Annotated in this window: 111 protein-coding genes, 2 tRNA genes and 2 riboswitches (2 of these 115 cut by a window edge); of the genes, 60 read left to right on the top strand and 53 right to left on the bottom strand. The window is 60.8% G+C overall.

Translation table 11 applies throughout. The features are described from left to right. Positions 1-642, bottom strand: partial view of a glycine cleavage system aminomethyltransferase GcvT gene (gene gcvT, locus LH464_RS06305; RefSeq protein ID WP_226785516.1) — the 5' portion only. The gene continues 489 nt to the left of window position 1, outside the view; the window shows 642 of its 1,131 coding nt (coding positions 1-642); the start codon lies at positions 640-642; the stop codon falls past the left edge of the window. A gap of 62 nt (positions 643-704) precedes the next feature. Then, a riboswitch (glycine riboswitch) is annotated at positions 705-791 on the bottom strand. Continuing rightward, positions 792-879: riboswitch (glycine riboswitch) on the bottom strand. A 166-nt stretch (positions 880-1,045) separates the two neighbouring features. Between gcvT and LH464_RS06300 the strand changes: the two genes are divergently transcribed. Continuing rightward, positions 1,046-1,420 (top strand): hypothetical protein, encoded by a 375-nt coding sequence (locus LH464_RS06300; protein ID WP_226785515.1) that lies wholly within the window; start codon positions 1,046-1,048, stop codon positions 1,418-1,420. Between the two features lie 82 nt (positions 1,421-1,502). Further along, entirely contained in the window at positions 1,503-2,450 is a 948-nt protein-coding gene (locus tag LH464_RS06295) for a copper chaperone PCu(A)C (RefSeq protein WP_226785585.1), read from the top strand. Between the two features lie 46 nt (positions 2,451-2,496). Here LH464_RS06295 and LH464_RS06290 read toward each other — a convergent pair whose 3' ends face one another. Together LH464_RS06290 and LH464_RS06285 are read right to left on the bottom strand one after the other, a co-directional pair. Further along, the gene (locus LH464_RS06290) at positions 2,497-4,197 is read right to left on the bottom strand and encodes a methyl-accepting chemotaxis protein (protein WP_226785514.1); all 1,701 of its coding nucleotides are present in this window, start codon (positions 4,195-4,197) and stop codon (positions 2,497-2,499) included. Between the two features lie 140 nt (positions 4,198-4,337). Next, complete coding sequence (locus LH464_RS06285; RefSeq protein WP_226785513.1) at positions 4,338-4,616, bottom strand: hypothetical protein; 279 nt, start codon at positions 4,614-4,616, stop codon at positions 4,338-4,340. 119 nt (positions 4,617-4,735) lie between these two features. Here LH464_RS06285 and crcB point away from each other — a divergent pair, with 119 nt between their 5' ends. From crcB to LH464_RS06260, 5 genes are read left to right on the top strand one after another with little or no spacing between them, the layout of a single operon-like run. Further along, positions 4,736-5,113, top strand: a complete 378-nt coding sequence (gene crcB, locus LH464_RS06280) for a fluoride efflux transporter CrcB (protein WP_226785512.1) — start codon at positions 4,736-4,738, stop codon at positions 5,111-5,113. Between the two features lie 35 nt (positions 5,114-5,148). Continuing rightward, complete coding sequence (locus LH464_RS06275) at positions 5,149-6,138, top strand: RluA family pseudouridine synthase (protein WP_226785511.1); 990 nt, start codon at positions 5,149-5,151, stop codon at positions 6,136-6,138. Continuing rightward, positions 6,135-6,788 carry an HAD-IA family hydrolase gene (locus LH464_RS06270; RefSeq protein WP_226785510.1) on the top strand — a complete coding sequence of 218 codons (654 nt, stop codon included), beginning with the start codon at positions 6,135-6,137 and terminating at the stop codon, positions 6,786-6,788. Before LH464_RS06275 ends, LH464_RS06270 begins: the two co-directional genes overlap by 4 nt. Before the next feature lie 9 nt (positions 6,789-6,797). Beyond that, entirely contained in the window at positions 6,798-7,586 is a 789-nt protein-coding gene (locus LH464_RS06265; RefSeq protein ID WP_226785509.1) for an ATP12 family chaperone protein, read from the top strand. A 55-nt stretch (positions 7,587-7,641) separates the two neighbouring features. Continuing rightward, a complete protein-coding gene (locus tag LH464_RS06260) occupies positions 7,642-8,136 on the top strand; it encodes a hypothetical protein (RefSeq protein ID WP_226785508.1) in 495 nt (164 codons plus the stop codon). Between the two features lie 7 nt (positions 8,137-8,143). Here LH464_RS06260 and sugE read toward each other — a convergent pair whose 3' ends face one another. The 9 genes from sugE to lipB all read right to left on the bottom strand — a co-directional run bounded on the left by sugE (position 8,144) and on the right by lipB (position 14,492). Beyond that, the gene (gene sugE / locus LH464_RS06255; protein ID WP_226785507.1) at positions 8,144-8,458 is read right to left on the bottom strand and encodes a quaternary ammonium compound efflux SMR transporter SugE; all 315 of its coding nucleotides are present in this window, start codon (positions 8,456-8,458) and stop codon (positions 8,144-8,146) included. A gap of 155 nt (positions 8,459-8,613) precedes the next feature. Then, positions 8,614-9,447, bottom strand: a complete 834-nt coding sequence (gene fghA, locus LH464_RS06250; protein ID WP_226785506.1) for an S-formylglutathione hydrolase — start codon at positions 9,445-9,447, stop codon at positions 8,614-8,616. After that, complete coding sequence (locus LH464_RS06245; protein ID WP_226785505.1) at positions 9,444-9,908, bottom strand: YaiI/YqxD family protein; 465 nt, start codon at positions 9,906-9,908, stop codon at positions 9,444-9,446. Before LH464_RS06245 ends, fghA begins: the two co-directional genes overlap by 4 nt. A 91-nt stretch (positions 9,909-9,999) precedes the next feature. Further along, the gene (locus LH464_RS06240; protein ID WP_226785504.1) at positions 10,000-10,191 is read right to left on the bottom strand and encodes a YegP family protein; all 192 of its coding nucleotides are present in this window, start codon (positions 10,189-10,191) and stop codon (positions 10,000-10,002) included. A gap of 80 nt (positions 10,192-10,271) precedes the next feature. Next, positions 10,272-10,724, bottom strand: a complete 453-nt coding sequence (locus LH464_RS06235) for a GNAT family N-acetyltransferase (protein ID WP_226785584.1) — start codon at positions 10,722-10,724, stop codon at positions 10,272-10,274. A gap of 5 nt (positions 10,725-10,729) precedes the next feature. Continuing rightward, positions 10,730-11,857 (bottom strand): S-(hydroxymethyl)glutathione dehydrogenase/class III alcohol dehydrogenase, encoded by a 1,128-nt coding sequence (locus LH464_RS06230; RefSeq protein WP_226785503.1) that lies wholly within the window; start codon positions 11,855-11,857, stop codon positions 10,730-10,732. Positions 11,858-11,971: 114 nt separating this feature from the next. Then, complete coding sequence (locus tag LH464_RS06225) at positions 11,972-12,679, bottom strand: hypothetical protein (RefSeq protein WP_226785502.1); 708 nt, start codon at positions 12,677-12,679, stop codon at positions 11,972-11,974. A 106-nt stretch (positions 12,680-12,785) separates the two neighbouring features. Beyond that, the gene (locus tag LH464_RS06220) at positions 12,786-13,703 is read right to left on the bottom strand and encodes a DMT family transporter (RefSeq protein ID WP_226785501.1); all 918 of its coding nucleotides are present in this window, start codon (positions 13,701-13,703) and stop codon (positions 12,786-12,788) included. 69 nt (positions 13,704-13,772) lie between these two features. Continuing rightward, entirely contained in the window at positions 13,773-14,492 is a 720-nt protein-coding gene (gene lipB, locus LH464_RS06215) for a lipoyl(octanoyl) transferase LipB (RefSeq protein WP_226785500.1), read from the bottom strand. A 190-nt stretch (positions 14,493-14,682) separates the two neighbouring features. Between lipB and LH464_RS06210 the strand changes: the two genes are divergently transcribed. After that, a tRNA-Leu gene (locus LH464_RS06210) sits at positions 14,683-14,767 on the top strand. 83 nt (positions 14,768-14,850) lie between these two features. Next, positions 14,851-15,279 (top strand): OsmC family protein, encoded by a 429-nt coding sequence (locus LH464_RS06205; protein ID WP_226785499.1) that lies wholly within the window; start codon positions 14,851-14,853, stop codon positions 15,277-15,279. Here LH464_RS06205 and LH464_RS06200 read toward each other — a convergent pair whose 3' ends face one another. Together LH464_RS06200 and LH464_RS06195 are read right to left on the bottom strand one after the other, a co-directional pair. Continuing rightward, positions 15,280-15,777 carry a BON domain-containing protein gene (locus LH464_RS06200; protein WP_226785498.1) on the bottom strand — a complete coding sequence of 166 codons (498 nt, stop codon included), beginning with the start codon at positions 15,775-15,777 and terminating at the stop codon, positions 15,280-15,282. A gap of 62 nt (positions 15,778-15,839) precedes the next feature. Continuing rightward, positions 15,840-16,337, bottom strand: coding sequence for a peptide deformylase (locus tag LH464_RS06195; RefSeq protein WP_226785497.1), 498 nt, complete (start codon positions 16,335-16,337; stop codon positions 15,840-15,842). A 320-nt stretch (positions 16,338-16,657) separates the two neighbouring features. Here LH464_RS06195 and mgtE point away from each other — a divergent pair, with 320 nt between their 5' ends. Then, a complete protein-coding gene (gene mgtE / locus LH464_RS06190) occupies positions 16,658-18,073 on the top strand; it encodes a magnesium transporter (protein ID WP_226785496.1) in 1,416 nt (471 codons plus the stop codon). Between the two features lie 66 nt (positions 18,074-18,139). Continuing rightward, positions 18,140-18,526 (top strand): MerR family transcriptional regulator, encoded by a 387-nt coding sequence (locus LH464_RS06185; protein WP_226785495.1) that lies wholly within the window; start codon positions 18,140-18,142, stop codon positions 18,524-18,526. 7 nt (positions 18,527-18,533) lie between these two features. On the opposite strand, the gene LH464_RS06180 is transcribed toward LH464_RS06185, so the two are convergent. Further along, positions 18,534-19,517 (bottom strand): heparan-alpha-glucosaminide N-acetyltransferase, encoded by a 984-nt coding sequence (locus LH464_RS06180; protein ID WP_226785494.1) that lies wholly within the window; start codon positions 19,515-19,517, stop codon positions 18,534-18,536. Between the two features lie 24 nt (positions 19,518-19,541). Continuing rightward, positions 19,542-20,240 carry a DUF599 domain-containing protein gene (locus LH464_RS06175; protein WP_226785493.1) on the bottom strand — a complete coding sequence of 233 codons (699 nt, stop codon included), beginning with the start codon at positions 20,238-20,240 and terminating at the stop codon, positions 19,542-19,544. Between the two features lie 563 nt (positions 20,241-20,803). Between LH464_RS06175 and LH464_RS06170 the strand changes: the two genes are divergently transcribed. Next, complete coding sequence (locus tag LH464_RS06170; RefSeq protein WP_226785492.1) at positions 20,804-22,204, top strand: L-serine ammonia-lyase; 1,401 nt, start codon at positions 20,804-20,806, stop codon at positions 22,202-22,204. Positions 22,205-22,269: 65 nt separating this feature from the next. Next, on the top strand, positions 22,270-22,707 hold the full coding sequence (locus LH464_RS06165; RefSeq protein WP_226785491.1) for a DUF1489 family protein: 438 nt from the start codon (positions 22,270-22,272) through the stop codon (positions 22,705-22,707). Positions 22,708-22,713: 6 nt separating this feature from the next. Here LH464_RS06165 and LH464_RS06160 read toward each other — a convergent pair whose 3' ends face one another. From LH464_RS06160 to LH464_RS06140, 5 genes are all read right to left on the bottom strand, one after another. Next, entirely contained in the window at positions 22,714-22,983 is a 270-nt protein-coding gene (locus LH464_RS06160; protein ID WP_226785490.1) for a hypothetical protein, read from the bottom strand. Between the two features lie 117 nt (positions 22,984-23,100). Continuing rightward, positions 23,101-24,567, bottom strand: coding sequence for an SPOR domain-containing protein (locus tag LH464_RS06155; protein WP_226785489.1), 1,467 nt, complete (start codon positions 24,565-24,567; stop codon positions 23,101-23,103). A gap of 113 nt (positions 24,568-24,680) precedes the next feature. After that, positions 24,681-25,442 carry a hypothetical protein gene (locus tag LH464_RS06150; RefSeq protein ID WP_226785488.1) on the bottom strand — a complete coding sequence of 254 codons (762 nt, stop codon included), beginning with the start codon at positions 25,440-25,442 and terminating at the stop codon, positions 24,681-24,683. Positions 25,443-25,624: 182 nt separating this feature from the next. Then, on the bottom strand, positions 25,625-26,236 hold the full coding sequence (locus tag LH464_RS06145; protein ID WP_226785487.1) for a transglutaminase-like cysteine peptidase: 612 nt from the start codon (positions 26,234-26,236) through the stop codon (positions 25,625-25,627). 528 nt (positions 26,237-26,764) lie between these two features. Beyond that, positions 26,765-27,376 carry a PilZ domain-containing protein gene (locus tag LH464_RS06140; RefSeq protein ID WP_226785486.1) on the bottom strand — a complete coding sequence of 204 codons (612 nt, stop codon included), beginning with the start codon at positions 27,374-27,376 and terminating at the stop codon, positions 26,765-26,767. Between the two features lie 215 nt (positions 27,377-27,591). Here LH464_RS06140 and LH464_RS06135 point away from each other — a divergent pair, with 215 nt between their 5' ends. Then, positions 27,592-28,335, top strand: a complete 744-nt coding sequence (locus LH464_RS06135) for a rhomboid family intramembrane serine protease (protein ID WP_226785485.1) — start codon at positions 27,592-27,594, stop codon at positions 28,333-28,335. A 148-nt stretch (positions 28,336-28,483) separates the two neighbouring features. Further along, positions 28,484-28,918: a CBS domain-containing protein gene (locus tag LH464_RS06130; RefSeq protein ID WP_226785484.1), complete on the top strand. Its 435-nt coding sequence runs from the start codon at positions 28,484-28,486 to the stop codon at positions 28,916-28,918. A gap of 36 nt (positions 28,919-28,954) precedes the next feature. On the opposite strand, the gene LH464_RS06125 is transcribed toward LH464_RS06130, so the two are convergent. From LH464_RS06125 to folE, 3 genes are all read right to left on the bottom strand, one after another. After that, the gene (locus tag LH464_RS06125; protein ID WP_226785483.1) at positions 28,955-29,908 is read right to left on the bottom strand and encodes a patatin-like phospholipase family protein; all 954 of its coding nucleotides are present in this window, start codon (positions 29,906-29,908) and stop codon (positions 28,955-28,957) included. Positions 29,909-30,015: 107 nt separating this feature from the next. After that, positions 30,016-30,471 carry a phosphoribosyl-AMP cyclohydrolase gene (gene hisI, locus LH464_RS06120; protein ID WP_226785482.1) on the bottom strand — a complete coding sequence of 152 codons (456 nt, stop codon included), beginning with the start codon at positions 30,469-30,471 and terminating at the stop codon, positions 30,016-30,018. A gap of 10 nt (positions 30,472-30,481) precedes the next feature. Continuing rightward, positions 30,482-31,096, bottom strand: coding sequence for a GTP cyclohydrolase I FolE (gene folE / locus LH464_RS06115; protein WP_226785481.1), 615 nt, complete (start codon positions 31,094-31,096; stop codon positions 30,482-30,484). A gap of 278 nt (positions 31,097-31,374) precedes the next feature. Here folE and LH464_RS06110 point away from each other — a divergent pair, with 278 nt between their 5' ends. The 4 genes from LH464_RS06110 (at position 31,375) to thrS (ending at position 34,930) form a co-directional block, all read left to right on the top strand. Beyond that, the gene (locus tag LH464_RS06110) at positions 31,375-31,821 is read left to right on the top strand and encodes an iron-sulfur cluster assembly scaffold protein (RefSeq protein WP_226785480.1); all 447 of its coding nucleotides are present in this window, start codon (positions 31,375-31,377) and stop codon (positions 31,819-31,821) included. A gap of 1 nt (position 31,822) precedes the next feature. Next, positions 31,823-32,182: a membrane protein insertion efficiency factor YidD gene (gene yidD / locus LH464_RS06105; RefSeq protein ID WP_226785479.1), complete on the top strand. Its 360-nt coding sequence runs from the start codon at positions 31,823-31,825 to the stop codon at positions 32,180-32,182. 89 nt (positions 32,183-32,271) lie between these two features. Next, positions 32,272-32,802, top strand: a complete 531-nt coding sequence (locus LH464_RS06100) for a DUF1697 domain-containing protein (protein WP_226785478.1) — start codon at positions 32,272-32,274, stop codon at positions 32,800-32,802. 112 nt (positions 32,803-32,914) lie between these two features. Further along, on the top strand, positions 32,915-34,930 hold the full coding sequence (gene thrS / locus LH464_RS06095; protein ID WP_226785477.1) for a threonine--tRNA ligase: 2,016 nt from the start codon (positions 32,915-32,917) through the stop codon (positions 34,928-34,930). Positions 34,931-34,980: 50 nt separating this feature from the next. On the opposite strand, the gene LH464_RS06090 is transcribed toward thrS, so the two are convergent. Further along, the gene (locus LH464_RS06090; RefSeq protein WP_390624930.1) at positions 34,981-35,970 is read right to left on the bottom strand and encodes a hypothetical protein; all 990 of its coding nucleotides are present in this window, start codon (positions 35,968-35,970) and stop codon (positions 34,981-34,983) included. Positions 35,971-36,076: 106 nt separating this feature from the next. Here LH464_RS06090 and LH464_RS06085 point away from each other — a divergent pair, with 106 nt between their 5' ends. The 4 genes from LH464_RS06085 (at position 36,077) to LH464_RS06070 (ending at position 39,241) form a co-directional block, all read left to right on the top strand. Next, entirely contained in the window at positions 36,077-36,664 is a 588-nt protein-coding gene (locus LH464_RS06085; protein ID WP_226785476.1) for a nitroreductase family protein, read from the top strand. Beyond that, positions 36,664-37,272, top strand: a complete 609-nt coding sequence (locus LH464_RS06080) for a flavin reductase family protein (protein WP_226785475.1) — start codon at positions 36,664-36,666, stop codon at positions 37,270-37,272. The genes LH464_RS06085 and LH464_RS06080 overlap by 1 nt, the downstream gene beginning before the upstream one ends. A gap of 122 nt (positions 37,273-37,394) precedes the next feature. Next, positions 37,395-38,522, top strand: coding sequence for a DUF2336 domain-containing protein (locus LH464_RS06075; protein ID WP_226785474.1), 1,128 nt, complete (start codon positions 37,395-37,397; stop codon positions 38,520-38,522). Positions 38,523-38,785: 263 nt separating this feature from the next. Continuing rightward, complete coding sequence (locus LH464_RS06070; protein ID WP_226785473.1) at positions 38,786-39,241, top strand: DUF995 domain-containing protein; 456 nt, start codon at positions 38,786-38,788, stop codon at positions 39,239-39,241. A gap of 141 nt (positions 39,242-39,382) precedes the next feature. Here LH464_RS06070 and LH464_RS06065 read toward each other — a convergent pair. Next, a tRNA-Lys gene (locus LH464_RS06065) sits at positions 39,383-39,458 on the bottom strand. A gap of 287 nt (positions 39,459-39,745) precedes the next feature. Here LH464_RS06065 and LH464_RS06060 point away from each other — a divergent pair. Further along, the gene (locus LH464_RS06060; RefSeq protein ID WP_226785472.1) at positions 39,746-40,501 is read left to right on the top strand and encodes a cytochrome c biogenesis CcdA family protein; all 756 of its coding nucleotides are present in this window, start codon (positions 39,746-39,748) and stop codon (positions 40,499-40,501) included. Positions 40,502-40,635: 134 nt separating this feature from the next. Continuing rightward, the gene (locus LH464_RS06055; protein WP_226785471.1) at positions 40,636-41,598 is read left to right on the top strand and encodes an AEC family transporter; all 963 of its coding nucleotides are present in this window, start codon (positions 40,636-40,638) and stop codon (positions 41,596-41,598) included. Here the strand turns inward: LH464_RS06055 and LH464_RS06050 are convergent. Beyond that, positions 41,575-42,777 (bottom strand): UbiH/UbiF family hydroxylase, encoded by a 1,203-nt coding sequence (locus LH464_RS06050; RefSeq protein ID WP_226785470.1) that lies wholly within the window; start codon positions 42,775-42,777, stop codon positions 41,575-41,577. The genes LH464_RS06055 and LH464_RS06050 overlap by 24 nt on opposite strands. 161 nt (positions 42,778-42,938) lie before the next feature. Here LH464_RS06050 and pcsA point away from each other — a divergent pair, with 161 nt between their 5' ends. From pcsA to LH464_RS06005, 9 genes are all read left to right on the top strand, one after another. Continuing rightward, positions 42,939-43,694 carry a phosphatidylcholine synthase gene (gene pcsA, locus LH464_RS06045; protein ID WP_226785469.1) on the top strand — a complete coding sequence of 252 codons (756 nt, stop codon included), beginning with the start codon at positions 42,939-42,941 and terminating at the stop codon, positions 43,692-43,694. Between the two features lie 155 nt (positions 43,695-43,849). Further along, positions 43,850-45,421, top strand: a complete 1,572-nt coding sequence (locus LH464_RS06040; protein ID WP_226785468.1) for an ABC transporter ATP-binding protein — start codon at positions 43,850-43,852, stop codon at positions 45,419-45,421. Further along, positions 45,411-46,496 (top strand): ABC transporter permease, encoded by a 1,086-nt coding sequence (locus LH464_RS06035; protein ID WP_226785467.1) that lies wholly within the window; start codon positions 45,411-45,413, stop codon positions 46,494-46,496. Before LH464_RS06040 ends, LH464_RS06035 begins: the two co-directional genes overlap by 11 nt. Beyond that, on the top strand, positions 46,483-47,403 hold the full coding sequence (locus tag LH464_RS06030) for an ABC transporter permease (RefSeq protein WP_226785466.1): 921 nt from the start codon (positions 46,483-46,485) through the stop codon (positions 47,401-47,403). Before LH464_RS06035 ends, LH464_RS06030 begins: the two co-directional genes overlap by 14 nt. 45 nt (positions 47,404-47,448) lie before the next feature. Next, positions 47,449-48,522, top strand: a complete 1,074-nt coding sequence (locus LH464_RS06025) for a BMP family ABC transporter substrate-binding protein (RefSeq protein ID WP_226785465.1) — start codon at positions 47,449-47,451, stop codon at positions 48,520-48,522. A gap of 129 nt (positions 48,523-48,651) precedes the next feature. Then, entirely contained in the window at positions 48,652-50,013 is a 1,362-nt protein-coding gene (gene glmU / locus LH464_RS06020) for a bifunctional UDP-N-acetylglucosamine diphosphorylase/glucosamine-1-phosphate N-acetyltransferase GlmU (protein WP_226785464.1), read from the top strand. 108 nt (positions 50,014-50,121) lie between these two features. After that, a complete protein-coding gene (gene glmS / locus LH464_RS06015; protein ID WP_226785463.1) occupies positions 50,122-51,951 on the top strand; it encodes a glutamine--fructose-6-phosphate transaminase (isomerizing) in 1,830 nt (609 codons plus the stop codon). Further along, entirely contained in the window at positions 51,948-52,451 is a 504-nt protein-coding gene (locus LH464_RS06010; RefSeq protein WP_226785462.1) for a GNAT family N-acetyltransferase, read from the top strand. The genes glmS and LH464_RS06010 overlap by 4 nt, the downstream gene beginning before the upstream one ends. 9 nt (positions 52,452-52,460) lie before the next feature. Next, complete coding sequence (locus LH464_RS06005) at positions 52,461-53,162, top strand: DUF502 domain-containing protein (RefSeq protein WP_226785461.1); 702 nt, start codon at positions 52,461-52,463, stop codon at positions 53,160-53,162. Here LH464_RS06005 and recG read toward each other — a convergent pair. Then, positions 53,140-55,245, bottom strand: coding sequence for an ATP-dependent DNA helicase RecG (gene recG / locus LH464_RS06000; RefSeq protein ID WP_226785460.1), 2,106 nt, complete (start codon positions 55,243-55,245; stop codon positions 53,140-53,142). The two genes, LH464_RS06005 and recG, sit on opposite strands and share 23 nt — an antisense overlap. A gap of 92 nt (positions 55,246-55,337) precedes the next feature. Here recG and LH464_RS05995 point away from each other — a divergent pair, with 92 nt between their 5' ends. Both LH464_RS05995 and mfd read left to right on the top strand, forming a co-directional pair. Beyond that, entirely contained in the window at positions 55,338-55,661 is a 324-nt protein-coding gene (locus tag LH464_RS05995; RefSeq protein WP_226785459.1) for an FAD assembly factor SdhE, read from the top strand. Between the two features lie 4 nt (positions 55,662-55,665). Continuing rightward, positions 55,666-59,178 (top strand): transcription-repair coupling factor, encoded by a 3,513-nt coding sequence (gene mfd, locus LH464_RS05990; protein WP_226785458.1) that lies wholly within the window; start codon positions 55,666-55,668, stop codon positions 59,176-59,178. Here the strand turns inward: mfd and LH464_RS05985 are convergent, their stop codons facing one another. Genes LH464_RS05985 through LH464_RS05975 form a run of 3 tightly spaced genes read right to left on the bottom strand, consistent with a single transcriptional unit; the run spans position 59,179 to position 62,669 of the window. After that, positions 59,179-60,132 (bottom strand): DMT family transporter, encoded by a 954-nt coding sequence (locus LH464_RS05985; protein WP_226785457.1) that lies wholly within the window; start codon positions 60,130-60,132, stop codon positions 59,179-59,181. Positions 60,133-60,150: 18 nt separating this feature from the next. Continuing rightward, positions 60,151-60,822 (bottom strand): DsbA family oxidoreductase, encoded by a 672-nt coding sequence (locus tag LH464_RS05980; RefSeq protein WP_226785456.1) that lies wholly within the window; start codon positions 60,820-60,822, stop codon positions 60,151-60,153. A gap of 38 nt (positions 60,823-60,860) precedes the next feature. Continuing rightward, complete coding sequence (locus LH464_RS05975) at positions 60,861-62,669, bottom strand: extracellular solute-binding protein (protein WP_255648276.1); 1,809 nt, start codon at positions 62,667-62,669, stop codon at positions 60,861-60,863. Between the two features lie 274 nt (positions 62,670-62,943). Here LH464_RS05975 and LH464_RS05970 point away from each other — a divergent pair, with 274 nt between their 5' ends. After that, positions 62,944-63,594, top strand: a complete 651-nt coding sequence (locus tag LH464_RS05970) for an invasion associated locus B family protein (protein WP_226785455.1) — start codon at positions 62,944-62,946, stop codon at positions 63,592-63,594. A gap of 109 nt (positions 63,595-63,703) precedes the next feature. On the opposite strand, the gene hspQ is transcribed toward LH464_RS05970, so the two are convergent. The 4 genes from hspQ to LH464_RS05950 all read right to left on the bottom strand — a co-directional run bounded on the left by hspQ (position 63,704) and on the right by LH464_RS05950 (position 66,975). Continuing rightward, positions 63,704-64,033 (bottom strand): heat shock protein HspQ, encoded by a 330-nt coding sequence (gene hspQ / locus LH464_RS05965; protein ID WP_226785454.1) that lies wholly within the window; start codon positions 64,031-64,033, stop codon positions 63,704-63,706. A 91-nt stretch (positions 64,034-64,124) separates the two neighbouring features. Continuing rightward, positions 64,125-65,042 carry a DMT family transporter gene (locus tag LH464_RS05960; RefSeq protein ID WP_390624929.1) on the bottom strand — a complete coding sequence of 306 codons (918 nt, stop codon included), beginning with the start codon at positions 65,040-65,042 and terminating at the stop codon, positions 64,125-64,127. A gap of 127 nt (positions 65,043-65,169) precedes the next feature. Next, positions 65,170-66,579 (bottom strand): type I glutamate--ammonia ligase, encoded by a 1,410-nt coding sequence (gene glnA, locus LH464_RS05955; protein WP_226785452.1) that lies wholly within the window; start codon positions 66,577-66,579, stop codon positions 65,170-65,172. 57 nt (positions 66,580-66,636) lie between these two features. Beyond that, positions 66,637-66,975, bottom strand: coding sequence for a P-II family nitrogen regulator (locus tag LH464_RS05950; RefSeq protein WP_029618203.1), 339 nt, complete (start codon positions 66,973-66,975; stop codon positions 66,637-66,639). Between the two features lie 320 nt (positions 66,976-67,295). Here LH464_RS05950 and LH464_RS05945 point away from each other — a divergent pair, with 320 nt between their 5' ends. Then, positions 67,296-68,777 (top strand): NAD(P)H-hydrate dehydratase, encoded by a 1,482-nt coding sequence (locus LH464_RS05945; protein ID WP_226785451.1) that lies wholly within the window; start codon positions 67,296-67,298, stop codon positions 68,775-68,777. Here the strand turns inward: LH464_RS05945 and LH464_RS05940 are convergent, their stop codons facing one another. Both LH464_RS05940 and uvrA read right to left on the bottom strand, forming a co-directional pair. After that, on the bottom strand, positions 68,778-69,584 hold the full coding sequence (locus LH464_RS05940; protein ID WP_226785450.1) for a DUF72 domain-containing protein: 807 nt from the start codon (positions 69,582-69,584) through the stop codon (positions 68,778-68,780). A gap of 18 nt (positions 69,585-69,602) precedes the next feature. After that, on the bottom strand, positions 69,603-72,524 hold the full coding sequence (gene uvrA, locus LH464_RS05935; protein ID WP_226785449.1) for an excinuclease ABC subunit UvrA: 2,922 nt from the start codon (positions 72,522-72,524) through the stop codon (positions 69,603-69,605). A 250-nt stretch (positions 72,525-72,774) separates the two neighbouring features. On the opposite strand from uvrA, the gene LH464_RS05930 reads away from it, so the two are divergent. Beyond that, positions 72,775-73,317 (top strand): single-stranded DNA-binding protein, encoded by a 543-nt coding sequence (locus tag LH464_RS05930; RefSeq protein WP_226785448.1) that lies wholly within the window; start codon positions 72,775-72,777, stop codon positions 73,315-73,317. 104 nt (positions 73,318-73,421) lie between these two features. On the opposite strand, the gene LH464_RS05925 is transcribed toward LH464_RS05930, so the two are convergent. Further along, on the bottom strand, positions 73,422-74,054 hold the full coding sequence (locus tag LH464_RS05925) for a MarC family protein (protein WP_226785447.1): 633 nt from the start codon (positions 74,052-74,054) through the stop codon (positions 73,422-73,424). A gap of 214 nt (positions 74,055-74,268) precedes the next feature. On the opposite strand from LH464_RS05925, the gene gyrA reads away from it, so the two are divergent. Then, the gene (gene gyrA, locus LH464_RS05920; RefSeq protein WP_390624928.1) at positions 74,269-77,079 is read left to right on the top strand and encodes a DNA gyrase subunit A; all 2,811 of its coding nucleotides are present in this window, start codon (positions 74,269-74,271) and stop codon (positions 77,077-77,079) included. A gap of 268 nt (positions 77,080-77,347) precedes the next feature. On the opposite strand, the gene LH464_RS05915 is transcribed toward gyrA, so the two are convergent. Beyond that, on the bottom strand, positions 77,348-77,527 hold the full coding sequence (locus LH464_RS05915) for a hypothetical protein (protein WP_226785446.1): 180 nt from the start codon (positions 77,525-77,527) through the stop codon (positions 77,348-77,350). A gap of 311 nt (positions 77,528-77,838) precedes the next feature. Between LH464_RS05915 and coaD the strand changes: the two genes are divergently transcribed. The 6 genes from coaD (at position 77,839) to tgt (ending at position 82,241) form a co-directional block, all read left to right on the top strand. Then, entirely contained in the window at positions 77,839-78,333 is a 495-nt protein-coding gene (coaD, locus tag LH464_RS05910; RefSeq protein WP_226785445.1) for a pantetheine-phosphate adenylyltransferase, read from the top strand. A 21-nt stretch (positions 78,334-78,354) separates the two neighbouring features. Further along, positions 78,355-78,921: a peptidylprolyl isomerase gene (locus LH464_RS05905; protein WP_226785444.1), complete on the top strand. Its 567-nt coding sequence runs from the start codon at positions 78,355-78,357 to the stop codon at positions 78,919-78,921. 44 nt (positions 78,922-78,965) lie between these two features. Beyond that, positions 78,966-79,481, top strand: coding sequence for a peptidylprolyl isomerase (locus LH464_RS05900; protein ID WP_226785443.1), 516 nt, complete (start codon positions 78,966-78,968; stop codon positions 79,479-79,481). A 90-nt stretch (positions 79,482-79,571) separates the two neighbouring features. Next, entirely contained in the window at positions 79,572-80,021 is a 450-nt protein-coding gene (locus tag LH464_RS05895) for a DMT family transporter (protein WP_226785442.1), read from the top strand. A gap of 7 nt (positions 80,022-80,028) precedes the next feature. After that, positions 80,029-81,114: a tRNA preQ1(34) S-adenosylmethionine ribosyltransferase-isomerase QueA gene (gene queA / locus LH464_RS05890; RefSeq protein WP_226785441.1), complete on the top strand. Its 1,086-nt coding sequence runs from the start codon at positions 80,029-80,031 to the stop codon at positions 81,112-81,114. Continuing rightward, positions 81,111-82,241, top strand: a complete 1,131-nt coding sequence (gene tgt, locus LH464_RS05885; protein ID WP_226785440.1) for a tRNA guanosine(34) transglycosylase Tgt — start codon at positions 81,111-81,113, stop codon at positions 82,239-82,241. The genes queA and tgt overlap by 4 nt, the downstream gene beginning before the upstream one ends. A 23-nt stretch (positions 82,242-82,264) precedes the next feature. Here the strand turns inward: tgt and LH464_RS05880 are convergent, their stop codons facing one another. Next, positions 82,265-82,690 (bottom strand): DUF4864 domain-containing protein, encoded by a 426-nt coding sequence (locus tag LH464_RS05880; protein WP_226785439.1) that lies wholly within the window; start codon positions 82,688-82,690, stop codon positions 82,265-82,267. A 165-nt stretch (positions 82,691-82,855) separates the two neighbouring features. On the opposite strand from LH464_RS05880, the gene LH464_RS05875 reads away from it, so the two are divergent. Then, the gene (locus tag LH464_RS05875) at positions 82,856-83,365 is read left to right on the top strand and encodes a regulatory protein RecX (RefSeq protein ID WP_226785581.1); all 510 of its coding nucleotides are present in this window, start codon (positions 82,856-82,858) and stop codon (positions 83,363-83,365) included. A gap of 89 nt (positions 83,366-83,454) precedes the next feature. Here the strand turns inward: LH464_RS05875 and LH464_RS05870 are convergent, their stop codons facing one another. The 5 genes from LH464_RS05870 to LH464_RS05850 all read right to left on the bottom strand — a co-directional run bounded on the left by LH464_RS05870 (position 83,455) and on the right by LH464_RS05850 (position 89,413). Continuing rightward, positions 83,455-84,336, bottom strand: coding sequence for a dihydrodipicolinate synthase family protein (locus tag LH464_RS05870; RefSeq protein WP_226785438.1), 882 nt, complete (start codon positions 84,334-84,336; stop codon positions 83,455-83,457). 30 nt (positions 84,337-84,366) lie between these two features. Further along, positions 84,367-85,986, bottom strand: coding sequence for an ABC transporter ATP-binding protein (locus LH464_RS05865; protein WP_226785437.1), 1,620 nt, complete (start codon positions 85,984-85,986; stop codon positions 84,367-84,369). After that, positions 85,979-86,902, bottom strand: coding sequence for an ABC transporter permease (locus tag LH464_RS05860; RefSeq protein ID WP_226785436.1), 924 nt, complete (start codon positions 86,900-86,902; stop codon positions 85,979-85,981). Before LH464_RS05860 ends, LH464_RS05865 begins: the two co-directional genes overlap by 8 nt. Positions 86,903-86,915: 13 nt before the next feature. Next, on the bottom strand, positions 86,916-87,830 hold the full coding sequence (locus tag LH464_RS05855) for an ABC transporter permease (protein WP_226785435.1): 915 nt from the start codon (positions 87,828-87,830) through the stop codon (positions 86,916-86,918). 83 nt (positions 87,831-87,913) lie between these two features. After that, positions 87,914-89,413, bottom strand: a complete 1,500-nt coding sequence (locus tag LH464_RS05850) for an ABC transporter substrate-binding protein (RefSeq protein ID WP_226785434.1) — start codon at positions 89,411-89,413, stop codon at positions 87,914-87,916. A gap of 368 nt (positions 89,414-89,781) precedes the next feature. Between LH464_RS05850 and LH464_RS05845 the strand changes: the two genes are divergently transcribed. Genes LH464_RS05845 through LH464_RS05835 form a run of 3 tightly spaced genes read left to right on the top strand, consistent with a single transcriptional unit; the run spans position 89,782 to position 93,055 of the window. Continuing rightward, the gene (locus LH464_RS05845) at positions 89,782-90,978 is read left to right on the top strand and encodes a sialidase family protein (protein WP_226785433.1); all 1,197 of its coding nucleotides are present in this window, start codon (positions 89,782-89,784) and stop codon (positions 90,976-90,978) included. Further along, on the top strand, positions 90,975-91,931 hold the full coding sequence (gene pdxA / locus LH464_RS05840; protein WP_226785432.1) for a 4-hydroxythreonine-4-phosphate dehydrogenase PdxA: 957 nt from the start codon (positions 90,975-90,977) through the stop codon (positions 91,929-91,931). Before LH464_RS05845 ends, pdxA begins: the two co-directional genes overlap by 4 nt. Beyond that, positions 91,928-93,055, top strand: a complete 1,128-nt coding sequence (locus LH464_RS05835; RefSeq protein ID WP_226785431.1) for an iron-containing alcohol dehydrogenase — start codon at positions 91,928-91,930, stop codon at positions 93,053-93,055. Before pdxA ends, LH464_RS05835 begins: the two co-directional genes overlap by 4 nt. A 46-nt stretch (positions 93,056-93,101) precedes the next feature. Here LH464_RS05835 and LH464_RS05830 read toward each other — a convergent pair whose 3' ends face one another. The 4 genes from LH464_RS05830 to rnk all read right to left on the bottom strand — a co-directional run bounded on the left by LH464_RS05830 (position 93,102) and on the right by rnk (position 96,491). Continuing rightward, positions 93,102-93,809, bottom strand: a complete 708-nt coding sequence (locus tag LH464_RS05830) for a FadR/GntR family transcriptional regulator (protein WP_226785430.1) — start codon at positions 93,807-93,809, stop codon at positions 93,102-93,104. 3 nt (positions 93,810-93,812) lie between these two features. Then, positions 93,813-94,844: a four-carbon acid sugar kinase family protein gene (locus LH464_RS05825; protein WP_226785429.1), complete on the bottom strand. Its 1,032-nt coding sequence runs from the start codon at positions 94,842-94,844 to the stop codon at positions 93,813-93,815. A 264-nt stretch (positions 94,845-95,108) separates the two neighbouring features. Then, entirely contained in the window at positions 95,109-95,663 is a 555-nt protein-coding gene (locus LH464_RS05820) for a L,D-transpeptidase (protein ID WP_226785428.1), read from the bottom strand. Positions 95,664-96,089: 426 nt separating this feature from the next. Further along, positions 96,090-96,491 carry a nucleoside diphosphate kinase regulator gene (rnk, locus tag LH464_RS05815; protein ID WP_315859590.1) on the bottom strand — a complete coding sequence of 134 codons (402 nt, stop codon included), beginning with the start codon at positions 96,489-96,491 and terminating at the stop codon, positions 96,090-96,092. Positions 96,492-97,038: 547 nt separating this feature from the next. Here rnk and LH464_RS05810 point away from each other — a divergent pair. The 4 genes from LH464_RS05810 (at position 97,039) to LH464_RS05795 (ending at position 101,674) form a co-directional block, all read left to right on the top strand. Then, on the top strand, positions 97,039-97,566 hold the full coding sequence (locus tag LH464_RS05810) for a dihydrofolate reductase (protein ID WP_226785426.1): 528 nt from the start codon (positions 97,039-97,041) through the stop codon (positions 97,564-97,566). A gap of 131 nt (positions 97,567-97,697) precedes the next feature. Beyond that, a complete protein-coding gene (gene hflK / locus LH464_RS05805; protein WP_226785425.1) occupies positions 97,698-98,807 on the top strand; it encodes an FtsH protease activity modulator HflK in 1,110 nt (369 codons plus the stop codon). Beyond that, complete coding sequence (gene hflC, locus LH464_RS05800) at positions 98,804-99,745, top strand: protease modulator HflC (protein ID WP_226785424.1); 942 nt, start codon at positions 98,804-98,806, stop codon at positions 99,743-99,745. The genes hflK and hflC overlap by 4 nt, the downstream gene beginning before the upstream one ends. Before the next feature lie 189 nt (positions 99,746-99,934). After that, entirely contained in the window at positions 99,935-101,674 is a 1,740-nt protein-coding gene (locus LH464_RS05795) for a DegQ family serine endoprotease (RefSeq protein WP_226785423.1), read from the top strand. A 1-nt stretch (position 101,675) separates the two neighbouring features. On the opposite strand, the gene LH464_RS05790 is transcribed toward LH464_RS05795, so the two are convergent. Both LH464_RS05790 and serB read right to left on the bottom strand, forming a co-directional pair. Next, positions 101,676-102,251 (bottom strand): GNAT family N-acetyltransferase, encoded by a 576-nt coding sequence (locus LH464_RS05790; RefSeq protein ID WP_226785422.1) that lies wholly within the window; start codon positions 102,249-102,251, stop codon positions 101,676-101,678. Further along, positions 102,248-103,141, bottom strand: coding sequence for a phosphoserine phosphatase SerB (serB, locus tag LH464_RS05785; RefSeq protein ID WP_226785421.1), 894 nt, complete (start codon positions 103,139-103,141; stop codon positions 102,248-102,250). The genes LH464_RS05790 and serB overlap by 4 nt, the downstream gene beginning before the upstream one ends. Between serB and miaA the strand changes: the two genes are divergently transcribed. Then, positions 103,142-104,056 carry a tRNA (adenosine(37)-N6)-dimethylallyltransferase MiaA gene (gene miaA, locus LH464_RS05780; RefSeq protein ID WP_226785420.1) on the top strand — a complete coding sequence of 305 codons (915 nt, stop codon included), beginning with the start codon at positions 103,142-103,144 and terminating at the stop codon, positions 104,054-104,056. On the opposite strand, the gene LH464_RS05775 is transcribed toward miaA, so the two are convergent. Then, the gene (locus LH464_RS05775; protein ID WP_226785419.1) at positions 104,041-106,089 is read right to left on the bottom strand and encodes an ATP-binding protein; all 2,049 of its coding nucleotides are present in this window, start codon (positions 106,087-106,089) and stop codon (positions 104,041-104,043) included. The two genes, miaA and LH464_RS05775, sit on opposite strands and share 16 nt — an antisense overlap. Positions 106,090-106,452: 363 nt before the next feature. Between LH464_RS05775 and LH464_RS05770 the strand changes: the two genes are divergently transcribed. Together LH464_RS05770 and ilvN are read left to right on the top strand one after the other, a co-directional pair. After that, positions 106,453-108,231 carry an acetolactate synthase 3 large subunit gene (locus tag LH464_RS05770; protein WP_226785418.1) on the top strand — a complete coding sequence of 593 codons (1,779 nt, stop codon included), beginning with the start codon at positions 106,453-106,455 and terminating at the stop codon, positions 108,229-108,231. 47 nt (positions 108,232-108,278) lie between these two features. Next, entirely contained in the window at positions 108,279-108,851 is a 573-nt protein-coding gene (gene ilvN, locus LH464_RS05765) for an acetolactate synthase small subunit (protein ID WP_226785417.1), read from the top strand. Positions 108,852-108,860: 9 nt separating this feature from the next. Here ilvN and LH464_RS05760 read toward each other — a convergent pair whose 3' ends face one another. Continuing rightward, entirely contained in the window at positions 108,861-109,709 is an 849-nt protein-coding gene (locus LH464_RS05760; protein ID WP_226785416.1) for an aldo/keto reductase, read from the bottom strand. 178 nt (positions 109,710-109,887) lie between these two features. Here LH464_RS05760 and LH464_RS05755 point away from each other — a divergent pair, with 178 nt between their 5' ends. The 3 genes from LH464_RS05755 to LH464_RS05745 all read left to right on the top strand — a co-directional run. Then, positions 109,888-110,481, top strand: coding sequence for a LysE family translocator (locus tag LH464_RS05755; protein ID WP_226785415.1), 594 nt, complete (start codon positions 109,888-109,890; stop codon positions 110,479-110,481). A 111-nt stretch (positions 110,482-110,592) separates the two neighbouring features. Further along, positions 110,593-111,720, top strand: a complete 1,128-nt coding sequence (locus tag LH464_RS05750; protein WP_226785414.1) for an ATP-dependent DNA helicase — start codon at positions 110,593-110,595, stop codon at positions 111,718-111,720. A 102-nt stretch (positions 111,721-111,822) separates the two neighbouring features. Continuing rightward, positions 111,823-112,254, top strand: the 5' portion of a protein-coding gene (locus LH464_RS05745) for a pyridoxine 5'-phosphate synthase (protein WP_226785413.1). It continues 321 nt past the right edge of the window; the window shows 432 of its 753 coding nt (coding positions 1-432); it begins with the start codon at positions 111,823-111,825; its stop codon lies off the right edge, out of view.

The following is a 112,254-nucleotide window of genomic DNA, read 5'->3' as shown; positions in this document are numbered from 1 at the left end:
AGCTCTGGCGATTTCTTCCGCCGTGTCGGAGGGGATAGAGATCTCGAAGCCGTCCTCGCCGGAATAGCCGGAACGGGAAATGATGCAGTCGGCACCGAGGATCGTCGCGTCGCTAACGTCCATGAATTTCATGTCCGCTGCACCGGCCCAGAGGGAGGCGAGAACCGCTTCCGCCTTTGGTCCCTGAAGCGCAACCAGCGCGCGGTCGTCCAGCGAGGTCACATCGCAGCCCTGCAGGTTTGCCGTCATGTGGGCGATGTCAGCGTCCTTGCAGGCGGCGTTGACGACGACGAAGAGATGATCGCCGCGATTGGCGATCATAAGGTCGTCGAGGATGCCGCCGTTATCGTCGGTAAAGAAGCCGTAGCGCTGGCGGCCCGGCTTGAGGCCGAGAATGTCCACCGGCACCAGAGTTTCCAGCGCCAGCGCGGCATCCTCACGGGAGGCTGCACGAACGATCACCTGGCCCATGTGGGAGACGTCGAAAAGGCCAGCAGCCGATCGCGTCTGCAGGTGTTCCTTCAAAACGCCGGCTGGATATTGCACCGGCATCTCATAGCCGGCGAAGGGAACCATCTTGGCGCCCAGCGACAGGTGCAGCGCATGAAGCGGGGTCTGTTTGAGAGCAGGGGTGTTATCCAAAAATGCCTCCGGGTGCGCGTACACGCACAAGCTCATTTGACGGCGCAATTGCGCCCGGTTCATGAGCCCCCTCTGTCCTTGTCGCCTGAGATTGTTATCCCTTCGGCGTGTCCTGTCTTGCGACAGGACCTCTCTCCAGAGTCCTGTTAGGCCGCTCGCTGGTCCTTTTGCCTGAGAGTTTCCGGGGCGGTTGCTCCTTCGGCACCGCACTGAAGCGGCTTCTCCCAACGATCGTGAGGCCCATTATCCGTGCCGCCCCACCCTTGGCAAGGAAAATGTCGCGACCGGCAAGATTCTTGTCGCCTTATCCAAATGATTGATATGGCGCAAAGAAGCCGGCTCTGTCGTTTGCTCTTTGTGCTATCGTCAGCTATTGGCACCTTGCCTCTTGGAAAATGGTCACATGGCCCTTCGGAACCGGACATCGATGAATGCGCTGCGCATCATTTGCGCCTGCCTGTTCCTGTCGCTCGGATTTGCCCACGAGCCGGTCCATGCCACAGCGCCGCTTGAGGCCTATGACGAATCCTACCGGCTTCCAGACGGCAGTTTCGCGGATATCTGCGCCGAAAGTCACGGACACCAGGACGACTCGATCCGTCCCGTGTGTGAGATCTGCCTGCTTGCCTCCTCGATCATCCTGCCGCCGCCAGCAGGCGGGACAGGCATCCTGGTGGAGCAGGCCTATCTGATCAATCCCTTGCCGGTGAAGTCTCTCCGCTTCGGCTCCACGGCGCTTGCGCGGCCGACCTCGCGTGGTCCGCCCCGGGCGATCTGAACCTTACGATAATCAGATCAACCGACACCCGGAAACCGCAGCCTTTGCAGGCTGTCACCGGAAGGGGACTACCATGAAGACCATGAAAACAATCCAGCTCTCCGCGCTCGCTCTCATCGCCGCAGCCGGAAGCGCACATGCGCACGCAACCTTCACCAAGCCGACCGTGACTGCGGAAAGCTACGCGGTGATGGAATTGCAGCTACCGCACGGCTGCGACGGAAAGGCTACCAACGAAGTCCGCGTCCAGTTGCCGGAAGGTTTTGTTTTCGCCAAGCCGCAGCCAAAGCCGGGCTGGGAACTCGAAGTCATCAAGGGCGAATACAAGAAGACCTATGACGATCACGGCACCGATGTGAGCGCCGGTCCGGTGGAGATCCGCTGGAAGGGCGGGGAGCTTCTGGATGAGCATTACGACACCTTCGTCGTTCGCGGGAAGATCTCGGGCGTCGAGCCCGGCGCCAAGCTGGCCTTCCCTGCCACCCAGCTATGCGGCAGCGATGCGACCGTGGCATGGACTGAGGTCGCCGCACCCGGAGCGGACGCACATGCGCTGAAAAGCCCGGCACCCGTCGTCACGGTCGTTGAAAAACATGGCGATGCCCATGCGCACGCGGTTGCCTTCAAGCCGGTGAAGCTCGGCAGCCTCGATATCGAGGGCGCCTTTACCAAGGCCATGTTGCCGGGACAGCCGGTAGCCGGTGGCTTTGTCACCATCCGCAATGCCGGTGGCGAGGACGATATGCTCGTCTCGGTTTCATCGCCGGCCGCGGCCGCCGTCGAACTGCATGAAATGGCGATGCAGGGCGAAGTCATGAAGATGCGCAAGCTGGAAACTGGCGTTCCGGTTGCGGCCGGCGCGTCTGTCGAACTGAAACCCGGCGGACTGCACATGATGTTCATGCAGGTGAAGACACCGTTCAAGGAAGGCGACAGCGTTCCGGTAACGCTGACCTTCGAAAAGGCCGGCAGCGTGGAGATCGCCGTGCCGGTCCGGGCTGCAGGCCCGGCTGGCCACAAGCACAACTAAGGGAAATGATGCTATGGGTGCCCGCAGACGTTGCGGGTACCCGGACTTAAGCCGCGTGCGGCCTGCGCCGGTCGGCGCCGGTGCCCGGCCTCCGCGTCCTGCTGTTACGATCGCATCTGAACTGCGCCAATTGTTCCCGCAGCAATGCCGCCTGTTGTGCCTGGGCGGCGCTTGCGGCGGTGGTTTCTTCCGCCATGGCAGCATTCTGCTGGGTGGCCTGGTCCATCGCGTTGACGCTTGAGCTGATCTCCTTCAATGCAACCGACTGCTCCCGCGCCGCCTCGACGATGGCCACGATATTCCGGTCGATGTCGGCGACCTGATCGACGATCTGCTTGAGCGCAATTCCGGTGCGGCCAACCAGATCGACGCCGTTGCCGACGAGCTTGTCCGATGTTGAAATCAGGCTTTTGATTTCCTTGGCGGCAGTCGCTGCCCGCTGCGCGAGTTCGCGGACTTCCTGAGCGACGACGGCAAATCCCTTGCCTGCCTCTCCGGCACGGGCGGCCTCGACGCCGGCATTGAGGGCCAGAAGGTTAGTCTGGAAGGCGATATCGTCGATGACGCCGAGGATGTTGGATATCTCCCGCGACGATTGTTCGATCGAGCCCATGGCCGCAATGGCCTTGTCCATGACCTTGCCGGAGGCTTCCGCGCCATCCTTCGTCGCAGAGACAAGCGCACCGGCCTCGCGAGCACGCTCGCTGGTGTCCGAGACGGTCAAGGTAATCTCATCGAGCGCGGCAGCCGTTTCCTCAAGCGATGCGGCCTGCTGCTCCGTCCGGCGCGAAAAGCTGCTGGCGGCGCCACTGATCTCACTGGAGCCTTCCGCGATGCCCATGGACAGTTCGCCAAAGTTGCGCATGGTGGCATTGAGCTTGGCGATCGAACCGTTGAAGTTCGTCCTGAGTTCTTCCATCGACGGCACGAATGGCTGGTCGAGAAGGACCGTCAGGTCGCCCTCCGAAAGTGCGGCAAGTCCTGCATTGACCTGCGCTATGGCCTCCATGCGCTCGGTCACGTCAGTCGCGAACTTCACGACCTTGATAACCCGGCCCGACGCATCAAGGATAGGGTTGTAGGCAGCCTGGATCCAGATCTCCTTGCCGTTCTTGGCGACGCGCACGAATTCGTTCGCTGCGAATTTCCCTTCGGCGAGGTTTTGCCAGAAGACCGCGTAGTCGGACGTTGCTGTGTATTCCGGCCGGCAGAAGATCCGGTGGTGCTTGCCGACGATCTCGCCAAGCGAATATCCCATTGCGTTGCAGAAATTCTCGTTGGCGGTGATGATCTCGCCGGTCGCCTTGAATTCGATAATGGCCTGAGAGCGGGATATCGCCTCCAGCTTGCCGGCATCTTCGACCGCCTTTTCCTTGGCGAGCGTTATGTCAGCGGCGAACTTGACGACCTTATACGGCTTTCCGCGTCGACAGACGGGATTGTAGGTTGCCTGGATCCAGATCTCGCGGCCGTGTCGGTCGATGCGCTTGTAGGTTCCGGCGTCAAATGCTCCGGAACCCAGCCGCTTCCAGAATTCCGCGTAGGAGGGGGAACTGGCGACTGCCTTTTCGCAGAATATGCGGTGATGTTTCCCGATGACCTCTGCCTCGGTATATCCGAGCGCCATGCAAAAGTTGTGGTTTGCCTTAAGGATGTTTCCCTGCAGGTCGAATTCAATGATCGCCTGCGATTTGGATAACGCTTCCAGAATGTTGGCGAAATCCGATGTTGGCCCCAGTCCGAGCATTCCGCCCTCCCTCAACCCTAAGCTTATTAGATGGTGCTTGATAATGGTAAAGGAATTGATGGGGGGTCGTGCGAAATCTGGCCTTCCATGGGGCGCGTTGCACGGGTCGATTAATAGGGCTTGGCTGAGGAGGCTGTTGATCAGTCGTCTTCGGAAAGATCCCGATAGGCTGCCTGAGCCTGTGCCAGCGTGGTCAGCAGCTGAGGTTGCTGGTGAGGGTCTTGCAGATCCATGCTCACGAAAGTCGGCGGCATCAATTGGTCGGTGGTCGGATCTCCAGCCGCAGTCCGGCGGGCTCCCCGCTCGGAATCGATCCTGATGTCCTCGGCCTGCGCCTTGGAAGAAATGCGCCGCGGTTGCCTTATGGCATCCGCCGCGTAAGCCGCCGTGTTGGCCGAAATTGAGAGAACCAAAGTCATACGAGTTTATCCACTGCTCCAGCGTAAAGGCTATGCGGTGGCTTTTGGTTCCCTGTTAAGGAAATGTATGGCCTTTTAACCAGTCGTCACTTTTCTGTCGTTTTCCGGATCATTCGACCATGCTTCACATGTTTCTCGTCGCACTTGGCGGCGCTGTAGGCTCCGTTTGCCGTTATCTCGTCGGCCAATGGAGCCTGCGCCTGTTCGGTCCGGCTTTCCCCTGGGGAACGCTGGTCGTCAACGTTGCGGGTTCTTTTGCCATCGGACTTCTGGTGGAGCTGATTGCGCGGCGGCTCAACGCCTCCACGGAGATGCGGCTGCTGATCATCACCGGTTTCCTGGGCGGGTTCACAACATTCTCGGCGTTTTCGCTCGACGTTATTTCGCTGGTTGAACGAAGCGCCACCCTCGTCGGCATCACCTACATTGTCGTAAGCGTTGCCGTATCGCTGGCGGCAGTCTTCGCCGGGCTGGCGCTCGGGCGGTCGATGTTCTAAACAGCTCGAAAATTCTTAAGAAAAGAAAGAAAATCATGGCAGGCATCGAGCATATCCCCGTCGAGGCGGATGAAGCGGGCATGCGCCTCGATCGCTGGTTCAAGATCCGCTACCCGGGACTGGGCTTCGGCCCATTGCAGAAACTGCTGCGCTCGGGGCAGGTGAGGGTCGACGGCGGCCGGGTAAAGGCGGACGCCCGCGTGCAGCCAGGGCAGATCGTGCGTATTCCGCCGATGGATACGGATGCGAAGAAGGGACCGATCGCCGGCAAGGACCTGAAACATGCCGGCGACTACGAGCTTCTGCAGCGAATGGTGCTGCACGAGGACGACAAGGTGATCGTGCTGAACAAGCCTGCCGGCCTTGCGGTGCAGGGCGGCTCGGGCGTGACGCGCCATATCGACCAGATGCTCGACGCCTGGACCAGCCCCAAGGGCGAAAAGCCGCGGCTTGTTCACCGGCTCGACCGTGACACGACCGGCGTGCTGGTGATTGCGCGTACGCGTGGCGCGGCCCAAAAGTTGACCGCCGCCTTTCGCGAGCGCGACACCAAGAAGACCTACTGGGCGTTGGTAAAGGGCGTGCCTCGAAAACATTCGGACAAGATTTCCACCTGGCTGGTCAAGGAGCAGACACCGGACGGTGACCGCATGCGCATCGCCAAGCACGGCGAGGATGGTGCCGACCACGCGGTTTCCTACTATCGCGTGCTGGAAACGGCGGCCCAGACAATGGCCTGGCTGGAGATGGAACCCTATACCGGCCGTACCCACCAGCTGCGCGTGCATGCGCTGCATATCGGCCATCCGATCATCGGCGATCCGAAATATTACGACGACGATATCAACTGGCCGTTCCCCGGCGGCATCCAGAAGAAGCTGCACCTGCATGCACGCCATATCGACATTCCGCATCCTTCAGGCGGACGCCTGAGGATCACCGCGCCGCTGCCGCCGCACATGGTGCAGAGCTGGAACCTGCTCGGCTTCGATATGGACAACGGGGCGAGGGAAGACGACGAATGAAGCTCGTTCTGTTCGACTGTGACGGCACGCTGGTCGACAGCGCCGGCCTGATTCATGAAACCATGCGGCGGACCTTCCTGCATTTCGGCAAGCCCGAACCAACGGTCGAGCACACCAAGGCGATCATCGGACTCACACTCGATATTGCCATTGCCCGGATGCAGGGCAAGGAGCATGCGGGCGACGAGGACATGGAGATGATGGCCTATTACAAGCCGCTGTTCACGGTGGTGCGGAAGGATCTCGATTTCCGAGAGCCGCTGTATGACGGGATACGAGAGCTGATTGACGGGATCGGTCCACGCGAGGACCTGCTGATCGGCGCCGTGACTGGAAAATCACGTCGCGGGCTCGACCTCATTCTTGAGACACACGATTTCCGGCCATACTTCATCGTCTGCCGCACGGCCGACGATTGCCCATCCAAGCCGCACCCGGCCATGGTGACGGAATGCTGTGATGAAACGGGCATGGTGGCTGCCGATACCCTTGTCATCGGTGATGCCATTTACGATATGCAGATGGCAAAGGCAGCCGGCGCCAAGGCTGTCGGAGTGTCATGGGGCTATGCTTCGGTCGATGAGTTATGGGCCGCCGGAGCGGATGCCGTCGTCAATCACCCGAGCGAATTGCTCGCTCATATTGGTTGAGATCCTGTCATGCGTGAACTTTTCGAACTCCCTGAGAACCTGAGCCATCCCGATCCGACACGCCGGGCCCAGATCCAGATGAAGCGGCCGCTGCCGAAGCGCTTCTACAAGGACGTGACTGTCGCCGAGGGTGAGACGGGCTACGCCATTCACCTCGATGGCCGGCCGGTCAAGACCCCGGCCAAGAACCCGCTTGTCGCACCGACTGCGGCATTGGCCGATCTGATGCGCACAGAATGGGACGCACAGGCAGAGGTGGTCGACCCGAACACCATGCCGGTGACCAAGCTGGTGAACACTGCGATCGACGGCGTGGCTACCGACCCGCAGGCTGTCTTCGAGGATATCCTTCGGTTCTCATCCAGTGACCTTCTCTGCTACAGGGCGGATACCCCAGATGAGCTGGTGGCGCGCCAGACCGAGCGGTGGGACCCGCTGATCGACTGGGCGGCCAACGATCTCGGTGCCCGGTTCACCCTGATCGAAGGCATCATGCCACAGGATCAGCCGCGCGAGGCGACCGCCGCTTTTGCCGTGACGCTCCGCAAATACGATACGCCGATCGAACTTGCCTGTCTCCATACGGTGACGACCTTGGCAGGGTCCGCGATCCTTGCGCTGGCTTTTGCGGAAGGCCGGCTGACAGCGGACGAGGCGTGGTCTCTGGCCCATCTCGACGAGGACTGGACCGAGGAGCATTGGGGCGTCGATGCCGAGGGCGCCCAGCGCCGCGCCAAGCGGTATGAGGAGTTGCAGGCGGCCGCTGCCGCTTTCCTCAGCGTTCGGCCGGCGGTTTAATCCTTCGCTAACGCTGTCGGGACCATGATGCGGAAAATCATTTCCGGATCTCCCGATGTCCCGCCGAGCAAGCCAGGTTGCCGCCACAGTCATAGCAGCGCTGTTGCTGATGTCGTTCCGGCTCGACAGTTCGGCAGGTCGAAACGAGGCGCTGCTTTACGACGTGCGGGGCGCTTTCGTCGCGGCGAGGGGAGAGATCTCCCATCCGCTGGTCACCGAAACGGACCGGCTCGTCAACGAGGCTATTTTCGCCACTGTACGGTCGATCACGCTGCCACGGGCCGTGTTGACGGTAAGGATCGAACGTGTGGCGCGCGTGCCGGTCGTGTTCGGCCAGAAGGCCGAGGCCACCGTGACCGTCGAGGCTGTTGCCGTCGGTAACGGTGAAGTCATCGCTGCTGGCAACTTCGGTGTCTCGGCCTACTCGATGCGATCGGGCGCCATTGACGGACTGCTGGCCGACCGGATCGCCGAGCGCGTCTCGCGCGAGTTCCGGCTTGGTGGCGAGCGTCGTACGACCCTCGCCACGGCTCTTTTTCCCGGTCGCTAGGGCGAAATCACGCCGCCAGTTTCAATCCGACGATACCCGCGACGATCATGGTGATACAGCCGATCCGCACCGCCGTGGCCGGTTCGGCAAACAGCACGATGCCGAGGATCACCGTTCCGACCGTACCGATGCCGGTCCAGATCGCGTAAGCGGTTCCGAGCGGAAGCGTCCTGACGGCGAGGCCGAGAAGAAAGATTGAAATGACCATCGCGATGACGGTCAGAGTGGTGGGAAGGGGGCGGGTGAAGCCCTCGGTATATTTGAGGCCGACCGCCCAGCCAATCTCGAAAAGACCAGCAAGTACAAGAAGAATCCAGGCCATTACCTTACTCCGTTTCATAGGAGCGAGGCCGTCCCCGCGATCGTTTCCGGATGAGAAATCCGGCGGCAGCCGTCTGCCTGTCGTTGATATGGTTCACCCATCGCGATGAAGCAAGTGCTTTCCGGCATATCTGACATGCCGAAAAGCGACATTCGTCAGCGCAGTCGCTCCGCGTGCCACTTCAGGTGGTCGTCCATGAAGGTTGAGATGAAGTAGTAGGAATGATCGTAGCGTTCATGCATGCGCACGGTCAGGTCGATGCCGGTATCCTTGGCCGCCTCCTCGAAGAGCCAGGGGCGCAGGCCACTTTCCAGGAAGCCGTCGGCCTTGCCCTGGTCGATCAGGAATTCCGGGAAGCGCGCACCGTCTTCCACGAGCGCGCAGGCATCGTACTGCCGCCAAGCGGCACGGTCCGGCCCGAGATACTTTTCGAACGCATCGACGGACCAGTCGGCGGTGGAGGGCTGTACGATCGGGGCGAAGGCAGAGCAGCTCTTGAAGCGGTCAGGGTTCTTGAGCGCGATCGTCATGGCGCCGTGGCCACCCATGGAATGCCCGAAGATGCCCTGGCGGTCCATGTCCATGCGGAAATGCTGGCTGGCGAAATTCGGCAGTTCCTCGGTGATGTAGCTATACATCTGGTAGTGCTCGGCCCACGGCTTTTCCGTCGCATCCAGGTAGAAGCTGGCACCCTTGCCCATCTGCCAGTTCGTCAGCTCGTCGGGCACGTCGTTGCCGCGAGGGCTGGTGTCCGGGCAGACGATGATCAGGCCGAGTTCGGCAGCCATGCGCCGGTACTCGCCCTTTTCCATGACATTGGCATGGGTGCAGGTGAGACCGGAAAGATACCAGAGGACGGGGCAGGGCTCGGCTATCGCCTGCGGCGGAACGAAGACGGCGAAGGTCATTTCGCAGTTGCAGGCTTCCGACGGGTGGGCGAACACGCCTTGCATGCCGCCGAATGCGGTATTCTGGGAAAGGACTTTCATGGCATATCTCCGGAGGATTTGAGACTTGCGGCGCGGCGACAGAGCCTGTCCAGCGTCTCAAGGAATTTCGATCGGTCGCGTGGCGAAAACGCGGCGTTGTAGCCCTTGCTCTCGCCGGTCTCCCGCAAATGTGCTCCAAGGTCGCGCATGGCGCTCGCCATGCCGATATTGGTCTCGTCGAATACCCTGCCGGTCGGACCGGTCACCAGTGCACCCGCCGCGACGCAGCGTACGGCGAGCGGCACGTCGGCGGTGATGACGATATCTGCCGGTCCCGCGCGCTCGGCGATCCAGTCGTCCGCGGCGTCAAAAGCGCCCGAGACGATGATGTTCTTCACCATCGGGTCCCGCGACGGGCGCAGGCCGGAATTCGCGACAAGCGTCACCTCCACGCCATGCCGTTCGGCAACCTTCAGGACTTCCGGTTTCACCGGACAAGCATCAGCGTCGACGTAAATCAAGGATCAGGAACCCATATGTTTAGGTAAAAGACTTGCATCGTGTACGACGCAAGTCTCCAAATTTGGTTGACGCGGCAACCTAAACCGAGCGTCAGGCCGTTGCGGCGGCTGTTTCGTCCACCGTGCTGGCGCCCGGTGCGTTCTTCTTGATGGATTCGATGGCCGACATGGCCGATGCCTTGGCTTTGTAACCTTCCGACAGGAACATCACTTCGCCGTTGGATGCCTTGAAGCGGAAACGGAACTCGCCCTTCTTGTCCTTGTATACTTCGAACTTGTACATGCCTATTCCCCTCCTCCATTAGGAAACCCGATGATAAATGGAGGAAGGGGAATTGCAAGCATGGGCATTCGGGCCGGGAATCATGCCGGCTGCCGCACCATGTCCACATGCGGAATGCCGTCTTCGATATACTCTTCCGAAATGCGCTCGAAGCCGAGCGAACCATAGAATTTCTGCAGATGGCTCTGGGCCGAGATCTCGATCGGTTCACCCGGATAGGTCTTTTCGCAGGCGGTGATCGCCTCACGCATCAAGGCTTCACCCAGCCGCTTGCCACGATGGTTCGGCGAAACCGTAACGCGGCCGATGCGCGGATGAGCGTCCGGCACCGGGCGCATGAGGCGGGCGCAGGCCAGAAGGTCCGCACCATCCAGAAGCCGCATATGCAGGCTGTCGGGGTCGAAGCCGTCGAGTTCGGGGTAGGGGCAGTTCTGCTCTACCACGAAGACGTCGATGCGCATTTTCAGCATGTCATGGAGATCGAGTGCGGAGAAATCTTCCAGTCTCCGCACATCGACACGATAGGCAGGCATTGTGGTCAATAAACCACCACGCCGCGGATGCTTTCGCCCGAATGCATCAGTTCGAAGCCCCTGTTGATGTCCTCGAGCGGCATGGTGTGGGTGATCATCGGATCGATCTGGATCTTGCCCTCCATGTACCACTCGACGATCTTCGGCACGTCGGTGCGGCCACGCGCGCCGCCGAAGGCCGTACCCATCCAGTTGCGGCCGGTGACCAGCTGGAACGGACGCGTCGAGATCTCCTGGCCGGCGCCGGCGACACCGATGATGATCGACTTGCCCCAGCCGCGATGTGAGGCCTCCAGCGCCTGGCGCATCACCTTGGTGTTGCCGGTGCAGTCGAACGTGTAGTCGGCACCACCGATGAGATCGCCGTTGCGCTTGGTCATGTTGACCAGATAGGGCACGATGTCGTCGCCGACCTCCTTCGGGTTGACGAAATGCGTCATGCCGAACTTCTCGCCCCATGCCTTGCGGTCCGGGTTGATGTCGACGCCGATGATCATGTCGGCGCCGGCAAGCCGCAGGCCCTGCAGCACGTTGAGGCCGATACCGCCGAGACCGAAGACGATCGCGGTCGAGCCTATCTCGACCTTGGCGGTGTTGATCACCGCGCCGATGCCGGTGGTGACGCCGCAGCCGATGTAGCAGATCTTGTCGAACGGCGCGTCCGGGTTGACCTTGGCAAGCGCGATCTCGGGCAGGACCGTGTAGTTGGCAAACGTCGAGCAGCCCATGTAGTGGTGGATCTTGTCCTTGCCGATCGAGAAGCGCGACGTGCCGTCGGGCATCACGCCTTGGCCCTGCGTGGCGCGGATCGAGGTGCACAGATTGGTCTTGCGCGAGGTGCAGGAATAGCACTCGCGGCATTCCGGCGTGTAGAGCGGGATGACGTGGTCGCCCTTCTTCACCGAGGTGACGCCCGGACCGACATCGACGACGATGCCGGCGCCCTCGTGGCCGAGGATGGCCGGGAACAGGCCTTCCGGATCGGCACCCGACAGGGTGAAATCGTCCGTATGGCAGATGCCCGTCGCCTTGACCTCGACCAGCACTTCGCCGGCGCGCGGGCCTTCCAGCTGCACGGTCATGATCTCCAGTGGCTTGCCAGCCTGAACGGCTACCGCGGCGCGCACATCCATTGATTTTTCTCCTGTATTCGAATCCGCGCACTTTCGCATGGCACGAGACGGGGCTCAAGCAACAACGCGGCTGCCTGACGCCTAATGTTCCCGACGGCGGTCGAACGACGCGGATCAGGCCGCGTGATGGGCGACGGACTTCTCCTCGGCGGAGCGTGAAAGCCAGTTTTTGGCACTGATGGCGGGCGGCGGCTGAACCTTTGGAGCGAGTGCCATCATCTTGTGCCATCCGGGATGATGTTCCGCAGGTGTGGCGAGAGCGTCTATCGCCTGCAGGACCAAAAGCTCACCGCGAGACAGATGCACGCAGCCGCGATCCACGCCACCTCGCAGAACCCGCCAAATGAAGGCCAGATCTGATTTCGTCACGGCGTTTTTGCCTCGCCGCCGGTAGGCATAGGCACCTCGCGGCTCCGGCAGGAGCGCGAGCCGCACCTGGTTGAGCGCCGTAACCGACAGGAATTTCGGAACCTCGCGCGCCGCCTCCAGGACCCGTAACAGAATGTCGAGTCCGGTTCGCGTGCGTACGGCCCCCTGATCAGTCAGGCCTTCAAGCAGCCATCCGGCCGTCGCGCCGGAAACGGAGCCGGGCTGAGGCTGGCGCCAGACGACGAAGTCTGTGACCGCTTCGACAAGGTAAGCCGTCCATTCGGGACAACGGGTGGTGCAGCATTCGTCGAGGGCTATGGCCATGGCGGCCTGCTGGCGATTGCCTATTCCCTCAGGCCACATGTGTCGACGCATGTGCCCGACATCATCGGGCGTAATTTGACCCTTCCCGGCGACGAGACATGCCGGAAAAGAAAAGCGCATATCGCTCATCTTTCATCTCCGTTTCATCATGAAACTGAGCAGCGACGTCTAAGCTCCACGTCTTGATGGAGTGCAAACAGACGCTCTTAACGACGCATGACGGAATTTGATCAAATTATGCAGGATGTTCCGCTCTGACACGCTCGCGCCAGATGATGAAAAGCCCGGAAGCAACGATGATGAGGATGCCGAGCCATTTTGACGGCGTCGGGAAGTCGCCGAACAGCGCATATCCGAGGATGGTGGCCGAGATGATCTCGAAATACTGGAATGGCGCGAGAAGCGAGAGTGGCGCCATGCGGAAGGCGCGCACGACCAGCAGGTGAATGTAGCCGGAGAGGGAGCCGAGGAGAATCAGCAGGATCAGGCCGAGCGAAGAAGCGGGCAGGGAGATTTCGAAGTCGGCCTCGCCAAGCCCGTTGCCGATCAGGAGGGCAGCCCCCATGAACAGGGTTCCCCCCACTCCCGCAATCGTCTGCATGGTCAGCGGCGAATCGGCATCGCCAAGAGCGCGGTTGAGGAAGAGGTAGAGGGTGAACAGGAAGGCGCAGGCGACCGGCAGCAGGGCCGTCCATCCGAAGATCGCCCAGCTCGGCTGGATGACGATCATCGCGCCGCCGAAGCCCACCGCGATGGCGAGCCAGCGCCGCCAGCCCACCTTGTCGCCGAGAAACAGCGCCGACATCATGGTGAGCATGAACGGCTCGACGAAGTAGATTGCGAAAACGTCGGCGAGCGGCATGTATTTGACGGCGATGAAGAACATCAGGCTTGCCGCGGCATGCAGGGCCCCGCGCAGAAGGTTCATCCAAGGGCGCTTGGCGCGAAAGATGGAGCCGCCAACCAGGAAGAGCAGTGGCAGCGTACAAACGAGCTGGAAGAAGAAGCGGTAGAACGTCACCTGACCCGGCGACATCCCCTCGAATGTCGACATGTATTTGGCGATGGCATCCATCATCGGCAGGACCACCATGCAGAAGGCCATGAGGCCCATGCCGGCGGCGTGATTCTGAGGTGAAGAGATGGGGGACATGCTGGCGCTTCCAGAGGGAGCGCCATTTCTTCCATAGCCGCTACAAGGCAACAAGGTCGATAACGGCCCTTACCGTTCGGTGATTGTTGCTCCGAACACATCCTCGAAGGATTCGCGCAAACGCATGTCGACGTCCGTCATCATCACCGGCAGACCGAGATCGACGAGGCTCGTCACGCCATAGGCGCTGATTCCACAGGGAACGATCCCGGAAAAATGCGACAGATCCGGATCGACGTTGATTGAAAGGCCATGGAAGCTCACCCAGCGGCGAAGCCGGATGCCCAGCGCCGCGATCTTGTCCTCAGCCATCGTGCCATCAGGCAGGAGCGGCTTTTCCGGCCGCCTTACCCATACCCCGACGCGATCTTCGCGCCGTTCGCCTTTCACATTCATCGAATCGAGCGTGCGGATCACCAGTTCCTCGAGGGCCGCGACATAGGCGCGGACATCCTGCCGGCGGCGCTTGAGATCCAGCATCACATAGGCGACCCGTTGGCCGGGGCCATGATAGGTGTATTCCCCGCCACGGCCGGTCGAGAAGACCGGGAATCGCTCCGGTTCGATCAGGTCTGCCGCGTCGGCGCTCGTGCCGGCCGTATAGAGAGGTGGATGCTCCAGAAGCCAGACCAGCTCGTCGGCAGTGCCGTCTGCAATTGCCGCTACCTCGCGCTCCATCTCCGCGACGGCCTCATCATATGCGACCAGACCATCGGAGATTCGCCAGCGTACCGGCGCCGAACCGGGCGAGGCATGCATGATGTGTTCGAGGTCGGTGCGCGCCAGCATGTGGACAATCCTTTTTATCGTCTTGTGCCAAAAGCCGTCAGAGCCTGCAAGATAGGGCGAATGGGCACCTTTCCATATAGGGGATCGGCCCGAAGATTTTTATCCTTCAAAAATCTGTCACGGCGCCCTTGTGCCCGCAAAATCCTTTTGCTACATGCTGCTCCGCCGACGCAAGTTGGCCTACCACGATGCGGTCGTGGCGGAATTGGTAGACGCGCAGCGTTGAGGTCGCTGTGGGGCAACCCGTGGAAGTTCGAGTCTTCTCGACCGCACCAAAAGAAACCCGCTTCGGCGGGTTTTTTCTTTTCTACTCGGCATTTTATCGCCGTTCCCTCAAGCAATGTCTGAGGAGCATGCCATGCCAGGACTCAAGGTGAAGCAACGCGCGACCGGCGCCAGCGCATCGGTTGGGCGACACGGCAAGGCGATGGTCGAAAGCGCCACGGGCGGACGTATCGAGATTGCAACCGCGCCTTCGGAAGCAGGCTTCAACCCGCTGGATCTCGTCTATTCGTCGCTTGCGGCTTGCCTCGTCCTCAGCGGCAGGATTGCCGCCAGTCGACTGGGGTTGCTCGACAAGCTCGCGGAAGTACGGGCGGAGGTCGCGGGAGAAAAGGCGCAGGATGAACCGTCCCGAATCGCACGCATCCGCATCACATTTGCCGTGGACGGCGATCTCGACGATCAGCAGAAACATGCAATCGCCGTCATGGCAGAGGAAATCTGCACCGTAAGCAATACGTTTCGGGATAGCCCGGAACTTATCCTTGCAGTGCAGCAGTCCTGATCAGTCGTCGTCGGGAATGTGGCTGTCGACCCCGGCGAGCTGGAGGTTGTTGACGACGCGGCGAACGCCGGCAACGCCTTCCACGGTGGCGGCAATCCGGCGGGATAGAGCCGCGTCATCGACCGTGCCTTCGATCGTCACCGTTCCCTGATCGGCGTGGAGGTCGATGGCGTCCATGGTAACGTCGTCGAGATTTTCGATTGCCTCGCTGACCCGCTCTTCCAGATCGTCGGCCTCTTCGAGGCCTTTGGTAGCCGGTCGGACACTATCCTGTAGTCTGTCTTCCCGGCCGTCCGCATCCACGCCATCGACATGGTAGCCGCGATTGCGCTCGCGGTCGAAATTGGCGCTCGGATCTCCGTAGGCGGCATTTTCGACCGGCTTGGCGCCGGCTCCGGCAGCATCCGCATAGGGCCAGCCCTCGTCGATATTGCGGGTATCGTAGTCGCGATAATCCTCTTCGCGGCTGGTGCTGCTCGGCTTGCGTTTGACCGCCATTGGAGATCTCCTTCCGATTGTTCGCCTCCATAACGTCCCGGGAGGCGAATGGTTCGAAATGATCAGCCTGCAGTCTGTTTCTGCCACTTGCGGACAAGCCGGTCGCGCTTCAGCCGCGAAAGTCGCTTCAGCCAGAAAACTCCATCCAGCTGATCGATCTCGTGCTGGATGCAGATGGCGTAGAATCCGCTGGCTTCTTCTTCGTGCGCGACACCATCCAGATCCTGATAGCGAAAGCGGATCGACGATGGCCGCTCCACCTCTTCCAGAGCGCCGGACATCGACACGCTGCCTTCCGTATGCACCTTGGTCTCGTCGGAGTGCCAGAGCAGCTCCGGGTTCACGTAGGTTCGTGGGGCCAGCCAGTCGGGGAGTTCCAGCACGACGAGGCGGGTGAGAACACCCACATGGGCCGCTGTGATCCCTACGCCGGGCGCGGCGCGCATCGTATCCAGCAGGTCCCCGGCCAGTTGGCGAAGAGCGTCATTGAACACAGTGACCGGCAGGCACGGGCTGGATAGGCCGGGATCGGGGTATTTCAGAATGGAAAGTACTGCCATGGAAGCGTCCCCGGGGTGGTTTGGTCTCGCCGGGCCACGTATCCCGTTAATGGTGCTTCCGACAAGGTCTATGTAATCCCGGGAATGCCGGGTGCTTGATGGCGGATTTAGGCGAGGCGATCCCTTCAGATGCGGGCTCCTAGGCTCGTTTTGCTTGCCGTTCAGGCCGTTCGACGGTGATGTGAGATGGAGTGCTGGACCCGGCCCGTCGATTCGTCTAGCAGGGGCAGGCGGCAGGCGCCGCACTCCTATCCAGTTGTTGACATTATGGTTCTCGACGCCATTCTCCTGCGTCGAACGATACCAGGCGAGGGCCCAAGATGAGCCACATCGACGAAGAAGATCGCTCCCGCCGGACAGAAGAAGTCGCCGAAGACATTTATGCCGAGGATGGCTCCGTGCGCGCCGATTTTCTGGCGCTGGTTGGTGCGGCGATCGCCGATCGCGATGTCCTCTATCTGCGCCAGCATGTCGCGCGGCTGCACGAGTCCGAGCTTGGCGACTTGCTCGAGGCGATCCAGCCGGAACAACGCCTGGCGCTGGTCAGGCTGCTGGGGGCCGACTTCGACCTGACGGCATTGACCGAAGTCGACGAGGCGATCCGTCTCGAAATCGTCGAGCAGATGCCGAACGCGCAGATCGCCGCTGCGATCGGCGAGCTGGATTCGGACGATGCCGTCTACATTCTCGAGGATCTCGACAAGGAAGACCGGGAAGAAATCCTCGCGCAACTGCCGTTCACCGAGCGGGTACGCCTTCGCCGTGCCCTCGACTATCCCGAGCAGTCTGCCGGACGTCGCATGCAGACGGAGTTTGTGGCGGTGCCGCCGTTCTGGACGGTCGGCCAGACGATTGACTACATGCGCGAGGATGCGGATCTGCCCGAATCCTTCACGCAGATCTTCGTCATCGATCCGACGTTCAAGCTGCTTGGCATCGTCGACCTCGACCGCATCCTGCGCACGAAGCGGCAGGCTCGCATCGAGAGCATCATGCGCGAGACCAGTCATCCGATCCACGCGGAGATGGACCAGGAAGAGGCGGCGCAGCTCTTCGAGCAATACGACCTCCTGTCGGCCGCCGTGGTCGATGAGAACGGCCGGCTCGTCGGCGTGCTGACCATCGACGACGTGGTCGACGTCATCCAGGAAGAGGCGGAAGAAGACTTCATGCGCATCGGCGGTGTCGGTGACGAAGAACTGTCGGATTCGCTTCGGGAAACTTCGCGTTCGCGCGTGCCATGGCTTGCGGTGAACCTTATTACCGCGTTTCTGGCGGCCTCCGTGATCGGCATTTTCGATGCGACGATCGAGAAGATCGTGGCGCTGGCCGTTCTCATGCCCATCGTGGCTGGAATGGGCGGCAATGCGGGGTCGCAGACGATGACGGTGACGGTCCGGGCACTGGCAACCCGCAGTATCGACATCCACAATGCCAGCCGCATCATCCGCCGTGAAGCGGGTGTCGGGCTTCTTAACGGGGTCCTGTTCGGCATCCTGATCGGCGTTGTCGCAGGCATATGGTTCCAGGACGCCAACATCGGCGGTATCATTGCGGTGGCGATGCTGATCAACATGATCGCGGCGGCGCTTGCAGGAATCATGATCCCGCTGGTCCTCGACAAGGTCGGCGCCGACCCTGCGGTGTCGTCGGCGGTTTTTGTGACAGCGGTAACCGATGTAATTGGATTCTTCGCCTTTCTCGGCCTGGCGACCTGGTGGTTTGCGGCCGTCTGACGCACCAAAAATTGACTGTTACGTAAAAGTCAATTACCGTCATAAGCCAGGAACAGGACTGTTGCCGTGAATAAATATTATTCCATCACCGAACTGACGCGGGAATTTGGCGTATCGACCCGCACGCTGCGGTTCTATGAGGACGAAGGGCTGCTTCAGCCGGAACGGCGCGGGCGTACGCGCCTGTTTCGAACGGCAGACCGCCGGTTGTTGCAGGAAATCCTGCGCGGCCGACGCATCGGTTTCACGATCAATGAAATCCGCGAGATCATCCAGGTCTACAAGGAGCCACCGGGCGAACTTGGCCAGCTCAAGCTGATGATGAAGCGCATCGACGAGAAGCGCGACGAACTGCGCCAGAAGCGCAAGGACATCGACGAGACGCTCGAGGAGCTCGATAACGCCGAAGAAGCCTGCCTGACGCGCCTGGCAGAAGTCGGTGTCAGCACCTGATCCCCGATCACTCGTTGCCGATGGCGCATTCCTGGGCGATCGACAGGACACGTTCGTCCGTCTGCGGGTTGACGTTGCCGGCCTGCATCGGCTCCAGCAGCGACTGTGCCGCAAGCGCTTCCATCGTGCAGCTGCAGAAGCTTCTGCACAGAGCCTCCTCGTTTCCACCCGCGACACAACCCGTTTGGCAGCTCTGCATGTAGCTTTGCCTCGGATCCGGCTGCGGCGGTGGACTGACGAGCGAAAACAGGTAGACGACTGCGATCAGTACCGGCTGATGGATAAGGTAGATGAGAAGGCTGTGCCGACCGGCCTTCGACAGCAGATTGCTCCTGGTCTGGACGCGGGCAAGCGATGCCAGCCATTGACGCTCCATCGCCACGCGGCAGAGAGAAATGCCCGCAAGCAGTGCAGCCAGCCACGGGAACAGTGGGACGAAATCGTTCGAGCGTGGCGGCGTTTCCGCAAGACCGGTCCAGGCCAGCCAGATGGGGTTGAAGAGGCTCGAACGGATGGCGCCCGGTGCCACATGGCTGTCGATGACCATCAGCCCGACAATGAGCGCCGCAGCAGTGCCCGGGACGAGTGCGGGAAGGCGCACGAAGGCCAGCCCGACAAGGCTGGCTGCGGCGATGCTGTGCAGGATGCCGAAGAAGATCCACTCATTGGGAATGGCGACGAACGTGGCGATGCTGATGGCTGCCGCCGCGCCAGCGACATAGCTGAAACGCTTCCAGAAGGAGCGCCATCGAATGGCTTTAGCATGGGCCAGCACGAGACTTACGCCGGCCAGGAAGAGGAATGAGCTCGCGATTGCGCGAGCGTAGATCCTCCACCATCCCTGCGTGGCTGTGCCGGGGTCTAGATAGCCGAAGAATTCGAGGTCCCAGGTGAAATGATAGGAGGCCATCGCCACGAGGGCGATGCCGCGCAAGCTGTCGATCAGCGTGATGCGGTGCAGGGCAGGCGTACTATTGTCAGCAAGCGTCAAGGCGGGTCTTTCTCAGGCCAGCGGCTATCGCCCATTTTCGTCCATGATCGCGCGCCGTGCTTCGGAAAAGAACTGGCGGCGGGTCAGGACGGAGATGACGAACACCGTCGTGAGCATGAATATATAGGGCCCGGCAAACCATCCGAGATAGCCGATGGACAAAAAAATGGTCCGCAGGCCGGCATTGAAATGCTTTGCCGCGATCGTGTTCATCCGCACGACCTGATCGGCGGCCCTGCGAGCCCGTTCCGGGTCCGCTTCGGTCTCTTCCACCATAGGCAGTGCACCGAAGAGGATGGTGCAGTAATTGAACAGCCGGTAGGACCAGCCGAACTTGAAGAAGGCAAAGCCGAACATTACCGTCAGGCCGGCAACCTTCAGTTCGAAGACCGTGCGGCCGCCATAGGCGACGAATGGAAACTCGCGGAAAACGGCCTCCACCTGGTCGGTTGCGCCGAGCAGCGCAAAACACCCGCCGAGTGCGAAGATCGATGTCGAGGCAAAGAAGGCGGTGCCGTTCTGCAGGCCGGCCATGATCTGCGTGTCGATCATCTTCAGGTCGCGTTGCAGCGAATTGTAGATCCAGTGCTGACGGCGTTCGGCCATGGCCTGGTTGAGGCTGGAACGAGGGAAGTAACGGGCGCCGCGACCCGCCGTTATCCAGGAATACGCCAGCCAGAGAAAGGCGAATAAGCCGAAGGCAATGTAATCAGCTGTCGTCATTCGAATCCTCAAAGGGCGAGTTCTTCCGGGTATGCGTCACATCTGCCGACCCGGCAAGTCCTCCGGGGTTAACCCTTTGGGCGAAAATCAGGCTGGCCTATGCGGTGCGGAAGCTCTATATCGCCCGCCGACGAGGCTCGTGCCATGCGTTCAACGAATGGCTGAGTTGTGAACTTGCCTTGTTTCCGCCTTTTTTTGCAATTGCGAACGCCAGGTGATTTTAATATATCGTTCACCATGGCCGCCTCTCATGGCGCTGCGTTATTTGTATCCAACCGGAGTCATTATGGAAGATACCATTCAGAAGTCCTGCTGGGCCGTTACCTTCAAGGCGCTCGCAGGATTTGCCGGGGTTTTGGCGCTCGCCTATCTCTTCGGCACCATCTGATTTATTCCGACCCCAATAGAACAGCGATTTTCCGGAAACAGCGTGGTATGCCTACCGCGCTGTTTCCGTTTTTGGCGACGACATGTCGCTGAAGCCAAACCGCATGTCGGGGCGCCGCCGCACCCGGCCGGATCGCTGACGTAGCTTCAGCAGGTGTACCGGGAGTAGATCCAGCATGTTCCTGTCCGTTTTCGATGTCTTCAAGATCGGCGTCGGCCCGTCGAGTTCCCATACGATGGGGCCGATGTCGGCTGCAAACCGCTTCCTGGCGCTTATTCTGTCGGATGACTGGCCGCGGCCGTCCGGCGCGCGGGTGGCCGCCATAAAGGTGAGCCTGCACGGCTCGCTCGCATATACAGGCATCGGCCACGGAACGGGCAGGGCGGTAATCCTCGGATTGACCGGCGAAGAGCCGCATACGGTCGATCCCGACACCATGGATGCAATGATCGCCGAGGTGGAGCGGACTGGCCGCGTGATGCCGACCGGCCATCCGGCCTATGCCTTCCAGCCAAAAGACGACCTCGTCTTCGACAAGAAGCAGCCGCTGCCCGGTCATGCCAACGGAATGACGTTCTCGGCCCTCGATGCGGACGGCCGACTGCTGTTGAAGCGCATCTATTACTCCATCGGCGGTGGCTTCGTCGTCACCGACACGGAGCTGGAGGCGATGCGTTCTGCCAAGAAACAGGCGGGCGGTCCGCGCGTGCCCTATCCCTTCGCGACGGCGAAGGAGATGCTCGAAATGTCTCGCCGCGCCGGACTGACGATCGCTCAGATGAAGCGGGCGAATGAGGAAACCAAGATGTCGCCCGGGGACCTGGATGCCGGCATGGATCGGATCTGGGAAGCGATGAGCGGCTGCATCGACCGCGGCCTGAAGGTCGACGGCATCATGCCGGGAGGGCTGAACGTGCGGCGGCGGGCGCGTGCGATCCACGACAAGCTGAACGAGGAGTGGCGCAGCAATCGCCTCAATCCGCTGCTGGCCAACGATTGGCTGAGCGTCTACGCGATGGCGGTGAACGAGGAGAATGCCGCTGGCGGCCGCGTGGTGACGGCCCCGACGAACGGTGCGGCCGGCGTCATCCCCGCCACCATTCGCTATTTCCTGCATTTCCACGAGGATGCAACCCAGGACGACATCCGGACATTTCTGCTGACGGCGGCGGCCATTGGCGGGATCATCAAGCACAACGCGTCAATCTCGGGCGCGGAAGTGGGCTGTCAGGGCGAGGTGGGGTCTGCGGCCGCCATGGCAGCCGCGGGTCTTGCCGCGGTCATGGGGGGCTCGCCCGAACAGATCGAGAATGCCGCCGAGATCGCCCTCGAGCACCATCTCGGCATGACCTGCGATCCGATCGCCGGTTTGGTACAGGTGCCCTGCATCGAACGGAACGCGCTGGGAGCGGTCAAGGCCGTTACGGCCGCGTCACTCGCCATCAAGGGAGATGGCACCCATTTCGTCCCGCTGGACGCCTGCATCGAGACCATGCGGCAGACCGGCAATGACATGAGCGAGAAATACAAGGAGACGTCCACCGGCGGCCTTGCCGTGAATGTGGTGGAATGCTGAACGCTACGACGCATCGGTGCGTCTTCAGCGCTTGACCTTCGGCGCCTTTAGGATTTGAAGGGGTCATGGCACTTCATATGATCAAACTGTGCGTCGGCGCGGATTCGCTCCAGGACCTGAGGGACTGGGTGACGGAGCGGTCGATGATGGCGCTTGCCGCAGGCCTCGAGCCGCATTCCATCCACACCACCCGTATGGTGCCGAAGCGGATCGATGAGCTGCGCGACGGCGGATCACTCTACTGGGTCATCAAAGGGCAGGTCATGGCGCGGCAGCGCCTGCTCGACCTGCGTAGCGTCACGGGAGCGGACGGCATCTCGCGCTGCGAGCTGGTGCTAGGCCCTGAGGTGATAGAAACAATGCCGCAACCGAAGCGACCATTCCAGGGCTGGCGTTACCTGAAGGAAGAGGAGCGTCCGCTGGACCTGTCGGGACTGGGCGAGAGTGTCGCCGCAATGCCGGAAGACCTGCGGCGCGAACTGGCGGAACTGGGGTTGCTCTGACGACGATCAGCGAATGCGCAGTCGGATCGGGGACCGGCCACCATAAGCCCCGACGTGCAGATGAATATCGGTTTCCGGCTGGGAATGGCGCCATGCGCGCGCGCCATGGCTGAGAAGCAGCGCAACCAGATCGCGCGTGCGACCTTTGGACTTGCTGAGCCCCGTACCTGCCAGACGCATTGCTGCCTCGTGCAAGGGGTGAAGGGCAACGCCGCGCGCTCTTGCCGGTCGTCCTGCGCCAAAGGGAGAATTGGCACTATTCTCATAAACCGTCATCTTAGGCCTCGTAACACAATACAAAATCGAGGTTGATGCGGGCCTTGTCCTGCCCGTGGTCCGGCGCTGGCAAGCGCAGCGCCGGTATCTTTTCGTTCGAGCTCGTGCCCGAGATGATCACTGCATCGACGCCCAGCAGTTGACGCCCTGCTTCTTCAACGCCTTGCAGGTGTTGACTGCATCTTTCTGGTCGCCAAATCCGCTGAAGCGGGCACGATAGAGTTGCCCGCCATCGGCGTTGACGGCAACGGTAAAAGGTTTGGCGGAACGCAGAACCTTGCCGCCCTTATCCTGCGCCTTCTGCAGGAGTTCGCTTGCCGCCTTCTCGTTTGGAGAGACGCCAACCTGGATAACCCATCCGGACACGGTCATTGCCGGAACCTGGCTTGTCGTGGACGCAGTGGTGACATCATCCACCTCGCCAGACGTGTCGCCCTGTTCGGCAGCGCCGACATCCTGGCGCGGCAGGTATTCGGGTGCGGGCGTAGGGGTGGCAACCGCCGTGAGCGCCTTCATGGCATCGCCCTGGCGCTTGCCAGCGGAAGGTGCGGCATAGGCCGAGGCCACCTGCTGCTCGTCATAGCGTACCTGAGGAACCGGGCCGCTGCGCGGCAGGTCGAAATCACCCATTCGGTTTGCAGCCGCAACCGCATTGCCGACGGGAGCCGAAGGAGATTCGGCAATCAAAGCTGCGCCCTTGCCGCCACGCGAGGATGCCTTGGGCAGGTGCTGCGTGATGAGCTTGCGCATCTGGGCGTCGCGGCTTGCTCCGCTGCGTCCGCCGATGACGACGGCGACGATCGAGCGACCGTCTCGTTCCAGCGACGTAACGAGGTTGAAGCCGGAGGCGCGAATATAGCCTGTCTTGATACCGTCAACGCCGTCAATCGAGCCGAGCAGGCGATTGTGGTTGCCGATGGTCTGCTTGCCGAATTTGAAGCTGCGGGTGGAGAAATAGCCGTAATACTGCGGGAAGTGCTGGCGCAGAGCCATGCCAAGACGGGCCTGATCGCGGGCCGTGGTCATCTGGGCGGTATTCGGGAGGCCATGAGCATTCCGGTAGGTGGTGCGTGTCATACCCAGGGCGCGCGCCTTGTTGGTCATGATCTGCGCGAAACGGGATTCGGAGCCGCCAAGAAACTCACCAAGCGCCGTGGCAACGTCGTTGGCCGATCGGGTGACGAGAGCCTGGATGGCCTGCTCCACCGTGAGCTTGCCGCCTGCACCGACGCCGAGCTTCGACGGGGGTTCCTTGGCGGCATTGGCCGAAACAGGAACCCTGGAGTCGAGGCGGATACGCCCGGCCTCGAGAGCTTCGAAGGTCAGGTAGATGGTCATCATCTTCGTGAGGGAGGCGGGGTAGCGCAGGCCATCCGGATCCTCGCCGTAGAGAACCTTGCCGGTTTTGGCGTCGACCACGATGCCAGCATACTTAGGTGCGGCGTGGGCCGGCTGAACCGACAGCGCGATTGTAAATGCAAGCGCAATGAAGAGCCCGAGAACCAACTCGTATGACTTTCCGCACCACTTGCGAGACAAGGTTGAAAAAATTGCGTTCGCCACTGTCGCACTCATCGCTTGCATCAATAATTAACCTTCCGGACGCGTCCCCGCCACGAGCCGTTGGTGTCAACCTAGGCCAACAGCGTTACCAAGAGGTTTATGATGAACGGTAGCCTTCTGAAATGAATCGCATTTTAGAGGGAATTTCCGCCCGTTCCCGGTATGCCGCCCGACAACCGTTCTTCGACAAAAGCCGAAATAGCGGCATCAATATGGTACCAATCCTTCAAAACAGCCGCCGAGAACCGGTAGAGTACGGAAAGATCGCGGCCGACCCGGATGTCGCGCTGGCAGTCGCCGCCCGTGGCCAGTTGTGCCTCTACGGGAACGAGGCAGCGCACGACATAGTCAGGCATTCCGTCGCGCTTGGCGGTGTAGATCACCTCGTCCCGGTAGCCGCTGTCCGCGCGCAGGCGGTGCATGGTCAGCCCATGCGGCGCGGGCAGGGGCGCACCCTCGAACATGTGCGAGTAGATGGGACCCAGCCGCCCCGACATATCCCGTGTCATTGTGCCCTGTGACAGTTGCAGGAACAGCAGGTGGCCCGGACCCGTGATGGAATTGAACTGCGCCTTCAGGTCGTCGCGATATCCCTCAAGCCCCGGCCAGGTGAGGTAGAGATCGACCCTCTCCGTCGGTCCCGAGTGTCGCTGCTCCCTGTTGCGGATCGTGTTGGCTGCCAGAGCGATTGTGTCGGTGCCGATCTGGACGCTGAAGACTTCCGGGCTTGCCGTGTGCCCCCCCAGAGCCATGTGTTCGCCGTACCAGCGTCCTGCGAGGCTGATCGCCACTGTCACGGCGGCAAGCAGGGCGATGATCGCCGTCAACCGATAGAGAAAACGGTTTGAGATCAGCGGAACGTCGTCGTCTGCAGAGGGCTCGGTATGAACAGTCATGGATCTCGCTCCAGGCTCCCGTCCGGTGGCTTTGAGGGCGGCGGAACAACATCAGCATGAGGCATCAAGCTGGCGCGGGACTGGAAGGGCTGATGTGGCCGATAGTGTTGCCGCCAAACGGATAACTGCCCGTCCTGCGGGGACAGGACGGGCAGTCATTTCGCTGGCGATTGGGGTATTGATCAGTAGCCGACGCTGCCGACCGCGGTTGCACGGCCATCCTGCAGTTTTACCCAGCGGCCCGGGTGATCGGACGCCTGGCGCTTGAGGAATGTGTATTCGGTCTCGGACCACAACATGACCTGGCTGCGCATGTTGTCGAGAACGAAATCGCCACGGTCGGTGCGGACGGTGAGGACGGCGTGGCCTTCGCCGTTCGGCTGCAGAACGACGGTGATGAGAAGGTCCGAAGCGTTGAAGCCCTTGGCCATCAGCATCTTGCGCTTGAGGAGTACGAAGTCTTCACAATCACCGACCGTACGCGGATAGGCCCAGCGCTCCTCGACGCCGTAAATTTCCTGATCGGTGAGGGGCTCGATGGTGGTGTTCACCGTGTAGTTGATGTCGAGAATTGTGCGCCACTTGTCTTCCGTCAGCGTCATCGACGAGCTCGGTTCGACAGAGAGGGGTGTGCATTCGCTGCTGTAGACGCGGCAAAACTCGTAGTGACCGATCGGCGGGTTGGCCTTGCCGACGATTTCCATCGCTGCTGGCGTAGCGGACGAAGACCCTGCCGCCAGCAATGTGAAGAAGACGGTGGCGATAGCGGCGCTTATTCCCTTGCGAAGTGTCATGTTCTCGTTTCCCCGTTGTGAGGGGAAGATGACAGGCGGGGTTTGATGGCGCGCAAAATTGCGTAGTAAAATCAAATGATTATTTGAAACGAAGTTTCAGAAAACTCGCATCAAATACGCAGAAAATTTTCGTAAAATTTGAATCAAATTTGTCCAGGTTTCGATGCAAATTGTCCCGTGACCGATAACGCGGAAGCCGCGAGGCATCCGTCTGAGCCCCGAAGTTCAAGGCATCGCCGAACCAGGTGATTAACGGTGAGCGAGTGCAATGCCGATCATCCTACGGTGCGAGGAGGCTGCGATGCCTCCTCTGCAAGGCGTTCTGGCTCCGCTGGACCGCGCCGAGACGCCTCCTCGGCGTCGAAACAGGCCGGTATCGACGCGGCGGAGTCTCAAATTTTTTCTCGAAACAGGACGTTTTTTTTGGAGGGCTGTTCCGAAACGATGCAAAATCGCCGCCCGGATTTGGTCTAAAACGGAAAAAGACGGCCGATGGCCGCCTTTTCGTTCTGGACATATCTATGGAGGCTAGAGGAATTCGCGCAGAGATTCCCGTGACTGCACGCTACCAAACTCCACTGCGACACCTTCCATGAAGTGTCGAATGACCTTGCCGCGCATGCTTCCGAGACGAACCGGCGTGCCGAGTGGCGGACGAATGTCGATATCTACGGCTGCCCCGGACAGCGAGAGGTCCATGAGGCGGCAGCTATATCGGCTGCCGTCATCGAGCGTAATCTCGATGTTCGTCTGGCGGGGTGTGAGACGGTCGTGCCGGCGATCTTCGGGAAGCCCCAGCTCATGCTTGTTGGCGATCCAGGTCAGTTGCGCGGCCAGTTTTTCACGCTTGCGGTCGGTGGCGTTGATCTGCATCGAGAAGCCGGAAGTGCCGACCTCCGTGACACGGCCCTCGATGCGGCCGAGATGGTCGAGATAGGCTATGACGCGCTCGTTGATGCGGGGGCGCCCAATGCAGGTGAATTCCACATCGCCTGGAGACATCTGGACGGCCATGCACGGATACTCTTCCCGGTCGGCGAGCATGAGCCGACCGTCCACCTTGATGCCGACCCGCTGAAAGGCTCTGGCTGCCGGAGGCTGCTGCTGTGCCGAATTCGGGGGCGTCTGAAATGAGTACATAGATGGCAATCCTGTCTACAGGTTACCCATCGATACCTTGTGCTGGTTAACATTGGGTATTTCAGGTTGCGTTTACCGCAATATCAAGCGGATCGGCGGACGTTTCGGTTCCCGTCTCCGTTGTCATTGCAAGGCTCGCGACTTCGACGAAATCCGGGCTTCTTTTATTGGGGCGGGGTGCTCTATATGGCTGCAGGCAAAAAAAGGGAACGGCAATGGTGCAGCAGCGGGATTGGGCAGAAGACGGCGGCGAGGTTTTGAACGAACGTCCGCCTCGGCAACCCGTGTTCAATATGCCGGGTATCCTCGTTCTGACGATTCTGCTGCTGGTGGCGCTCTATGTGGTGGAAGCGCTTCTGATGGACGACGAGCAGCGCAGCCAGCTCCTTTTCTACATGGCTTTTACGCCCCTCCGCTATGTCTACCCGTTGGCAGCGCAAGGTCTGGAGTGGCTCTGGACACCGGTCACCTATTCGCTGCTGCATGGCGGTGTAGAGCATCTGGTCTTCAACACCCTGTGGCTGATGGCATTCGGCGCGCCTGTCGTCAGGCGGATCGGCGCGACCCGGTATGTGCTGTTCTGGGTCCTCTCGGCCGCGGCTGCAGCATTCTTCCACGCCGGGTTACACTGGGGCGGTCAGACCATCCTGATCGGCGCTTCCGGTGTCGTTTCGGCGCTGATGGGCGCGGCGTGCCGATTCGCCTTTCCGGCTCGCGGCGGCTTCAACAGAATCTACGGTCACCTTTATCCAAGGCAGTCGATCCTGGGGTCGTTGCGCAATCGTACGGTCGCCGTGTTCACGGGTCTCTGGTTTTTCGGAAACATCCTCATTGCTGTCGGCCTGCCGCTGGTGGGGAGTGATGTCGGCGAGATCGCCTGGGACGCGCATATCGGCGGCTTCCTCTTCGGTTTTCTTCTCTTCGGCTTCTTCGATCCCTTGCCCGCCAGAGATCTGTGACAGCACGCCGGCATGAGAGACAGTTGCATTCGTTCCAAAGCGAAGGCACCATCTGTTGTAGCACTTTTGAATTTGCGCATCGTACTTCCGAAACCCAACCCGGTTTTCAGGTGCGATGCGCGAGCAACTGGTTTGCGAGGAGAAAGCCATGTCGATCATCGTCAAGAACATGCTGGACGCCAAGGGACGCGACGTCGTCACCGTTACGCCGGAAAAGACCGTGCTTGAGGTCGCTGCGGTACTGAACGAGAAGCGTATCGGTGCGGTGGTCGTCACGGGGGTCGAAGGCCGGGTGACGGGAATTTTCACGGAGCGTGATGTCGTCCGGGCGCTGGCTACCAAGGGTGCAGCCGTCCTGGAACAGCCGATTTCGTCGGTCATGACAGTCACCGTGCAACGCTGCCGCGAAGAAACGACGGTCAATCAGCTGATGGAAATGATGAGCAGCGGCCGGTTTCGCCACGTACCGGTCGAAGAAGGCGGCCAGCTCGTGGGCATCATTTCGATCGGGGACGTCGTGAAGTCACGGATCCGGGAAGTGGAGCTGGAGGCCGAACAGATCAAGGCCTACATCGCAGGCTGACAGATGCATTGTATGGTTCGCTCGTTGAGGAGAGCCTCAGCGAGCGAATGCCTCCTGCATCCGTTGCAGGGCTGCGATCTGGTTGGCCGTTTCGGCGTAGCCGCGGTCGATTGCCTCGCCTGCGCGGTGGAATTCCGAGAGGCCGATATCGTTGAGGCGAGGGTGCAGGGCGAGATCAGGCGGATCGCCGGCCAGGCGCGCCCGTGAAATGCGCTCCTGGATGATATTGAAGGCCTGGACCATGACCCCCGGCAAGCGCATGTGGTTGTCGGGCGCCTTCGGGCGGGGCTCTTCCATCGGCTGGACGCTGGCGCTGTGCTTGACCACCGCGGACCGGCCGAAGACGTCGTAGTTGAGATTGACGGCAACCACGAGCGGCTGCTCATAGGCGCGGCAGACCGAGGTCGGGACGGGGTTGACCAGCGCACCGTCCACGAGGGTACGGTTGTTGCAGGTGACCGGCTCGAAAATGCCGGGCAGGGCGTAGGAGGCCTTGAGTGCGGTGATGAGGGATCCGCTTCCGATCCACACCTCATGCCCGCTGTGAAGTTCCGTCGCCACAGCCACGAATGGCCGGTCCAGGTCTTCGATGGAAATCCCTTCCAGATGCTCCTGCATACGTTTTGTGAGACGCATGCCGCCGAAAAGTCCGCCGCCCCCGATCGTGAAGTCAAGCAGTCCGGCTATCCGGCGCATCGTCAGGGAGCGGGCGAATGCCTCAAGTTCATCGAGCTTGCCGGCCAGATAGCATCCGCCGACCAGGGCGCCGATCGATGTGCCGGCAATCATGCCGACCTCGATGCCGGCTTCATCCAGGGCGCGAAGAACGCCGATATGAGCCCAGCCGCGGGCCGCACCGCCACCCAGCGCCAGAGACAGTTTCGCCTTTTTCGGGACATCGATTGCTATTGGGGGGGCGGGTGGACGAATGACATCGGAATCGGCGGGCGCTACACCCGTACCACTGCGGTTCCAACTCCAGTTCAGCATCGACGCCCTCCAGGCTGAACAACGTTCCATCGAAGATCAAGTAAACCAGCGACGGGTTTCTAAATGGTATACCTGTGCCTCAGCGTGCCAGAAAACAGGACAGGCCGCTAGTTGGTTCCACCATAGATTTCCGCAGGATCGAAGTGCTGGTGATCGTCGGTAATCGAGAGTGTCGCACCGCCGTCGGCTTTATCGACCGTGCGGTAGAAACACGAGCGGCGACCCGTATGGCATGTGGCGTCATGTCCCGCGACGGAGACTTTCAGCCAGACCGCATCCTGATCGCAGTCCGTCCGAATTTCATGCACGGTCTGGAGATTGCCGGAGGATTCGCCCTTCTTCCAGATCTTCTGCCGCGACCGACTGAAGTAGTGGGCTATGCCTGTCTCGATCGTGAGCGCCAATGCCTCACTGTTCATGTGCGCAACCATCAGCAGTTCACCATCGGAAACGTCGGTGACCACAGCGGTGAGGAGACCGTTGGCATCGAACAGGGGCGCGAACGGCCCCGCGTCTTCCTGCACAGCCTTGTCCTTGGATGGTGGCGCAAAACTCAGCGACATTGGGAGAATTCTACCGGTTGCGGACGAGACTCAAGAAGCGGGCCTGCTCGGCAGCATTGGTCTTGAATTCGCCAGTGAAGGTCGTTGTGAGCGTGGTCGAGCCCTGCTTCTGCACGCCGCGCATCGCCATGCAGGAGTGCTCGGCTTCGATCATCACGGCAACACCTCGGGGCTTGAGTGTTGAATCAATAGCTGCCGCCACCTGCGCCGTCATGTTTTCCTGCGTCTGCAGCCGGCGCCCGAAGATATCCACCACCCGTGCAATCTTCGACAGGCCGAGAACACGGCCGTTCGGCAGGTAGGCGACATGCGCCTTGCCGTTGATTGGCAGCATATGGTGCTCGCAATGGGAGTAGAATGGAATATCGCGCACGAGGACGGGATCGTCGTAGCCAGAGACTTCCTCGAACGTGCGACCGAGTACTTCTTCCGACGAGAGGTCGTAGCCGGAGAACAGCTCCCGATAGGCGGTGGCTACGCGCTTCGGCGTGTCCAGGAGGCCCTCACGTTGCGGATCCTCGCCCACCCAGCGCAGAAGAACGCGAACCGCTTCTTCGGCCTGCTCCTGGGTCGGACGGCTATCGGTCTGGCCAGCGGCCGGGAAGTTCTTCACAATTGCATCCATGGCTGTCTCCCGGATGACGGCGTCATTTACCGCATCCTGTTCATGCATTCCGGAGGTTGCTGGGCAGGAAACCGTCCGTAATCAGTCGGTATCTGAGCCCTCGCGACCACTTTGACAAGATATTTCCGCCTCTTTTTCCGCCTAAAGGGCGCCGAAGCATCCTTTTCTTGATCGTTCCGGCGTCAGGTCACATATAGTAACGTCGGGGCGGGTTTACAGAGCGCCCCGGTTGACGCACCGTTTACAATAGACACCGCCAGGGCGGACCGAGCCAATACATGGACGATATCTACAACAGCAAGATCCTCGAATTCGCGGGCAACATCACACGGTCCGGCACGTTACCGGACGCCGACGCGACCTCGGAGAAGCACTCCAAACTGTGTGGATCAAGGGTGCGGGTCTATCTCAAGATGCGCGATGGCATCGTCACGGATTTTGCCCATGAGGTGCGTGCCTGCGCGCTGGGCCAGGCATCGTCGTCGGTGATGGCCAGCCATGTGGTGGGCGCCACCGCTGCGGAACTCCGCCAGGCCCGGCAGGACATGCTGGCAATGCTGACCGCGGGCGGCGAAGGCCCTTCCGGGCGGTTCGAGGACATGCGCTACCTGATGCCCGTGAAGGATTACAAGGCCCGCCACGCTTCGACGATGCTGACGTTCGAAGCCGTCGTCGATTCGATCGACCAGATCGAGTCCCGGGCCGCGCAGGCTGTGTCGGCCTGATATGTGCAGCGCTCCCGATTGCGGCTCCCCCCCACCAGCCGGTCGGTCCCGCAACTGGCAGGGGCACTACCGAAAGACGCCCGGCCGGCTCTTCGGGATGGGGCTTGTCCGTCTCTATCAACTGACCTTGTCCGGCTTCATCGGAAATTCCTGCCGGCATATCCCCACATGTTCCGAATACGGCTACGAGTCGATTGCCCGCCACGGCCTGTGGGCTGGCGGATGGATGACGCTTTTTCGCGTCGGGCGCTGTGGGCCGGGCGGAACATCGGGCCTGGATCCGGTGCCGGAACAAATGAGCGAACGCCAGCATTGGTGGACGCCCTGGCGCTACTGGAAGCGTCACCGGGCGGTGAGGTGAATGGCGCTGGGAGGTCAAGGCGTCTCCCCACGTGTCGGATTTTCGGTCAGCGGCAATGGATGAGGTCCGGCGCGTAGAGGAAACTTGACATGATCTACGTCGCCTTGCTGCACAGCATTGTTCTGGAGCCCGGCAGGAGACTGCTGATGGCAGACCTGCGGAACATGGCCGAGGAGTTGGGATACGGCAACTGCAGGACGCTGGTCGCAACGGGAAATCTGCTTTTCGAGACTGAAGGGCAGCAGGTGACTGAGATTGAAGAGCGGCTGGAGCATGCCTTCAGGAATCGCTTCGGCAAGTCTGTCGACATCATCGTCCGCACGGCGTCGCAATGGAACATGCTGGTGGCGGCCAATCCGTTCGCCGACGGGCAAGGTGCACAGGTCATCGTACGGGTGATGCGTCAGCCACTGGCAAGAACCTGCCTCGATGATCTCGCGCGGCTCCAGCGACACGAGCGGCTCGCGCTGGTCGACGGGGACCTTTGGATTGATTTCATGGGCGAGCCCGCCAAGTCGCGGCTGCCTTCTGCGCTTACGACCAAACGACTCGGTGTAGGAACAATGCGCAACGCGAATACCGTAAGGGGTTTGGCCGCACTGATCGGCGACGGCGGCTAGCTGCCTTTACTCAAGTGCCAAAAGTCTTTATTTCGCTTCCCGCGCCGGCACGCTGCCGCGTTTTGACAACAACCACCCGCATTCGTTGGCGGGACTGGTCCAGGAGAATACGATGTCCCAAGCCGTTTCCCTTACATTTCCCGATGGCTCCGTCCGCGGCTTCGATGCCGGCACGACCGGCCGCGACGTTGCCGAGTCCATCTCCAAGTCGTTGGCGAAGAAGGCCGTTGCAATCACCATCGACGGCACATTGCGCGATCTCTCCGATCCCATCATCGATGGCGCGATCGAGATCGTCACTCGCACCGATCCGCGCGCGCTGGAGCTGATCCGGCACGATGCGGCACACGTCATGGCAGAGGCCGTGCAGGAACTGTGGCCCGGCACGCAGGTGACCATCGGCCCGGTCATCGAGAACGGTTTCTACTACGACTTTGCCCGCGACACGCCCTTCACACCGGACGATCTGCCAAAGATCGAGGCGAAAATGAAGGAGATCATCGCCCGCAACAAGCCGTTCACCAAGGAAGTCTGGCCGCGCAACAAGGCCAAGGAAGTCTTCGCGTCGAAGGGCGAGGACTACAAGGTCGAGCTGGTCGATGCCATTCCGGAGAACCAGGACCTCAACATCTACTACCAGGGTGACTGGTTCGACCTTTGCCGCGGGCCACACATGGCCTCCACGGGGCAGATCGGCACGGCGTTCAAACTGATGAAAGTGGCCGGCGCCTATTGGCGCGGCGACAGCAACAACCCGATGCTGACCCGCATCTACGGTACGGCCTGGGCGACGCAGGAAGAGCTGGATCAGTATCTCCACGTGCTGGCAGAAGCGGAAAAGCGCGACCACCGCAAGCTGGGGCGCGAAATGGACCTCTACCATTTCCAGGAAGAGGGCCCGGGCGTCGTCTTCTGGCACGGCAAGGGCTGGCGCATGTTCCAGACACTGACGGCCTATATGCGCCGCCGGCTCGCCGGTGTGTACGAGGAAGTCAATGCGCCGCAGGTGCTCGATACCTCGCTGTGGGAGACGTCCGGTCACTGGGGCTGGTATCAGGAGAACATGTTCGCGGTGAAGTCGGCGCACGCGCTGACCAACCCGGACGATCCGGAAGCCGACGACCGCATCTTTGCGTTGAAGCCGATGAACTGCCCCGGCCACGTGCAGATCTTCAAGCACGGTCTGAAGTCTTACCGGGAACTGCCGATTCGCCTTGCCGAATTCGGTCTGGTCCACCGCTACGAACCGTCCGGCTCGTTGCACGGACTGATGCGCGTCCGCGGCTTTACCCAGGACGATGCGCACATCTTCTGCACCGACGAGCAGATGGCCGCCGAATGCCTTCGGATCAATGACCTGATCCTGTCGGTCTATGAGGATTTCGGCTTCGCGGAAGTCGTCGTCAAACTCTCCACCCGTCCTGAAAAGCGCGTCGGATCCGACGACCTGTGGGATCGCGCCGAAAGCGTGATGATGGACGTGCTGAAGACGATCGAGGCGCAGTCGGGTGGGCGGATCAAGACCGGCATCCTGCCGGGCGAGGGCGCTTTCTACGGTCCGAAGTTTGAGTATACGCTGAAGGACGCCATCGGCCGCGAATGGCAGTGCGGCACGACGCAGGTGGATTTCAACCTGCCGGAACGTTTCGGCGCCTTCTACATCGACCAGAACTCCGAAAAGCAGCAGCCGGTGATGATCCACCGCGCGATCTGCGGCTCCATGGAACGCTTCCTCGGCATCCTGATCGAGAATTTCGCCGGTCACATGCCGCTGTGGTTCGCACCGACGCAGGTCGTTGTGGCGACGATCACCTCGGATGCGGACGACTACGGCCGTGAAGTGGCGGAAGCTCTGCGCGAAGCCGGCCTTAATGTCGAGACCGACTTCCGCAACGAGAAGATCAACTACAAGATCCGTGAGCACTCGGTTTCCAAGGTGCCGGTGATCATCGTCTGCGGTCGCCAGGAGGCCGAGCAGCGCTCGGTCAACATCCGCCGCCTCGGTTCTCAGGCGCAGACTTCCATGGCGCTCGACGAGGCGATTGCTGCCCTTGAAGTTGAGGCGACACCGCCGGATCTTCTGCGAAAGGCCAAGGCCAAGGCCAAGGCCAAGAAGACCGCGGCATGAATCAAAAACGCCCGCCTCTCGGAGGCGGGCGTTTTTGTTAGGCGGTCTCGTTACTGCCGCAGTACAGCGTTGTCCAGCAGGCCCATCTCGGGTGATTGTTCCTTCATCAGGACTTCCACGTCGGTGTTTTCGGCTGCCTTGACGTTGAAGGACCGCTGATAGATCCGGTCCTTGTTGCGCGCCACCGCCAGGTATTCGCCTTCGGCAAGAACCATGGTCGAGAATGCGCTGACGCTTTCGTTGACGATGTCGCCGGCGGCCGTCAGCACCGACCATGCGGTATCGGCGATCGCTTCACCTCCTGGCTGCGACACCAGCTTTAGCGTGATCTGAGCGGCCCGGTGCTGGAGCGTCGCTTCGATGAGCTTGCCCGCTTCAACCTGGATGTCCGCCCGCACCACGGCGTTGATATCGCCATATTCTGAAACGACGTGATAGGTGCCGGCGTTTAGGCTGACGATCGTGTCGGGCTTGACGTCCGCCATCACAAGGCCGCGTTCGCCATCCTCGCGGACCTCGGAGGCATAGATCGAGAAGCTGAGTTCCTTGTCCGGAATGGGGGCGTCCGATCCCGAGACAGCGTCGAGCACGACGCCACCGGCATCAAGCACAAGTACCTGTTTCTCCACTTCGCCTTCCGCGGGAACGGTCACTTTCTTCGTGACCCCCGCGCGGCCGAAGGCCACATTCACGAAGTAGTCGCCCGGAACCAGTTGGAACGAGGCGGCACCACCTTCGGAGCTAGCCAGAAGCGGCAGCTTGCCATCCGCATCTGAAATGGGGCTGAATACGCGCCAGGTAAGGCCTTCCTGCATCGGCTGGTCGTTGGCCGTCAGCTTCGCTTCCAGCGCCACATCCCTGGCGGCTATGCCGGCGGGTGCGCTGTTGGTGGCGGAGAAGGCGTTGAGCTTCGGCATTTTCGCCGTGCTGTTGAGCTGCTTGAAGGTCTGGAAGGCTTCCTGTGCGGAGACGCCATATGCTGGCGCCAAAGCCATAACCCCGGCAAGGGCACAGCGGACCGCGTTGGAAATGCCTGTCATATGGTGAACCGGTTGACTCTTCAATTTCGACGCGTCACTTGAAGACCAATCACAAGGCAATTTCAAGACCTTCCCAAGGCTGCTCCCCATCAAGGACGACTCAAGTATGCAAAATGACATAAAACTTGTCGAATATCTGCGGGAACGGCACTCCACGCCCGTTGCTCAGATCGGCGAGCCTGGACCGTCGCAGCAGGAGCTGGAATCGATTCTCGCGTGTGCATCGCGGGTTCCCGATCATGGCAAGCTGGCACCCTGGCGGTTCATTATCTACCGGGGCGACGTTCGCCGCACACTGGGCGAAACGTTCCTGGAGATCATGCAGACGGGTTCCGGCGAGCTTGCCGATGTCGCCCGGGAGGCGGAGCTGAAGCGCTTTTTGCGCGCGCCGCTGGTCGTCGCTGTGGTCAGCACCGCAGCACCCCATGTGAAAATTCCGGAATGGGAACAGGTGCTCTCCGCTGGGGCCGTCTGCCTGAACATGCTGATGGCCGCGAACGCCCATGGCTACGTGGCCAACTGGCGCACCGAGTGGATTGCCTATGACGACCGGACCCTGCAGGCCCTCGGCGTCAAGCCGGGCGAGAAGATCGCCGGCTTCATTCACGTCGGCTCGAGCGAGTTTCCTATCCCCGACAGGCCACGGCCCAATCTCGCAGACGTGGTCACCTATGCGGGAGAAAGTGACGCCTGATGTTTTATCCCACCGATACCAACGCCCACGGCCTCAAGCACGACCCGTTCAAGGCAATCGTCGCGCCGAGACCGATCGGCTGGATCGGTACGAAGGGGAGGGACGGCTCAATCAACCTCGCTCCCTACTCCTTCTTCAATATCGTCTCGGACTCGCCGAAAATCGTGATGTTCTCGTCGAGCGACCGAAAGGACAGTCTGCGAAATGCCCAAGAGAGCGGCGTGTTCACGGCAAGCCTCGCCAGCCGGCACCTTGCGGAGAGCGTGAATGCGTCTTCGGTGGCGGTACCCTACGGCACGGACGAGTTTGAAATTGCCGGCCTGTCACCGTTGATGGGACAGTTGGTGGACGCACCCTATGTTTCCGAGGCGTACACTGCTCTGGAGTGCCGGGTCACGGAGATCATCCAACCCAACACGCTGGAGGGCGGCAAGGCCGACTCGCACATGGTTTTCGGACAGGTGGTCGGTATCCATATCAGCGAGGAGGTCATTCGCAACGGCCGTATCGATATGGGCTTACTGCACCCGATTGCCCGCATGGGATACCGCGATTACAGCGACGGCGGCACCGACGTTTTCGAAATGACGCGGCCGACGGCAACCTGATGGGGCCCCCGGCGGGCTCCTGTCGGGTTAATGGTTATGGTGAACCAATCTTAAAGACTTCTAGGCTAGCGTGAAATCCAGTGAATGGCGCTCGTGGCGTCGCTGGTGGGCCGGGGTTTATAGTGATCATAGACGCGTTTCTTCGTTGGACTGAAACTGCGGGTGCAGGCGACAGGGCCAAGGCGGCAAATGCGTTGGGGCGCGCCTATCTCGGCGGCGGGATCCAGGCGGAACAACGTCGTGCCGCCCTCATGGCCATGTCCCATCTGCTGGACGATCCGTCGCCGCAGGTCCGTCTCGCTCTTGCCCAAGCCATTGCCGCCTCAGTCGAGGCCCCCCGTGCGATTATCGTCGCATTGGCTGAGGACCAGCCGGAAATCGCCTGTACGGTAATAGCGCAATCGCCGGTTCTCACCGATTCGGATCTCGTCGACCTGGTCGGACGAGGCGACGGTATGACGCGTGGACTGGTTGCTGCGCGCGAAAATCTCCACAGGGCGGTCAGTGCGGCCCTCGTCGAAGTGGGCGATCTTGGCGAGATTACCCTGCTGCTCGAGAACGAGACCGCTGCGGTGCCGCAAGTCTCGCTGACGCGTATCGCGGAGCGATTCGGGTACAGTGCGGATATGCGCCGCCTTCTGCTCGAACGTGAAGACCTTCCTGCCGAGGCACGTCAACGGCTGGTGACAGAGGTCGGTGCGGCGCTGGCCGGCTCCGATCTCGTCAAGATGGTGCTTACCCGTCCGCGGCTGGAGCGCCTGACGGCCGAGGCAACCGGCACGGCTGCCGTTGCGATCGCCGGTGCCGTGACATCCGCCGAACTGCCGGCTCTGGTCGAGCACATGCGGTCAACGGGCAAGCTGACGCCCGCCCTGCTGATCCATGCGCTTTGCACCGGAAAAGTGGATTTCTTCGCAGGCGCGATGGTGGCGCTGTCGGGGCTGGATGCGTCACGGGTCAGGTCGTTGCTTGCGACGGGGCGCATGCACGCGGTGCGCGCAATGTTCGAGGCGGCGGGGCTTCGGCGGGATATCGCCACGGTATTCGTCGAAGCGACAATGCTCTGGCGTGGGGCAGGGTTGATGGGATCGACAGAGAGCGTCTGTGAGCGGTTGCTGGAGACCTGCCGGACGAGCGAACATGCTTCCGCCGCGGTCGGAGAACTGCTGGATATTGTGGAGAAGTTGCAATACGCCGAGATCCGGTCTGCTGCGCGCTCCTATGCCATTGGTTTCCCTATCGCGGCCTGAGGGCGGAAGGCCATCCGAAGGCTTGCCTTTGGGTGGTTAGGCAACAAATCCCAACCGCATATGCACACCCGCGACGCATCACGCGCGAGGCCGCGTTTGGCAGCGGTTGGTTTGCGCTGCGATTGTCCAATAACTGCTGTAAGACTGCCCTTCGACCAATGGTCGTGTCGACCCCTGCATTGCCGATGGCACGTATACTAACGGGCGAGTACCCATGCCGCGCCATTAGGCACATCCTTCATTCGGCTTCGAGGAGGATCGCGATGATCAAACTGCTATTGTTTATAGGCGTTGCGGCAGTGACATTCGGTCCAGTGGCCGTGTGGGCAGAGACGCTTCCGAAGGGTGCCACGAAGCTGACCGAGCAGGAGGTGCGGTCAATGTACGAGGGCCAATCGTCCGACTGGAAGAGTACCAGAGCCTTCTTCTCGGCGGACGGCAGTGTCGTGCTCGTTCGAAAGGACAAAAGCCTCTATGGCGAGGGACGATGGGCCGTCAACGGCAACAAAATGTGCATGACGATCAATTGGACCAGAACAGAAACGGGGAAGAGAGGATCTACCGACGATTGCTATACTTGGCATAAGTCCGGGAATCGGTACCTGACCCGTTGGAGCGGTGACCAGAACAAGGCCGACGGATATTCCGACGAAGAACCTTCGAGGCTTTCCGCGGGAGATAAGGTCTCTCAGCAGATTTCCGAGCTCAAATCAAACTAGGTCGAGCGTTCGGCGTGTCGAACCGAACAGAGTCTTTTGGCCCAGCATGTATTGCTTGAAGTTCGGTATCGAACTGGTCCGATGCACCCTGGCTCAGGTCCGATCCGCTAACGGCATCTCTGGGGCGGACATTTGAGGAGATGGTGAGTGGTGTGGGACTCGAACCCACGACCCGCGCATTAAAAGTGCGCTGCTCTACCAGCTGAGCTAACCACTCTCACCGTACAAGACAGCTTTCCGAGCTACTGACACGTCAAACACAAACAAAGTGTTTAAAGGTCATTTACTCGACCAGCTGAGCTGCGTGTTCCGAGGAATTGTGCACCCCTTCGGAAGTGCGCGGAACATATGCAGACACCCCCGGCGGGTCAACCGCAAAAAGAGTAAAAATGCGGCTTCTTGTCTCAAAACAAACTCCGCGCGAAAAGGTGATTGGCATTGCATGCTTCGCGTGCTTTAGGCAGACGAACCATGCGGCCATGAGGCCTGCCATCGGAGTTGCCCGTGTCTATCGCTGAAATTTCATTGTGGAGTGCGTTGCTGGCCGGGGCACTGTCGTTCCTTTCGCCCTGCGTGCTGCCGCTCGTGCCGCCTTATCTCTGCTACATGGCGGGGATCTCGGTCGACCAGTTTCGGGGTGATGGCGCGACAGGCGTTGCGACTGCGACAGCTACGCGCCGCGCCGTTATCGGTGCCGCCGTCTGCTTCACGCTCGGGTTCGCCACTGTGTTCGTGGCGCTCGGGGCAGGGGCTTCCACCGTCGGCGTGCTACTGCGCCAGCACCTTGACCTGCTGTCGAAGATCGGCGGCTTGATCATCATCGCAATGGGTCTCAATTTCCTCGGGGTATTCCGGATCGGCCTCTTCTCACGGGAGGCGCGTTTCCAGGGCGGGGGCAAGCCGGCAACGCTTTCGGGCGCCTATGTCATGGGTCTTGCATTCGCCTTCGGCTGGACGCCCTGCATCGGGCCTGTCCTCGGCGCCATTCTCGGTGTTGCCGCTTCTCGTGAAACCGTGGGCGACGGTGCGGCTCTCCTTGCCATCTACTCGCTGGGGCTTGCGGTGCCGTTCTGGATCGCCGCGGGCTTCTCGGGCGCGTTCATGCGCTTCCTGACACGTTTTCGTCGCCACCTTGGAGTGGTCGAGAAGGTCATGGGTGTCCTTCTCATCCTGACGGGCCTGGCTTTCATCTTCGGATTCGTGAGCGCGATCGCAATCTGGTTCCAGCAGACCTTTCCAATCCTTATGCAAATCGGTTAAGGCGGACACTTGCTTACAGCGTCGTTGGTGCGCCAAGGACGCTGTAAGGCTTTGAGTCTGCGCATTGTGCTTTCCTGAAATCGGTTTCGACTTCAGGTCTATGCGCTTAGCCAATCAGGCCGGACGGGGGACGGATGGCGGAAATCGTTGCATTGCTGCTCCCCTTTTTCGGCCTCATCCTGATCGGTTATCTGGCGGCACGGGTGACGAAACAGCCTGCTGAAGCGCTCGGCTGGATGAATACCTTCATCATCTATGCGGCGCTCCCGGCACTGTTCTTCAAGCTCGTCTCGCGCACGCCGATCGAGGATCTGGCCCGCCTCGATTTCATCGTCGCCGACATCGCAGCGACCTATTCGGTATTCCTGGTCCTGTTTCTCGTCAGTTATTTCCTCCGGCGTGCATCTTTCGGTGATTCGACGATCCAGGCCTTTGGCGGTTCCTACGGAAATATCGGTTACATGGGTCCCGGCCTTGCGCTGCTTGCGTTCGGCGAGGCGGCAGCCGTACCGGTCGCCCTGATCGTCTGCCTGGAGAACGCCACGCACTTCATTGTCGCTCCGGCGATGATGGCGATCGCGGGCGGGGACAAACGGCCGCCGCTTCAGGTCGCCGCAGAAGTTTTGCGCAAGGTCGCGCTTCACCCGTTCATCGTCTCGACGGCATTGGGCTTCGTGGTTGCCGCCAGCGGGATCACCGTACCCGTCGCGGCCCAGCGGCTTGTCGACTACCTCGCGCAGGCGGCCGCACCCTGCGCGCTGTTTGCCATGGGCGTGACGCTTGCGCTCCGTCCGCTGAAACGGGTGCCTGTCGAGATCGGTTATCTCGCGGTAGCCAAGCTCATCGTGCTTCCGAGCGTGGTTTATGTCGCCCTGTCGCTGGCCGGTAACTTCGATCCCGTATGGGTCTATTCGGCGGTGCTGCTGGCCGGATTGCCGACGGCCACGAACGTCTTTGTGATCAGCCAGCAATACGGCCTCTGGCAGGAAAGAGCGTCGGCGACCGTGCTGATCACCACCGCACTTTCGGTGCTGACCCTGCCGCTGCTTCTCTATCTGATCACCGCCGGCATTCTACCGCCGGATCTCTTCCCTTAGCGTTTCGACGAAGGCGCGAAAGCCGCGTCCGGGCTCTACGCCTTCCCGCATCACAAGGTTGCGCAGTGGCGGTGCCGAGGACAGGAGATGCAGCCCCCCAGCGCGCAGCATCTGCACCGGCAGGAAGTCCGACAATAGCGATCGGTTGAGAAGATCGACACCAAAGGTGCGGCTCATGATATCCGCCCGGCGGCGGCGGTTGAAGCGATCGCCGGCATCCGATGGAATGGGGCGGTCGGAGACCGTCGACAGAAGCTCCGACAATGCAATGACATCGCGCAGCGAGAGGTTGAGCCCCTGTGCGCCGATCGGCGGAAATGCGTGGGCGGCCTCGCCGACGAGGGCCATGCGGCCCTTGCCGAATCGGTCCGCCATCAGGCTCGAGAGCGGCCAGGCCTGCGGCCCAGGCTCGACGCTGGCCTTGCCGAGCATGGATTGCATCCGGGTTTCCACCTCGCGCGAAAGCTCGTCCAGGGAAAGCGCAAGCAGGTGCGTCGCCTCTTCAGGCTTGACGACCCAGACAAGGCTGGAGCGCCGGCCGGGCAGAGGCACCTGTGTGAAGGGGCCGCTCGGCGTGTGGAACTCGGTGGAGACATTGTCGTGCGGCAGGGTGTGGCCGAAATTGAGGACGACCGCGGACTGTGGATAGGACCAGCGGCGCGTGTTGACGCCGGCGCTTTCCCTCACCTTTGAGTTCCGCCCGTCGGCGCCGATGACGAAGGCCGTGGAGACCGTTGTGCCATCGGCAAGCGTGAGCAGAACCTGTTCATCAGAGAATGCGACGGCCTCGACCGCGCCGGTGAGGCGCGTGATGTTGGCTTCGTCGGCAACGGCGCTCTGCAGCGTTTCGAGCAGAACGCGGTTCGGGATGTTGTAGCCGAAGGCTTGGAGGCCGACATCGACCGACTTGAACTGGGCGGTCGGTGCGCGCAGCAGCCGATCCGTGCCGTCGATGATCTGCATGACGGAAAGCGGCGCGGCGCTCGGGGAAATCCTGTCCCACAGGCCCAGCCGCTCCATGAAACGGATCGACTGGTCCATAAGCGCCGTGGTGCGCTCGTCCACAGGTGCCGCATCCGGAGCGATCAACGCGACCTTGCGTCCGCCTCGCGCCAAGGCAAATGCCGCCACCGAGCCGGCAAGGCCGCCACCTACCACCGCAATTTCATAGTCCTGCATGTCCGCATCCTCGTCGGCAAACCGATCTGCGCTATGTAGAGCCTTCCCGCGCTCTTATCCATGGGACTTGAGGGCGCAACTGGCAAATCGTGTGGAACAGGATCTGCTGCGGTGGTGAAGGCGGTTGCAATAATGCCGGTTTGGCAGCATAGGTCGATCGTATGAAGGACGGGACGGGCGGCGTGATCAGACGAGTCTTCAACTATCGGAAAGTGCCGTATGCGGAAATTCGTGCCTTCTCCGTCCATCTTCTGACGGCGTCAGGTTCCTTCCTTGCATTCCTTGGTGTCGTGGCAGCCGCTGAAAGCCGCTTCGTCGACATGTTCTGGTGGCTCGGACTGGCCCTCTTCGTCGACGGCATCGACGGGCCGATCGCCCGCAAGGTGCAGGTCCGGGAAGTGCTTCCGAACTGGTCCGGCGATACGCTGGACAATATCATCGACTACGTGACCTACGTCCTGCTGCCGGCCTTTGCGCTCTACCAGAGCGGCATGATCGGCGAGCCCTGGTCCTTCGTCGCCGCCGGCATGATCGTTGTCTCCAGCGCGATCTACTACGCGGATACGGGGATGAAGACCGACGAGTACTTCTTCTCCGGTTTTCCGGTCGTCTGGAACATGGTGGTGTTTACGCTCTTCGTGATCCAGGCCAGCGCGACGACGGCACTGATCGTCGTGTCGATTTCGGTCGTATTCACCTTCCTGCCGATCAATTTCCTCCATCCCGTGCGCGTGAAGCGTCTTCGCACCCTCAATCTCGGGATTTTCCTGCTCTGGTGCGCGCTTAGCGGCTATTCGCTTCTGCTTCACTTCAATTCGCCGGACTGGCTGGTGTACGGTGTCGTCGCCTCCGGCCTCTACCTCTACTTCATCGGCGCGATCCTCCAGCTGTTTCCGAAACTTGGTGCGCGGGACTGACCTGTTGGAAAGCCTATGTTTGTTGTTGTGCGGGGCAACAAATCCGCTATCAATAAGCTACGAGATGAAGCCCTCCGGGGCTTCCGCGCAAAGCATGATGCCCGTGCTTTCCATAAGCCTCGAAGAAGGTGACACGGCGTGAACAAGGGGGTTCCGTGACTTTATCGGAGGGATCGGCCGGCATTCCGCTTTTGTCGGTCCGAAAGCTGACCAAGCATTTCGGCAGCTTCGCTGCCTGCGCCGGGATTGATCTCGATATTGGCCCAGGCGAAATCCACGCGCTGCTCGGCGAAAACGGTGCGGGCAAATCAACGCTGGTGAAAATGCTGTTCGGCATTCTCGATCCGACAGAGGGCGAGATTGTCTGGAACGGGCAGCCCGTGACGATCCGGTCACCAAGCGAGGCGCGCCGACTTGGCATCGGCATGGTCTTCCAGCATTTCTCGCTGTTCGAGGCACTGACGGTTGCTGAAAACATCGCGCTTTCCCTCGATCCGAAAATATCGCTTGCGAAGATATCCGACGAGGCGGCTCGACTGTCGAAGTCCTACGGACTGCCTCTCGATCCCAAGGCGCATGTCGCCGACCTTTCGGTCGGGGAACGACAGCGCATCGAGATCGTGCGGGCGCTCCTGCAGAACCCGAAGCTCATCATTCTTGACGAGCCGACCTCCGTCCTGACGCCGCAGGAGGCGGACAAGCTGTTCGACACGCTGTTCCAGCTCAAGGCGGAAGGGCGATCAGTCCTTTACATCAGCCACAGGCTGGAGGAGGTCCAGCGGATCTGCGATCGGGCAACCGTCCTTCGTCATGGAAAGGTCACGGGCACCTGTGACCCAAAGCTGGAAACACCAGCCTCTCTGGCGCGCATGATGGTCGGTTCCGATGTCGCCGGCGTTGACCGGGATGACGATGCCACGCTGGGCGATATCCAGATTGAGGTTTCCGATCTGGCCGTCGGTGCACGGACGCCGTTCGCCGTTTCTCTCAAGGACGTCAACCTGAAGGTTCGCGCAGGCGAGGTGCTGGCCGTGGCCGGCGTTGCCGGAAACGGACAGGGGGAGTTGTTCGACGCCCTTTCGGGCGAGTATCCCGTGTCCAACAACGAGGCAATCCGTATCCGTGGCAAGGGGGTCGGCCGTGTGGGGATCAACGGACGGCGCCTGCTTGGAGCGGGCTTCGTGCCGGAAGAGCGTCATGGGCACGCGGCGGTCTCCGGAATGCCGCTTTCCGACAATCTGCTGCTCGCCCGCAGTCAGTCCGACCGCCGGTCCTTTCTTGCAGCGGGCTCGCTGGCGGTCATTCGCCATGCAGCGGTCAATACGGCCACCCAACGGATCTGTCGCAATATGGATGTCCGCAAGAGCGGCGAGGATCCGGTTGCCGGGTCGCTTTCCGGTGGCAATCTTCAGAAATTCATCGTTGGCCGCGAACTCGACCGACAACCTTCCGTGCTGGTGGTCAATCAGCCCACCTGGGGCGTCGATGCGGGGGCGGCAAGCCGTATCCGCCAGGCTCTCGTCGATCTGGCGCGGGCCGGTTCGGCGGTCGTGGTGATCAGCCAGGACCTGGATGAGATATTCGAGGTCGCGACCAATATCGCGGTGATTTCGGAGGGCAGGCTTTCCGCGTCCTACCCCGCGGGCCAGTTGAGTCGTGAACGGATCGGCCTGTTGATGGGCGGCATCCACGATTCCACGCAGGCGGAGGCGAGCCATGCGAATTGAGCTTCAGAAGCGGGCACAGGTTTCCACTCTGTTTTCCATGCTTTCTCCCTTGCTCGCTCTGGTCCTGACGCTGTTCTTCGGCGGCATCATGTTCTGGATGCTCGGCAAGGATCCGCTCGATGCGCTCTACAGCTTCTTCGTCGAGCCCTTGCTCGAGGTCTGGTCGCTGCATGAGCTGGCGATCAAGGCGGCGCCGTTGATCCTGATCGCAGTCGGCCTGTCCGTCTGCTTCCGCTCGAACAACTGGAATATCGGCGCCGAGGGACAATTCACGATCGGCGCGATCACGGGTTCGATCCTGCCGGTGCTTTATCCCGAGTGGCACTCGCCGATGATCCTGCCACTGATGCTGATCATGGGCATGATCGGCGGCGGCCTCTATGCGGGTATCCCGGCACTGCTGAAAACCCGCTTCAATACCAACGAGATCCTTACCAGCCTGATGCTGGTCTACATCGCGCAACTCTACCTCGACTGGCTGACGCGCGGCCCCTGGCGTGACCCGCAGGGTTACAATTTTCCGCAGACCAAGGCGTTTGTGCCCGAAGCGGTTCTGCCTGAAATCCTGGATTCCGGACGGGCGCATCTGGCCATCGTCTTTGCACTGGTCGCCGCAGTGGTAATCTGGTTCATGATGCGCTTCATGATGAAGGGCTTTCAGGTCTCTGTGCTCGGCCAATCGGAGAGGGCAGGGCGTTTTGCCGGCTTTTCGGCGCGTCGGATGGTTTGGTTCTCCATGCTGCTGTCAGGCGCTTTCGCGGGATTGGCCGGGATATCCGAAGTGTCGGGTTCCATCGGCCACCTTCAGCCGGCGATTTCCCCTGGCTACGGATTTACCGCGATCATCGTCGCCTTCCTTGGCCGCCTTAACCCTCTCGGCATCATCGCCTCGGGCTTCGTGCTGGCGCTGACCTATCTGGGCGGAGAGGCGGCGCAGCTTTCGATCGGCATTTCCGACAAGGTCAGCCGGGTTTTCCAGGGCCTGTTGCTGTTCTTCGTGCTCTCCTGCGACACGCTGATCCATTACCGGATCCGGCTGGTTCGTAACCAGACGGCGGGAGGTGCGCATGCTTGAGGCCATTTTGCTGACGGTTATCACCGCGGCGACCCCGCTTGTCATCGCCTCCCTCGGGGAACTGGTGACGGAACGCTCGGGCGTTCTCAATCTCGGGGTCGAGGGCATGATGATCATGGGGGCGGTCATTGCGTTCGCCGCCACACAGGCGACCGGATCACCCTATCTCGGCGTCGTTGCCGGCATCGTTGCTGGTGCTGTCTTCTCGCTGCTCTTCGGCTTCTTGACACTGACGCTCGTTGCGAACCAGGTCGCGACAGGCCTGGCGCTGACCATTCTGGGATTGGGGCTGTCGGGTCAGATCGGCGAGAGCTTCGTCGGTCAGCCCGGCATCAAGCTGCAGCCGATAGCAATTCCGCTTCTGTCCGATATCCCGTTTGTCGGTTCCTTGCTGTTCCGCCAGGATCTGATCTTCTATCTTTCGATCGCGCTGGTGGTCGGAATCCACTGGTTCCTGTTCAGGAGCCGGACCGGTCTCAAGATGCGGGCGATCGGCGACAATCATGCCTCTGCGCATGCGCTCGGCATCAATGTCATCCGCACGCGATATCTGGCGGTGATGTTCGGTGGCGCCTGCGCCGGGCTCGCCGGAGCGCAGTTGTCGCTCGTCTATACGCCCCAGTGGGTTGAGAACATGACGGGTGGGCGAGGCTGGATTGCCTTGGCTCTCGTCGTTTTCGCCTCCTGGCGCCCAATACGGGTCCTTGCCGGCGGTTATCTGTTCGGTGCAGTGACGATCGGGCAGTTGCATGCGCAGGCGCTGGGGATCGGCATTCCCTCCCAGTTCCTGTCGGCGCTCCCTTACGCCGCCACTATTGTCGTGCTCATCATCATCTCGCATAATCGCCGCACAACGCTGATCAACACCCCCGCATCGCTCGGAAAGCCATTTGTACCAGAGCGTTGACGGGGTCCCCCGGATCCCAGTCTTCGAGCCAACAGAGGTTGAAACATGAAGAAACTGATCATCGCACTTGCCGCTTCGGCCGCCCTCATGGGTGGCTTTGCCAGCAGCGCGCAGGCCCAGGATAAAACCAAGGTCTGCTTTATCTATGTCGGCTCCAAGACCGATGGTGGCTGGACGCAGGCGCACGACATCGGCCGTCAGGAATTGCAGACCCACTTTGGGGACAAGATCGAGACGCCGTTCCTTGAAAGCGTGCCGGAAGGCCCCGATGCAGAGCGCGCTATCGAGCGCATGGCACGCTCAGGCTGTGCATTGATCTACACAACGTCCTTCGGCTTCATGGATGCGACGATCAAGGTCGCCGAGAAGTTCCCCGACGTGAAGTTCGAACATGCGACCGGTTTCAAGGCTGCAGAGAATGTGTCGACCTATAACGCGCGCTTCTATGAAGGTCGGTACATTCAGGGCCAGATTGCAGCCAAGATGTCGAAGAAGGGTCTCGCGGGCTACATCGCGTCCTTTCCGATTCCGGAAGTGGTCATGGGCATCAACGCCTTCGTTCTCGGTGCTCAGTCGATCAATCCTGAGTTCAAGCTGAAGGTCGTATGGGCCAATACGTGGTTCGACCCGGGCAAGGAAGCTGACGCTGCCAAGGCACTGGTTGACCAGGGCGTCGACATCCTGACACAGCACACCGACACGACGGCGCCTATGCAGGTTGCAGCCGAGCGCGGCATCTTCGCCTTCGGCCAGGCCTCCGACATGATCGCTGCCGGCCCCAAGACCCAGCTCACGGCGATCGTCGATACATGGGGCGCCTACTACATCAAGCGCACCCAGGCGTTGCTCGACGGCAACTGGAAGTCGGAGCAGATCTGGGACGGCCTCAAGGACGGCATCCTGACCATGGCGCCGTACACGAACATGCCGGACGATGTGAAGGCGATGGCCGAAGAGACCGAAGCCAAGATCAAGTCGGGCGAACTGCACCCGTTCACCGGCCCGGTGAAGAAGCAGGACGGCACGGAATGGCTTGCCCAGGGTGAGAAGTCCGAAGATGGCGTTCTGCTTGGCATGAACTTCTACGTCGCCGGCGTGGACGACAAGCTGCCGCAGTAAAACGAACTGCAATCACAATGGAAAAGGCGCCTTCGGGGCGCCTTTTTTGTTGCAGACGGAAACAACCCGTTTATCGCCTGTAAATCGTGTTGTTGCTAAGAAGCCGCTGGTTGCATTGAGGGAGTTCGCATGAATCGTACCTGCCTGGCTGTTATACTGGCCGCTGGAGACAGCACGCGCATGAAATCGTCCATGTCGAAGGTCCTGCATCCTGTTGCGGGCCTGCCGATGATCGGTCACGTCATGAAGGCTGTCGCCTCCGCTGGTATTTCCGACGTGGCTCTCGTTCTTGGTAGAGATGCCGAGACCGTGGCGAAGGCCGCACACACGGACGAGGTGAACGTTCGAAGCTTCATTCAAACCCAACGTCTGGGGACCGGACACGCTGTTCTTTCGGCGCGCGATGCCATTGCCGCAGGGTTTGACGACATCCTGGTGACCTATGGCGATGCGCCTTTGGTCACCGCCGCATCGTTCGCTGCTGCCCGGGCCGAGCTTGCAAAGGGTGCGGATGTGGTGGTCATCGGCTTCCATACGGGAACGCCGACCGGCTATGGGCGGCTGCTTGTCGAGAATGGTGAACTGATTGCCATCCGCGAGGAGAAGGACGCGACGGACGAAGAGCGCAAGGTTACCTGGTGCAACAGCGGCATCATGGCGATCAACGGCCGCAAGGCGCTGGAGATCCTCGACAAGATCGACAACAAGAACGTCAAGGGCGAATACTATCTGACCGATCTCGTGGAGATCGTGCGTCGTGACGGAGGGCGGGCCGTCGCTGTGGACGCGCCGGAAGCCGAATTGGCGGGTTGCAACAACCGCGCGGAACTGGCTGTTCTCGAGCGGCTTTGGCAGGAGCGCCGCCGCCATGAAATCATGCTGTCGGGCGTCAGCATGATCGCGCCCGAAACGGTCTTCCTCGCCTATGATACGCAGATCGGCCAGGATGCCCTGATCGAACCGAATGTTGTGTTCGGTCCCGGCGTCACTGTCGAAGGCGGCGCTGTCATCCATGCCTTCTCGCATCTGGAGGGCGCCCACGTCAGCGCCGGCGCCACCGTCGGGCCTTTCGCGCGGCTGCGGCCGGGCGCCAACCTCGCCGTAGGGTCGAAGGTCGGCAATTTCTGCGAGGTCAAGAAGGCAGAGATCGGCGAGGGAGCCAAGGTCAACCATCTGACCTATATCGGCGATGCTATCGTTGGCGCCCACAGCAACATCGGCGCGGGCACGATTACCTGCAACTATGATGGGATCAACAAGCATGTGACGCAGATCGGCGCCAATGCCTTCATTGGCTCCAACTCGTCGCTCGTGGCGCCCGTCTCGATCGGTGATGGCGCCTACGTGGCCTCCGGCAGCGTGGTCACTCAGGACGTGCCGGCGGATGCGCTCGCGCTCGGCCGCGCCAGACAGGAGACCAAGCCCGGAAGAGCAACGATCATCCGGGATCGTGCCCTCGCGCTCAAGGCCGCGAAGAAGGCAAAAGACTGAACGGCATCTCGTTACCTTCCGACACGCAAAGTGACCGGACAGGCAATTGCGGGAATTACGCTATCGACTAGAAACCCCGCCATATGGTCGGGGATAAAGGGGTTTTGTATGTGTGGGATCGTGGGGATTGTCGGCAAGGAGCCGGTGGCGGAACGTCTGGTGGACGCGCTGCGTCGGCTTGAGTATCGCGGCTACGATTCCGCCGGGGTGGCAACCATCGACAACGGCGCCCTTGCGCGGCGTCGGGCCGAGGGGAAGCTTTTTAATCTGGAGAAGAGGCTGGCTGAGGAGCCCTTGCCGGGCAATATCGGCATAGCCCATACGCGCTGGGCGACCCATGGCGTTCCCAACGAAGCCAACGCCCATCCGCATTTCGTTGATGGCGTCGCAGTCGTGCATAACGGCATCATCGAGAATTTCTCCGAACTGAAGGATGAGCTTCTGGCGGAAGGGGCGACCTTCGAGAGCCAGACAGACACGGAAGTCGTCGGGCAGCTGCTCGCGCGCTATCGCCGTGCCGGCATGGGCCGACGCGAGGCGATGCAGGCAATGCTGCAACGGGTCACCGGAGCCTACGCGCTCGCTGTCATCTTTGCCGACGATCCGTCGACGATCATGGCTGCCCGTTTCGGACCGCCGCTCGCTATCGGTCATGGGCAAGGCGAGACCTATCTCGGCTCCGACGCCATCGCCCTTGCTCCATTCACCAACAGGATCACCTATCTGGTCGATGGCGATTGGGCCATCATCGGCAAAGACGGCGCCTTCATCTTCGACCACGATGGCAACCAGGTAGAGCGTTCGGTCCAGATCACCCAGACCGCTGCCTATCTCGTTGACAAGGGCAATCACCGCCATTTCATGGAGAAGGAGATCTACGAGCAGCCGGAAGTGATCTCCCATGCGCTCGCCCATTACGTCGATCTTGCCGATCATACGGTCGATCTGTCCGTTGCCGGGGAAATCGATTTTGCCAACCTGCGCGGCCTTGCTATTTCCGCCTGCGGTACGGCCTACCTGTCCGGCCTCATCGGCAAGTACTGGTTCGAACGCTACGCCCGTCTGCCAGTCGAGATCGATGTCGCCTCGGAGTTCCGCTACCGCGAGATCCCGCTTTCGAAGGACCATGCGGCGCTGTTCATCTCGCAGTCCGGCGAAACGGCGGATACTCTGGCCTCGCTTCGCTACTGCCATGACGCAGGACTGAAGATCGGCGCCGTGGTCAACGTCAAGGAATCGACGATCGCTCGCGAGTCGGACGCAATTTTCCCTATCCTTGCCGGGCCTGAAATCGGTGTCGCATCGACAAAGGCCTTTACCTGCCAGCTGACGGTGCTTGCCTCGCTTGCCATCGCAGCCGGAAAGGCACGCGGCACGATCTCGCCTTCCGAGGAAAAGCAGCTGGTCAGGAGCCTTGCGGAAATGCCGCGCCTCATGAGCGGCGTGTTGAGTACGCTGGAGCCACAGATCGAAGCGCTTGCGCGGGAACTCTCCAAGTACAAGGACGTGCTCTATCTCGGCCGTGGCACCAGCTATCCGCTCGCCATGGAAGGTGCGCTGAAGCTGAAGGAAATTTCCTACATCCACGCGGAAGGCTATGCGGCAGGCGAGCTGAAGCATGGGCCGATCGCGCTGATCGACGAGAACATGCCGGTCATCGTCATCGCACCGCATGATCGGTTCTTCGAGAAGACCGTCTCGAACATGCAGGAAGTGGCGGCTCGCGGCGGAAAGATCATCTTCATCACCGATGAAAAAGGTGCGGCTGCCTCCAAGCTTCCGACGATGGCGACGATTACGCTGCCCAACGTCGCGGAGATCATCGCACCCATGGTCTTCTCGCTGCCGATCCAGCTTCTGGCCTATCACACGGCTGTCTTCATGGGAACGGACGTGGACCAGCCGCGCAACCTGGCAAAGTCGGTGACGGTGGAGTGATCATCCGAGCTGAACAGCCGGGCGACGAGGCTGCAATCGGGGCGGTTACGGCCGCCGCCTTTGCGCCTATGCCCTACAGCGACCAGACGGAGCCGCAGATCATCGAGCGCCTGCGCGCAGCCGGCGTTCTTGCGCTATCGCTGGTGGCCGAGGATGACGGTGTCATTATCGGCCACATTGCGTTTTCGCCTGTGGCGCTTGAAGGCGGCGAGGGTGGCTGGTACGGGCTCGGCCCGGTCAGCGTCTTGCCTGAACGGCAAGGAGCGGGCGTGGGGGGAGACCTTGTTCGGGAAGGTCTGGACAGGCTGCGTGCTCTCGGTGCTGCCAGTTGCGTTCTGCTCGGCGATCCGGCCTACTACGGGCGCTTCGGCTTCCGGAACGATCACAGCCTCGTGCTTCCCGACGTCCCGAGGGAGTATTTCCAGAGCCTAGTCTTGCATGGGCCGGATGCCTTCGGCATTGTTGCCTTCCATCCGGGTTTCTACGGCACTGCACAATAGCGGCGAGTAATGACTGACAAATCCGATCGCATACCGGTTGCAACCCGGCTCCGGAACAATTTCCTGACCGGACTCATCATCTGCGCGCCGCTGGCCATCACGATCTGGCTTACCTTCAGCTTTGTCCGTTGGGCTGACAGCTGGGTGAAGCCCTATATCCCGGCATATTATAATCCGGAAAATTACCTGAATTTCGCGGTTCCCGGTCTCGGGATGCTGACCGCGATCGTGATGATTACGGCAATCGGCTTTCTGGGCAAGAACCTGATCGGCCGTTCGATCGTCAATTTCGGAGAATCTGTTCTCCACCGCATGCCGCTGGTGCGGACGATCTACAAAAGCCTGAAGCAGATATTCGAGACAGTGCTCAAGGAGCAATCGACCTCGTTCAAGAAATGCGGGCTGATCGAGTTTCCGAGCCCTGGGACGTGGGCCTTGGTCTTCATTTCCGGCGACGCGCAGGGTGAAATCGCCGCTCGCCTGAACAGCGAGGGCGAGGAAATGGTCAGTGTCTTCCTGGCGCCGACGCCGATTCCGACCGCAGGCTTTCTGATGTTCGTGCCGCGCAGCAAGATCATCATGCTGGAGATGACGCCCGAGGAAGGCGCCAAGCTGCTGATTTCCGGAGGACTGCTGGCCCCGGACTACAAGCCCAAGAGCGTTCTCCCGCTCATCATTGCACCGTCCGTCAGCCCGCGCCAAGGAACCTGACGGCCTCGTCGCGCCGGAAGAGGTAAAGCAGAGCGCGGACGTTGTTGCCGCGTTCGCCGGTGAGATCAGGGTCCCTTTCAAGCAGGTACGTGGCATCCTTGCGGGCGATCTCCAGAAGGTCGGCGTGCGCTTCCAGGCTCGCGATGCGGAAGCCGGGGGTACCCGACTGGCGCGTCCCGAGCAATTCGCCTTCGCCGCGCAGTTTCAGGTCTTCCTCTGCAATCAGGAAGCCGTCCTCGCTGTCCCGGAGGATGGAGAGGCGGGCATGGCCCGTTTCACTGAGTGGCCCCTTGTAAAGCAGGATGCAGGTCGAGGCTTCTTCGCCGCGTCCCACCCGACCTCTCAGCTGATGCAGCTGCGCAAGACCGAACCGCTCCGCATGCTCGATCACCATGATGCTGGCATCGGGGACGTCGACGCCGACTTCGACGACGGTGGTGGCCACAAGCAGACGGATCTCTCCGTTCTTGAAGGCGGCCATTACGGCGTCTTTCTCGGCGCCGTTCATACGGCCATGCACGACCCCCACCTTGCCCCCGAATTCCTTGGCGAGAACCGCGAAACGCTCCTCGGCCGACATCAGGTCGGAGACCTCGGATTCTTCCACCAGCGGGCAGATCCAGTAGGCCTTCTTACCTTCGTCAAGGGCGGACCGCAGGCGTGAAACAATCTCGCCGGTGCGTTCTGTGGGGACGGTGACGGTCTGGATCGGCTTGCGGCCGACCGGCTTTTCCGTGAGCTTGGAGACGTCCATGTCACCGAAGGCGGCAAGCACCAAGGTGCGAGGAATGGGTGTTGCGGTCATCACCAGCATGTGGGGCGAGATGCCCTTGGCTGTCAGGCGCAGACGCTGGTGGACGCCGAAGCGATGCTGCTCGTCCACCACCGCGAGTACCAGATTGCGATAGTTGACGGCGTCCTGGAACAGCGCATGCGTACCGATGATGATCTGTGCCTCGCCGGAGGCAATGCGCTCAGCGATCGCATCGCGTTCGCGACCCTTGGTGCGCCCGGTCAGAACCTCGACCGATATGCCGACTGTGGAGGCGAGCTTCGAAATCGTTGCATGATGCTGGCGCGCGAGAATTTCGGTCGGTGCCATGAGCACCGCCTGCCCGCCGCTTTCGACTGCCGCCGCCATAGCCATCAGCGCCACGAGTGTCTTGCCGGCACCGACATCGCCCTGCAGCAGCCGCAGCATGCGATCTTCGCCGGCCAGGTCCTTGAGGATATCGGCGATTGCCGCCTGCTGGCTGCCGGTCAGTGCGAAGGGCAGGGCCGCCCCTATCCGCTCCGCCAGCTCGCCTGTTGCTCGAACAGGTCTTCCGGGCACCTTGCGGAGGCGCTGGCGGACGAGTGCGAGAGACACCTGACCGGCCAGGAATTCGTCATAGGCAAGTCTGCGACGTGCCGGTGACTGCGGATCGAGGTCCGCTTCGTCTCGCGGATCGTGCAGCCGCCGGAAGCTTTCCGCGACGGAGGCGAAACCTTGCTTGTCGGTCAACGATGCTAGGATCCATTCCGGCAGGATCGGGAGGCGCGCCACCGCGCCGTCTATCGCCTTGCGCAGCACCTTCGGGGAAAGGCCGGCCGTCATGGGGTAGACCGGCTCCACGAGTGGCAGGTTCGCCGCCTCGGACGCTTTGACGATGAAATCCGGATGCACCATGGAGGGGCGGCCGTTGAACCAGTCCACCTTGCCGCTGACCATCACCGTCTCGTCGATTGGCAGCACCTTTTCAAGCCAGTTGCCCTTGGCGCGAAAGAAGGTCAACGCCAGTTCGCCGGTGTCGTCCTGCAGGAACACACGGTACGGCATGTTCGACTTGCCCGGTGGCGAGGGCTGGTGCCGATCGACCCGGCCTTCGATCGTGACGATCGCTCCCTGGGGCGCAAGCGCAATGCCTGGGCGATTGCGGCGATCGATGAGCGACGACGGCGCATGGAACAGGAGATCGACCACCCGGCAGTCGTCGGCATCCTCGCGTCCCGTCACGCGGGCGATGAGATCCGCGAGCTTCGGGCCAACGCCCGGAAGGGATGCTACGGTGGAAAAGAGTGGATCAAGAACGGCTGGGCGCATGCGCGGCAAAATGCGACGGAATTTGGCACTATTGCAAGGTGACGCAGGAGAATTTCCGACCTATATCAGCCTCGCCAACAAGGACTCCTTGCATGACCGGACTTACGCGCAGCAGCGCGGACCTCACTCCCCGCCGTCGCCGCATCCTCTATCGCTGCTGGCATCGTGGTATTCGCGAGATGGATCTCGTCTTCGGACAGTTCGCCGAAGAGGAGATTGGCGCGCTGTCGGAGGAAGACCTGGACGAGTTCGAGGCGATCATGGATGAGGACGACCACGATCTGAATGCCTGGATTACCGGCGCCAAGCCCGTACCCGAACATCTGCGCACACCGCTGTTCGAGCGGGTAGCATCCTATAGGCCTGATTTCGATCCGGTCACCATCGCCAGCCTCCAGGCTAAAACCGAGCAGTGACACGATGATCCCAGGTTTCGACGCGAAGAAGATCGCAGCGGCGGCCGGCCCGCTGACCGTCGGCAACGTGCCGCATGGCATGGAGCCGTTGCTCTTGGCGGAGCTTGCCCGTTCCGGGCAGGCCGTTGCCTACGTCATGTCGGACGGCCAGAGGATGGCAGATCTGGAACAGATGCTGGGCTTTGTGGCTCCCGACATTCCCGTTCTGACGCTGCCCGCCTGGGACTGCCTGCCCTATGACCGCGTCTCGCCTGGCGCCGATGTCTCTGCACGGAGACTTGCAGCTCTTTCAGGGCTGATCTCGCACGCCAAGAAGCCGCATGTCGCGATCGTGCTGGTGACGGTCAATGCGATGCTGCAGAAGATCGCGCCGGCCGGTATCATCGAAAGCCTCGCCTTCTCGGCGAGACCAGGCAACAATATCCGCATGGACGACATTGCCGCGCGGCTGGAGCGCAACGGTTTCGACCGCGTGCCGACCGTTCGGGAAGTCGGCGAGTTTGCCGTACGCGGCGGTATCCTCGATGTCTTCGTGCCCGGCACCGAGGAGCCGGTCCGTCTCGATTTCTTCGGCGACACGCTGGAAACGATCCGTACCTTCGATCCGGCCAGCCAGCGCACGACGGGCCAGTCGCGTTCGCTCGACCTTAGTCCCATGAGCGAGGTATCGCTGACACCGGACACGATCAGCCGTTTCCGCAAGAATTATCTATCGCTGTTCGGCGCCGCGACCCGAGACGATTCCCTGTATCAGGCGGTCTCCGAAGGGCGACGCTATGCCGGCATGGAGCATTGGCTGCCGCTATTCTACGACCATCTGGAAACCGCCTTCGATTATCTGCAGGGTTTCCGCCTGGTCACCGACCATACGGCGAGGGAGGCGGCCAACGAACGCTCCAAGCTGGTTACGGACTACTATGACGCCCGGCGCGATAATGGCAGCCAGGGCAAGGGGGCGGCCGCCCAATCGGCGCCCTACAAACCGGTGCCGCCCGGTCAACTCTATCTCGACGGAAAGGCTTTCGCCGCCGCGCTTGATGGTGCTAATGCCGTCCGCATCACGCCTTTCAACGAGCACGACACGGAAAGCCGGCGCGTCATCACGCTCGATGCGCATGTTGGGCCGCGATGGGCGAAGTCGCAGACGGAGAAGGAAGACCGTGAGGAGCGGGTCAATGTCTTCGACCTCGCGGTAAAGCACATTGCCGACAAGCGCGCGGCCGGCATCAAGGTCCTGGTCACCGGATGGTCGGTTGGATCGCTGGACCGGCTGCTGCAGGTTCTTGACGAGCATGGGCTGAAGCGGGTGAAACCCGTCGAAAAGCTGGCGGATTTGGATAAGCTCGACAAGGGCGAGGCGGCATCGGCGGTGCTGAACCTCGAGGCAGGCTTCGAGACGAACGGGATCGCCATCGTCGGCGAGCAGGATATTCTTGGCGACCGCATGGTCCGCCGCGGCAAGCGCCGCAAGCGCGGCAGCGACTTCATCTCCGAAGTGGCGGGATTGGACGAGGGCTCGCTCGTCGTCCACGCGGAACACGGTATCGGCCGTTTCGTCGGTCTGGTGACGATCGAGGCGGCCGGCGCGCCACGTGCCTGCCTGGAACTGCATTACGCAGACGAGGCAAAGCTGTTCCTGCCGGTCGAAAACATCGATCTCCTGTCACGCTACGGCTCGGACGCAGCCGAGGCCTCGCTCGACAAGCTCGGTGGTGGTGCCTGGCAGGCGCGCAAGGCGAAGCTGAAGAAGCGGCTGCTCGACATGGCCGACGCGCTGATCCGTATTGCCGCGAGCCGCATCACCCGCCGCGCGCCGGTACTGGCGGCATCCGAAGGCCTGTACGATGAATTCGCCGCCCGTTTCCCCTATGACGAGACGGACGATCAGGCGACTGCCATCGATGCGGTGCGCGACGACCTGGCCGCCGGCCGGCCGATGGATCGCCTCGTCTGCGGCGACGTCGGTTTCGGCAAGACCGAAGTCGCCCTGCGCGCCGCTTTTCTGGCGGCCATGAACGGTGGCCAAGTGGCTGTCGTCGTGCCGACGACACTGCTCGCACGCCAGCACTTCAAGACGTTCCGGGAACGTTTCCGCGGGCTTCCGATCAAGATTGCTCAGGCTTCGCGGCTTGTGCCCGCGAAGGAGCTGAACCAGACGAAGAAGGATATTACCGAGGGCAAGGTCGATATCGTCGTGGGCACGCATGCTCTGCTGGGCAGCGGAATCAGCTTCGCCAACCTTGCCCTGCTCATCATCGACGAAGAGCAGCATTTCGGCGTCAAGCATAAGGAACGCCTCAAGGAATTGAAGTCGGACGTGCACGTCCTGACGCTCTCCGCGACGCCAATTCCCCGCACATTGCAGCTGGCGATGACGGGCGTGCGCGAACTGTCGTTGATCACCACGCCGCCGGTGGACCGCATGGCGGTCCGCACCTTCATCTCGCCGTTCGATTCGTTGGTCATCCGCGAGACACTGATGCGCGAGCATTATCGCGGTGGCCAGAGTTTCTATGTCTGTCCGCGGCTTGCCGACCTTCCCGACATACAGGCTTTCCTTCAGTCCGACGTGCCGGAACTCAAGGTCGCCGTCGCCCATGGCCAGATGGCGGCCGGCGAACTGGAAGACATCATGAATGCCTTCTATGACGGCAAGTACGATGTGCTCCTGTCGACGACGATCGTCGAATCCGGTCTCGACGTGCCGACGGCCAACACGCTCATCGTCCATCGTGCCGATATGTTCGGCCTGGCCCAGCTCTATCAGCTGCGTGGGCGTGTCGGACGGTCGAAGGTCCGGGCATTCGCGCTGTTCACGCTCCCGGTCAACAAGCAGCTGACAACGATGGCGGAGCGCCGTCTCAAGGTTCTGCAGTCGCTCGACACGTTGGGTGCGGGTTTCCAGCTCGCCAGCCACGACCTGGACATTCGCGGCGCCGGCAATCTGCTGGGCGAAGAGCAGTCCGGTCACATCAAGGAAGTCGGCTTCGAGCTTTATCAGCAGATGCTCGAGGAGGCGGTGGCGGAGGTTCGTGGCGACGACGAGATCATCGACACCGGTTGGTCGCCGCAAATCTCGGTCGGCATCACCGTGATGATCCCGGAAAACTATGTTCCGGATCTTCATCTGCGCATGAGCCTCTATCGCCGCCTGGGCGAACTGGCGGACCTGTCCGATATCGACAGCCTGGGGGCAGAGATGATCGACCGGTTCGGCCCGTTGCCGACGGAAGTCCAGAACCTCTTGAAGGTCGTCTACGTCAAGTCGCTCTGCCGCACGGCCAATGTCGAGAAGCTCGATGCGGGACCGAAGGGGCTCGTCGTCACGTTCCGTGACAAGCAGTTCCCCAACCCGGCAGCGCTGGTGGGCTATATCGCCAAGCAGGGCACGATGGCGAAGATCCGTCCGGACCAGAGCATCTTCCTGACACGCGACCTGCCGACGCCAGAAAAGCGGCTGACGCTCGCCGCGCAGGTGATGAAGCAATTCGCGGAATTGGCGAAGCAGCCGGGCTGATCAGATCGTCCGATCAGCTTTCTCGGCAGCTTCGTCGGTTGCAGCCAATGCGGTGGCTTGCGGATCGGTGGCGACCGCAGGGGGCAGCGGTACGCCGCGGATGCGCTCGCGTGACAGCGTCAGCAGGCCCGAGGCGATGATCAGTGCGATCCCCAGGATCATCGGCAGATCGATCGTGTCGCCGAATATGAGGTAGCCCAACAGGACCGCCCAGAGCATCTGGCTATACTGCGTAGGTCCGATGACCGCAGCGGGTGCATGCGCGGTGGCGTGCATGGTAAGGATGTTGGCCAGTGCCGCGAACAGGCCGTATCCGGCAAGCATCGCCCATTGCATGGGGGTTGGCCAGGTAAATCCCGGCACTGCCAGAACCCCGCAAACCACGAGCGAGCCGATGATTCCCGCACCATAAAGCGAGATTCCCTTTTCGCGAGAGCCGAGCGCGCGATAGACGACGATCGAAATAGCACCGCTCAATCCAGCGAAAACTGCGGCCACGTGACCGACGGAGAGCTCGCGAAATCCGGGGCGCAGGACGATCATTACGCCGATGAAGCCGATCAGGACGGCACTCCAGCGCCTAATCCCCACCTGTTCCTTAAGAAACAGGACCGACATGATCGTCACGAAGGACGGCAGAAGGAATATGAGGGCGAACGCTTCCGCCATGGAAAGATAGGTGAAAGCGGTCACGCTGCAGATCGTGCCCATTGCCGCCGATAACGCCCTCAAAAGCCAGAGAGGGCGATGGGTGGTCCTCAGCATGTCGACGAGGTGATCACCGCGTTTCATGATGAAGGGCAGGCCGGCAAGGCCGAACACCGCGCCGAGGAACGCCATTTCGAAAGCGCTGAGCGCGCCTTCGATCATCTTCACGCTGGCGTCGCTCCAGGCGAATGCCGCAAAGGCAGCGAAGGCGAGAAGTACGCCCTTCATCGTAGTATCAGTTGACATGATTTTCTTGGAGACCTGTCAGATCATGCTCTTGCGGGCTTCGGTCTTCATGCGGGCGATATCCCGCATGGCGTTGGCGAGAACGTCCGGCATCTGTGCGCCGCTGACCGCGTACTGGCCGTCGAAGATGAAGAACGGAACGCCGTTGACGCCCATCTGCTGAGCCGATTCGATTTCGTCGCGTATCGTATCCTTGTCGGCATCGGAACCGAGGAGTTGTGCGATCATTTCCCGATCCAACCCGCAACGCGTGGCAATATCCAGCAGCACGTCATGCTCGGCAACGTTGCGGCCGTCCTCGAAATGCGCCTTGAAGAGGGCCGTGGCCACCTTGTCCTGCACCTCGCCGCCTTCGATCCTTGCCCAGTGCAGAAGTCGATGGGCGTCGAGCGTATTGGCGCGAACCGTGATCGCTTCGAAATTGTAGCTAATGCCGATTTCCTTGCCGTACTGGCGCAGCAGGTCCTGCGACTCGTCGAGCCGCTCCGCGCTGCCAAGCTTGCTGATCAGGTGCGATCGGTAATCGCTGCCATCAGCCGTCGCGTCGGGATCGAGCTGGTAGGGACGCCAGTTGATGTCGATGCCGACCTCATCCTGGACCTCTGCGATCGCAAGCTCGAGGCGTGCCTTTGCCAGATAGCACCAGGGACAGACGATATCGGAGACGACATCGATGGTTACGCGCTCCATGGTCGCGTCCTTTCTTTCAGAATAGCCGAACGGCCCAGTTAATCCTGAGCCCGTTTATCGAACCAGACCGGAAGCTGATAGCCGTAGAGAGGTGTCCGGTCCGGATAACCGATGTAATTGCGACGCGCCACCCATTGTTCCGGCACATGGTAAAGAGGCACCAGATAGTGACCGGAAATCAGCATCCGGTCATAGGCCCGCACCGCCGCTTCGAAATTTTCCCTGCTCCGGGAGCTCAAGAGGGCGTCGATGGCCCTGTCGAGATCGGGATCGGCAACGCCGGCAAAGTTGTTGCTGCCCTCGCGATCCCGGGACAAGGAGGCCCAGCGGCCCACCTGTTCGATGCCCGGCGAGAGGGTGGAGGGGTACGATTTGAAAATCATGTCGTAGTCGAACGTACTCGACCGCGCCTGATACTGCGCATCGTCGACGGTGCGGATGAGCAACTCGACCCCGATCATTCTGAGCGTGCGCTGGTAGGCGATCGCCAGCTTCTCCTGGCCCTGGTTCTGCGTCATGATCTCGAAGCGGAGCGGGTTGCCGGACTGATCCGACATGCGGCCGTTCTTGATCGTGTATCCGCCTCTATTCAGGGCATCCACCGCCTGCCGAAGCACGTTCCGGTCCGCGCCCGATGCGTCCGTCCTGGGCAAGCGGTAGGTGCCATCCAGCACCGCTGGATCGATTTTATCCTTGGCTGGCCCGAGGATTGCCAGTTCCCGCGCGTCGGCCGGGTGGTCGAGATAGGAGAGGGGCGAGTTCTGCCAGAAGCTTTCCGTCCTGGTATAGGCGCCTTCGTAGAGGTTCTTGTTGGCCCACTCGAAATCGAGTGCCAGGGCCAGCCCTTCCCGAACGTCCGGATTGGCGAACACGGGGCGACGGGTGTTGAAGACGAAGCCGACCATCCCGGTCGGCAGCTCCGGCACGAACGTCTCCTTGACCACCTCGCCGTTGCGCACTGCCGGAAAATCATATGCGCGCGCCCAGTTGGTTGCGCTTCCATCGGGATACACGTCGACAAGACCCTTCTTGAAGGCTTCGAACAGCGTGTTCTCCTGAAGGAAATACTCGATGGAAATCCGGTCGTAGTTGTCGAACCCTATCTTGGCAGGGATATTTCTGCCCCAGTAGTTGGCGTCTCGCTCGTAGACGATGCGTTCGCCGGGCGTAACGGACTTGATAAGGTAAGGACCTGAGCCGACCGGAACCTTGAGCGACGACTGGTCGAACGTGCCGGGATCGATCGCATGCTTCGGCAGGATAGGGGTCGCCGTGGCCAGAATCAGCGGGAACTCGCGATCGGACTTGTCGTTGAACGTGAAGCGGACGCTGCGCTCGCCGACCTTCTCCACCTTTTCCACTGGCGTCAGGCGGTTGCTGAACGGCGTCCGTCCCTTGTCCCGCAGGAGTTCCATGGTGAAGATGACATCGTCGGCGGTGACGGGCTGGCCGTCCGACCATTTGGCATCCGGATTGAGGTTGAACTGGATGAAGGTCCGCTCCTCGTCCCATTCCACGGATTCGGCCAGCAGCCCGTAGAGCGAGAAGGGTTCGTCGGCGGACCGCTGCATCAGCGGTTCGTACAGCAGGTGGCCGAACTGAGGGTCCCAGAGGCCTCGCGCGGTGGTTCGCATGCTTTTCAGGATGAACGGATTGAGGCTGTCGAAAGTGCCGACCACCCCGTAACGAATGCTGCCGCCTTTTTTCACATCCGGCTTCACATAGGGAAAGTGTGCGTAGTCGGCAGGAAGTGCGGGTTGCCCATGCATCGCGATGCCGTGCAGGGGCTCGGCGGCGGCGGGTACCGCGAGGCAGGCCGCGAAAACTAGGGGAATGAGACGGCGCATGATCCATCCTTATTGGAAGGAAGTTCTGATTCGAGGCAAAATACCGCAACGGCGCAGTGCTACCAACCTTCTCCGGCTACGCAGATGGCACAAGAAACGCCAAGCAAAAAATAGTGATGGGGGCTGGATATCCCGCAGGCGCCGATGTAACAGGGTGAGCGAAGATGGGGGTCATTCAATTGCCTCATTTCGCCGACAGGTGGAGCGCAGTAGGACACCCGAGGGAGGACGGCTAAAGCCGGGCCCGAGTGGATTTCAGGAGACGGATTTCGTTATGAAACTCAAGGCAACCACGGTTATGCGCACGGCGATGTCCGCGCTGGCTCTTTCTTTCGTTGCGGCCTCGGCGCCGACGGCGGCACAGGCTCAGGGCGCAGCTCCTGCTGCCGGTGGCGCGGGTGTTCCTCCGCTCGGCTGGTTCAAGACCTGCACCAAGCAGGACGATAGCGACCTCTGCGTCGTGCAGAACATCATGCTGGCGCAGAACGGCCAGTTGGTCACGGCGGTTGGTCTGATCACCGTCGAAGGCAAGGTCAACCGCAAGATCCTGCAGGTTTCGGTCCCGACGGCGCGCATGATTCCGCCCGGCATCCAGATGCAGATCGACGGTGGCGCCGGCCAGAAGCTCGACTATGCGGTCTGCCTTCCCGACAAGTGCACCGCCGAGGTGCCGCTCACGGATGCCATGATTGCCAACCTGAAGAAGGGTGGCGAGGTTATCTTCACGTCGATCAATTTCCGCCGCGCACCGAACCCGATCAAGATTTCGCTGAGTGGCTTCACGGGCGCATTCGATGGCGAGCCGATTTCCCAGTCGCAGTTGGCCGAGAGCCAGCGCACCCTGCAGGAAGGCATGCAGAAGAAGGCCGAAGAAGCGCGCAAGAAGCTTGAAGAAGCTCAGGACGCTGCCAAGCAGGGTCAGTAATCGATATTCGAAATTCGGAGGTGGCAACAGCGGCCTCCGAACCAAAAAAAGCGCCGGCGTTGAGCCGGCGCTTTTTTTGTTTGGTCAATGATGTTGGTTCTGATCGGCTCTAGTGGGCCATGATCATCTTTGGCTTCAGACGACCGGCCGGGCCTTCATCAAAGATCTGGTAGACCTGAGGATTGCGCAGCGGCATCTCGCTCTCGTCGTGTTCCAGGTTTTGTTCAGAGACGTAGGCCACATACTCCGTCTCGTCGTTTTCCGCGAGGAGATGGTAAAACGGCTGGTCCCTGTTCGGGCGGATCTCTGAGGGGATGGCGTTCCACCATTCCTCGGAATTTGAAAATTCCGGATCCACATCGAACACCACGCCACGGAACGGAAATACCTTGTGGCGGACCACTTCTCCGATGGTGAACTTAGCGTTGCTCTGTTTCATGGTGCGATATCCTTTCGCAGCCTGATGTGGGAATAAAATCTCACTGTATCAAGAGGGCAATGCCTGAGCGGCCGAAAGGTTCAATAAAGGCTTAACTGAGATTCTGGGGCCGTTCCCGTTTTGGCACGGTTGCAAGTAGGACGCCTCCCAGAACGAGAAGAATGCCGACCGCGTGATAAGGCTCAAAGCTTTCGCCCAGGAACACGATTGCCATGACGATCGCGACTGGCGGCATCAGGTAAAGCGTCACGCCAGCCTGTGTCGGTCCGAAAACGCGCACTGTCTGTTGGAAGCAATAGAAGGCGGCAAGGGATGCCAGCGTAATCATCCCGGCAATTTTCCACCAGGCGGACGCGGAAGCGGGCAGGGCTCCGTCGTTGACGAACTCGAAGACGGTGGGCGGCAGCAGGACCAGCGCTCCCGAAATGGCGAGGATGCCGAACAGGGAAAGCGGCTTCAGCTTCTGCAATGCCGGCCGCTTGAGCAGAATGGAATAGATGGCGAAGGAGACGGCGGCGACGAGGATGCCGAAGTCCCCGACATTGAAGTTCAGGTCCAGCAGCGCCGAAAGATCTCCGCGCAGCACGATGGTGACCACTCCGGCAAAGGCGAGCGCCATGCCGGTCAACTCACGCGCACCTATGCTGCGGCCGGAAAACATCCACTGGAACAGGATGATGAACAGCGACGACGTCGTGTAGATCAGCGTGCCGTTGGCTGCGGTCGTATAGGTCAGTGACCAATAGACGAATCCGCCGCAAATACCCATGCCGAGCCCGCCGAGCGCCAGCCACAGCCAGAAGTGATGCCGGACGAACGCAGTCACGGCGCGCCTGTCGGCGTAAATGAAGGGCAGCACCAAAAGACTGGAACCACTCCAGCGAAGGAATGCGGTGGTGTAAGGCGCGACTTCGCCGATGATGCCGCGGCCAAAGATCATGTTGGTGGAGAAGAATACCGGCACGAGAAAGAAGATCAGCCAATCCGCCGGTCTGGCCGGCCTGGACATCAATTGATCTGCCATGCTGCACCGGGAACTTGGTCGCCTTCGGCGAACGCGTGCGGGAAAAAGAAACGGCGGGAATCCCGCCGTTTCCAACGTGCGGAGAACCCGCACGCAATTCAGAACCGGCGCATCAGGCCGAGTAGTACATGTCGAATTCGACCGGGTGCGGCGTCATTTCGTAACGCATCACTTCGACCATTTTCAGTTCGATGTAGGAATCGATCTGGTCGTCATCGAACACGCCGCCGGCTGTCAGGAACTTGCGGTCGCGATCGAGGTTTTCGAGAGCTTCACGCAACGAGCTGCAGACGGTCGGGATCTTCTTCAGTTCCTTGGCCGGCAGGTCGTAAAGGTCCTTGTCCATGGCCTTGCCCGGATGGATCTTGTTCTTGATGCCGTCGAGGCCGGCCATCAGCATGGCGGCGAAGGCGAGGTAGGGGTTCGCCAGCGGATCCGGGAAACGGACTTCGACGCGCTTGGCCTTCGCACCCGTGCCGAACGGAATACGGCAGGATGCCGAGCGGTTGCGAGCCGAATAGGCCAGCAGAACCGGCGCCTCATAGCCCGGGACGAGACGCTTGTAGGAGTTCGTCGTCGGGTTTGTGAAGGCGTTGATTGCCTTGGCATGCTTGATGATGCCGCCGATGTAGAAGAGGCACGATTCGGAGAGACCAGCGTATTCGTCACCGGCGAAGGTCGGCTTGCCGTCCTTCCAGATCGACTGGTGTACGTGCATGCCCGAGCCGTTGTCGCCGAAGATCGGCTTCGGCATGAAGGTCGCCGTCTTGCCATAGGCGTTGGCGACCTGATGCACGACGTACTTGTAGATCTGAACCTTGTCGGCGTTGCGCACCAGCGTGTCGAACTTGACACCGAGCTCGTGCTGGCCTGGGGCCACTTCGTGGTGGTGCTTCTCGACGACGAGGCCCATTTCCGTCAGGACGGTGAGCATTTCGGAGCGCATGTCCTGCAGGCTGTCGATCGGCGGAACCGGGAAATAGCCGCCCTTGACGCGCGGGCGGTGGCCGAGGTTGCCGGTCTCGTAGTCGGTATCGTCGTTGGAAGGCAGTTCGGACGAATCGAGCTTGAACCCGGTGTTATAGGGGTCGGCCTTGTACTTGACGTCGTCGAAGACGAAGAATTCAGGCTCAGGGCCAACGTAGACCGTGTCGCCGATACCCGACGCCTTGAGGTATGCTTCCGCCTTCTTCGCGGTGCCGCGCGGGTCGCGGTTGTAGGCTTCGCCGGAGACCGGATCGAGGATGTCGCAGAGGACGACCATGGTGGACTGGGCAAAGAACGGGTCCATGTGGACGGTCGCCGGATCCGGCATCAGGACCATGTCGGACTCGTTGATCGCCTTCCATCCGCCGATCGAAGAGCCGTCGAACATCACGCCATCGGCGAACATGTCCTCATCGACAGCGGCGATATCCATCGTCACATGCTGCAGCTTGCCTTTCGGATCGGTGAAACGCAGATCCACGAACTTGACGTCGTTTTCCTTGATCTGCTTCATGATTTCGCTTGCGGTCGTCATTTAGCGCTTCCTTGAATGAGATAACGATTTTACCTGTGGCCAGAGGCCGGGCGGCGGTTAGATGGCGTCGACACCGGTCTCGCCGGTGCGAATGCGGACGACTTCTTCCACGTTCGATACGAAGATCTTTCCATCGCCGATGCGGCCCGTCTGCGCCGCGTTGCGGATTGCCTCGATGACGGCGTCGACGTTCTCGTCTGCAAGGACTACCTCGACCTTCACCTTAGGCAGGAAATCCACGACATACTCGGCGCCACGATACAGCTCGGTATGCCCCTTCTGGCGCCCGAAGCCTTTCGCCTCCGTCACAGTTATGCCCTGCAAGCCGACTTCCTGAAGGGCTTCCTTCACTTCGTCCAGCTTGAACGGCTTGATGATGGCTTCGATCTTTTTCATGAGAAACTATCTCTCCCTGACGCAGCCGTTACCGGCTCGCCCTACTAATGCAGGTATCGTGCCAGTCTGAAAAGCCGCTTTTCCGAAAAAATCCAGCAAAATCCGTTATGAACGCCGAAAGTAGGGGAGCGAGGGCCTTTCATCCCTGTGGAGCACGCCTTTGATTTGAGCGTTTGATGTTTTTCACGTCGCCGGCGCCATCGACCGTCTTCGTTACAGGCATCTACGAGCCTAAATATTGTGCAATCGATGATTTATACGGCATTTCAGTTATTCATGTAGCGCTTGCGCTTCAACGCCGTGTTGGGCTCTATAGGAACATGATTTTCAATCCCGAGACGATACTTTTGACGCCGGACGAAATGGCGGCCGCCGATGCCACGGCAGCCCTGTCAGGAATAGATAGTTTTGGTCTGATGGAGAAGGCGGGGCAGGCGGTCGCGGCCGCTGCCCTCCGTCTCTATCCGCAAACGCTTCGCTTCGTCGTCCTGTGCGGCCCCGGCAATAATGGCGGTGACGGTTATGTAGCTGCAAGAGCGCTTGCCAACGCGGGATGTCGGATCAGCATCCATGCGCTGGGGGAGTCTGCAAAGCTGGCAGGTGATGCCCGCCGGGCATTTGAATGCTGCGCTCTCGCGCCAAGGCCGCTTGCGCAATTTGAACCTCAGGAAGGCGATACCATTATCGATGCCGTTTTCGGTGCCGGCTTGACCCGTGATGTGCCGGCTGACCTGCAGGAGGTGATCGCGAAGGTGGTTGGGGCAGGGCTGCCGGTCATAGCCGTCGATCTCCCATCCGGCCTGTGTGGCCGCCGCGGTGTGCCGCTGGGCGCGGCCTTCAAGGCGCACCACACAGTGACATTCATGGCGAAGAAACCGGGCCATATCCTGATACCTGGTCGGTCACTATGCGGAGACATTGAGGTCTGTGACATTGGAATCCCCGCCCGGATCGTCCAGGCTTCGGCGAGCAAGCTGGCGCTCAATCATCCTTCGCTATGGCGCAGCCTGTTGCCGTCGCCGGATACGGCAAGTCACAAATACCGGCGTGGCCATCTGGCCGTCTTTTCCGGAAGTGGTTCGCACACCGGTGCCGCTCGGCTTTCCGCGGCAGCGGGCCTGGCAGCCGGCGCCGGCCTGGTCACCCTGGCATCGCCCGCGGATGCGATGGCCGTCAATGCTGGCCATCTGACCGCCGTCATGCTTCGCCAGGTCGACAAACCGGACGACCTGCGTGCGTGGATTTCCACCGCCAAGCTGTCGGCTTTTGTCCTGGGGCCGGGCTTTGGGATCGGCGAGAAGGCGCGTGAATTCGTGTCTGCGCTGGAAGGGCGCCCACTGGTTCTGGACGCCGATGGCATCACGTCCTTCCGCGACGACCGTGACAGCCTCTTTGAAACCTATCGGAGAGACGAGCCATATCTCGTGCTGACCCCGCATGACGGGGAATTCGCACGGCTGTTTCCCGTGGTTGCAGAAGACGACGGCCTCAGCAAGGTGGAGAAGGCTCTTGCCGCCGCATGGGATGCCAACGCGATCATAGTCTACAAGGGCTCAGATACGGTCATTGCCGCGCCTGACGGTCGCGCTCTGATCAACGCCAACGCTCCGCCTTGGCTTGCAACCGCCGGGTCGGGCGATGTGCTCGCGGGAATGATAGGGACGCTTCTCGCCAACGGAATGCCGTCATTCGAAGCGGCGGCAGCGGGCGTCTACCTGCACGGCGAAGCGGCATTGCGCGCGGGCAGCGGAATGACGGCAGAGGATCTTGTCCGTCACATCGCCCCGCTTGATCTTGATTGATTACGCGTCAAGCATCGTCTGCAGAGCCATCGCACCCTGGGGCGCATTGACCTTGCCCTCATGGATGAAGAACGCGAAGACGTCGCGTGGCTGTTTCTTCGGCTTATGTGCCGCGTCGATCAGCGGCAGGTCTGCCGGGACGTCACCCGCAGCCCAGGTCTCCAGGCGCTTCGCCCAGGATTTCAGGTCATCGCTGCCATAGCAGGTGGGAATGTCGTCGGACCCCTTTTGAAGCCGCGCATAGACGAAATCCGCGCTGACATCGGCAATCATCGGATAGTCGAAATGCTCGGCGCAAACCGGCGCGACATCGTATTTCGCCAATAGTTGCACGAACTCCGGCACCTTGAAGCTGTCGTGACGGACCTCGACCACATGCCGCAGGCTAAGGCCGTCAAGCTTGTTCGGAAGCAATTTTAGGAATGCCTCGAAATCATCCGGTTCGAACTTCTTGGTCGGCGCGAACTGCCAGAGGAGCGGGCCGAGATGGTCGCCAAGTTCGGTCAATCCCTGCGTCAGGAACTTCTCGATTGATTCTCCCGCCTCCGCGAGCACCTTGCGATTGGTCGTGAAACGGCTCGCCTTCAGCGAGAATATGAAACCGTCCGGCACTTCGGACGCCCACTTGGCAAATGTCTCGGGCTTCTGAGAGCCATAGTAGGTGCCATTGACCTCGATGACCTTCAACTTGCTCGCCGCATGTTCGAGCTGCCGCTTCTTGGCCAGTTTTTCGGGGTAGAACGTGCCCTCCCAGGGCTCGAAGGTCCAGCCGCCGATGCCCGTCCGAATAGTGCCACGTGCTGCCATGTTCCCCTCCGAGGTTTGCTATTCCGCCGCTTCCACTCTCTTGGCTGGTCGCCGTTCGAGCAGCTCCTTCAGGAAATGACCCGTATAAGACCGCTTTTCCTTCACGATTGTCTCGGGCGTGCCTGCCGCCAGGATTTCGCCACCGCCCGTGCCGCCCTCCGGACCAATATCGATGATCCAGTCCGCCGTCTTGATGACCTCGAGATTGTGCTCGATAACCACGACGGAATTGCCCTGGTTGACCAGCTCCTGAAGCATTTCCAGAAGCTTCGACACGTCGTGGAAATGCAGGCCGGTGGTTGGCTCGTCCAGAATGTAAAGTGTTCGACCTGTCGAACGCTTCGACAGTTCCTTGGCTAGCTTGACGCGCTGCGCCTCGCCACCCGAAAGCGTATTGGCCTGCTGTCCGACCTTGATGTAGCCAAGGCCGACATCGAAGAGCGCCTGCAGCTTGTCGCGCACCGCAGGCACGGCCGAGAAGAACTCGACGCCTTCCTCGACGGTCATGTCGAGGACGTCGGCGATAGACTTGCCTTTGAAATGCACGTCCAGAGTCTCTCGGTTGTAGCGCTTGCCGTGGCAGACGTCGCAGGTAACGTAGACGTCGGGCAGGAAGTGCATCTCGATCTTGATGACGCCGTCGCCCTGGCACGCCTCGCAACGGCCGCCCTTGACGTTGAACGAGAACCGGCCCGGAGCGTACCCGCGCGCCTTGGCTTCCGGCAGGCCGGCGAACCAGTCGCGGATTGGCGTGAAGGCCCCGGTATAGGTCGCGGGGTTGGAACGCGGCGTGCGGCCGATAGGCGACTGGTCGATATCGATGACCTTATCGATATGCTCGAAGCCGTCGATGCGGTCGTGCTCGGCAGGAATTTCGCGGGCACCCATGACGCGCCGTGCCGCCGCCTTGTAGAGCGTCTCGATCAGGAAGGTGGACTTGCCGCCACCGGAAACGCCGGTGACAGCCGTGAAGACACCGAGCGGCACCGAGGCCGTGACATTCTTCAGGTTGTTGCCGCGGGCACCGACGACCTTGATCTCCTTGCCCTTCTTCGGCTTGCGTCGTTCTGCTGGGACGGCGACGCCGAGCTCGCCGGACAGGTACTTGCCGGTCAGCGAATTCGGATTGGCCATCACGTCGGAAGGCGTTCCCTGTGCGACCACTTCCCCACCATGGATGCCGGCGGCCGGTCCAATATCGACGACATAATCCGCCGACATGATGGCGTCCTCGTCATGCTCGACGACGATGACGGTGTTGCCGATGTCGCGCAGGTGTTTCAGCGTATCGAGCAGGCGGGCGTTGTCGCGCTGGTGCAGTCCGATGGACGGCTCGTCGAGGACGTAGAGCACGCCCGTGAGGCCCGAGCCGATCTGCGAGGCCAGCCGGATGCGCTGGCTTTCGCCGCCCGAGAGCGTGCCGGAATTGCGTGACAGGCTGAGATAGTCGAGGCCGACATCGTTCAGGAACTGCAGGCGTTCGCGGATTTCCTTCAGGATACGCACCGCGATTTCGTTCTGTTTTGCGTTCAGGTGCTCGGGCAGGGCCGAAAACCAGTCGCGCGCCACCCTGATCGACATCTCGGTCGTTTCGCCGATGTGCCGTTGGTTGATCTTGACCGCGAGCGCTTCTGGCTTCAGGCGATAACCGGCGCAGGCGGGGCAGGGGGCCGCCGACATGTAGCGCTCGATTTCCTCCCGTGCCCAGGCGCTGTCGGTTTCCTTCCAGCGTCGCGAGAGGTTTGGAACGATGCCCTCGAAGGTCTTCGTCGTCTTGTAGGAGCGGGCGCCGTCGGCATAATGGAACTCGATCTTCTCTTCTGTTCCCTGCAGGATCGCCGCCTGCGCTTCCGCGGACAGGTCGCTCCACTTGCTCGACAGTTTGAATTCGAAGACGTTGCCGAGGCCTTCGAGCGTCTGGTTGTAGTATGGCGATGTCGACTTCGCCCATGGGGCAATGGCCCCGTCGCGCAGGGTCCGGTTGGGTTCCGGAATGATCAGCGCCGTATCGATCTTCTGCTGGAAACCCAGGCCGTCACACGTCGGGCAGGCGCCGAACGGATTGTTGAAGGAGAACAGGCGTGGCTCGATCTCGGGAATGGTGAAGCCGGAGACGGGGCAGGCGAATTTCTCGGAAAACAGCATGCGCTCATGCGTTTCGTTCAGAGACTTGTTGGCTGATCCGCCTGCCGCGGTTTCTTCGGCCGGCAGAGGCTTGTCGGCAAATTCGGCGATGGCGAGGCCGTCAGCCAGCTTCAACGAGGTTTCGAGGCTGTCGGCCAGGCGCGCGCCGATATCCGAGCGCACCACGAGGCGATCGACGACGACGTCGATGTCGTGCTTGTACTTCTTGTCGAGTGCGGGAACGTCGGCAATCTCGTAGAACTGACCATCGACCTTGACGCGCTGGAAGCCCTTTTTCATCAGGTCGGCGAGTTCTTTTTTGTACTCGCCCTTCCGGCCGCGGATCATTGGGGCCAGTATGTAAAGCCGCGTTCCCTCATCGAAGTCGAGGATGCGATCGACCATCTGGCTAACCGTCTGGCTTTCGATCGGGAGGCCGGTGGCCGGGGAATAGGGAACGCCCACGCGCGCGAACAGCAGGCGCATGTAGTCGTAGATTTCGGTCACTGTGCCGACCGTCGAGCGCGGATTGCGCGAGGTCGTCTTCTGCTCGATCGAAATCGCAGGCGAAAGGCCGTCGATCTGGTCTACGTCCGGCTTCTGCATCATCTCCAGGAACTGCCGCGCATAGGCCGACAGGCTTTCGACATACCGGCGCTGCCCTTCGGCATAGATGGTATCGAAGGCGAGAGAAGATTTGCCAGAGCCCGAAAGGCCCGTCATGACGATCAACGAATTGCGTGGCAAGTCGAGATCGATACCCTTCAAGTTGTGCTCACGCGCACCACGGATGGAGATCGTCTTAAGTTCGCTCATCATATTGCTCTGTGGGAGGGGCAAGGCCCATATGTAGTAATTGGAATGGTGGTGTCGAGGCAGAAAAAGCCGTTCATCGCCAGAAATTCGAATCGCTTGACTTCACCATAGGGAATAAATAGAACAAATAAAGAACAAAATTGGCTGTGGATTAACAGGACCCAGGGGCCAATGCGAGGGATAGATAGTCTAAACTCTCGCGATCGATATTTTCTGTGCCGCGCGGCAGCGGCAGACAAGGTGAGCAAACATGGCTGGTAGCGTCAACAAGGTAATTCTGATCGGAAACGTCGGCGCCGATCCCGAAATTCGACGCACGCAGGACGGCCGTCCGATTGCCAATCTTCGCATTGCGACCTCCGAAAGCTGGCGCGACCGCAACAGCGGCGAACGCAAGGAGAAGACGGAATGGCATACGGTTGTCGTCTTCAACGAAGGCCTCTGCAAGGTTGTCGAACAGTATGTGAAGAAGGGCGCGAAGCTCTACCTCGAGGGCCAGTTGCAGACCCGCAAGTGGCAGGACCAGTCCGGCAATGAGCGCTATTCGACCGAAGTGGTGCTGCAGGGATTCAATTCGACCCTGACCATGCTTGACGGGCGCGGCGAAGGTGGAGGCGGCGGTCGTGCAGGCGGCGGCGGCGGCGACTTTGGTGGCGGCAACTACGGAGACGACTACGATCGTCCGGCCTCGGGTGGCGGAAGCCGCGGCGGCCAATCGGGTGGTCAGCCGGGCGGCCAGTCCGGCGGCGGCGGTGGCTTTTCTCGGGATCTCGACGACGACATCCCGTTCTGATCAAACCATTTCTATCGGCAGCGGCGCTTCGGCGCCGCTTTCCATTTGTGCCTGGAGAACTGGTGAAGCGGGGAGAACTGGCGAAGCGGGCCAGTGTTCGAGGGTCAGCCGGCTGCAAAGGCAGATTTTACGCCGTCCACCACGAATTGAACGGACAGGGCTGCCAGGATGACGCCGAGAAGGCGTGTAAGGATTGCCCGCCCGGTTACGCCAAGGAAACGGTCGAGGCGCTCGGCGATCAACAGAGCCGCCAGGACGGCACCCATGCTGAGCGCAAGCACGCCGATCAGCATAACGCGCTCCCAGGGGCCGGGAAGTGTGCCGGCGAGGAGCACCGTCGCAGAGATTGCCCCAGGCCCGGCGATCAGCGGAAGCGCCAACGGGAAAACTGCAATGTTATGTAAGTGATCGATCGTGATCGCTGCCTGTGAGGTCTTTTCCTTCCGTTCCTGTCGTCTTTCGAAGACCATCTCGAAGGAGATCCAGAACAGCAGCAATCCGCCGGCGATGCGGAACGCGCCCATGGAGATGCCGAGTGCGCCGAGAAGGCTTGCGCCGAACAGGGCAAAGACCGCCAGGATGCCGAATGCGATCAATGACCCCCGAAAGGCCACCTGCCGGCGTTGCTCGCGGGTCATGCCGATGGTCAGACCCAGGAAGACCGGCGCCAGTCCCGGAGGGTCCAGCGTCACGAGCAGCGTTGTGAAGGCATTGACCAATATGTCTGCAGTCGCCATCTGATCTCCCGATCGTTTGCTAATCCTTGCGGACCCCTTCCAAGCTTGTTAGGACAGCCGGTCGGTCATGGGAAGAGCATGCATCACCCGTGCCCATCGACAGGTCTTCTGGAACGGGCTCAAAATCTGTTCACAACTGCTGTGGAAATTGGCGCTCGGAACCGCTTTCCGCTATAGAAATGCAACTGATTCCGAACAAAGATCGTGATCCGATTTGACTGAGCAAAGCACTCCCGGCGGCGGAAAGCTGCCACCCGGCATCGAGCCCATTTCCATCATGGAAGAGATGCAGCGGTCCTATCTCGACTACGCGATGAGCGTAATCGTGAGCCGCGCGCTGCCTGACGTTCGAGACGGATTGAAGCCGGTTCACCGCCGTATCCTCTTCTCCATGAGCGAGATGGGGATCGACTGGAACAAGAAGTATGTGAAGTCGGCCCGCGTTACCGGTGACGTGATGGGTAAATACCATCCGCACGGCGATTCCGCGATCTACGATGCGCTGGCGCGTATGGCGCAGGATTGGTCGCTCCGGCTGCCGCTGATCGACGGCCAGGGCAACTTCGGTTCGATCGACGGCGATCCGCCGGCAGCCCAGCGCTACACGGAATGCCGCCTTGAGAAGGCCGCGCATTCGCTTCTGGACGATCTCGACAAGGAGACCGTCAATTTCCGCGACAACTACGATGGGACGATGTCCGAGCCTGTCGTGGTTCCGGCGCGGTTCCCGAACCTGCTCGTCAATGGTGCCGGCGGTATCGCCGTCGGCATGGCGACGAACATTCCGCCGCATAACCTTACCGAAGTGATCGACGGCTGTATCGCCCTCATCGATAATCCGGCGATAGAGCTGCCGGAACTGATGCAGATCATTCCGGGTCCTGACTTCCCGACCGGGGCACTGATCCTCGGCCGTTCCGGCATCCGCTCCGCCTATGAGACGGGCCGCGGCTCGGTCATCATGCGCGGCACGGCTCATATCGAGCCGATGCGAGGTGACCGCGAGCAGATCATCATCACCGAGGTTCCATACCAGGTGAACAAGGCGACGATGATCGAGAAGATGGCCGAACTGGTGCGCGACAAGCGCATCGAAGGCATTTCCGATCTCCGCGATGAGTCCGACCGGCAGGGTTACCGCGTCGTCATCGAGCTCAAGCGCGATGCGAATGCGGAAGTCATCCTCAACCAGCTCTACCGCTACACGCCGTTGCAGACGTCCTTCGGCTGCAACATGGTGGCGTTGAACGGCGGCAAGCCGGAGCAGTTGACACTGATCGACATGCTGAAGGCGTTCGTCAACTTCCGCGAGGAAGTCGTCAGCCGCCGCACGAAATACCTGCTGCGCAAGGCACGCGAGCGGGCCCACGTCCTGGTCGGCCTTGCCATCGCCGTCGCCAACATCGACGAAGTCATCAGTCTTATCCGCCGTGCTCCCGATCCGCAGACGGCGCGCGAGCAGCTGATGACGCGCCGCTGGCCGGCTCATGATGTGGATGCGCTGATCCGACTGATCGACGACCCGCGTCACAAGATCAATGACGACAGCACGTACAACCTGTCCGAAGAGCAGGCTCGCGCCATCCTCGAACTGCGTCTGGCCCGCCTGACGGCGCTTGGTCGCGACGAAATCGGCGACGAACTCAACAAGATCGGCGCCGAAATCTCGGATTATCTCGATATCCTGTCTTCGCGGCTGCGTATCGAGACCATCGTGAAGAACGAACTGACGTCTGTTCGCGACGAGTTCGGCACGCCCCGCCGCACGGAAATCCTTGAAGGCGGTCCGGACATGGACGATGAGGATCTCATCGCCCGCGAGGACATGGTCGTCACGGTTTCCCATGCCGGCTACATCAAGCGCGTGCCGCTTGCGACCTATCGCGCCCAGCGGCGTGGCGGCAAGGGCCGCTCCGGCATGGCGATGAAGGACGAGGATTTCGCAACGCGTCTGTTCGTGTTGAACACGCACACGCCCGTCCTGTTCTTCTCGTCGCGCGGTATCGTCTACAAGGAGAAGGTCTGGCGCCTGCCGATCGGTACGCCGACTTCGCGCGGCAAGGCCTTGATCAACATGCTGCCGCTCGAGCCTGGCGAACGCATCACCACGATCATGCCGCTGCCGGAGGATGAAACGACCTGGGACAACCTCGACGTCATGTTCTCGACGACGCGCGGCACGGTTCGCCGCAACAAGCTGTCGGACTTCGTTCAGGTCAACCGCAACGGCAAGATCGCGATGAAGCTTGACGAGGAGGGCGATGAAATCCTCTCCGTCGAGACCTGCACGGATCGTGACGACGTGCTGCTGACGACGGCGCTCGGCCAGTGCATCCGCTTCCCGGTCGATGGCGTCCGCGTCTTTGCCGGCCGCAACTCCATCGGCGTTAGGGGTATTACGCTGCAGGCAGGTGATCGCATCATTTCCATGACGATCGTCGGCCATGTCGATGCCGAGCCATGGGAGCGAGCTGCCTACCTCAAGCGCTCAGCGGCGGAACGTCGCGCCATGGGCGTCGACGAGGAAGACATCGCTCTGGTCGGTGAAGAAGTCGGCGTCGAAGGCGAGTTGACCGAGGAACGCTATCAGGAACTCAAGAGCCGCGAGCAGTTCGTTCTCACGGTCGCCGAGAAGGGCGTCGGAAAGCGCTCGTCGTCCTACGACTTCCGCACGTCGGGTCGTGGCGGCAAGGGGATACGCGCGACGGACACGTCCAAGACCAACGAGATCGGCGAACTCGTCGCCGCCTTCCCGGTCGAGGACAAGGATCAGTTGATGCTCGTCTCCGACGGTGGTCAGCTCATCCGGGTGCCTGTCGATGGTATCCGCATTGCCAGCCGCGCCACCAAGGGCGTGACGATCTTCAACACCGCCAAGGATGAGAAGGTGGTCTCCGTCGAGCGCATCAGCGAGCCGGAGGGCGAGGAAGAAAACGGAAACGGACTTTCGGAGGAAATCCTGTCCGAGACCGGTGACATGGGAGAGGCCGGTGCAACTCCGGTTGAACCGCCGCAGGACGAATAGTCCGAGCCTCGGTAGTCAACAAAAAAGCCGGAGCATCAGCTCCGGCTTTTTTGATCTGCGCGCAACAAACGCATGGGCGCAGATCGCAACTTCAATTCAGTGTCGTCAGAAGGCGCTGTGATGGCGGGCGTACGACTTCATGTCTTCGCTCTCACGCCGAAGCTCTGTTATCGTTGACGCGACCGATGCCACGAACATAATGCTGATAAGACTTGCCAGTACCATCAACGCCAACAACATGCTTCTACCTCGCTACTCGGGTATCCGCTTAGTAATAGGAGGCGTCGTGATAGCGTCCTGTCATCTGCGGATAGTTAAAGTCTGAAACCTGAGACTGTTCTTGATAAAGGGTCACCGTTGCGGTGAGCATTGCTGCAATCATGGTCGTCCAAACAAGGTTGATCATCGTGATCTTGTTTGGAACGATCGACTTCCTTCTCTCGATCATCTCCGCTTATCCTTCTGTTTGCCAGAACGCCCTTGTTGCGAACTGGTTCCACCGCATTCCTGGAAAAGCCTACACTCCTGGCCCTGAAGCCACGTTGAATGTGCAGTTCATCCGGTGTTCATCGAGCAAATTGCCGACGGATTGACGTGTTGTCTCAATGGATGTCGGGACTTAAACCCGCTACTATACCCATATGAGCACATCCTCCTTGAAACGCTCTTGAACAGGCCGTTCATCTGGCGTTCATCTTCGCCAACTGCTTGCAGCGGCGGGCCTTCCGTGACAAAAAGCGAGAAACTCGTGTGGGGCTCATGGCGACTGCATTTTATCCCGGATCCTTTGATCCGATGACCAACGGTCATCTCGACGTTCTTCTTCAGGCCCTGCAAGTGGCCGAGAAGGTCGTCGTCGCGATCGGCATTCATCCCGGCAAGACGCCAATGTTCAGCTTCGAGGAGCGAGCCGATCTGATCCGCGCTTCGCTGGCGGAAGCTCTGCCGGCAAAGGCCGGAGACATCGATATCGTTTCATTTGACAATCTCGTGGTGGATGCGGCGCGCGCCTACGGTGCCAGACTGCTCATCCGCGGGCTGAGGGATGGCACCGACCTCGATTACGAGATGCAGATGGCGGGAATGAACAGGCAGATGGCGCCGGACCTTCAGACGGTCTTTCTACCGGCTGGCGTCGCTTCGCGGCCCATTACGGCCACATTGGTGCGGCAGATCGCCTCGATGGGAGGGGATGTTGGTGCTTTCGTACCGACGCCTGTACTTAATGCTATGAAAAACAAGCTGAACCGCTGATTTCTCAATACTGGAGAACCTATGAAATCGCTTCGTCTCGCCTTTGCCGGTGCTCTCGCTCTCGCCTCTCTGGCGCTTCCGACATTTGCCGCGGAGGATGATTTCCTCACGATCGAACTCAAGGACGGCCCGATCGTCGTCGAATTGCTGCCGGACGTCGCTCCGAAGCATGTGGCCCAGATCAAGGAACTGGCTTCCAAGGGTGAGTATGACAATGTCGCCTTCCATCGCGTGATCGAAGGCTTCATGGCCCAGACAGGCGACGTCGAGTTCGGTGACATGGAAGACGGCTTCAATCCTGACCGCGCCGGCACGGGCGGCTCGAAACTTGGCGATCTGCCTGCCGAATTCTCGAAAGTCCCGTTCGAACGCGGCACGTTGGGGATGGCTCGCTCGCAGGATCCCGATTCGGCGAACTCGCAGTTCTTCATCATGTTCGATGAGGGTGCATTCCTGAACGGTCAGTACACCGTCGTCGGCAAGGTCGTATCGGGCATGGAGATTGTCGACAAGATCAAGCGGGGCGAGGGCGGCAACGGCGAAGTTTCCGATCCCGACCGTATGGTCAAGGTCACCGTTGGCAAGTAAACCCAGCGCGGAATCGTCGCGATAAATCAAAGAAGGAGACGGATATGGCCGAGATCAAGGATCCGGAGAACACCCTCATCATGGAAACGACCAAGGGCAAGGTCGTTATCTCGCTGCTGCCTGACCTGGCCCCCGGCCATGTCGCGCGCATCAAGGAACTGGCACGCGAAAACGCCTATGACGGCGTTGTCTTCCACCGTGTCATTCCCGACTTCATGGCGCAGACGGGCGACGTAAAGTTCGGCAAGAAGGGCGGCGAAAGCTTCAACCCGTCGCGTGCCGGCATGGGCGGCTCGGACAAGCCGGACCTGAATGCTGAATTCTCGGCTGTTCCGCATGTTCGCGGTACCTGCTCGATGGCGCGTTCGCAGAGCCCCAACTCGGCCAACTCGCAGTTTTTCATCTGCTTCACCGATTCTCCGTGGCTGAACAAGCAGTACACGGTCTGGGGCCAGGTCATCGAAGGCATGGACTTCATCGACCAGATCAAGAAGGGCGAGCCCGTACAGGATCCCGACTCGATCGTTTCGGTTCGCGTCGCTGCCGACGTCGCAGCCTGATCGCATTTACGCGGTTCTTTTTGCGCCTCGGCCACGCCGGGGCGCTTTCCTTTTTTCAACCGTCCATTTGAACAGCGAGTGAGTGCAGACATGGGTGCATTTCTGTGGGGAGTTCTTGGCGTTGTCGCCGGCGCCTGTATCGCTATTCAGGCGCCGATCAATGCGCAGCTTGGTCGAGGGTTGGGCATCCCGCTTGCCGCCGCCACGGTTTCGTTTGCGGCCGGCGCCATCGTTCTGGCTCTCCTGCTATTGGCCTTTTCCCGTGTTGAGGGTGTCATGCCGGATTGGCGGGCTCCTGCTCCCTGGCTCTATTTTGCGGGCGGGTGCCTCGGCAGCGTCTACGTCACGGCGGCAATCCTGCTGACCCCGCGGATCGGCGCTGCGGCTGTGATGGCCTTTTCCGTCGCCGGACAGTTGACGGCGGGGCTTCTCATTGACCGCATCGGGTTCATGGGTGTAGCGGTGCGCGAACTGACGGCGGGCCGCGTTGTCGGGGCGCTGCTGCTTTTCGCCGGCGTCGTCATGATCCGGATGTTCTGAGCCTGCCATGCGCGTTGATCTGTTCGATTTCAATCTGCCCGATGAAAACATCGCTTTGAGGCCGGTGAGCCCGCGGGACAGTGCGCGGATGCTCGTCGTGCGCCCCGATCATTCACCGGAGCTCGAAGACAGGCACGTCCGCGACCTGATGTCGTTGTTGAAGCGGGGAGACGCTCTGGTGTTCAACGACACGAAGGTGATCCCTGCCCAGTTGGAAGGCCAGCGCCTGCGTGAAGGGGGGAGTGAGCTGCCTGTTTCCGCCACGCTCCACATGCGAGCCGGCCCAGAGCGCTGGAAGGCTTTCGCGAGACCGGGCAAACGGATCAAGGTCGGAGACCGGATTGTATTCGGCCACAGCGGAAACGCATGCCTTCTCGGGACGTTGAACGCCACGGTGGAAGCGAAGGGTGAGGGTGGAGAGATCACGCTCCTGTTCGATCTGTCCGGTCCGGCGCTCGACGAGGCGATCATGACGGTGGGTCATATTCCGCTGCCTCCCTATATCGCCGACAAGCGGCCGGAAGACGAGCAGGACCAGGTCGACTACCAGACCATCTATGCACGCGAAAGGGGCGCCGTGGCAGCGCCCACGGCCGGGCTCCATTTCACGCCAGACCTCTTCGAGGCGCTCGACGCGGCAGGCATAGAACGCCATTTCGTGACGTTGCATGTCGGGGCGGGCACCTTCCTGCCGGTCAAGGCCGACGACACCGATGAGCACAAGATGCATTCCGAGATCGGGCTTGTCAGCGCCGAGACCGCGGAAAGGCTGAACGAGGTGAAGGCGAGGGGCGGCCGGATCGTCTCTGTCGGTACGACCTCGCTTCGGCTGCTGGAGAGTGCGACGTCCGAGGACGGGATAATTCAGGGCTGGAGCGGCCCCACCGACATTTTCATCACCCCCGGCTATGCCTTCAGGGCAGTCGATATACTGATGACGAATTTCCACCTGCCGAAGTCGACGCTGTTCATGCTCGTTTCTGCCTTCTGCGGCCTCGATACGATGCGAGCCGCCTATGATCACGCCATTCACAGCGGCTATCGCTTCTATTCCTACGGCGATGCCAGCCTGCTTTTCCGGAAAGCCAAATGACAGATACATTCCAGTTCAAGCTGAAAGCCACGGACGGCGGTGCGCGGCTCGGTGAAGTCAGCATGCCGCGCGGGACCGTCAGGACGCCGGCATTCATGCCGGTCGGTACGGTCGGTACCGTCAAGGCGATGTACCTCGATCAGGTGCGTGAGGCTGGCGCCGACATCATCCTCGGCAATACCTATCACCTGATGCTGCGGCCCGGAGCCGAGCGTGTCGCTCGCCTCGGCGGGCTGCACAAGCTTATCCGCTGGGAGCATCCTATGCTGACCGATAGCGGCGGGTTCCAGGTGATGTCGCTGTCCGGTCTGCGCAAGCTCGACGAGCAGGGCGTCACCTTCAAGAGCCACGTCGACGGCAGTCTTCACCATATGTCGCCCGAGCGTTCCATCGAGATCCAGGGCCTCCTGGGCTCCGATATCCAGATGCAGCTCGATGAATGCGTGGCGCTGCCGGCCGAGCCACAAGAAGTCGAGCGCGCCATGGAGCTTTCGCTTCGCTGGGCGGAGCGCTGCAGGGTGGCGTTTGGAGAGCAGGCGGGCAAGGCCATGTTCGGGATCGTGCAGGGTGGCGACGTGCCGGCGCTGCGCATTCGTTCGGCGGAAGGCCTCAAGCAGCTGGATCTCAAGGGCTATTCCATTGGTGGCCTTGCCGTCGGCGAGCCTCAGGATGTCATGCTCAAGATGCTGGAAGAGACGCTGCCGGTGCTGCCGACGGAAAAACCACGCTACCTGATGGGCGTCGGCACGCCCGACGATATCCTGAAATCGGTGGCGCGCGGCATCGACATGTTCGATTGCGTGATGCCGACCCGTTCCGGCCGCCACGGTCTTGCCTTCACGCGCCGTGGACGCGTGAATATTCGCAACGCACGGCATGCGGAAGACATGCGTCCGCTGGACGAGGAATCAAACTGCCCGGCGGCACGGGACTATTCGCGCGCCTACCTCCATCATCTGGTACGCGCAGACGAAGCGCTCGGTGGAATGCTGCTGTCCTGGAACAACCTGTCCTACTATCAGGACCTCATGAAGGGCATTCGACTGGCGATCGCCGAGGGACGCTTCGCAGACTTCTATGCGGAAACCCAGGAGGCCTGGGCCAAGGGCGATATCGATCCGGTTTAAGCGTGGGTACTCGGGAGGGCTTCTCAGATGCCCTGGCTTGCGACGTTGCGGCTCAATCGCACGCCGTTGACCCTGTAGATGCCGTCATCCATCAATCGCATCTCGAACAGGGCGGTCCAGTCATTTCCGGCGCGATCGGTTATCAGGACCTCCTGTAGGATCAACTCGCCGCCACCGATGAGCTTGGAACGGCCGAATGCATAGCGCCGAGCGCGGTAGACAGGGCGATACCGCTCGCGGATCATCCTGAGGAACGTGGCTTTGTCCGTGATGCCATTGCGCATGTTGGGCGCTGCCTGCGCATAGGCGGAGGCTTCGTCGTCTGCGAGAAACGCGGTGATCTGGCGGGAAATGATGGCCTGAGCTTCCGCTACGGGATCTTGGGCACGCAAAGGCACCCCTGCGAAAAGCAGCACTCCCACGACAAGGCAAGCGAATCGAGGCAGCATGGGCTATTCCCCCGCGGAACGGCCTGAAGAGCTTATCACGAATTAGAGACTTCGCATAAGCATGAGGTCTCGGGAAAATCGCATCGTAACGAACGCAGAAGAGGAAGTGTGTCCACGTTGAGCGAGCAGGATGATGAGAGCGGCACGTCGGTGCCGACCGCCCGCATGCTGGCCTGGGCGCGCAACTCGACGCTCTATCGGCTGTCCCGACGGATGATGACTCAGCGGGAACTTACCGACGCCGTTCGCCGCAAGGCGAAACAGAAGTTCGAAGACATCTCGGAAGTCCAGTTGGAGGCTGTGGCTACCGCAGCGATCGAATTCGGCCAGCAAATAGGTGCGCTCGATGACCGGGCCTATGCGCACACGAAGGTACGGTCTTCCGTCAGGGGCGGGCGATCAAAACGGATGATCGGCCGCAAGCTCCAGGAAAAAGGTGTCCAACAGGAGATCGTGGTCGAGGCCCTGGAGGGCGCAGACGACTTCCGCGCGGCGGTGGCCTACGCGCGCAAGCGCGGGTTCGGACCGTTTCGCCGTGCCCCCATGGACGAGAAACGACTGGTGCGCGAACTGTCGTCGTTTGCTCGTAACGGTTTCAGCCTGGAACTGGGCAGACGCATTCTGGATATGGAGCTGACCGAAGCAGAGGACGCGCTCGCGGCACATCCCCTGTAATCAGAACAAAGGCCTATAAGGAAAACATAATCTTATAGTTGATGCAGCTTCATGCTGCGGTCATTTCTGAAGCTTTGTCTCCCAGCCGCTCAAAGGCGATTGTAGCGGCGGAGAATCTCCCGGATCTGCTCATCCTGTTCAGGGTCAGGCAGAAGCGCAGGCTGACGGCTGGCGCCAACGGAGGCGTCCTGCATGTAGAGCGACCGCTTCACCATCGCCGGCGCGAAGCCCAGCGCATAGAGATCTGTGCGGAACGCGGTGTATATGGCCTGCTGGCGTTCGGCTTCTGCGATATCGCCCGCATTGAACGCCGCCAGTATCCCGGCCAATACGTCCGGCATGGCATTGCCGAGACCGGAGATGCAGCCCGCTGCGCCATTCTGCAGCGACCACAGCACGAGGTGGTCTGGTCCAGAGTAGACTTCGAAGCCAGGTACTTCCTTGGCCACCTGTAGATAGGCCGCCAGGGTTTCCTGAGCGCCGCCGGAATCCTTTATTCCGGCGATGTTTCCATGACCTGCCAGCTTGCGGGCAGTTTCCGGTTCGATGTGGTTCTGCGTGCGTGCCGGAATGTCGTAGAGATAGACGGGTGTCTTCACCGCATCGGCGATGGTCGAGAAATGGCGGATTAGTCCATCCTGGGTGCAGGCGATGAAGAATGGGGTGATAACGGCGATCCCGTCCACGCCGATCCTGTCGAATTCGCGTGCGAGCTTCAAGGTTTCGAAGGTTGCCGGCATGCCGGCATTGACGATGACCTTGACGCGGCCACCGACTTCCTCGACCACCTGTTCCGTCAGCCGGATCTTTTCGTCATGGGTGAGGGCGGTGAAATCGCCGTTCGTGCCGGCGCACATGATGTTGTTGCCGGCCTCGACCTGCCTGCGAACCTGAGCTCGGGTCGCCTCGTAGTTGATCGTCTCATCCTCGTTGAAACAGGTGACGAGAGCGACATAGGCTTGTTTGGACATCGGGAAACTCCGTGAATTTTGATGAGCGCTTTAGGATGCGCGAGCTAGGCGGGCGGCGCGGTTAGCAGCCTGAACGTCGGGATCCGGATCAAGCCCCGCCGCAAGCAGCGCGCGGGTATACTCCTGGCGCGGCGATCCGAAGATTTCGCGCACGGTACCCTGCTCCACGACCTTGCCCTTCTGCATGACCATCACATGATCGGCGAAGTCGCGGACGACCGGGAGATCGTGGGCTATGAAGATGAAGGCGATGCCCATCTCCCGTCGCAGCTTGTCGAGGAGCGCGATAACCTGCGCCTGGACGGAAACGTCCAAGGCGGAGACGGCCTCGTCGCAGATGATCAGCTGGGGCTCGAGTGCGAGTGCCCGGGCGATTGCGATACGCTGGCGCTGTCCACCGGAGAACTGGTGGGGATAGCGTGGCATGTGATCGGGCTGCAGGCCGACCTGGATCAGAAGCTCCGCCACCCGTTCACGCCACTTCGCCTTCGGCACTATGCCCGGATGGATGACCCAGGCTTCGGAAACGAGCTGGAATACCGTCATCCTGGGGTTCAGGGATTGCGTCGGATCCTGAAACACCATCTGCAGGTCGCGACGCAGCTTGTAGAGGTCGGCAGGCGAAAGCTGGAACAGGTCACGCCCCTTCCAGAGCGCACTGCCAGCGTCCGGCTCGTCGAGCCGCAGCAGGACGCGGGCCAGGGTGGACTTTCCCGAGCCGCTTTCACCGACGATGGCCATGGTCTCGCCAGCCATCAGGTCGAATGACACGCCCTTGAGGGCTTCGAAGCCACCATAGCTTTTTCGCACATCGCCAACCGACAGGACCGGTGCACCTGCGGCATCCGGTTGATGCATCTCGCCCTTGCCGGGTGCGGCCGCAATAAGCTTGCGGGTGTAGGGATGGCGCGGGTTCTTGTAGACCTCCCGAACGGTTCCGGCCTCGACGAGCTCGCCCTTCTCCATGACGACGACCCGGTCGGCGATTTCTGAAACGACGCCCAGATCGTGGGTGATGATGAGAACCGCCATCCCGGTTTCCCGCTGCAACTCCTTGAGAAGAGCAAGGACTTCCGCCTGCACGGTGACATCGAGGGCCGTCGTCGGCTCGTCGGCGATCAGAAGGTCGGGACGGAGTGCCAATGCCATGGCGATCATGACGCGTTGCCGCTGACCGCCGGAGAACTCGTGGGGGTATTTGCCCATCGACGGTTCCGGATCAGGGATGCCCACGCGGCGCAGCAGTCGCAGCGCCTCGGATGCGGCCTCCGCCGTGGAACTGCCATGGGTCGTCAGCGCTTCCCTGATCTGCCAGCCGACCGTGTAGACGGGATTAAGATGGCTGAGCGGGTCCTGGAAGATCATCGCAATGCGCCGACCGTTCACTTCGCGGCGGGCCTGCGGCGACATCGTCATCAGGTCAATGCCGTCCAGAAGGATCTGCCCGGAACTGATCCGGCCGGGAGGCATGTCGATCAGATTCATGATTGCTGACGAGGAGACGGACTTGCCCGATCCGCTCTCTCCCAGGATCGCCAGGGTCTCGCCGCGATCGAGGTAATAGGAGATGTCGCGCACGGCGTGAACGACACCGGCTGCGGTATGGAACTCGACCGAGAGGTTGCGAACTTCGAGGAGGTGATCAGCCATTCTTTCGGCCTTTCATTTCCAGGCGCCAGCGCTGGACAGGATCAAGCGCTATCCGCAGCCAGTTGGACAAGAGGTTGAGCGACAGGGTGGTCAGGATGATGGCAAGCCCCGGCCAGAGTGATAACCACCAGGCATTGGTCAGGTACTGCCGGCCCTGCGAAATCATCAACCCCCAGGTGATCTCGGGTGGCTGGATGCCGATGCCGAGGAACGAGAGTGCGCTTTCCGCCAGCATGACATAGGCAAAGTCGAGGGTTGCCAAGGTCGTGAGCGTTGGCAGGACAACCGGCAGGATGTGTCTGAAGACGATGCGCTTGTTGGATGCACCCATGACCCGCGCCGCCTGCACGAACATGCGTTCCCGGATCTCCAGCACCTCGGCGCGCGTCGTCCGCAGGTATACGGGAATGCGCGTGATTGAGAGAACTAGGATGAGGTTCAGGATCGACGATCCAAGAACGTAGAGCACGATGACCGCGATCAGCAGCGACGGGAACGACATGATCACGTCCGCAAGGCGCATGATCACCTGGTTGATCCTTGGCGACGAGAAGCCCGCGACGAGGCCGAGAACGGTGCCGATCACGGCGGATAGGACGACGGCTCCCGCTGCGACCATCAATGTGTTCTGGGTTGCGACGATTATGCGGGCAAAAAGCGGCCTGCCCAGTGCGTCAGCGCCCATCCACCAGACCCAGCCGCGTTCCCAGTCGAAGGGCGGCAGGTTTCGGCCCCTGAGGTTCTGCTTCGTTGCCAGTTCGCCGAGCCAGGTCGGGCCAATGATGGCAATGACCAGCACGACAACGAGAAAAATAGCCGCGCATAGCGCAAACTTGTCTGCCCAGAGCATCCGCCCCATGCGGACGACAAAGTGGGGCTCGTGGGGAATGACGGTCTCTGTGCTGGGAATAGTCATGTGCCTCAGTCCCTCAATGCCGGATACGTGGATCGAGCAACGCATAGGTGAGGTCGATCAGGAGGTTCATGAGGAAGATTGCCACAGCCGTCACCAGGATTGCCGCTAGGACGACATTGAAATCCCGCTGCAGGATTGAATCGATCATCAGCTTTCCGACGCCGGGAAAACCGAAGATGGTCTCGATGATCACCGCACCGTTCAGAAGGCTGGCCGCCTGGTCACCGATGACAGTGATGACCGGAAGCATCGCATTGCGCAGGGCATGGATGAAGATGATCGGGCCAGATTTTACGCCCTTTGCGCGCGCCGTCTTCACATAGGCCGAGGAGAGGGCGCTGATCATCGATCCGCGCACCACCTGCACGATGATGCCGAAGGGACGCACGAACAGCACGCTGATCGGCAGTATCCAGTGGTGGATGGAGCCGGTGCCGGACGTGGGTAGCCAGGCGAGCTGGATCGAAAAGACGACAATTGCGACGATTGCCAGCCAGAAATCGGGCACGGATGCGCCGATGAGGGAAACCATGGAGGAGAAACGGTCGAAGAAGCCGCCGGAGCGGAAAGCCGCAAGCGAACCGACGACGATGGCCGCCACTGTCACCAGCGTCATGGTGATGACGGCGAGCCACAACGTCCAGACGAAGGCTTCCAGAACGACGTCCAGGGCAGGTCGCGCCTTGCGCAGGGATTGACCGAGGTCGCCGGTCAGGATGTCGCCGACATAGCGGCCGAACTGCACCATGAGCGGATCGTTGAGGCCATGAATTTCCCGGAACTGTTCCTTCATCTCCGCCGAAGCTTCCACGGGCAGGAATAGTGCCGCCGGATCGCCCGTAAGCCGCGAGAGGAAGAAGACCATCACGATCAGACCGACGAGGGAGATCAGGCTGGCGATGGCACGTTTGCGGATGAAGCTGAGCATCTGGCCCTCATTGCAGTCGGCGGCAGGTTGGTCCTGCCGCCTTTATTGCATGGTGTCGGCGGCGCGAAACCGCCGACCGAAGTTCACTTGATGCCGATCTCGGAGAGCTGAAGTGTCGAGTTGGTTGCCATCGTGGGCTTGTAGTCGAGGCGTTCCGAGACCCTGGAGAAGCCGACCATGTGGAAGAGGAGCACGTCGGCAACCACTTCGTCATGGACGAGGGCGATGACTTCCGACCAGAGCTTTGCACGTTCATCGCCTACCGCGGCCGAGGCCCGCTTGATCAGGTCGTCGACCTTCGGATCGGAGAAGCCCGATTGAGTGCCTTCCGATGCATATTTGAAGAACATCGAGAAGGAGGGGTCGCCCTTCGAGTTGTCATGCATCGCGGCGACCAGCTGTGGTCCGCGTCCTTCCTTGAAAGGCTTCGAGTAGTACTGTTCGTGTTCGGCAACCTCGACGAACTTCAGTTCGATGTTGAAGCCTGCTTCCTGAAGCTGCGCCTGGATCGCTTCCATGATCTCGGTGACATTCGGGAAGTTCGCCGTGCGGGCGATGATGGTGATCGGCGTATCGACCTTCACACCATCGGCCTTCGCCTCGTCGAGCAGCTTCTTGGCGGCGGCGGCGTCATAGGGGAATACCTTGACGTCGGGGTTCCAGCCGAGTGTCGGCGGCGGGACGATGGCGGTGGCGAGAACTGCACCATCGGGAACGAGCGTGCCGAGGAATGCCTCGCGATCGATCGCCATGTTGAGTGCGCGCCTGACACGTACGTCGTTCAGCGGTTCGATATTGTGATCGATGCGGAGATACACGGTCTCACTATCGAGATAGGAGAAGTCGGTGGCCGGATTGGTGGCATCCAACTGGGAAATCGATGGTGAAAGATCGGCTTCGCCGGTCTGAACCATGGCGGCCCGCACTGCAGGATCGGCGCGGAAAAGGTAGGTCGCTTCGGTAACGCTGGGTTTCGCGCCCCAATAGTCGTCACGGCCAGTCAGCACGATCTGCTGTCCGGGCGTCCAGTTCGTCAGCTTGAACGGGCCGGTGCCGACCGGCTTGCGGATGAATTCGAGCGGTGTTTCTTCAGGTACGATGGTGACGAGGGAGAGCAGCAGCGGCAGGATCGGCTGCACGGGATCGGCTTTGAAGTCGATCGTATTGTCATCGACGACCTCTGCCGAAATCGTCATGCCCCCGAAATAGCGCTCCGATTCACAGACGTTCTTGTCGCTCATCACGCGGTCGAAGCTGTACTTGACGTCTTTGGCGTCGAAGGACGTTCCGTCGGAGAACTTCACGCCTTGTCGCAGGTTGAAGCGCCAGCTTCCGTCGCTCTGCTGTTCCCATTTTTCCGCAAGGCGGGGCATCAGGCCCTTGTCTCCGCGCAGGTCCAGCTCCGTCAGCGTCTCGCTCACGTTCTGCATGATGACGCGACCGATGTTCGATCGCGTCGCCATGCAGGGCTCGAGCAGGTCGGCTTCTTCCGGAAGCACGATCTTGATCGGCCCTGAGCCCGCGAACGCAGACGACAAAGTGGAGCCCAGCAGCAAGGCCCCCAGTATCAAGGTCTTTTTCATTTTACTCTCCTCCCCAGTTGGAAAGATCGTCAGCGCGGTATGTGTCAGCCCTAAAGCCACGTGACACGCGAAGCGATCGACGCAATTCAACGTGCCTGAATTAACGACCGCAGAGGCTCCCGTGCTCCCATGGCGGTGGATATGTGCTTGTAGCAGATCCATCAGGCACGCCGACCATCTTACGTCCTGTCGAGTTTGTCAATTTGTTTCGCGAGGTGACGTCGCATAAAAAAATTCGGAACACGTAAATCTATTTAAAAACAATGGTCATAGAGGGGAAAATACAGCTAGAAGGGTTGGTTTCAAACATTGGAAAACTTGACAACTTTGTGTTTCTGGGGATTTTCCAGTTGAACGAGGAGTAAGTAATGAGCCCCGAAGACATCGCCCAGGCCATGAATGGCAATATCCGGTCCGTAGGTTCTGGCCGCGAGGAAGCCCTGCTGCCGTCTCCCATGGTCCAGAACCACGCCGCCTTTCTGCATGTGCTTGCAGATGGCGCGCTCGTTTGCGCGTGGTTTGGCGGTACGCTGGAGGGGAAGTCCGACATTTCGATCTTTGCATCCGTTTTGCTGCCTGGTTCTGGGACATGGGGCGCGCCGCAACGGCTTAGCGATGATCCGGCACATTCGGAGCAGAACCCTGTTCTGTTTACCGCGCCGGATGGGGAGCTTTGGCTGTTCCACACATCGCAGCCGGCCGGCAATCAGGATGAATGCCGAATCCGCATGGCAAAGGTCACTCAGGATACGGTCGATCCGACGATCCTCGCTGCCGGCGAGGGCAGGTATCTCGACCTGCCTCGCGGCTGCTTCGTGCGGGCGCCAGTGCTCGTTCGGGATGATGGAGCGTGGCTTCTGCCCATCTTCCGCTGCGTGCCGCGTCCAGGCCAGAAATGGAACGGAAGCCATGACCATGCAGCAGTCGGGATTTCAACGGATGAGGGACTCAGCTGGCGCCTGGAGAATGTGGAGTCCTCGACCGGCTGCGTTCATATGAGCCCGGTATCGGTGGGAGAAGGTGACTACGCTGCCTTTTTCCGCAGGCGGCAAGCAGATGCGGTCTACCGTATGGCCAGTCGGGATGGTGGCCGGTCCTGGTCGTCGCCCGAGCCGACCGATGTTCCCAACAACAATTCCTCGATCGCTGTCATTCGCCTTGCTGAAGGACGCCTGGCAATGATCTGCAATCCAGTCAATGCAGCGCTTTCCGGTGACCGGCGGGCTTCGCTCTATGACGAACTGGGCGAGGACGACGGGCGACCTGACGCTGACCCCACCGGTGGATGCGTACCGGTTTGGGGCGTGCCACGCGCACCGGTCACCGTCTGCCTGTCGGACGATGGCGGGCGCACCTTCCCGATGCGAATTTCGGTGGAGGAGGGTTCCGGAACCTGCCTGTCCAACGACTCCACCGATGGCCGCAACGAGGAAATGTCCTATCCCTGGATTCTGGAAGGTCAGGACGGAACCCTGCACCTCGCCTATACGTATCACAGGCGCGCAATCAAATACGTTCGGTTGGCCCCGGGTTGGGCAAATACGGGCGCTGGGAGGATCTCATGAGCAATATCATTGGTATCACGATGGGGGATCCCTGTGGCGTCGGACCGGAGATTACCGTTCGAGCGGTTGCGGAAATGTCGGACGCTGATCGTGCCGCCACCAGGATTTATGGCAACCTGCCGACACTCGAAGCTGCCCGAAGCGCGCTCGGGGTTGAACTGGATCTATTGCCGCTGGTCGTGGATCTTCCCATTGAAGGCGCGCCCTTGCCCTGGGGGCAGCTTTCGCCTGTTGCAGGCGATGCCGCGTTCCGCTTCATCGAGAAGGCGGTTCGCGACTCGGAAGCCGGTGATATCGGCTGCATCGTCACTGCGCCCATCAACAAGGAAGCGCTGAACCTTGCCGGGCACCATTATGACGGCCATACCGGTATGCTGCGGAGCCTCACCGGGTCTGCGGCCGCCTATATGCTGCTTGCATCGGAGCGGCTGAAGGTCATCCATGTCTCGACCCATGTGTCGTTGCAGGAGGCGATCCGGCGCGCGACCACCGAACGTGTGCTGGCCACGATCAGGGCCGGCAACGCGCATCTCAAGCGAATCGGTTATGACAGCCCACGCATCGCCATTGCCGGCATCAATCCTCATTGCGGCGAGAACGGTCTGTTCGGCACGGAGGACGACGATCAGATCGCGCCCGCAGTTGCGGCAGCGCGCGCTGAGGGCATCGATGCGCATGGACCGATCTCGGCCGATACTGTCTTCCACCGGGCCTATTCCGGCGCCTTCGATCTCGTTGTCGCGCAATATCACGATCAGGGGCATATCCCGATAAAGTTGGTGGCCTTCGATACTGCCGTGAATGTGTCCGTCGATCTGCCGATTGACCGTACCTCGGTCGATCACGGCACGGCTTTCGACATTGCAGGCAAGGGCATCGCCAATCACGGCAACATGAATTCCGCCATCGCATATGCGCGCAGGCTCCTGGCCGGACGTGGGCAGCAAGGATGACCGATATGACAATCGCTCCCATCACGATCCATCAACCACGCCGACTGGCCGTCGGTGCCGGCATGACAGGGAATGTAGGCTCCTGGGCACCGGACGTGAGCCGGACATTGGTCGTCGCCACCCCGATCACCGCCGGATTTGTCGACCGTCTGCGCCTTGCCGGAACGGTAGAGGTATTCGACGCCATTCCGGGCGAACCCGACATCGCCACGTTAGACGCTGCGCTTGCCGCGGCCCGTAGCGTGAAGCCTGACCTTATCGTCGGGCTGGGCGGCGGTTCTGTTCTGGACGTGGCAAAGCTTGTCGCAGTTCTCTGGGATTCGGATCAGCTGCTTGCAGACGTTGCCGGGCCCAATCGCGTCGCGGGCCGAAACACAAGGCTGGCGCAAGTTGCAACGACTGCCGGAACGGGATCTGAGGCCGGCATCCGCGCTCTCATCACCGACCCCGGCAAGGGTAGCAAGATTGCGGTTGAGAGCCCGTTCATGATCGCCGATCTCGCCGTTCTCGACCCTGAACTGACATACTCCGTGCCACCGGCCGTGACGGCGGCGACGGGTATCGACGCGATGGCACACTGTGTCGAAGCGTTCACGAATCGACGTGCACACCCGATGATCGACGGGTTTGCGCGCATGGGCTTCAACCTGGTCGGCAAGTATCTGGCACGTGCGGTGAAGGACGGTACGGATACGGAGGCACGCGAGGGGCTGATGCTTGCCTCCTACTACGGCGGCATATGCCTTGGGCCGGTGAATACCGCAGCCGGCCATGCCATTGCCTATCCGCTTGGGACGCTTCTGCATCTGCCGCACGGCCTCGCGAATGCGATCGTCTTTCCTCACGTACTGGCGTTCAATCAGTCGGCTGCCCGCACGAAGACGGCCGAGGTCGCCACGGCACTGGCTCTGGGCGAGGGGCTTGCGCAGGAGGAACTCCGTGTAGCGGCGCACGCATTCTGCACCGGTCTCGGTATCGAGATGTCGCTCTCAGCCCATGGCGCCAAGGAGGCCGATCTCAAGAGGTATGCGGCCGATGCCCACAGCATTCGCCGACTGATGGACAACAATCCCGTGGATATGAGCACCGAGGACGTGCTTGGAATCTACAGAGCGGCGTTCTAGAGGGCAGGGTAGGGCAGGCCGGAGGGCCTTCCCGTAAGCCGCCTGTTCAATCCCTGCGCGACGTAGGGTAAAGGCGTTCCCGCGATCCGGTCAGGTGGTCATGCATGAGCTGTCGGGCCGCTGATGCGTCACGCGATGCGATAGCGTCGGCAATCGCCTCGTGTTCGGCGAACACCCGCATGAGGCCTGCGGTCTCCCGTTTGACGGAGACGCCGTGGAACTTCATGCCGATGGCGATGTGCTCCTGGAGCGCCTCCATCGCGGTCGAGAAGTAACTGTTCTGCGCGGCCCGCGCGATCGCCAGGTGAAACTGGAAATCCGCATCTTCCCGGTGCGATTGCCGGTTCGTCGCATCGCGCAACAGTTCCAGCGCTCCCCGGATGGCCGAAAGGCTCTCGGCATCGTGGCGGGTGGCTGCGGCGGCGGCTGCCGCGGGCTCGAGCGTCAGGCGGAATTCATAACAGTTCAATAGGTCGGCTACGTTTTCCAACTGTCCGAAGCCAAGGGGTTCCCGCAAGCCAACGGCACGTACGAAGCTTCCGGCGCCGCGCCGTGAGTAGATCAGTCCCTGGTCACGCAGCCGCCGCAAGGCCTCGCGAATGATCGGCCGCGACACTTCGAATTCCGCTGCGAGGTCATGTTCCGTCGGGAGACGCTCATCCGGCCTGTAGGCGCCGGACTTGATGGCGCGAAGCATCCGCTCGAACACGATGTCGGGAAGACCTTTGCGTGATGTCCCAGCTTCCAGTCCCATCTGTCATTCCATCTTTCGGAGGATCATGTTCGTCAACTCAACCAGTGTACCGGATTGCCCGAAGCCGCCCGACTTGGCAATGATGCAATACCCCTGAGAATAAGCGATGCCGAGGCCCGGCAGGCACTCCCCAAGCAGGCGGAATCGCGAGATCCCCATTTTCGACAGCACCGCTTCGGCGGTCGCGCCGCCTGACATGAGCAGTGTTTTGGTGCGTGCGGTAAGCCGCGGATGGACGCTTTCCGCCAGGTTCGCGGACACCTCAGCAGGCGTACAGGGAAAAGCGCCCGATGTCGCCTGAACAAGCGTAAGCGGCAGTTCGTCGTGAATGGCTTGCTGCGTGAGTTCACCATTTTCGGCCGCGCCATATGCAAGCGGATGTATCTGCCTCAGCATCTCTACCTGGGCCAGGGTGATCGGATCGCGCGAACCGATGACAAACAGCGCCGGTCCTTCAGGTATCTCTGCCGGCCGCAAGGCCTCATCACCCGTCATTTGCCGGGCGAGGGCGTCCGCAAGTCCTCGCGCACCGATCAGGAGATCACAGCCGGCGCCCTGCGCAGCTTCAAGGGCTGCGCGCATTTCGGCCTGATCGCCGATATCCGGAATGATACAGCGAGCGGCATGGCGCCCCAGCCTGTCGGCCACCGATATGGGCTCATCCACGCCGAAGCCTTCCAGCCGCCCCGATTTGACGATACGTCCAAAATCGGGAATTGCCGGTGCCGCCAATGCGGACCGAAAAGGGGTTACGTCAAGTTCTGCCGCTATATGTCCCTTGAGCCGGGAGTCGACCTTCTTGAAGAGTATTGTGCCCTGCGGCAGAAGGGACAAGGCCAGCTCCGTCGCCCTTTGCGCGCCATCCTTGTCGAGATCCCTTGAGCCGATATTGACAGTGAGGACGGCCGGTTTCTCCCGCAACGCCTGCGAAACGGCCTCCGGGCGAAGAGCGACCTCCGTGTGGAGGCCTCTGCCGGCGAACGGTGCTGCCGAATCCAGCGCACCTGTCAGGTCGTCCGCAATGATGGCGAGCATAAATCCCGTCCGTTGATGCTGTTGTTATCTTTAATCGATCAAATAGGCCTTGTTTGTCAAGGAACTGAGGGCAGTTGATAACAAATACACTGCTGGATGGGACAACGGTGTCCCTGATGCCTGCCTAACGATGATTATCTTTGCAAAATGTGCGCAGCTGCAGCGCGAGGAGGGGGCGGCGCAGGGACCGGGCAGCCGGTTTTCGCCGTCCTTTCTGTTGGGGGAATTGCTGGTCAAACGTCGCTGGCGAGCCCGATGAAATATTCAGAGAACAACAATACGGGCACCGATGCGAACCCGCTCGTAAAGGTCCATCACGTCCTGGTTGAGAAGCCGGATGCAGCCTGCAGACACGGCCTTGCCGATCGAGGAAGGATCATTCGTGCCGTGTACCCGGTAGTAGGTATCGATGCCGTCCTTCTGGATATAGAGCGCTCGGGCGCCCATAGGGTTGCTAGGCCCTCCGTCGACACCATCCTTGAACCGCCCATAGTGGTCCGGGCTGCGCTGAATCATGCTTTGCGTTGGCGTCCATCGCGGCCATTTGGCCTTCCGGTCGATCATCGCCGTGCCAGTGAAGTTACGGCTGGCGGGCCCCACTGCCACTGTGTAGCGCATCGCCTTGCTATCCGGCATGACGAAGTAGAGGAAGCGGTCCGTCTGATCCACCACGACTGTTCCGGGAGCTTCCGACGTCGAATAGTCAACGACTTGCCTGTGATGGTTCGAGGCCAGCATCTTTGACCCGACTGCCGGCACATGGAAGCCTTGGTCGAACGCCTCGCTGTACATTTTCGCGGGATCGGATGATGTCGCCACGGCGAGTTCCGACGGGGAAGGAGGGGCAGGCAACGACGCGTGGACAGAAGGTTTTTGATCGGTGGCGCAGGCTGAAACTGCTCCTGCAAGTAATATGAGTACGAGGGAGCGGACGCTGATAGAAATAGATGTCATGGCATTTCCCGATGCGCATAGCGCATATCAAACATAACCTCCCTTGGCGGGAGCACCACAAAGGGCGGGCTCAATTGTGGTGGTCCTTCTCGTTCCTGGGGAGAAGTCATCCATATTTCGAAGTTGTTGCGTAGTGGCAACATCGTCGCTTGGCGGTGAACAAGTGTGCCGCCACGCGCCGTGTTGCCCGGCCGGGTGGCCGGGCTCATTGAAGATCAAGGTGGAGTTTTCAGCTTCCAGGTTTCCGGTGGTCCCGAAGCTGCAATGCGGTGGGGGCAAGGCGCCTTCGCCTCAAAATCCGATTTCCGGGATCGCCACTTTTTCCACACGCGTGACGGTCAGGGTATGTTTGCTGTTGTCACGTCCCACCCAGCCAATGGATTGGCCTGGAGAGAGGCCAAGCAGGGCAGCACCGATCGGCGTCATGATGGAGATCAGCGAGCGCTCGATGTCGGCCTCGCCGGGATAAACCACGGTGACCGTCCTCGTATGCCCGGCGTCGGTATCGTACGTAACGGTGGAGCCCATCTGCACAATGTCAGACCTTGTTTGTTCGTCCGGTATCACCTGAGCTCGATCGAGCTCGGTGAGCAGCTCTTCTGCAACATCGAGCTGGGCTCCCGACGCAGACTGAGCGAGCCGGGTCAATCGAGTGAAGTCAGATTCGCTGACAATGATTGATGGCTTGTCCACGGGACTCGTCACCATTTTGTATACCTCGCATGCGCATCACGGGGATGCATTTGGGTTGTTCAGGGGGATGTCGCGCAGGTGAAAGTTCACGTAGTACCCGTCGCCCGAGATCCAGCGCGCGACGCGATAGGATCCGGGTTAATGTCCTGCGATAGGACGTACTCCGAAGAGTCCAAGGAGGTTCCGGTACGTGTTCATGGGCCGAGCATCGGACGCCGCTCATCGAAAGTCAAGTCCGGGCACAAGAGGCAACCATGGGCGAACCGGGGCGCCGCTCAACCGTCTCGTCCCTTGGATCCCGGTATTTGAAAGCGATAAAGCAAGCGTTCGCCTGGACAGCGAGGAAGATGTAATGGCGTTCTTTCGGGCAATGGTTCGGCCCGAGGCAGCGGCGGCATAATCCGGAAACGGAGCTTGCGCCCAATCCCCGGATGTTCTTGACGAACCGAGAGCGGCAGTTGAAACATGGAATCCTTCAGAACAATTGGTGCCGAATGATGAGAAACACACACGCTTTCGTCCCTGCGCACGGCGCGTTGATCGCGGTATGACGGTACCTGTCTCCATTGTAGTCGCAGTTTCCGAAAATGGTGTGATCGGCCGTGAGGGCGACATGCCGTGGAAGCTTTCCACTGACCTCAAGCGGTTCAAGGCTCTGACGATGGGAAAGCCCGTTGTCGTCGGTCGCAAGACGCTTCAATCATTCGGTGGCAAGCCTTTGCCGGGCCGGCCGCACGTCGTGGTGACCCGTGATGCGAACTTCGTCCTGGAGGGTGCCACGACAGCGGGTTCGATAAAGGAGGGGTTGGAGACGGCGCAACGCATCGCAGCGGAGACCGGTGCGGCGGAGGTCTGCATCATCGGCGGCGGCGAGATCTACAGCCAGGCGATGGACGCGGCTGACATCCTCTACGTTACGCATGTCGAGACCGCTATCGAGGACGGCGATACATTTTTTCCCGTGATCGATCCGGCAGTTTTCGAGATTCGCGAGGAAACGCATGTCGGCGCGGGCGAAAAGGACAGTTTTCCGACTCGATTTGCCGTTTACGGCCGCCGGCCAGCGGCAAATTGAAATATTTCGTTACCAAACATCCCGAAGTTGCTGAGCCAACGTTGAAAGGCCCCGCCCGCATCCCTATAACGGGCAGATAAACCGGGGGAGCGTCGCTTCCAGGCGGTGGAGTGACAAACGAAGAGGTTTTGATGCCCTGGAGCAATCAGAATGGCGGCGGCGGCCCGTGGGGCGGCGGCGGCGGTGGTGGAAACAATCAAGGCCCCTGGGGTGGCGGTTCGAACCGTCCTAAGGGCGGTGGTGGCAGCGGAAGCGGCGGCCCCCCGGACCTTGAGGACATCATCCGGAAAAGCCAGGATCGCCTGCGAGGCATTGTTCCCGGCGGCTTCAACGGTGGTGCCGTCGTCCTCGTTATCCTGGCAATCGTTGGCTTCCTGGCCATCCAGTCGGTGTATACCGTGCAGCCGGATGAGCGCGGCGTCGAACTTCGTTTCGGCCTTCCGAAGGAAGACATCTCGATGCCTGGCCTTCACTTCCATCTCTGGCCCTTAGAGACCGTCGAGATCGTGAAGGTAACCGAGCAGCAGCAGAATGTCGGTGCATCCGGCAGCGCACAGTCCTCTGCGGGGCTGATGCTCTCCGGCGACCAGAACATCGTCAACGTGCAGTTCTCGGTACTTTATACCGTGAGCGACCCCAAGGCGTATCTCTTCAACCTGGAAAGCCCGGCTGCGACCCTGCAGCAGGTTGCCGAAAGCGCGATGCGTGAAGTCGTCGGTCGCCGTCCGGCACAGGACATCTTCCGCGATAACCGTGAAGACATCTCCACGGAAGTGCGCGCGATTATCCAGGGGACCATGGACGCCTACGGCTCCGGAATCTCCATCAACGCCGTCCCGATTGAAGACGCCGCACCGCCACGCGAAGTAGCCGATGCGTTCGAAGAAGTGCAGCGCGCCGAGCAGGACGAGGACCGCTTCGTCGAGGAGGCCAACCAGTACGCCAACCAGAAGCTTGGTCAGGCTCGCGGTCAGGCCGCACAGCTTCGCGAAGAAGCCGCCGCGTACAAGGATCGGGTCGTCAACGAAGCAGAGGGTGAGGCGAAGCGTTTCATCTCGATCTACGAGGAATATACGACGGCGCCTGAAGTGACGCGCCAGCGCGTCTTCATCGAGACCATGGAGACGGTCCTGAAAAATTCCAACAAGATCATCATCGACGAGAAGCAGGGCGTTGTACCTTACCTGCCGCTCAACGAGATCAACCGACCGTCCGCTCAGCAGCAGGGAGGCACGCAATGATTTCCAATCGTCTCCCAGCCCTTCTGATCGGGCTCGCGGTCATTCTCTTCCTCGTCTATTCGTCGGTCTTCGTCGTCAACGAGCGGGAGCAGGCAATCGTCGTCCGCTTCGGTGAGATCCAGGACGTCAAGACGGAGCCTGGCCTCTACTTCAAGTTGCCGTTTGCATTCATGGATGCCGACCGGGTTCAGTATGTCGAGGACCGGGCGCTTCGCTTCGACCTCGACGACATTCGTGTCCAGGTTCGCGGTGGCGCATTCTACGAAGTTGATGCTTTCGTGGTCTACGAGATCAGCGATCCTCGTCGCTTCCGGGAAACCGTTTCCGGTGACCGCGAAGCTGCAGAAGCCCGTCTTCGCACACGTCTCGATGCGGCACTTCGCCGGGTCTACGGTCTGCGCAACTTCGACGCCGCCTTGTCTGACGAACGTTCGCAGATGATGCAGGAAGTGAATGCACAGCTGCGCGACGCTGCGGATTCGCTCGGTCTCGCCATTCGCGATGTCCGTATTCGTCGTACGGACCTGACGCAGGAAGTCTCGCAGCAGACCTTCGAGCGGATGAAGGCTGAGCGTTTGGCCGAGGCTGAATTGATCAGAGCCCGCGGTAACGAACTGGGCCAGACCCGTCGCGCTATCGCCGACCGCCAGGTCGTGGAGTTCGTCTCCGCTGCCCAGCGGGACTCGGAAATCATCCGAGGCGAAGGCGACGCCATGCGGACGAAGATCTTCGGCGAGGCCTTTGGTCGCGACCCGAGCTTCTTCGAGTTCTACCGTTCGATGCGGGCCTATGTGTCTTCGCTGGCTGACCAGGGTACAACCATGGTGCTGTCGCCAGACTCGCCGTTCTTCAAGTACCTGAACGATCCGACGATTACTCCGCCTGGAGCTGCCGCCGGCGAAACGGTCGCCCCGGCTGCACCGGCCAGCGGCAACTAAGACAAGACAACCAAGACAAAGAGGCGGCTTCGGCCGCCTCTTTCCGTTTCGGGGGGCGATCGGGCTCAGTGCTGCTCCTCACGAAAAGGTAAGTCACCAGTCTTCATTCCGCCCTATCTTGCGGCGACACTCCGCGCTATCTCAATTGTGCGGCCCCAGGAGGCTGGGCATTCTATCATTGGAGACCAGATGGCTCAGACGGTTCTATCGTCCCTGAAACGTTCCGTGGCAGTATTGACTGTCATTGCCATGGCTGGCAGCGCGCAGGCTCAAACGACAACGCCGCCGCCCGTAGGCATCGCGCCGCTTAACCCGCAGACGGATCAGGAACCGCCTCCTCCTCCCTCAGAGGTGGACCCTGTGCCGCCAGCGGCCGCACAGGGCAACGTGCTAAATGATGCTCAAGACTACGCCCAGGGCGTCGCACCGGAAGGCATGTTGCCGGCTCCGCCGAGTACTGCTCCCACCGTGACCGCCCAGCCGGCACCGGGACCGCTCACTGCGTCGGGACCTGCATCCGTGGCCGATTTGGCGGAAGGGCTTCTGGACGCGGTGGTCAACATCTCGACTTCGCAAAGCGTCGAAAATCCGGGTGCCGGGCCGCAGCCGCCGCAGACCCCCGACGGTTCGCCCTTCGAAGAATTCTTCGACGAATATTTCGACGGCGAGGGCGGAAAGGGCGGTAGCCAGAAGGTCAACTCTCTCGGTTCCGGGTTCGTCATCGACCCCTCCGGCTTCGTCGTGACGAATAACCACGTCATCGAGGATGCCGATGATATCGAGGTGATCTTCCCGGACGGCAGCAAGCTCAAGGCGACGCTCGTCGGAACCGACCCGAAGACCGACCTTTCGGTGCTCAAGGTGGAGCCGAAGGCGCCGCTGAAGGCGGTCCGATTCGGCGATAGCCGTCAGATGCGCATCGGCGACTGGGTGATGGCGATCGGCAATCCCTTCGGGCTTGGCGGCTCGCTGACGGTCGGGATCATCTCGGCGCGCGGGCGCAACATCAATGCCGGTCCCTACGACAATTTCATCCAGACGGATGCGGCAATCAACAAGGGCAATTCCGGCGGACCGCTGTTCAACATGAGGGGCGAGGTCATCGGCATCAACACCGCGATCATCTCGCCGTCCGGCGGTTCGATCGGTATCGGCTTTGCTGTGCCGACGGAACTGGCGGAGAACATCGTCAACCAGCTGATCGAGTTCGGTGAGACCCGTCGCGGGTGGCTGGGCGTGCGTATACAGCCTGTTACGGACGAGGTGGCAGAGAGCCTGGGGCTGGACAGCGCCCACGGCGCGCTTGTGTCGGGTGTGGTCAAGGGTGGCCCCGTCGATGACGGCTCCATCCGGGCCGGCGACGTGATCCTGACCTTCGATGGTAATCCTGTGCGCGAGATGCGGGATCTGCCGCGCGTCGTTGCGGAAAGTCCCGTCGGCAAGGCGGTGGATGTCGTCGTTCTGCGGGATGGCAAGAAACAAACGGTCAAGGTGACGCTCGGCCGGCTTGAAGACAGCGCTGCGGAAGCGGAAGACGAGACCGAGGAAACCACGACACCGGAAGGCGAGGAACAGACGCCAGACGACGGTCAGCAGTCAGAAGAACAGAACGGCGAACAGCAGCAGGAGCCGGCGACGGCGCTGGGCATGACGGTTGCGCCTCTGGACGAAGGTCAGCGAAAGACGTTCAGCATTGCCGAGAGCGTCGAGGGCGTCGTGATCACCGCCGTCGAGGCGAACTCCGCAGCCGCTGAGAAGGGCTTGAAGCCGGGAGACGTGATCGTCGAGGTGGCGCAGGATTTCGTCGACAGCCCGACGGCAGTCAAGGAGCGTGTCGATGCGCTGAAGTCTGAAGGCCGGCGCAATGCGCACATGATGATCGCCGATCCGACCGGCGCATTGCGCTTCGTGGCGGTGCCTATCGAATAGATCAGGCGGTTGTTACGCGGCTGGAGACAGCCGCGTAAACTACATGCCGCTTCAAGAGCGGGTGGGTGTCAGGCACGCGGGGATGGTCGAAATCCATCTGCGGGCAGGGCTTCATGCCGATCCGCTGCATGACTGCGGTCGAGCGCCGGTTATGCTCGACGGCGAAGGCGAGCACGGCCTGGATGGATTTCTCGTCGAACGCGAAGTCGAGGAGGGCGCCGGCCGCCTCCGTCACATAGCCTTTGCCCCAGAAGCGGGTGGCGAGCCTCCAGCCGATCTCCACTGTCTCCTTCGGGAATATTTCCGGCATGTTGGCGAGCGACAGGCCGCAGAAGCCGATGGGTTCGGCCGTTTCCGTCAACTCGAGCGCGTAGAATCCGAGGCCGGTTTCTCGGATCGAGCCGTTGAGCTTGTCGAGGAGCGCGTCCGATTCCGCGTGGCTGCGCCGGAAGGGGAAGTACTCCATGACCTTCGGATCGGCGTTGATCTCGCGGAAGAGATCGCGGTCGGCGTCAACCCAGCTGCGGATAAGAAGGCGTTCCGTTTCGAGGATGATCCGGGGGGTGCCCAGTGTCATGGGGTGACGAAATCCGACTTGCGGTATCCCTGGATGTAGAGAAGTGCGGTCAGGTCGCCGTTGTCGATGCGCATCCGCGCCTGGGCCGCGACAGTCGGCTTGGCGTGCAGCGCTACGCCGGATCCCGCAAGCTGGATCATGCCAAGGTCGTTGGCGCCATCGCCGACGGCCATCACTTCGTCGGTCGAGATGCCGAGTTTCGCAGAAATGTCCGTCACGGCATCGACCTTGGCCTGTTTGCCGAGAATCGGTTCTGCCACTTCACCCGTCAGGATGCCGTTATCGTCGGCAAGGAGGATGTTGGCGCGGTTCTCGTGGAAACCGAGATTCGCGGCGATCGGGTTGGTGAAGACCGTAAAGCCGCCGGAGACCAGAGCGGTGTAAAAGCCCTTCGACTTCATCGTGGCGATGAGTTCCGGTCCGCCGGAGGTGAGCGTGATGCGCTTGGCGATGACGTCATCGACGACGGAAAGCGGCAGGCCCTTCAAGAGGGCGACCCGCTCGCGCAGTGCGGGCTCGAACGCGATCTCGCCGTTCATGGCCCGCGCGGTGATTGTGGCAACCTGGTCCTTGAGGCCGACGACATCGGCAAGTTCGTCGATGCATTCCTGGCCGATCATGGTCGAATCCATGTCTGCGATCAGGAATTTCTTGCGGCGTGTTTCCGCCTCCTGAATGATGAGATCGACGGGCTTTCCCGCAATGACAGCCTGGAGGTTGGCTTCCGCCGCCTGAACGTCGGCGTCGTCGCGCAGGACGATATCGCACGCGATTCCGTCCGCCAGCCAGTAAAGACCACCGGCATTCACGGCTTCAGCAGCGCTTTCACCGAGGGACGACGTGAGGACAGGATTTGACGGATGGGCAATGAGCGTGGCAACGAAAGCCATATGAACGACCTTGCAAGAGACTATGATGCGATCCTGATAACGGGACCGACCGCCAGCGGCAAGTCGGCACTGGCCTTGCGGCTTGCTGCCGAGGCAGGCGGCGCCGTGATCAATGCTGACAGCATGCAGGTCTATGACACGCTCCGCGTCCTGACGGCGCGCCCGTCAGAAGAGGAGATGGAAGGCCTCCCGCATCACCTCTACGGCCATGTGCCGGCCACGCGCGCCCATTCGACCGGCGAGTGGTTGCGCGACGTCTCGGCACTGCTGCCCCGTCTTCGGGCGGAAGGCAGGCTGCCGATCTTCGTCGGCGGCACAGGCCTCTATTTCAAGGCTTTGACCGGCGGACTGTCGGACATGCCGGAGATATCGCAGGATATCCGCTGCCACGTCCGTCTCAGAATGAAGGAAGAAGGCGCCGCGACGCTGCATGCGGAATTGGCGGCGCGCGACCCGGGCGTTGCCGCCATGCTTCAGCCATCGGACGGGCAGAGGATCGTGCGGGCGCTTGAAGTCCTGGAAGAGACCGGCCACTCGATTGCGCACTTTCAGGGAAAGCCTGGGCCGATGGTGATCGATCCGGCCAATGCGCGAAAGTTTGTCGTTCTTCCCGATAGGAACGTCCTGCGCGACAGGATCGGCCGACGCTTCGAATCGATGTTCGACAGTGGTGCGGTCGAGGAGGTGAAATTGCTGGTGTCCCAGAATCCCAATCCGGACGTGCCGGCGATGAAGGCGATTGGCGTCACCCAGATTTCGGATATGCTCGAAGGTCGCATGACACCGCAGGAGGTCGTCGAGCGGGCATCGGCGCTGACCCGGCAATATGCCAAGCGGCAGATGACATGGTTCCGCAACCAGATGGATGACACCTGGGTGCGGATCGATCCGAGCAAGCCTTACCCCTTGTCGTAGAGGCTGCTCAGCGGCTTTTTCAGGAGAGTGTCGCGCAACGAGCCTTCGCGGCGCAGTGGCTGCGGCGGGTGAATGCCACTTTCGCCTCCGAACGCACGATAGGCAGGCTGCTGCCGCTCAGTTGGATTTTCCCGGGCCAGTGCGGCAGACGGCGCAAATGTGGAGGCCGGGCTCGAGCGAGGCAGCATGTCGGGGCGATAAGGCTCCGGTGATCCGGCGCCCGTTGTGAGCGAGGGCTCGTTGACGCTACGGGCCCAGCGATCCAGATCGCTGTCGCCGCAGACGTCCGGTGTGTCTTCACTGCCCGCGGAACCCATCGTGTCGAAAAATTCGGATTGCTCGTAGCCCTGCTTGAACGCGTTGATATCGGGGCCAGTCACCGAGCGCATGCGCGCCACGATGTTGCGGAGGTCGATCGTATCCGGTGTTTCTTCGGAGCCCTTGTCGAGTACGCCATGTGCTTTCGGAAGGTGCTTGTCTTCAACCCGGGCAAACTGCAGGCGCATGGGCACCGAAATTGCCTCGCCGAACGCGATCGCTTCTCCATTGCCGAGCGACGACAGGAAGCTCAGCGTCGAGATGGAAGAGTTGGGAATGGCGGAGCGGATGATTTCCTGGTCGCGATCGTTCGCGAGCCGCATGGCAAACAGGGTAGAGCACTGCGAGAGGATTGTCTGGTCGAGCTCGCCCGGGCGCTGGGTGATAATCCCGAGCGATACGCCGTATTTGCGACCCTCCTTCGCTATCCTCGATATGGCCTGCCGCGTCGGGAAAAAGCCTCGCTCGGAATCGGCGGGAACGTAGCGGTGGGCTTCCTCGCAGACGACGAGCATATGGATGGCGCCATTGCTCCACAGTGCGAGTTCGAAGGCCATGCGGCATAGAATGGAGGCAACCGAGTTGACGACCTCGGAAGGGATGCCGGCCAGCTGGAATGTGCATATCGGTCTATCTCCGCCCGGGATGCGGAAGATATGCGCGATGGTCTCCATGATCGTGTCTTGGATCGTATTGTTGGAGAACATGAAGTGATAGCGCGGGTCGTTGATGGCCGAAATGATCCGCATCTTCAGCGAACGCAGGACCGGTTTCTCGCCACGGCCTTCCAGGCGGCCGATGCGCTCGTCGATCAGTGCCAGCAGGTCCGCCATGCGATAGGGCACAGGCGTGTCTGCGGTGATCGAGCTTTTCTCGGTCGTCCGGCGCATCAGGCTCGAATCCCCGCCGCGGAAGGCGCGCTTGGCCTCCGGAATCAGGTCGCGAAGGATGTCCAGTTCATCGGCGATCGCCACCCGGCCGCGGTAGAGGACTTCCGTAAACTCCTCGAGCTTCATCAGCCAGAACGGCAGGTCCAGGGTTTCTGTGTCGATGACGACCGAGTGATCGGGGAAGGCAGCAGCAAACTCGTTGTGCGGGTCAAGGATGAGCACACGCAGCTTCGGATCGGATTCTATCGCCTTGTGGAGGATGAGTGAGACGGCTGTCGATTTGCCGACCCCCGTCGATCCGACGATCGCGAAATGCTTCGACAGCATCGAAGGGACGTGGATCGCCGCATCGATGCTCTTGTCCTGCGTGAGCTTGCCGATGACGCAGGTGTCATTCTTGCCGGCGTCGTAGATGCGCAAAAGGTCAGAGGAGCGAATGCGGTGGGCGATGGCTCCGAGGTACGGATAGTGGGAAATGCCGCTGGAGAATTCCTCACGGCCGTCGGGGCCGACGCGAACTTCGCCCAGAAGCTCAGCTTCAATCCGGAAGTCATTGTTTTCCTGATCGGCCCAGGTGTCCGATTCCGTCTTTATGGCATAGGCGAGCGCCACGACCCGGTTCCTGCCGACGGTGATCGAGATCAGGCGGCCGACGGACCAGAGCTCCGTGAGATTGGTTTCGCCTTTCTCGGCAACGGCTGCAATCGTCGCACGTGCGCCGTTGCAGGCGACGACGCGGCCCAGCATGCGATTTCCGGGCTTATCAGTGTCGCGGCGGTCATGCTCGCCAGCCGATACGGAACGGTGCAGGTCGTTGTTGAGCAAAGTGTCGCCTCATCATCAGGTTGGCGGAAGCGTTTGCGGACCTCTCAGACCGCTGACCTGCCAAAACAGTAGCGCAGCCGGTTTAATAAGTGGTGTAGCGGTGCCGCGGAGATGTGGAGCCGGCGCATGCGCCATTGTCGGTAATTTTTGGTACAAGTTGCGTTGACTGTACGCAATTATCTGTCTAACACTCATTCCCATGAAGATTTCGAACGCACTTATTGTGGTGGGAGCGCGCATGGGCAGGATGGTTTAACCATCCGGCGTTAGCCACCCATGCGCGGAAAGACAGGCTCCTCAAAGGGGCCTTTTTTTATGCCTCGATCACGGTAAAGCAGACATCAGCAGCGAATGGACTGGGACATGACGGATAGCAACAATCAGATGACGGGCGCGGAGATCGTTCTGAGGGCGCTGAAGGACAACGGGGTGGAGCATATCTTCGGATATCCGGGTGGTGCTGTCCTGCCGATCTATGATGAGATCTTCCAGCAGGACGATATCCAGCACATCCTCGTGCGCCACGAGCAGGGCGCAGGACATGCTGCCGAGGGCTATGCGCGCTCCACCGGCAAGGTCGGGGTCATGTTGGTCACCTCCGGTCCGGGTGCCACCAATGCAGTGACGCCGCTGCAGGACGCGCTGATGGATTCAGTTCCTCTCGTCTGCATCTCCGGTCAGGTTCCAACCACGCTGATCGGCTCTGACGCCTTCCAGGAATGCGATACCGTCGGGATCACCCGTCCCTGCACCAAGCACAACTGGCTGGTGAAGGACGTGAACGAACTGGCGGGAGTCATCCACGAGGCCTTCAGGATCGCCCAGACGGGTCGTCCGGGACCGGTCGTCGTCGATGTCCCGAAGGACATCCAGTTCGCGACCGGAACCTATACGCCGCCCGGCGAGACACCGGTAAACAGCAGCTACAAGCCGGTGGTGCAGGGCGATATCAAGGCGATCCAGGCTGCGATCGAATTGATGGCGACGGCCCGTCGACCTGTCTTCTACACGGGTGGCGGTGTCGTCAATTCCGGTCCGGAGGCTTCGCGCCTGCTGCGGGAACTGGTGGAACTGACGGGCTTTCCGATCACGTCGACGTTGATGGGTCTCGGAACCTACCCCGCATCGGGTAAGAACTGGCTCGGTATGCTTGGCATGCACGGTTCCTACGAAGCAAACATGGCGATGCACGATTGCGACGTCATGGTGTGCATCGGCGCGCGCTTCGACGACCGCATCACCGGCCGGTTGAACGCGTTTTCGCCGAATTCTCACAAGATCCACGTCGATATCGATCCGTCTTCGATCAACAAGAATGTTCGCGTCGACGTGCCGATCATCGGCGATGTCGGCCAGGTTATGGAGGACATGGTTCGTCTGTGGCGGGCGCTGCCCAAGAAGCCGGAAAAGAGCCAGACGCAGGAGTGGTGGAGCAATATCGAGCGTTGGCGCGCACGCAACTCCTTCGCCTACAAGCCATCCAGTGACGTGATCATGCCGCAATACGCCATCCAGCGGCTCTATGAACTGTCGAAGGGCAGGGACACGTACATCACCACCGAAGTCGGCCAGCACCAGATGTGGGCGGCGCAGTTCTTCGGTTTCGAGGAGCCTCACCACTGGCTGACCTCGGGTGGTCTCGGTACCATGGGTTACGGCCTGCCTGCTGCCATCGGCGTTCAGGTTGCGCATCCGGAAGCCCTGGTTATCGACATTGCCGGAGATGCCTCAATCCAGATGTGCATTCAGGAAATGTCCTGCGCCATCCAGCACAATCTGCCGGTCAAGATTTTCATCCTGAACAACCAGTACATGGGGATGGTCCGCCAGTGGCAGCAGTTGCTCCACGGCAACCGCCTGTCTAACTCCTACACCGAGGCGATGCCGGATTTCGTTAAGCTTGCTGAAGCCTACGGCGCAGTCGGCATATATTGCGACAAGCCCGCGGAATTGGATGGCAAGATCGAGGAGATGATCGCGGTGAACAGGCCGGTCATCTTCGACTGCCGTGTTGCAAACCTCGCCAACTGCTTTCCGATGATCCCGTCCGGCAAGGCGCATAACGAGATGCTGTTGCCTGACGAGGCTACCGACGAAGCAGTTGCCAATGCCATAGATGCCAGGGGTCGGCAGCTCGTCTGATCGAGCCGTCTTGTTGAAGCAAATCCTGAATTAACGGACACAAAGCAATGAATGCCCATCAACAACCGACCGGCTCCGCCTACTTCATCACGCCGGAAACCGCCAAGGCGGAAAACCATACGCTTTCGGTTCTCGTCAGCAATGAGCCGGGCGTGCTCGCTCGCGTCATCGGCCTCTTTTCCGGCCGGGGCTACAATATCGAAAGCCTGACCGTATCCGAGACCGAGCACGAAGCGCACCTTTCGCGCATCACCATCGTCACGCGCGGCACGCCGTCCGTTCTGGAGCAGATCAAGGCGCAACTGGAGCGGATCGTGCCGGTGCACCGGGTGGTGGACCTGACGGTCCGCGCCAAGGACCTGGGACAGGAACGGCCGATCGAACGGGAAGTTGCCCTGATCAAGGTCGTCGGTTCCGGCGAACATCGTGCAGAAACGCTGCGTCTGGCCGACGCCTTCCAGGCCAAGGTGGTCGACGCGACGGTCGAGCATTTCGTCCTGGAGATCACCGGCAAGTCGTCGAAGATCGACCAGTTCGTGGCGATCCTCAAGCCGCTCGGCCTGATCGAGATCTGCCGCACGGGCATCGCCGCGATGAATCGCGGCCCGCAGGGCATGTAAGTCGAAGGTCTAGATCATCTCCAGCGGTATCGACTGGTTGGGTGGCGGGAAGGCGGCGTCCAGGGCGTCGAGATCCTCGTCCGTCAGCTCGATCGATGCCGCCTGGCGGTTCTCGGTGACCCGTTCGGGGCGAGACGATTTCGGGATGGCGATCACGCCGTCCCGCTCCAGGAGGAAGGCCAGCGCGATCTGTGCCGGCGTCGCCTGATAGGCCTCGGCGATGTGGATCAGCGCGTCGTTGCGGGCAAGGCGGCCCTGTTCGATAGGAGAATAGGCCATGACCGCAATGCCGCGCTCCTGGCACCATGGCAATAGGTCGTATTCGATACCGCGGCGGGAGAGGTTGTAGAGCACCTGATTGACGGCGCAGTTGATGCCATCGGGCAGCGCCAGAAGCTCCTCCATGTCGCCGAGGTCGAAGTTCGATACCCCCCAGGCGCCGATCTTTCCCTGCCGGCGAAGCTCCTCGAAGGCACCGACCGTCTCCTCCAGCGAATGCTCGCCACGCCAGTGAAGGAGATAGAGGTCGATATGGTCCGTCTTCATCCGCCTCAGGCTGCGTTCGCAGGCGGCGATCGTGCCTTCATGGCTGGCGTTCCAGGGGTAGACCTTGCTGACGAGAAAGAGGTCCTGCCGGCGTCCCTCTATGGCCTGCCCGACAATTTCCTCGGCTGCGCCTTCGCCATACATCTCGGCCGTATCGATGAGCGTCAGGCCGATGTCGATGCCGTGCTTCAGCGCATCGGTCTCCTTTTCGGCCAGCCGGCGATCCTCTCCCATCTGCCATGTGCCGAGGCCCAGCGCAGGCAGGGAGACGCCGTTTCTAAGGGTGACTGTGGGAAGAGTGTCGTCAGTCATGAAGTCGCTTCCGGATTTGCAAGGGTCGAGAATAGATAAGGCGTACCGGCAAGCTGCCAAGGCCGCTTGATGAGGCCCGGATTTGGGCCTAAACCTGTCCTGCGTCATCCGCCAAAACTAGTGGCACTGAACGAGATGGCGTTGTTGACAATCAAACTATTGCCGTCTGGGAGACTTCATGCCGCTGGACACATTTCTGGCTTTGGTCCTGTTCGCCTTTACGACCTCGATAACGCCCGGACCGAACAACATGATGCTGTTTGCCTCCGGTGTGAACTTTGGGTTTCGCCGCACCATTCCGCACATGCTGGGGATCGGCGTCGGGTTCCTGTCGCTGTTGATAGGGGTCGGGCTGGGGCTCGGCGCGCTGATGCAGAGCGTGCCGCTGGTCTATACGGTGCTGAAGTTCGCCGGCGGCGCCTATCTGGTCTGGATTGCCTGGAAGATCGGCACCTCGCGCAGCCTTTCGGAAGGAAGTGCGGGTGCCAGACCGATGACCTTCCTCGGCGCGGCGGCCTTTCAGTGGGTCAATCCCAAGGCATGGGTCATGGCCGTCACCGCGATGGCGACCTACACAAATCCCGCCTATTACATCCCGACGGTCCTTCTCGTCGGCGTTGCCTTCGCGTTGGTGAACCTGCCGAGTGTCTCCACCTGGGCCGGCTTCGGTTCGGCACTTCGCGACTGGCTATCGGTGCCGGTGCGTTTGAAATGGTTCAACATCACAATGGCCCTGTTGCTCGTGATCAGCCTCTGGCCGATGCTGAGATAACCCGTATTCATTCCTCTGCGACGAAGTGATTGACCGGACAAGCTGTTCACGAAAGTCATATTTTCTGCATTTGTTCTTGCCGCAGGTCCTCGAATCCTGCCAAGAGAGGGGATGCAATTTGCACCGCAACAGGATGAGGCCCTTCAAGCCGTTTCACGCTGGCTGAAGGACGGACGCCAGCAGGTTTTCAGGCTGTTTGGCTATGCCGGCACCGGCAAGACGACGCTCGCCAAGTATTTCGCGGAGCATGTCGACGGCGACGTGCTGTTCGCCGCCTTCACCGGCAAGGCGGCACAGGTGCTACGATCGCGTGGCGCGAAGAATGCCAGGACGATCCATTCCCTGATCTATCGGCCACGCGGCGAGGAAGAGGTTGAGAACGAGGAGACGGGCAAGACGTCCGTCTCGCCGATGTTCTCCATCAACCGCCAGAGCCCGCTGGCAAAGGCTGCGCTGATCGTGATCGACGAGTGCTCGATGGTTGACGAGCAGCTCGGTCGCGACGTGATGAGCTTCGGCACGCCGATCCTGGTGCTCGGCGACCCCGGACAGCTTCCACCGGTTACGGGCGGCGGTTTCTTCACCGAGCAGGAGCCCGACTATCTCCTGACCGATATCCATCGGCAGGCGCGTGACAACCCGATCATCCAGCTTGCGATGAACGTCCGCGAAGGCAACGAGATCATGCACGGCGACTACGGTACCGCCAAGGTGATTTCGCGCCACGACGTGAACCAGGAGCTGGTGCTCGAGGCCGACCAGGTGCTGGTCGGCACCAACAAGACGCGAAAGCGCTACAATCACCGGCTTCGCGAACTGAAGGGTTTTGCAACGGAATATCCGCAGTCCGGCGACAAGCTGGTCTGCCTGCGCAATGATCCGGCCAAGGGCCTGCTCAACGGCTCGCTCTGGCAGGTGATGAGTTCTTCCAGGGAAACGGTGAAGCCGGGCATCAACCTGATGATCCGACCGGAAGACGACGACATGGATCGCGGTGCTGCGAAGATCAAGCTGCTGAAGCAGTCCTTCGAGAATGTCGACGGCGAAATCCCCTGGTCGACGCGCAAGCGATACGACGAGTTCGATTACGGCTATGCGCTTACCGTGCACAAGGCGCAGGGCTCGCAGTGGAACAATGTTGTATTGTTCGACGAGAGCTGGGCGTTTCGCGATACCCGCGAGCGCTGGCTCTATACGGCGATTACCCGTGCGGCGGAGACGCTGACCATCGTTCGGTAAGCGTCTCATCAAAAGTTTCAATGGTTGGAGTTGCGAAAGCGGTTGGCCTTCGAGGCGAGCTTGGACTAAGCAGGGAACATCGTTTTACACGGACGGCTCGCCATGCCCACCAAGCTTTCGGTCAACATCAATGCCATCGCCATGCTGCGCAACCGTCGCGACCTGCCGTGGCCGAGCCTCGAGCATCTGGGCCGCATTGCGCTGCAGGCGGGTGCCAGCGGCCTAACGGTGCATCCGCGGCCCGACCAGCGGCATGTCCGCTTTTCCGATCTGCCGGTCATCCGGGCACTGATCGATGACGAATTCCCGCAGGCGGAGTTCAACATCGAAGGCTATCCGAGCGAGGATTTTCTGGAACTTTGCGAGCGTGCCGAGCCGGAGCAGGTGACGCTGGTCCCGGACGATCCCGCACAGGCAACGTCGGATCACGGTTTCGACTTTCGCGCTCAGGGCGAGATGCTGAAGCCCATCGTCGCGCGGCTTAAGGCGAGGGGCATGCGTGTCTCGCTGTTCGCTGACGGTGACGGTGACGTG

Source organism: Pseudorhizobium xiangyangii, assembly GCF_020531965.1.
In the GTDB taxonomy this organism is placed as follows: Bacteria; Pseudomonadota; Alphaproteobacteria; order Rhizobiales; family Rhizobiaceae; genus Neorhizobium; species Neorhizobium xiangyangii.
Note: the sequence above shows the minus strand (reverse complement) of the source record. Positions and strands in the feature narration are given on the sequence as shown.

What these genes read in the sequence shown, in the direction of transcription:
- LH464_RS06300 (WP_226785515.1), top strand. Translation starts at nt 1,046, where the DNA reads ATGGCCCTTCGGAACCGGACATCGATGAATGCGCTGCGCATCATTTGC.
- LH464_RS06295 (WP_226785585.1), top strand. Translation starts at nt 1,503, where the DNA reads ATGAAAACAATCCAGCTCTCCGCGCTCGCTCTCATCGCCGCAGCCGGA.
- LH464_RS06290 (WP_226785514.1), bottom strand. Translation starts at nt 4,197, where the DNA reads ATGCTCGGACTGGGGCCAACATCGGATTTCGCCAACATTCTGGAAGCG.
- LH464_RS06285 (WP_226785513.1), bottom strand. Translation starts at nt 4,616, where the DNA reads ATGACTTTGGTTCTCTCAATTTCGGCCAACACGGCGGCTTACGCGGCG.
- crcB (WP_226785512.1), top strand. Translation starts at nt 4,736, where the DNA reads ATGCTTCACATGTTTCTCGTCGCACTTGGCGGCGCTGTAGGCTCCGTT.
- LH464_RS06275 (WP_226785511.1), top strand. Translation starts at nt 5,149, where the DNA reads ATGGCAGGCATCGAGCATATCCCCGTCGAGGCGGATGAAGCGGGCATG.
- LH464_RS06270 (WP_226785510.1), top strand. Translation starts at nt 6,135, where the DNA reads ATGAAGCTCGTTCTGTTCGACTGTGACGGCACGCTGGTCGACAGCGCC.
- LH464_RS06265 (WP_226785509.1), top strand. Translation starts at nt 6,798, where the DNA reads ATGCGTGAACTTTTCGAACTCCCTGAGAACCTGAGCCATCCCGATCCG.
- LH464_RS06260 (WP_226785508.1), top strand. Translation starts at nt 7,642, where the DNA reads ATGTCCCGCCGAGCAAGCCAGGTTGCCGCCACAGTCATAGCAGCGCTG.
- sugE (WP_226785507.1), bottom strand. Translation starts at nt 8,458, where the DNA reads ATGGCCTGGATTCTTCTTGTACTTGCTGGTCTTTTCGAGATTGGCTGG.
- fghA (WP_226785506.1), bottom strand. Translation starts at nt 9,447, where the DNA reads ATGAAAGTCCTTTCCCAGAATACCGCATTCGGCGGCATGCAAGGCGTG.
- LH464_RS06240 (WP_226785504.1), bottom strand. Translation starts at nt 10,191, where the DNA reads ATGTACAAGTTCGAAGTATACAAGGACAAGAAGGGCGAGTTCCGTTTC.
- LH464_RS06235 (WP_226785584.1), bottom strand. Translation starts at nt 10,724, where the DNA reads ATGCCTGCCTATCGTGTCGATGTGCGGAGACTGGAAGATTTCTCCGCA.
- LH464_RS06230 (WP_226785503.1), bottom strand. Translation starts at nt 11,857, where the DNA reads ATGGATGTGCGCGCCGCGGTAGCCGTTCAGGCTGGCAAGCCACTGGAG.
- LH464_RS06225 (WP_226785502.1), bottom strand. Translation starts at nt 12,679, where the DNA reads ATGAGCGATATGCGCTTTTCTTTTCCGGCATGTCTCGTCGCCGGGAAG.
- LH464_RS06220 (WP_226785501.1), bottom strand. Translation starts at nt 13,703, where the DNA reads ATGTCCCCCATCTCTTCACCTCAGAATCACGCCGCCGGCATGGGCCTC.
- lipB (WP_226785500.1), bottom strand. Translation starts at nt 14,492, where the DNA reads ATGCTGGCGCGCACCGACCTCGAACACATCATGCATGCCTCGCCCGGT.
- LH464_RS06205 (WP_226785499.1), top strand. Translation starts at nt 14,851, where the DNA reads ATGCCAGGACTCAAGGTGAAGCAACGCGCGACCGGCGCCAGCGCATCG.
- LH464_RS06200 (WP_226785498.1), bottom strand. Translation starts at nt 15,777, where the DNA reads ATGGCGGTCAAACGCAAGCCGAGCAGCACCAGCCGCGAAGAGGATTAT.
- LH464_RS06195 (WP_226785497.1), bottom strand. Translation starts at nt 16,337, where the DNA reads ATGGCAGTACTTTCCATTCTGAAATACCCCGATCCCGGCCTATCCAGC.
- mgtE (WP_226785496.1), top strand. Translation starts at nt 16,658, where the DNA reads ATGAGCCACATCGACGAAGAAGATCGCTCCCGCCGGACAGAAGAAGTC.
- LH464_RS06175 (WP_226785493.1), bottom strand. Translation starts at nt 20,240, where the DNA reads ATGACGACAGCTGATTACATTGCCTTCGGCTTATTCGCCTTTCTCTGG.
- LH464_RS06170 (WP_226785492.1), top strand. Translation starts at nt 20,804, where the DNA reads ATGTTCCTGTCCGTTTTCGATGTCTTCAAGATCGGCGTCGGCCCGTCG.
- LH464_RS06165 (WP_226785491.1), top strand. Translation starts at nt 22,270, where the DNA reads ATGGCACTTCATATGATCAAACTGTGCGTCGGCGCGGATTCGCTCCAG.
- LH464_RS06160 (WP_226785490.1), bottom strand. Translation starts at nt 22,983, where the DNA reads ATGACGGTTTATGAGAATAGTGCCAATTCTCCCTTTGGCGCAGGACGA.
- LH464_RS06155 (WP_226785489.1), bottom strand. Translation starts at nt 24,567, where the DNA reads ATGCAAGCGATGAGTGCGACAGTGGCGAACGCAATTTTTTCAACCTTG.
- LH464_RS06150 (WP_226785488.1), bottom strand. Translation starts at nt 25,442, where the DNA reads ATGACTGTTCATACCGAGCCCTCTGCAGACGACGACGTTCCGCTGATC.
- LH464_RS06145 (WP_226785487.1), bottom strand. Translation starts at nt 26,236, where the DNA reads ATGACACTTCGCAAGGGAATAAGCGCCGCTATCGCCACCGTCTTCTTC.
- LH464_RS06140 (WP_226785486.1), bottom strand. Translation starts at nt 27,376, where the DNA reads ATGTACTCATTTCAGACGCCCCCGAATTCGGCACAGCAGCAGCCTCCG.
- LH464_RS06135 (WP_226785485.1), top strand. Translation starts at nt 27,592, where the DNA reads ATGGTGCAGCAGCGGGATTGGGCAGAAGACGGCGGCGAGGTTTTGAAC.
- LH464_RS06130 (WP_226785484.1), top strand. Translation starts at nt 28,484, where the DNA reads ATGTCGATCATCGTCAAGAACATGCTGGACGCCAAGGGACGCGACGTC.
- LH464_RS06125 (WP_226785483.1), bottom strand. Translation starts at nt 29,908, where the DNA reads ATGCTGAACTGGAGTTGGAACCGCAGTGGTACGGGTGTAGCGCCCGCC.
- hisI (WP_226785482.1), bottom strand. Translation starts at nt 30,471, where the DNA reads ATGTCGCTGAGTTTTGCGCCACCATCCAAGGACAAGGCTGTGCAGGAA.
- folE (WP_226785481.1), bottom strand. Translation starts at nt 31,096, where the DNA reads ATGGATGCAATTGTGAAGAACTTCCCGGCCGCTGGCCAGACCGATAGC.
- LH464_RS06110 (WP_226785480.1), top strand. Translation starts at nt 31,375, where the DNA reads ATGGACGATATCTACAACAGCAAGATCCTCGAATTCGCGGGCAACATC.
- yidD (WP_226785479.1), top strand. Translation starts at nt 31,823, where the DNA reads ATGTGCAGCGCTCCCGATTGCGGCTCCCCCCCACCAGCCGGTCGGTCC.
- LH464_RS06100 (WP_226785478.1), top strand. Translation starts at nt 32,272, where the DNA reads ATGATCTACGTCGCCTTGCTGCACAGCATTGTTCTGGAGCCCGGCAGG.
- thrS (WP_226785477.1), top strand. Translation starts at nt 32,915, where the DNA reads ATGTCCCAAGCCGTTTCCCTTACATTTCCCGATGGCTCCGTCCGCGGC.
- LH464_RS06090 (WP_390624930.1), bottom strand. Translation starts at nt 35,970, where the DNA reads ATGACAGGCATTTCCAACGCGGTCCGCTGTGCCCTTGCCGGGGTTATG.
- LH464_RS06085 (WP_226785476.1), top strand. Translation starts at nt 36,077, where the DNA reads ATGCAAAATGACATAAAACTTGTCGAATATCTGCGGGAACGGCACTCC.
- LH464_RS06080 (WP_226785475.1), top strand. Translation starts at nt 36,664, where the DNA reads ATGTTTTATCCCACCGATACCAACGCCCACGGCCTCAAGCACGACCCG.
- LH464_RS06070 (WP_226785473.1), top strand. Translation starts at nt 38,786, where the DNA reads ATGATCAAACTGCTATTGTTTATAGGCGTTGCGGCAGTGACATTCGGT.
- LH464_RS06055 (WP_226785471.1), top strand. Translation starts at nt 40,636, where the DNA reads ATGGCGGAAATCGTTGCATTGCTGCTCCCCTTTTTCGGCCTCATCCTG.
- LH464_RS06050 (WP_226785470.1), bottom strand. Translation starts at nt 42,777, where the DNA reads ATGCAGGACTATGAAATTGCGGTGGTAGGTGGCGGCCTTGCCGGCTCG.
- pcsA (WP_226785469.1), top strand. Translation starts at nt 42,939, where the DNA reads ATGAAGGACGGGACGGGCGGCGTGATCAGACGAGTCTTCAACTATCGG.
- LH464_RS06035 (WP_226785467.1), top strand. Translation starts at nt 45,411, where the DNA reads ATGCGAATTGAGCTTCAGAAGCGGGCACAGGTTTCCACTCTGTTTTCC.
- LH464_RS06025 (WP_226785465.1), top strand. Translation starts at nt 47,449, where the DNA reads ATGAAGAAACTGATCATCGCACTTGCCGCTTCGGCCGCCCTCATGGGT.
- glmU (WP_226785464.1), top strand. Translation starts at nt 48,652, where the DNA reads ATGAATCGTACCTGCCTGGCTGTTATACTGGCCGCTGGAGACAGCACG.
- glmS (WP_226785463.1), top strand. Translation starts at nt 50,122, where the DNA reads ATGTGTGGGATCGTGGGGATTGTCGGCAAGGAGCCGGTGGCGGAACGT.
- LH464_RS06005 (WP_226785461.1), top strand. Translation starts at nt 52,461, where the DNA reads ATGACTGACAAATCCGATCGCATACCGGTTGCAACCCGGCTCCGGAAC.
- recG (WP_226785460.1), bottom strand. Translation starts at nt 55,245, where the DNA reads ATGCGCCCAGCCGTTCTTGATCCACTCTTTTCCACCGTAGCATCCCTT.
- LH464_RS05995 (WP_226785459.1), top strand. Translation starts at nt 55,338, where the DNA reads ATGACCGGACTTACGCGCAGCAGCGCGGACCTCACTCCCCGCCGTCGC.
- mfd (WP_226785458.1), top strand. Translation starts at nt 55,666, where the DNA reads ATGATCCCAGGTTTCGACGCGAAGAAGATCGCAGCGGCGGCCGGCCCG.
- LH464_RS05985 (WP_226785457.1), bottom strand. Translation starts at nt 60,132, where the DNA reads ATGTCAACTGATACTACGATGAAGGGCGTACTTCTCGCCTTCGCTGCC.
- LH464_RS05980 (WP_226785456.1), bottom strand. Translation starts at nt 60,822, where the DNA reads ATGGAGCGCGTAACCATCGATGTCGTCTCCGATATCGTCTGTCCCTGG.
- LH464_RS05975 (WP_255648276.1), bottom strand. Translation starts at nt 62,669, where the DNA reads ATGCGCCGTCTCATTCCCCTAGTTTTCGCGGCCTGCCTCGCGGTACCC.
- LH464_RS05970 (WP_226785455.1), top strand. Translation starts at nt 62,944, where the DNA reads ATGAAACTCAAGGCAACCACGGTTATGCGCACGGCGATGTCCGCGCTG.
- hspQ (WP_226785454.1), bottom strand. Translation starts at nt 64,033, where the DNA reads ATGAAACAGAGCAACGCTAAGTTCACCATCGGAGAAGTGGTCCGCCAC.
- LH464_RS05960 (WP_390624929.1), bottom strand. Translation starts at nt 65,042, where the DNA reads ATGTCCAGGCCGGCCAGACCGGCGGATTGGCTGATCTTCTTTCTCGTG.
- glnA (WP_226785452.1), bottom strand. Translation starts at nt 66,579, where the DNA reads ATGACGACCGCAAGCGAAATCATGAAGCAGATCAAGGAAAACGACGTC.
- LH464_RS05950 (WP_029618203.1), bottom strand. Translation starts at nt 66,975, where the DNA reads ATGAAAAAGATCGAAGCCATCATCAAGCCGTTCAAGCTGGACGAAGTG.
- LH464_RS05945 (WP_226785451.1), top strand. Translation starts at nt 67,296, where the DNA reads ATGATTTTCAATCCCGAGACGATACTTTTGACGCCGGACGAAATGGCG.
- LH464_RS05940 (WP_226785450.1), bottom strand. Translation starts at nt 69,584, where the DNA reads ATGGCAGCACGTGGCACTATTCGGACGGGCATCGGCGGCTGGACCTTC.
- uvrA (WP_226785449.1), bottom strand. Translation starts at nt 72,524, where the DNA reads ATGAGCGAACTTAAGACGATCTCCATCCGTGGTGCGCGTGAGCACAAC.
- LH464_RS05930 (WP_226785448.1), top strand. Translation starts at nt 72,775, where the DNA reads ATGGCTGGTAGCGTCAACAAGGTAATTCTGATCGGAAACGTCGGCGCC.
- LH464_RS05925 (WP_226785447.1), bottom strand. Translation starts at nt 74,054, where the DNA reads ATGGCGACTGCAGACATATTGGTCAATGCCTTCACAACGCTGCTCGTG.
- LH464_RS05915 (WP_226785446.1), bottom strand. Translation starts at nt 77,527, where the DNA reads ATGATCGAGAGAAGGAAGTCGATCGTTCCAAACAAGATCACGATGATC.
- coaD (WP_226785445.1), top strand. Translation starts at nt 77,839, where the DNA reads ATGGCGACTGCATTTTATCCCGGATCCTTTGATCCGATGACCAACGGT.
- LH464_RS05905 (WP_226785444.1), top strand. Translation starts at nt 78,355, where the DNA reads ATGAAATCGCTTCGTCTCGCCTTTGCCGGTGCTCTCGCTCTCGCCTCT.
- LH464_RS05900 (WP_226785443.1), top strand. Translation starts at nt 78,966, where the DNA reads ATGGCCGAGATCAAGGATCCGGAGAACACCCTCATCATGGAAACGACC.
- LH464_RS05895 (WP_226785442.1), top strand. Translation starts at nt 79,572, where the DNA reads ATGGGTGCATTTCTGTGGGGAGTTCTTGGCGTTGTCGCCGGCGCCTGT.
- queA (WP_226785441.1), top strand. Translation starts at nt 80,029, where the DNA reads ATGCGCGTTGATCTGTTCGATTTCAATCTGCCCGATGAAAACATCGCT.
- tgt (WP_226785440.1), top strand. Translation starts at nt 81,111, where the DNA reads ATGACAGATACATTCCAGTTCAAGCTGAAAGCCACGGACGGCGGTGCG.
- LH464_RS05880 (WP_226785439.1), bottom strand. Translation starts at nt 82,690, where the DNA reads ATGCTGCCTCGATTCGCTTGCCTTGTCGTGGGAGTGCTGCTTTTCGCA.
- LH464_RS05875 (WP_226785581.1), top strand. Translation starts at nt 82,856, where the DNA reads ATGCTGGCCTGGGCGCGCAACTCGACGCTCTATCGGCTGTCCCGACGG.
- LH464_RS05870 (WP_226785438.1), bottom strand. Translation starts at nt 84,336, where the DNA reads ATGTCCAAACAAGCCTATGTCGCTCTCGTCACCTGTTTCAACGAGGAT.
- LH464_RS05865 (WP_226785437.1), bottom strand. Translation starts at nt 85,986, where the DNA reads ATGGCTGATCACCTCCTCGAAGTTCGCAACCTCTCGGTCGAGTTCCAT.
- LH464_RS05860 (WP_226785436.1), bottom strand. Translation starts at nt 86,902, where the DNA reads ATGACTATTCCCAGCACAGAGACCGTCATTCCCCACGAGCCCCACTTT.
- LH464_RS05855 (WP_226785435.1), bottom strand. Translation starts at nt 87,830, where the DNA reads ATGCTCAGCTTCATCCGCAAACGTGCCATCGCCAGCCTGATCTCCCTC.
- LH464_RS05850 (WP_226785434.1), bottom strand. Translation starts at nt 89,413, where the DNA reads ATGAAAAAGACCTTGATACTGGGGGCCTTGCTGCTGGGCTCCACTTTG.
- LH464_RS05845 (WP_226785433.1), top strand. Translation starts at nt 89,782, where the DNA reads ATGAGCCCCGAAGACATCGCCCAGGCCATGAATGGCAATATCCGGTCC.
- pdxA (WP_226785432.1), top strand. Translation starts at nt 90,975, where the DNA reads ATGAGCAATATCATTGGTATCACGATGGGGGATCCCTGTGGCGTCGGA.
- LH464_RS05835 (WP_226785431.1), top strand. Translation starts at nt 91,928, where the DNA reads ATGACCGATATGACAATCGCTCCCATCACGATCCATCAACCACGCCGA.
- LH464_RS05830 (WP_226785430.1), bottom strand. Translation starts at nt 93,809, where the DNA reads ATGGGACTGGAAGCTGGGACATCACGCAAAGGTCTTCCCGACATCGTG.
- LH464_RS05825 (WP_226785429.1), bottom strand. Translation starts at nt 94,844, where the DNA reads ATGCTCGCCATCATTGCGGACGACCTGACAGGTGCGCTGGATTCGGCA.
- LH464_RS05810 (WP_226785426.1), top strand. Translation starts at nt 97,039, where the DNA reads ATGACGGTACCTGTCTCCATTGTAGTCGCAGTTTCCGAAAATGGTGTG.
- hflK (WP_226785425.1), top strand. Translation starts at nt 97,698, where the DNA reads ATGCCCTGGAGCAATCAGAATGGCGGCGGCGGCCCGTGGGGCGGCGGC.
- hflC (WP_226785424.1), top strand. Translation starts at nt 98,804, where the DNA reads ATGATTTCCAATCGTCTCCCAGCCCTTCTGATCGGGCTCGCGGTCATT.
- LH464_RS05795 (WP_226785423.1), top strand. Translation starts at nt 99,935, where the DNA reads ATGGCTCAGACGGTTCTATCGTCCCTGAAACGTTCCGTGGCAGTATTG.
- LH464_RS05790 (WP_226785422.1), bottom strand. Translation starts at nt 102,251, where the DNA reads ATGACACTGGGCACCCCCCGGATCATCCTCGAAACGGAACGCCTTCTT.
- serB (WP_226785421.1), bottom strand. Translation starts at nt 103,141, where the DNA reads ATGGCTTTCGTTGCCACGCTCATTGCCCATCCGTCAAATCCTGTCCTC.
- miaA (WP_226785420.1), top strand. Translation starts at nt 103,142, where the DNA reads ATGAACGACCTTGCAAGAGACTATGATGCGATCCTGATAACGGGACCG.
- LH464_RS05770 (WP_226785418.1), top strand. Translation starts at nt 106,453, where the DNA reads ATGACGGATAGCAACAATCAGATGACGGGCGCGGAGATCGTTCTGAGG.
- ilvN (WP_226785417.1), top strand. Translation starts at nt 108,279, where the DNA reads ATGAATGCCCATCAACAACCGACCGGCTCCGCCTACTTCATCACGCCG.
- LH464_RS05760 (WP_226785416.1), bottom strand. Translation starts at nt 109,709, where the DNA reads ATGACTGACGACACTCTTCCCACAGTCACCCTTAGAAACGGCGTCTCC.
- LH464_RS05755 (WP_226785415.1), top strand. Translation starts at nt 109,888, where the DNA reads ATGCCGCTGGACACATTTCTGGCTTTGGTCCTGTTCGCCTTTACGACC.
- LH464_RS05750 (WP_226785414.1), top strand. Translation starts at nt 110,593, where the DNA reads ATGCAATTTGCACCGCAACAGGATGAGGCCCTTCAAGCCGTTTCACGC.